This is a genomic window from Citrobacter sp. KTE151 (genome assembly GCF_000398845.1).
Taxonomy (GTDB): Bacteria; Pseudomonadota; Gammaproteobacteria; order Enterobacterales; family Enterobacteriaceae; genus Citrobacter; species Citrobacter braakii.
Map to the genome: position 1 here is coordinate 1 of NZ_KB976066.1, position 114108 is coordinate 114108.

The window sequence follows — 114108 nt, forward strand, 5'->3', positions numbered from 1 at the left end:
TTCTTTAAGGTAAGGAGGTGATCCAACCGCAGGTTCCCCTACGGTTACCTTGTTACGACTTCACCCCAGTCATGAATCACAAAGTGGTAAGCGCCCTCCCGAAGGTTAAGCTACCTACTTCTTTTGCAACCCACTCCCATGGTGTGACGGGCGGTGTGTACAAGGCCCGGGAACGTATTCACCGTGGCATTCTGATCCACGATTACTAGCGATTCCGACTTCATGGAGTCGAGTTGCAGACTCCAATCCGGACTACGACATACTTTATGAGGTCCGCTTGCTCTCGCGAGGTCGCTTCTCTTTGTATATGCCATTGTAGCACGTGTGTAGCCCTACTCGTAAGGGCCATGATGACTTGACGTCATCCCCACCTTCCTCCAGTTTATCACTGGCAGTCTCCTTTGAGTTCCCGACCGGACCGCTGGCAACAAAGGATAAGGGTTGCGCTCGTTGCGGGACTTAACCCAACATTTCACAACACGAGCTGACGACAGCCATGCAGCACCTGTCTCAGAGCTCCCGAAGGCACGTTCGCATCTCTGCAAACTTCTCTGGATGTCAAGAGTAGGTAAGGTTCTTCGCGTTGCATCGAATTAAACCACATGCTCCACCGCTTGTGCGGGCCCCCGTCAATTCATTTGAGTTTTAACCTTGCGGCCGTACTCCCCAGGCGGTCGACTTAACGCGTTAGCTCCGGAAGCCACGCCTCAAGGGCACAACCTCCAAGTCGACATCGTTTACGGCGTGGACTACCAGGGTATCTAATCCTGTTTGCTCCCCACGCTTTCGCACCTGAGCGTCAGTCTTTGTCCAGGGGGCCGCCTTCGCCACCGGTATTCCTCCAGATCTCTACGCATTTCACCGCTACACCTGGAATTCTACCCCCCTCTACAAGACTCTAGCCTGCCAGTTTCGGATGCAGTTCCCAGGTTGAGCCCGGGGATTTCACATCCGACTTGACAGACCGCCTGCGTGCGCTTTACGCCCAGTAATTCCGATTAACGCTTGCACCCTCCGTATTACCGCGGCTGCTGGCACGGAGTTAGCCGGTGCTTCTTCTGCGAGTAACGTCAATTGCTGCGGTTATTAACCACAACGCCTTCCTCCTCGCTGAAAGTACTTTACAACCCGAAGGCCTTCTTCATACACGCGGCATGGCTGCATCAGGCTTGCGCCCATTGTGCAATATTCCCCACTGCTGCCTCCCGTAGGAGTCTGGACCGTGTCTCAGTTCCAGTGTGGCTGGTCATCCTCTCAGACCAGCTAGGGATCGTCGCCTAGGTGAGCCGTTACCCCACCTACTAGCTAATCCCATCTGGGCACATCCGATGGCAAGAGGCCCGAAGGTCCCCCTCTTTGGTCTTGCGACGTTATGCGGTATTAGCTACCGTTTCCAGTAGTTATCCCCCTCCATCGGGCAGTTTCCCAGACATTACTCCCCCGTCCGCCACTCGTCACCCAAGGAGCAAGCTCCTCTGTGCTACCGTTCGACTTGCATGTGTTAGGCCTGCCGCCAGCGTTCAATCTGAGCCATGATCAAACTCTTCAATTTAAGTTTGATGCTCGTGAATTAAACTTCGTAATGAATTACGTGTTCACTCAGAGACTTGGTATTCATTTTTCGTCTTGCGACGTTAAGAATCCGTATCTTCGAGTGCCCACACAGATTGTCTGATAAATTGTTAAAGAGCAGTTGCGACGCGCTTTAGCGCTCTGTCGCGAGGTGGCGTATATTACGCTTTCCTCTTTCAGAGTCAACCCTCATTTTCAGGTTTTTCTCTTCAACCGAACCGGCTGTTTGCGTGAAGTGATTCACATCCGCCGTGTCGATGGAGGCGCATTATAGGGATCCCATTTTTTAGCACAAGTATTTTTTGGATCTTTTTTGCTGAGTGCTTGTTTTTCACCCCTTTCGCTATATTCCTGCGCAATTTGGCTGATTTTTGATAGCTAAATCACTTGCACAGTCTCAATAATCCAACCAAAGTCTTCATTACTGCTCTATTTTCATTGAGGTAAACATGTCTGATGTATTACGTCCTTATAAGGATCTTTTCCCACAGATCGGAAAACGCGTGATGATCGACACCAGTAGCGTCGTCATTGGTGATACTCGTTTGGCTGATGACGTCGGGATTTGGCCGTTGGTTGCGATTCGTGGCGACGTCAACTATGTACAAATCGGCGCCCGTACAAACATTCAGGACGGCAGCGTTCTCCATGTCACACATAAATCCACATCTAATCCGCAAGGTAATCCATTGATCGTGGGTGAGGATGTGACGGTCGGTCATAAAGTCATGCTACACGGCTGCATCGTTGGCAACCGCGTATTGGTCGGTATGGGATCAATTTTACTGGACGGCGTAGTGGTAGAAGACGACGTTATGATTGGGGCAGGAAGCCTGGTGCCGCAAAACAAACGCCTGGAGAGTGGATATCTGTACCTGGGTAGTCCGGTTAAACAGATCCGGCCATTAAGTGACGAAGAGAAAGCAGGCTTAAAATACTCTGCTAACAACTACGTTAAATGGAAAGATGAGTATTTAAATCAGAGTAACCAAACCCAACCCTGAGAGTCTTCCTGCTGGTCCTGGATCAATGCTTCGGCCTCTTCTTCCAGGTCCCAGCGATGCTGTTGAAAGGTTTCCAGGCATTGTTCAGGCGTGCAACCGCCAAAGCGGGACGCCAACGTTTCTCCTGATATAGCACATGTTAACTGCATACCATGGACCAACGCCGGGAAAACAACGGCGCTAATATCCGTCCGCCATTCTTCTCGATCGGGAAACTGGATCGCCTGATTCATGCCGACATTTCCTGTTGCATGCTTTTGATGACGGGCTCAATCTGTGGCAATACACCATGCCAGAGTAAAACGGCGTGCGCTGCTTGTCCCACCAGCATCCCCAGACCATCGGCATACTGTTTCGCCCCATGTTCAGCACACCAGGAAAGGAACGGTGTATTCCCTTGCTGATAAAACATGTCATAGCAATAGACAGATGAGTGAATAAGCGATGTCGGAATGGCTGGTACCTCACCGCTAATTCCGCTGGATGTCGCATTAATAATTAAATCAAAACTGTAATTATCAAGCTCGTCCATACCCACCGCCTGCACGCTGCCGGTATGGGAGAAGATTTGTGCCAGTTCTTCTGCGCGCGAAGCAGTACGGTTAACGATGGTTACCGCACAATCCAGAGAAAGAAGAGGTAATAAAACCCCACGGGATGCGCCACCGGCACCAATCAACAGAACTCGCGATCCGGGGCGAATGAAAGATAAACGTTCAAGATCGCTTAATAAGCCGATACCATCCGTGTTATCTCCCAGTAAACGCCCATCCTCAAGTCGTTTAAGAGTGTTGACCGCTCCAGCAAGCGATGCCCGCTCCGTTAATTCATCGGCACGCGCAAACGCCTCTTCCTTAAAAGGCACAGTGACATTTGCCCCCTTCCCGCCCTCAGCAAAAAAGGCATTCAGCGTATTCACAAAATCATTGATAGGTGCCAGTACACGTCCATAGGAATGATCAATTTTCAACTGCTCTGCAAATTGCTGATGAATAAAGGGCGATTTACTGTGCGCTATCGGATTACCAAAAACAGCATAGGCTTCTTTCATATTACCCCTGTCGAAACTGTTCACCGGTCAGAGCATCACGGATCTCCGAAGGATTCAAACGCCCTCCGGTCTCCCCTTCAACTACGGGAAAGTCTGTACCAAACTGCGCGCGGACTTCCTCTACCGTTCTGCAAGGCGGTAAGCCACTCAAATTAGCACTGGTGGAGACTAACGGTTTGCCATAAGCCTGGCACAATGCAACCACCAGCGGATGATCGGTGACTCGCACGGCCAGCGAGTCAAAACGACCGGTCAACCAACGAGGCGTAGTCGCAGGCGCAGGGAAAACGAAGGTGACAGGACCAGGCCAGCGAGCGAACACAGCCTCACGTTGAGCATCTGTAAGCGTGCTATCGTCAATATAGGGCTTGAGCTGGTCAAAATTTGCCGCAATCAAAATTAAGCCTTTATCGACTGGGCGTTGTTTTAGCGCCAACAGACGGGTAACAGCCGTTTCGCTGTCGGGATCGCAGCCGACACCAAATACAGCTTCTGTTGGATAGGCGATGACTTTTTCTTGTTTCAGAACCGCTATCGCAGCAGCGATAGGGCCTGTGGGCAGGTTATTATTCACTTTTTTATTCCGCCGAGAACGGCTTTCCACATTGTTTACTGGCACAGAAATGCTTCACACCCTGCGCGGTTTTCTTTTCGATGAGTAGCGGATAATGGCACTCAGGACACTCTCCGGCTAACGGTTTGAAGTTAATGACAAACTGGCACTCCGGATAGCGATCGCAGGAGTAAAACGTTTTGCCATAACGGGAACGCCGCTGGACCAAGTGGCCAGTCTGGCATTGAGGACAGACTATTGCTGTTTCATCTGGCTTGTCGATAAGTTCGGTGTGTTCACACGTTGGATAATCGCTGCATCCAATAAACATCCCGAATCTTCCCTGTCTCAGCACCAGCTCGGCGCCACATGCAGGACAAAGCTTACCCTCCAGAACTTTGACAATATGTCCGTCCGCGGAAGATTTCAACGGACGGATGTAATCGCATTCTGGATAGTGTGAACAACCGAGAAACGGACCGTGTTTCCCGGAACGAATAACCAGTTCAGCCCCGCATTGTGGGCAGGGCTCGTTTTTACGCACCGTAAACAGTGCTGATTTAGCCATAACAACTCATACTGAATGAAGATTGATTAATGCAGCATACCTTCATTCACTTCAAAGAGTAATTCTTCCATTTGCTGATAGGCATTTTCACAACCTGGAATATTGAAAAGCACCATCAGGATCACCCACTTCAGGTCTTCCAGATCGAACTCTGCCGTATCCAGCGCGAGTACGCGCTCAATGACCATTTCTCGTGTTTCGAGGTTTAGCACCTGAATCTGTTCCAGGAATAGCAGGAACCCTCTACAGCTTGCATCCAGTCGTTCGCACTCTTCTGCGGTATAAATACGTATAGAAAGAGGATCGGATGCCAGTTGCATAGGTTCGGCAAGACCATCCTGATAATCAGCAAGGTTTTCCAGCCAAAGTAACGCGTTGTAGATGTCTTCACGATCAAAACCAGCGTCGGTAAGATCCCGTTCCAGTTTGTCCTGATCCACACGCAGCTCAGCTTCGTTATGGATATATGTCTCAAACAAATACATTAGTACGTCGAACATGGCATGCCCTCCTCAATCGGACATAGCCGCCGGGTACAGCTGCGATCCATCCTGCTAACTCCAGTTCGAGCAGTTGAGCCACTACCTCTGGCACAGGTTGGCCGGCACGTTCAGCGACGACGTCAACAGGTGTTACCTCATCTCCTACGTTAGCCAGGAGCTCCGGAAATGGCAATGCCACCTCTTCGTGATCTGGCGAATAAATTGATTTTTCAGGTTCATCTGGCAACCATTGCAACCCATATTGCAAATTTTCCAGAATTTCTTCTGGGGCCGTCACAAGCGTGGCTCCCTGCTGAATAAGCCAATGTGGACCTTCACTTCCCGGACTCCCAATCGGTCCAGGCAACGCAAAAACCTCCCGCCCTTGTTCCAGTGCACAACGCGCAGTGGCCAGTGACCCGCTACGCTGAGCAGCTTCTACAACCAGGACTCCTTTACTTAGACCACTAATAATGCGATTTCGTCGGGGAAAATTGCGCGGCAAAGGAAGCGTATCTAATGGGAACTCAGACACCAGTGCGCCTCCAGCCTCAATCAGTCGTTTAGCCAGACTGAAATGCTGTCGTGGATGAATGGTCTCAAGCCCATTTCCCAGCACCGCAATACTCGTACCTTCTCGGTTTATCGCAGCATTGTGCGCCACACCATCAATCCCCCGGGCCAGGCCGCTGGTGATCGTCACGCCGCATGCTGCCAGCTTTTCACAAAACAGCCGCCCCCAGCGTTCACCATACCAGGAGTGCTGTCGGCTACCGACGACGGCAACCTGAAACGAGCTAAGGCATATGGGATTTCCTGCCACAAAAAGCACCCCAGGATAATCCTCAATTGCACGGAGCTGTGCCGGATAATGCTCGCTGTCGGCAACCACAAAATGATGGTTGGGCTGTTCAAGCCAGCGCAGCGTTTTTTCCAGCGTCTGATCTGGAAAGGTTAAAAAGCGCCGGGCCTGGCGGGGAGAGAGCCCAGCATGATGAAGTACCACGTTGTTAATACACGGCTGAGTATTGAGCCAGTGGGCAACGCGCACCATCTCATCACCATACAGTTCATTCACTTGTGCTAAACGTAGCCAAATTTCGATTTTGGTCATCCCTGTTCCCCTGCCACAAGCAGTCCTGGCAATCTTTGCGATTGGTCACTGATGCTGTCAATCAGAGGGGGTTTTGTCTAGAATAGAGGTAATAATCTTTTCAACTCCTGAACACAACTCTGGATAACTATGTCAGTTTTGCAAGTGTTACATATTCCGGACGAGCGCCTTCGCAAAGTCGCAAAACCGGTCGAAGAAGTGAATGCAGAAATTCAGCGTATCGTTGATGATATGTTCGAAACGATGTACGCCGAAGAAGGTATCGGTCTGGCAGCAACTCAGGTCGATATTCATCAGCGCATCATTGTTATTGATGTCTCTGAAAATCGCGACGAGCAGTTGGTACTCATTAACCCAGAGCTGCTGGAAAAAGACGGCGAAACAGGTATTGAAGAAGGCTGCCTGTCTATTCCCGAACAGCGTGCGTTAGTACCGCGCGCAGAGAAAGTAAAAATTCGTGCGCTCGATCGCAACGGCAAATCTTTTGAACTGGAAGCCGATGGCCTGCTGGCTATCTGCATTCAACATGAAATGGATCACCTGGTCGGTAAACTGTTTATCGATTATCTGTCTCCGTTGAAGCAACAACGCATTCGTCAGAAAGTTGAAAAACTCGACCGCCTGAACGCCCGAGCTTAAGGACAAGAATCAACGTGTCAGACTCACTACGTATTATTTTTGCGGGTACACCTGACTTTGCAGCGCGTCATCTCGACGCGCTGTTGTCTTCTGGACATAACGTCGTTGGCGTGTTTACCCAACCGGACCGCCCAGCGGGACGCGGTAAAAAGCTGATGCCCAGCCCGGTAAAAGTGCTGGCGGAAGAAAAAGGGATACCGGTTTTCCAACCAGTCTCTCTTCGTCCTCAGGAAAACCAGCAGCTGGTTGCTGATTTACGCGCAGACGTGATGGTGGTGGTAGCATATGGTCTGATTCTGCCAAAAGCCGTACTGGAAATGCCGCGTCTGGGTTGTATCAACGTTCACGGTTCCCTGCTTCCACGCTGGCGTGGCGCAGCCCCAATCCAGCGCTCACTGTGGGCAGGCGACGCCGAAACTGGTGTGACCATCATGCAGATGGATGTTGGCCTCGACACCGGTGATATGCTGCTTAAGCTGTCCTGCCCGATAACTGCAGAAGATACCAGCGGTTCGTTATACGATAAGCTGGCAGATTTAGGACCTCAGGGGCTGATTGAAACGCTAAAACAGCTGGCGACTGGCACCATAAAACCCGTTGTACAAGATGAATCACTGGTTACGCATGCAGAAAAACTCAGCAAAGAAGAGGCCCGTATCGACTGGTCGCTTTCAGCCGCTCAGTTGGAGCGCTGCATCCGCGCCTTTAACCCGTGGCCAATGAGTTGGCTTGAAATCGACGGCCAGCCAGTGAAAGTCTGGCAAGCTACGGTTATTACAGCGAACACACAGGCCGCACCAGGCACTATTCTTGAGGCGACAAAACAGGGTATCCAGGTCGCAACGGGCGACGGCATCCTGAATCTCGTCTCTTTGCAACCTGCCGGTAAAAAAGCCATGAGCGCGCAGGATCTGCTTAATTCGCGCCGGGAATGGTTTGTACCCGGTAACCGTCTGGTATGACGGTTCATCTCTTTAAGCCCGGTATCTCCGGGCATTTTTATTTTTGCGCTTATGAAAAAACATCTTAATTTACGCAGTATGGCGGCCCAGGCCGTCGAACAGGTTGTCGAAAAGGGACAATCATTAAGCAACGTGCTGCCCGCCATGCAGCAAAAAGTTGCCGATAAAGACAAAGCACTGTTGCAGGAGCTTTGCTTCGGCGTGTTGCGTACACTCTCCCAACTGGAGTGGATGATCCAGCAGTTGATGGAACGTCCAATGACGGGCAAACAGCGCACTGTTCACTATCTGATCATGGTGGGCTTCTACCAACTGCTGCATACTCGTATTCCACCGCATGCTGCTTTGGCAGAGACCGTAGAAGGCGCGGTCGTTATTAAGCGTCCGCAGCTTAAAGGGCTGATCAACGGCGTGCTGCGCCAGTTTCAGCGCCGTCAAGAAGAGCTACTGGCTGAATTCTCTCAAAGCGATTTACGTTTCTTACACCCCTCCTGGCTGGTGAAACGTATTAAGACCGCTTATCCGCAGCAGTGGGAAGCCATTCTTGAAGCCAATAACCAGCGACCGCCGATGTGGTTACGTGTCAATCGTAACCATCATACGCGCGATGCCTGGCTGGACCTGCTGACCGAAGCGGGATTAACCGGTTTCCCGCATCCAGATTACCCGGATGCAGTGCGTCTGGAAACGCCAGCTCCTGTGCACGCCCTCCCTGGTTTTGATGAAGGCTGGGTAACCGTCCAGGATGCTTCCGCTCAAGGATGCATAAATTATCTGTTGCCGGAGGACGGTGAACAGATCCTCGACCTATGCTGTGCGCCGGGGGGCAAAACCACTCACATTCTGGAAGTTGCTCCGCACGCTAACGTAATGGCTGTCGATGTTGATGAAAAACGCTTATCGCGCGTTTTCGACAATCTAAAACGTCTGGGTATGAAGGCAACCGTAAAACAGGGTGATGGCCGCTATCCACAGCAGTGGTGCGGTGAACAACAGTTTGACCGTATTTTGCTGGACGCTCCGTGTTCTGCCACCGGAGTGATCCGTCGCCATCCGGATATCAAATGGCTGCGTCGCGACCGGGATATTGCTGAACTTGCCCAGTTGCAGGCTGAAATCCTGAATGCAACCTGGCCACATCTTAAACCTGGCGGCACGCTGGTTTATGCAACCTGCTCTATCCTGCCAGAAGAAAACCAACAGCAAATTGCCGCCTTCCTTGCGCGCACGCCAGATGCGGTATTAAGCGTAACCGGTACGCCGGAAAAACCTGGACGTCAGAATTTACCGAGTGCGGAAGATGGTGATGGCTTCTTTTACGCTAAGCTAATCAAAAAGTGATGAGATAACGGGTCGCGACTGATGAAAATTATCATTCTGGGTGCAGGGCAAGTTGGCGGTACGCTGGCTGAAAACCTGGTCGGAGAGAACAACGATATCACGGTAGTCGATACCAATGGTGAGCGCCTGCGTAGCCTGCAGGACAAGTTTGATCTCCGTGTCGTGCAAGGGCATGGTTCGCATCCCCGCGTTCTACGTGAAGCCGGTGCTGACGATGCCGATATGCTGGTTGCCGTAACCAGCTCAGATGAAACAAATATGGTTGCCTGCCAGGTAGCTTATTCACTGTTTAACACGCCTAATCGTATCGCTCGTATTCGTTCACCGGATTACGTTCGTGATGCGGACAAGCTATTTCAATCTGATGCGGTGCCTATCGATCACCTGATTGCGCCTGAGCAACTGGTTATCGATAGCATTTATCGCCTGATTGAATATCCGGGCGCATTGCAGGTAGTGAATTTTGCCGAAGGAAAAGTCAGCCTGGCCGTGGTGAAAGCCTATTACGGTGGGCCGCTGATTGGTAATGCGCTGTCGACAATGCGTGAGCATATGCCGCACATCGATACCCGCGTTGCGGCGATTTTCCGTCATGACCGACCGATCCGTCCGCAAGGTTCTACCATTGTTGAAGCGGGTGATGAAGTTTTCTTCATCGCGGCCTCACAGCATATTCGCGCCGTAATGAGCGAATTACAGCGTCTGGAAAAGCCTTACAAACGCATTATGTTAGTGGGCGGTGGTAATATTGGCGCCGGGCTGGCACGGCGACTAGAAAAAGATTACAGCGTCAAACTGATTGAACGTAATCAACAGCGCGCATCCGAGCTTGCAGAGAAACTGCAAAATACGATCGTCTTTTTTGGTGATGCCTCGGATCAAGAGCTGCTGGCGGAAGAACATATCGATCAGGTTGATCTGTTCATTGCGGTAACCAACGATGATGAAGCGAATATCATGTCGGCGATGCTTGCCAAGCGGATGGGTGCCAAGAAAGTGATGGTGTTGATCCAACGCAGAGCATACGTCGATCTGGTGCAAGGCAGCGTGATCGATATTGCGATTTCACCGCAGCAGGCAACCATCTCTGCGCTGCTCAGTCATGTGCGTAAAGCGGATATTGTTGGTGTATCTTCACTGCGCCGTGGCGTCGCGGAAGCCATTGAAGCCGTTGCACACGGTGATGAAACGACGTCACGGGTTGTGGGTCGCTCAATTGATGAAATTAAACTTCCACCAGGAACCATTATTGGCGCCGTTGTGCGTGGTAACGATGTGATGATTGCCAATGATAACCTGCGTATTGAACAGGGCGATCACGTAATTATGTTCCTGACAGATAAAAAGTTTATTACCGACGTCGAGCGACTATTCCAGCCAAGTCCGTTCTTCCTGTAATAATTTGGGCGCTGAAACTGCGCCTAAATTATTTCCCTTTATTTTTCATGGTTTAATAAATTTCTATTTAGGCAATACATAAATGGAAATTGCCTAAACATTTGTTAAACTTATAAACGTCAGCTGCATAGGGAGAATAAGATGAGCATTATTAAAGAATTTCGTGAATTCGCGATGCGCGGGAATGTTGTCGATTTGGCAGTGGGTGTCATTATTGGTGCGGCATTTGGGAAGATTGTTTCATCACTGGTTGCCGATATCATCATGCCGCCGCTGGGGTTGTTAATTGGTGGAATTGATTTTAAACAGTTTGCTTTAACACTACGTGATGCACAGGGAGATATCCCTGCAGTCGTTATGCATTACGGTGTATTTATTCAGAATATCTTTGATTTCGTTATTGTTGCGTTTGCTATCTTTATGGCAATCAAGCTGATCAACAAACTGAACCGTAAAAAAGCGGAAGAGCCAGCAGCACCGCCGGCGCCATCGAAAGAAGAAGTATTGCTGAGTGAAATTCGTGACCTGCTGAAAGAACAGAATAACCGCTCTTAAGCACTCACTGCAACAAGAAGGCCAGTGGTAAAAAAGTGAATGACTTTCTTGCCACTGGCCTCCCAGTTACCCCGATTACCATGTTTACCTTTACGTAGATAACTTCCTTTCCCTTTCTTATTTTTCTCAACGCGCTGCCTGAACAGTGGGTCATGTAGAAGCGCCTCAATTGCGTTATCTTTTATCTGCCCTTTAGTGTGCTGATAACGACTCATAATACCTCCGGTTGTCGTAATTTACGCCGCGAGTGTAGACCTGACCGTTCAATAAATCAACAGCCTGATGGAGATCCACTGGCGCCTTGCTCAAGTGCTTCAAGGATAGAGCAGTACACGCTGCTGTGGGCCTTGCCACAACACGCGTCATTCAATCGCTGCAGCGACCGTTGCATCGCCTGAAGCTCAGCTATTCTCGCTTCCACTTCCTGCAATCTTTCCTGGACGATCCCTTTTGATTCCTGGCAGGTATGGTGTTCGGGATCGATGCGGATCGAAAGCAGTTCGCGGATCGATTCCAGAGTGAAACCAAGCTGACGGGCATAGCGAATAAACTTTAGACGCTGAAGATCGCTTTCCGTATAGAGACGAAACCCGCCTTCTGTACGTATTTCATGTTCCATCATCTGCTGCTTTTCATAGTAGCGGATAGTATCAGGCGTCACGTCAGCCAGTTTCGCTAATTCACCAATACGGTACATGCTATCTCCGCTATTCGTCGTTGATCTTCTGCAGTAACTTATCTGCGTATTCACCGTGTAAAAACTCGGTGCTGAGTCCAGCCTGCCGAAGTTTCAGTTCCAGTAGTGACAGTCTTCGACTCACTTCCTGATAATGGGGATCATCTTTGCGGATCCCTGCAAGTATTTCAAGCAGTTGTATTGCCTCTCTGCGCTGCTCAAGCTCAGGAGGAAGACATCCCGCATTTTTTAATAAACGGAATCCGGCTCGAAGTTCAGGCGGAATGTGGGAATCATCGTCAAGAACCAACGGTTCTCCTGTACCAGGCAAACCATCAAACTCACCTTTAGACTGTGCATCAATAATATGGCGCTCTGCCCACTGGTGCAGTAACCACATACAACACTCCAGTGATGAACAAAAAGAGTACAGATATTGTAGGTAAGTGGGGATATGACGGATATAAAAAAACCCGCCGAGGCGGGTTTTTTTACGTTACTACAGATTACTCTGCAGCAGCTTCTGTTTTCTCTGAACGATCAACCAGCTCGATGTATGCCATCGGCGCGTTGTCGCCTGCACGGAAGCCACACTTCAGAATGCGAGTGTAACCACCGGCGCGGCTCGCGAAACGCGGGCCCAGTTCGTTAAACAGTTTTGCCACGATCTCGTTATCACGAGTGCGGGCGAATGCCAGACGACGATTAGCTACGCTATCAGTCTTGGCAAGAGTAATCAGCGGCTCAACTACGCGACGCAGCTCTTTCGCTTTCGGCAGAGTCGTCTTGATGATTTCATGACGAACCAGTGAACCTGCCATATTGCGGAACATAGCCTGGCGATGGCTGCTGTTGCGGTTCAGTTGACGACCACTCTTACGATGGCGCATGACCTTATCCTTCTCAGTAAAACCTTAACCTGTGATCCGGTTACTCGTCAGCGATGCTTGCCGGTGGCCAGTTTTCCAGGCGCATGCCCAGAGACAGTCCACGGGAAGCCAGCACGTCTTTAATCTCAGTAAGAGATTTTTTACCAAGGTTAGGCGTCTTAAGAAGCTCAACCTCAGTACGCTGTACCAGATCACCGATATAGTGGATAGCTTCTGCTTTGAGGCAGTTAGCAGAGCGGACAGTCAATTCCAGATCGTCAACAGGGCGCAGCAGGATCGGATCGAATTCTGGTTTCTCTTCTTTAACTTCCGGCTGACGTACATCACGTAAGTCAACGAAAGCTTCAAGTTGTTCAGCCAGAATGGTTGCCGCACGACGAATCGCCTCTTCAGGATCGATTGTGCCGTTGGTTTCCATTTCGATGACCAGCTTGTCCAGGTCGGTACGCTGTTCTACACGCGCTGCTTCAACATTGTAGGCAATACGCTCTACAGGGCTGTAGCATGCGTCGACCAGCAGACGTCCGATTGGGCGCTCATCTTCTTCCGAATGAATTCGGGTAGAAGCCGGCACATAACCACGACCGCGCTGAACTTTGATACGCATGCTAATAGATGCATTTTCATCGGTCAGGTGGCAGATCACGTGCTGTGGCTTGACGATTTCGACATCACCATCATGGGTAATGTCGGCTGCAGTCACAGGGCCAATGCCAGATTTATTCAAGGTAAGAATAACGTCATCTTTACCCTGAACTCTCACCGCCAGCCCTTTCAGGTTGAGCAGGATTTCCAGGATATCTTCCTGAACGCCTTCTTTGGTGCTGTACTCATGTAGTACACCATCAATCTCAACCTCGGTCACCGCGCAACCCGGCATCGATGAGAGCAGAATACGGCGCAGTGCGTTACCCAAAGTATGGCCAAAGCCACGCTCTAAAGGCTCAAGGGTCACCTTGGCGTGCGTCGAACTCACTTGCTCGATATCTACCAGGCGCGGTTTTAGAAACTCTGTCACAGAACCCTGCATTGTGTCCTCTCTTTGGTACTAAGCTTTACTTGGAGTAAAGCTCGACGATCAGGTGTTCGTTAATGTCCGCAGACAGATCAGAACGCTCCGGCTTACGCTTGAACGTACCTTCCATCTTGCCAGCATCAACTTCCAGCCAGGTTGGCTTTTCACGCTGCTCAGCCAGCTCCAGAGCGGCTTTCACGCGAGACTGCTTCTTCGCTTTCTCACGAATGCTAACAACGTCATTCGGACTAACCTGATAAGAAGCGATGTTAACAACACGACCGTTTACCATAATTGCTTTATGGCTGACCAGCTGACGTGCTTCTGCACGAGTGGCACCGAAGCCCATACGGTATACAACGTTGTCCAGACGACCTTCCAGCAGACCCAACAGGTTTTCACCGGTGTTGCCTTTCAGACGTGCTGCTTCTTTGTAGTAGTTACGGAACTGACGCTCCAGCACACCGTAGATACGGCGAACTTTTTGCTTTTCACGCAACTGCACACCATAGTCAGACAGACGCGGTTTACGCGCACCGTGCTGGCCAGGAGCTTGTTCAATTTTACACTTGGTATCGATCGCGCGAACGCCAGACTTAAGGAATAAGTCAGTGCCCTCACGACGGCTCAGCTTGAGCTTAGGACCCAAATATCTTGCCATTTTCTTTCTCCAACAATCCTAGAAACGACAGCGTTATACGCGACGTTTTTTCGGCGGACGACAACCGTTATGAGGGATCGGAGTCACATCAGTAATATTAGTGATGCGGAAACCAGCGGCGTTCAGAGCACGAACAGTAGATTCGCGACCTGGACCCGGTCCTTTGACCATAACTTCCAGATTCTTGATACCGTATTCTTTTACGGCTTCAGCGCAACGCTCTGCTGCAACCTGAGCTGCAAACGGAGTGGATTTGCGAGAACCACGGAAACCGGAACCACCGGCTGTTGCCCAACCCAGTGCGTTACCCTGACGATCAGTAATGGTAACGATGGTGTTGTTAAAAGAAGCATGGATATGAGCCACGCCGTCAGAGACTTGTTTTCTTACACGTTTACGTGCACGAATTGGTGCCTTTGCCATTATTCAATCACCCCGATTATTTCTTGATCGGTTTGCGCGGACCCTTACGGGTACGTGCGTTGGTCTTGGTACGCTGACCGCGAACCGGGAGACCACGACGATGACGCAAACCGCGATAGCAACCAAGGTCCATAAGGCGCTTGATGCTCATGCTAACTTCACGGCGCAGATCACCTTCAACGACAAATTTGGCAACTTCGTCACGCAGCGTGTCGATTTGTTCTTCAGACAGCTCACTGATCTTAACATCTTCAGCGATACCCGCGGCAGCCAGAATGGCTTTAGAACGGGTCTTGCCGACGCCGTAGATCGAAGTTAATGCGATCACAGCATGTTTCTGATCAGGAATGTTAATGCCTGCTATACGGGCCACTATGCACTCCTACTATTTAATATGTACGCACCATGCTGAAAAGCCCGTTTTCAGGATACTCAAATGGAAACGCACAGACATACAAAAGATTGGCTGGCTAATCTAGCCAGCTCAACCCAACTTTGCAAGAAAAATATGCGAATAAATCAGCCTTGACGCTGTTTATGCTTCGGCTCGGCACTGCAAATCACACGGATGACACCATCACGCTTAACGATTTTGCAGTTACGGCATAATTTCTTGACGGAAGCACGAACTTTCATTTTTACTCTCCGTAACTTCTCGGGCGACTGTTAACGGCCGTAGCCTTTCAGATTCGCCTTCTTCAATGCAGACTCGTACTGACTTGACATCATCAGAGTTTGCACTTGAGCCATAAAGTCCATAATCACGACAACAACGATAAGCAGTGAGGTCCCACCGAAGTAGAACGGTACTTTCATTGCATCACGCATGAACTCCGGGATCAGGCAGATAAAGGTAATGTAGAGCGCACCAACCAGAGTCAGGCGGGTCATTACTTTATCGATATACTTCGCCGTTTGCTCTCCCGGACGAATTCCTGGTACAAATGCACCGGACTTCTTCAGGTTATCTGCTGTTTCACGCGGGTTGAAAACCAACGCCGTGTAGAAGAAACAGAAGAATATGATTGCAGACGCATAGAGTAACACATAAAGCGGTTGCCCAGGCTGCAAATACAGCGAAATTGTTGTCAGCCAGTTCCAACCAGTCCCGCCCCCGAACCATGACGCGATGGTCGCTGGGAACAGAATAATACTGGAAGCGAAGATTGCCGGGATTACCCCCGCCATATTCACTTTCAGCGGTAAATGTGTGCTCTGTGCAGCATAGACACGACGACCTTGCTGACGTTTCGCGTAGTTTACCACAATGCGGCGTTGACCACGCTCAACAAATACAACAAAGAACGTCACTGCAAATACTAATACTGCAACCAACAGCAACACGAGGAAGTGCAGGTCGCCTTGACGCGCTTGCTCGATAGTATGGGCAATGGCTGGCGGGAGTCCCGCGACAATACCGGCGAAGATAATGATTGAGATACCGTTGCCGATACCACGTTCAGTAATCTGTTCGCCCAACCACATCAGGAACATCGTCCCTGTAACCAGACTTACAACAGCGGTGAAATAGAATGCAAAGCCTGGATTCATTACCAGGCCCTGCATACCAGGCATATTCGGCAGACCGGTAGCAATACCGATCGACTGGAATATTGCCAGCACCAGAGTACCGTAGCGGGTGTACTGGCTGATCTTACGACGACCAGACTCCCCTTCTTTCTTAATTTCTGCCAGCGTTGGATGAACCACCGTCAGCAGCTGGATAATAATCGACGCCGAAATATACGGCATGATCCCCAGAGCAAAGATAGAAGCACGGCTGAGAGCACCACCAGAGAACATGTTAAACATTTCAATGATGGTGCCTCGCTGTTGCTCAAGCAGTTTGGCAAGTACAGCGGCATCAATACCAGGGATCGGAATGAAAGAGCCAATACGGAACACAATCAGCGCGCCGATTACAAACAGCAGTCTGCGTTTCAGCTCGCCTAAGCCACCTTTGGCACTTTGAAAATCTAATCCCGGTTGTTTAGCCATCTGCTACTTATTCCTCGATTTTACCGCCAGCAGCTTCGATAGCAGCACGAGCGCCTTTAGTAACACGCAGGCCACGAACAGTTACCGGAGTAGTGACTTCACCAGCCAGAATCACTTTCGCGAACTCGATCTGGATACCGATAATGTTAGCTGCTTTCAGCGTGTTCAGGTCTACAACACCGCCTTCAACTTTAGCCAGGTCAGACAGACGAACTTCGGCTGTAATCGCTGCTTTACGTGAAGTGAAGCCGAATTTCGGCAGACGACGGTACAGAGGCATCTGACCACCCTCGAAACCGCGACGTACGCCACCGCCAGAACGAGACTTCTGACCTTTGTGACCACGACCACCGGTTTTACCGAGGCCAGAACCGATACCACGACCCAGGCGGCGAGCCGCTTTTTTAGAGCCTTCGGCCGGAGACAGAGTATTTAAACGCATCTCTTACTCCTCAACTTTAACCATGAAGGAAACCGCGTTGACCATACCACGAACAGCAGGAGTATCCTCGCGCTCTACGGTGTGACCAATACGACGCAGACCCAGGCCAAGCAGCGTTGCCTTATGTTTCGGCAGACGACCGATTGCACTGCGGGTTTGAGTAATTTTAATAGTCTTTGCCATGGTTTATTTCCCCAGAATTTCTTCAACGGATTTACCACGCTTGGCAGCGACCATTTCCGGAGATTTCATATTTTCCAGGCCATCGATAGTTGCACGAACCACGTTAATCGGGTTAGTAGAACCATACGCTTTAGCCAGAACGTTACGAACTCCAGCGACTTCCAGAACGGCGCGCATTGCACCACCGGCGATGATACCGGTACCTTCGGAAGCCGGCTGCATGAATACACGAGAACCCGTGTGAGTACCCTTAACCGGGTGCTGCAGGGTGCCGTGGTTCAGCGCGACGTTAATCATATTGCGACGGGCTTTTTCCATCGCTTTCTGGATCGCTGCTGGAACTTCACGCGCTTTACCGTAACCAAAACCAACGCGACCGTTACCATCACCAACTACAGTCAGAGCTGTGAAGGAGAAAATACGACCACCTTTAACGGTTTTAGATACGCGGTTAACCGCGATCAGCTTTTCCTGCAGTTCGCCAGCTTGTTTTTCGATGTGAGCCATCTTACACCTCTACCTTAGAACTGAAGGCCAGCTTCACGGGCAGCATCTGCCAGTGCCTGGACACGACCATGATATTGGAACCCGGAACGGTCAAAAGAAACATCTTTGATGCCTTTTTCCAGAGCGCGTTCAGCAACAGCTTTACCTACAGCTGCAGCAGCGTCTTTGTTACCGGTGTACTTCAATTGTTCAGCGATAGCTTTTTCTACAGTAGAAGCAGCTACCAGAACTTCAGAACCGTTCGGTGCAATTACCTGTGCGTAAATATGACGCGGGGTACGATGTACCACCAGGCGAGTTGCGCCCAGCTCCTGGAGCTTGCGGCGTGCGCGGGTCGCACGACGGATACGAGCAGATTTCTTATCCATAGTGTTACCTTACTTCTTCTTAGCCTCTTTGGTACGCACGACTTCGTCGGCGTAACGAACACCCTTGCCTTTATAAGGCTCAGGACGACGGTAGGCGCGCAGATCTGCTGCAACCTGACCGATCAGCTGTTTATCAGCGCCTTTCAGCACGATTTCAGTCTGAGACGGACATTCTGCAGTAATACCCGCAGGCAGCTGATGGTCAACAGGGTGAGAGAAACCTAAAGCCAGGTTTACTACATTCCCTTTAACCGCTGCACGATAACCTACACCAACCAGCTGTAGCTTCTTAGTGAAGCCTTCGGTAACACCGACAACCATTGCATTCAGCAGGGCACGCGCGGTACCAGCCTGAGCCCATCCATCTGCGTAACCATCACGCGGACCGAAGGTCAGTGCATTATCTGCATGATTTACTGCAACAGCATCGTTGAGAGTACGAGTCAGCTCGCCGTTTTTACCTTTGATCGTAATAACCTGACCGTTGATTTTTACATCAACGCCGGCAGGAATAACGACCGGTGCTTTAGCAACACGAGACATTTTTTCCTCCGATTTAGGCTACGTAGCAGATAATTTCGCCACCAAGACCAGCCTGGCGCGCTGCACGATCAGTCATAACACCTTTAGAGGTAGAAACAACTGCGATACCCATGCCAGCCATAACTTTCGGCAGCTCGTCTTTACGCTTATAAATGCGCAGACCTGGGCGACTGACACGCTGAATGCTTTCTACAACAGCTTTACCCTGGAAATACTTAAGAGTAAGTTCCAGTTCCGGCTTGGTGTCGCCTTCAACTTTAAAATCTTCAATAAAACCTTCTTCCTTCAGCACGTTGGCAATTGCCACTTTCAGCTTGGAGGAAGGCATGGTGACCGCAGCTTTATTCGCGGCCTGACCGTTACGGATACGGGTCAGCATATCCGCGATCGGATCTTGCATGCTCATCTGTCTTTACTCCCGTGATTCAATTGGTAATTACCAGCTAGCCTTTTTCAAGCCTGGTACTTCACCGCGCATAGCGGCTTCACGCAGTTTGATACGGCTCAACCCGAACTTGCCCACATAGCCATGCGGACGACCTGTTTGACGGCAGCGGTTACGCTGACGGGACGGGCTGGAATCACGCGGCAGAGACTGCAGCTTGAGAACTGCGTTCCAACGATCTTCGTCGGTCGCGTTCACATCAGAGATAATAGCTTTCAGTTCAGCGCGTTTTGCGAAGTACTTATCAGCTAAAGCTACGCGCTTTACTTCGCGTGCTTTCATTGATTGCTTAGCCATTCAGTAACCCTACCTTACTTGCGGAACGGGAAGTCAAAGGCAGCCAGCAGAGCACGGCCTTCTTCATCAGATTTCGCAGTAGTGGTAATGGTAATATCCAAACCACGCACGCGGTCGACTTTATCGTAGTCGATTTCTGGGAAGATGATCTGCTCACGGACACCCATGCTGTAGTTACCACGACCGTCGAAAGACTTAGCGGACAAGCCACGGAAGTCACGGATACGTGGAACAGCAATAGTGATCAGGCGCTCAAAGAACTCCCACATGCGTTCGCCACGCAGAGTTACTTTACAGCCGATCGGATAGCCCTGACGGATTTTGAAGCCTGCAACTGATTTGCGTGCTTTGGTGATCAGCGGTTTTTGACCGGAGATTGCTGTCAGGTCAGCTGCTGCGTTATCCAGCAGTTTCTTGTCAGCGATCGCTTCACCAACACCCATGTTCAGGGTGATCTTCTCGACCCGAGGGACTTGCATGACAGAATTGTAGTTAAACTCAGTCATGAGTTTAGCGACTACTTCGTCTTTGTAGTAATCATGCAGTTTCGCCATCGTACTACTCCAAATTACTTGATAGTTTCGCTGTTAGATTTAAAGAAACGGACTTTTTTGCCGTCTTCGAATCTAAAGCCTACACGGTCAGCCTTGCCGGTTGCCGCGTTGAAGATAGCAAGGTTAGAGATCTGAATAGCTGCTTCTTTCTCTACAATGCCGCCTGGTTGGTTCAGGGCCGGAACCGGCTTCTGATGTTTCTTAACCAGGTTGATACCTTCAACAATGACCTTGCCGGAAGACAGGACATTCTTAACTTTACCGCGTTTACCTTTATCTTTACCGGTTAACACGATAACTTCGTCATCACGACGGATCTTCGCTGCCATGATTCGCTCCTTAGAGTACTTCTGGTGCCAGAGAGATAATTTTCATGAACTTCTCGTTACGAAGTTCACGAGTTACCGGCCCAAAAATACGCGTACCGATAGGTTGCTCGCTGTTATTGTTTAAAATAACGCATGCATTACCATCGAAGCGAATGACAGAACCGTCCGGGCGACGAACACCCTTCTTGGTGCGCACCACTACCGCCTTCAGCACATCACCTTTTTTGACCTTACCACGCGGAATTGCTTCCTTGATGGTGATCTTGATGATATCGCCGACGCCTGCGTAGCGACGGTGCGAGCCACCCAGAACCTTGATACACATTACGCGACGTGCACCGGAGTTGTCGGCGACGTTCAGCATAGTCTGTTCTTGGATCATTTTAGTGCTCCGCTAATGTCAACTACTACTGAGACCCGAAAATCAGGTCGTTAAAAAAGCCCCATATCGGGGGCGCGGCATTATAACACCGCTTCAACGATATGGGTAGAAAAAATAAACGGCTCATCGCTGAGCCGTTTATTCGTTGAGAATGCCTACTGTATTACAGAACGGCTTTCTCTACAACGCGAACCAGCGTCCAGGACTTAGTCTTGGACAGCGGACGGCATTCGCGGATTTCAACCACGTCACCAGTACCGCATTCGTTGTTCTCGTCATGTACGTGCAGTTTGGTCGTACGCTTAATGAATTTACCGTAGATCGGGTGTTTCACAAAACGTTCGATAGCAACAACGATGGATTTCTCCATTTTATCGCTAACAACGCGACCTTGCAGAGTACGGATTTTATCGGTCATTACGCACCCGCCTTCTCAGTCAGTAAAGTCTTAACGCGTGCGACATCACGACGCACTTGCTTCAACAGGTGAGACTGTTGCAGCTGGCCACTTGCAGCCTGCATACGCAGGTTGAACTGCTCACGCAGCAGATTCAGCAGCTCGGTGTTCAGCTCTTCAACACTCTTCTCACGCAGCTCTTTTGCTTTCATTACATCACCGTCTTAGTTACAAAGGTGGTTTTAATCGGCAGTTTCGCTGCTGCCAGCTTGAATGCTTCACGGGCCAGCTCTTCCGGTACGCCGTCCATTTCATACAGGACTTTACCCGGCTGAATCAAGGCAACCCAATACTCCACGTTACCTTTACCTTTACCCATACGCACTGCCAGCGGCTTTTCAGTGATCGGTTTGTCCGGGAATACACGGATCCAGATCTTACCTTGACGCTTAACTGCACGGGTCATAGCACGACGTGCTGCTTCGATCTGACGGGCAGTCAGACGACCACGGCCAACAGCTTTCAGACCGAAGCTGCCGAAGCTAACATCCGTACCCTGCGCCAGACCGCGGTTACGGCCTTTGTGCATTTTACGGAATTTTGTACGCTTTGGTTGTAACATCAGCGACGCTCCTTATTTACGGCCTTTACGCTGCTGCTTTTTAGGTTGCGCAGCCGGTTTTTCCGGTTGTTCAACAGCAGCCATACCACCCAGGATCTCGCCTTTGAAGATCCACACTTTAACGCCGATTACACCGTAAGTGGTGTGCGCTTCAGAGGTGTTGTAGTCGATGTCAGCACGCAGTGTGTGCAGAGGTACGCGACCTTCGCGGTACCATTCGGTACGTGCGATTTCCGCGCCGCCCAGACGGCCGCTAACTTCAACTTTAATACCTTTAGCGCCCAGACGCATTGCGTTCTGTACAGCACGCTTCATAGCACGACGGAACATAACACGACGTTCCAGCTGAGAAGTGATGCTGTCAGCAACCAATTTTGCATCCAGTTCAGGTTTACGCACTTCGGCGATATTGATCTGAGCAGGAACGCCAGCAATATCCGCTACGACTTTGCGCAGTTTTTCTACGTCTTCACCTTTCTTACCGATAACGATACCCGGGCGAGCGGTGTGAATGGTCACACGGATGCTCTTAGCCGGACGCTCGATAACGATACGAGATACAGACGCTTTAGCCAGTTCCTTAGTCAGGTACTGACGTACTTTAAAATCGCTGTCCAGGTTGTCAGCGAATTCTTTGGTGTTCGCAAACCAGGTTGAGTTCCATGGTTTTACAATACCCAGGCGAATACCATTAGGATGTACTTTCTGACCCATTGCTAGTCTCCAGAGTCTCAGCGATCGGACACAACCACAGTAATGTGGCTGGTGCGCTTCAGGATGCGATCTGCACGACCTTTTGCACGCGGCATAATGCGCTTCATGCTCGGGCCTTCGTCTACGAAAATTTTCGTAACTTTCAGATCGTCAATGTCAGCGCCATCGTTGTGTTCAGCGTTAGCAATGGCAGATTCCAGGACTTTCTTAACCAGTACAGCCGCTTTCTTATTGGTGTAGGTCAGAATATCCAGAGCCTGCGACACTTTCTTACCGCGAATCAGGTCTGCAACAAGGCGAACCTTCTGAGCAGAAGAACGAGCATGGCGATGTTGAGCTAAAGTTTCCATCTCTTCCTCCTACCTTATTTCTTCTTCGCTTTTTTATCAGCAGCATGGCCGCGATAAGTACGAGTCGGTGCGAATTCACCCAGTTTGTGACCGACCATTTCGTCGGAAACAAATACCGGAACGTGCTGACGACCATTATGGACAGCGATGGTCAAACCGATCATGTTAGGAAAGATCGTTGAACGACGGGACCAAGTGCGCAGGGGCTTCTTGTCTCCGCTTTCCACCGCTTTCTCTACCTTCTTCAGCAAGTGCAGGTCAATAAAAGGACCTTTCTTGAGAGAACGTGGCATGGCTTATCCTCTAAAATTATTTGCTACGGCGACGTACGATGAATTTATCAGTACGCTTGTTGCTGCGGGTCTTCTTACCTTTGGTCTGAACGCCCCACGGAGTTACCGGGTGCTTACCAAAGTTACGACCTTCACCACCACCATGTGGGTGGTCGACTGGGTTCATCGCAGTACCGCGAACGGTAGGACGAACACCACGCCAGCGTGCAGCACCTGCTTTACCCAGAACGCGCAGCATATGCTCAGCATTGCCAACTTCGCCCAGAGTTGCACGGCAGTCTGCTTCGACTTTACGCATTTCACCAGAACGCAGACGCAGGGTGACATAAGCACCATCGCGAGCAACGATCTGAACGTAAGTACCAGCGGAACGTGCCAGCTGACCGCCTTTACCTGGTTTCATTTCTACGTTATGAACGGTAGAACCAACCGGGATATTGCGCATCGGCAGGGTGTTACCTGCTTTGATTGCAGCATCAACGCCAGATTGAACCTGGTCGCCAGCTTTCAGGCCTTTAGGGGCCAGGATGTAACGGCGTTCACCGTCTTTGTACAGAACCAGCGCGATGTTCGCGGAGCGGTTCGGATCGTACTCAAGACGTTCAACAACTGCCGGGATACCGTCTTTGTTGCGTTTGAAGTCAACAATACGATAAGCCTGCTTGTGACCACCACCGATGTGACGAGTGGTGATGCGGCCATTGTTGTTACGACCACCGGATTTGCTGTTTTTTTCAACCAGCGGAGCAAAAGGTTTGCCCTTGTGCAGCTCTGGGTTGACCACTTTAACAACGTGGCGACGACCCGGAGATGTCGGTTTACATTTAACAACTGCCATTGTATTACTCCTCCGACTTACTCAGCGCCGCCGACGAAGTCCAGATTCTGGCCTTCCTTCAGGGTGACGTAAGCTTTTTTCCAGTCGCTACGACGACCGATACGCTGTCCGTGACGTTTAACTTTCCCTTTAACTACCAGGGTGTTAACGACTTCGACTTCGACTTCAAACAGTTTCTGCACAGCAGCTTTGATTTCTGCTTTGGTCGCGTCTTTAGCAACTTTGAGAACGATGGTGTTAGTTTTTTCCATCGCAGTAGACGCTTTTTCAGAAACGTGCGGTGCGCGCAGCACTTTCAGCAGACGTTCTTCACGAATCATGCCAGCATCTCCTCAACTTGCTTAACAGCATCAGCAGTCATTACGACTTTGTCGAAGGCGATCAGGCTAACCGGGTCGATACCAGTTGCATCGCGTACGTCAACCTTGTGCAGGTTGCGCGCAGCCAGGAACAGGTTTTCGTCCAGCTCACCGGTGATGATCAGCACATCTTCCAGAGCCATGTCTTTCAGTTTCTGTGCCAGCAGCTTAGTTTTAGGCGCTTCTACAGAGAATGATTCGACAACGATCAGACGATCCTGACGTACCAGTTCGGACAGAATGCTTTTCAGCGCGCCGCGGTACATCTTTTTGTTAACTTTTTGACTGTGGTCCTGTGGACGAGCAGCGAAGGTCACGCCACCTGAACGCCAGATCGGGCTCTTGATAGAACCTGAACGCGCACGGCCGGTACCTTTCTGGCGCCACGGCTTTTTGCCTGAACCAGTTACTTCAGCACGAGTCTTCTGAGCACGAGTACCCTGACGAGCACCAGCTGCATAAGCAACAACAACCTGGTGAACCAGCGCTTCGTTGAAATCACGACCGAAGGTAGTTTCGGAAACAGTCAGCGCGCTCTGCGCGTCTTTCAATACTAATTCCATTGCTATCCCCTTACGCCTTCACAGCTGGTTTAACGATCAGGTCGCAACCGGTCGCACCCGGAACACCACCTTTAACCAGCAGCAGGTTGCGCTCAGCGTCAACACGTACTACGTCCAGGCTCTGAACGGTTACACGTTCGTTGCCCAGCTGACCTGCCATTTTCTTGCCTTTAAACACTTTGCCCGGAGTCTGGTTCTGACCGATAGAACCCGGAACGCGGTGGGACAAGGAGTTACCGTGGGTAGCGTCCTGGGTACGGAAGTTCCAGCGCTTAACGGTACCAGCGAAACCTTTACCTTTAGAGGTACCGGTTACGTCAACTTTTTTAACGTCAGCAAACAGTTCAACGCTAATGTTCTGACCAACGGTGTATTCTTCACCATCTGCCAGGCGGAACTCCCACAGGCCGCGGCCAGCTTCTACGCCAGCTTTAGCAAAGTGGCCAGCTTCCGGCTTAGTTACGCGGTTAGCTTTTTTAGCACCGGTGGTAACCTGAACAGCGCGATAGCCATCGTTAGCCAGATCTTTAACCTGAGTAACGCGGTTTGCTTCAACTTCGATAACGGTTACTGGGATAGATACGCCATCTTCAGTGAAGATGCGGGTCATACCCACTTTTTTACCGACTAAACCAATCATTGTATCAACCTCTCAATCGCTCGATGACCTGATTAACCCAGGCTGATCTGCACGTCTACACCGGCAGCCAGGTCCAGACGCATCAGAGCATCAACGGTTTTTTCAGTTGGCTCAACGATGTCAACCAGACGCTTGTGAGTACGGATCTCGTACTGATCACGCGCGTCTTTGTTGACGTGCGGGGAGATCAGAACGGTGAAACGCTCTTTGCGGGTCGGCAGCGGGATCGGACCACGAACCTGCGCACCAGTGCGCTTGGCAGTCTCGACGATTTCCGCGGTTGATTGATCGATCAGACGATGATCAAACGCTTTCAAACGGATACGGATTCTTTGGTTCTGCATGAGACCAGAGCTCCAATTATTTTATAGACGAAATAGTTACTCCTCAAACCCATTACGATTGATGGGAGAGTGTAACCGTTCTTACGTAGCCCCCTGATTGGGAGCGTTGTTGACGGTAAACCGTCACAGTTCATATCGAACTACCCGTCAGATTTGACAGGCTGGCGTATTATACGTATAGCCGGTACGGATGCAAGTGATTATGGCTATTTGCCATCAATTTCTCTCAGCGCTTGTTGCACACGTGAGCGCAATACTTCGCCATCCGGCACTTCCTGCTCGGACGCTTCATCATAGGGTATCTCTTCCAGCATACTGTCACCCTCTTCGTTCTGGGTGGGTAAATCGATGCGTATCGGCAGAGGCTTCCGCTTAAAAATGTAATGCACATCTGAGAGCCGATACGCCTGAGAATCGGGCACTCCTTGCGTGGCGGTTGTCGGATGGCGCACCAACCAGACATAATGTCCGTAGTAGCCGCACATTAGCATCAGGCTGACCCACAACAGCCAGCAACAGGAACGCAGCGCCTGCCGCCAGCGGCAACTCGACACTGTTTTCGCGTCAATGGGTTGATAGATGTGCATCATCACACACGCTCCTTAGATGACACATGTGTTAGCACAGGTGCCGCCTCATTGATTAATACCGGCGCGTCTCCAAGACTCTGACGTAGCCTTATCAGCGTCTCTTTTCCCGGTTTACCATCCACAGGCAAATTCTCCCGCTGCTGGAATGCTTTGACCTTTTCGATTAACCATGGCGTCCATGAGCCTGATTTATCGCCGGGAACGCCCAGCGCGCGGCTCAGCATCGTATCAAACCAGATGATGGTTTCCGCCGGACTCTTTTCACCGATCTGCATTTTCCTGTCAGGCGTTAAATTGAGCATCAGGGTATAATTTCCCTGCCAGTGCTTCGCCAGCCACTCCTGACTGACGATCCAGGTTTTATTATCAATGATAAGATCCAGCTCATTTCCTGATACACGCATCACAACACCGTAGACCGGTTGTTTATCGATATTCAAATGCGCGATCCACGGCAACCCGCGCCTGATGAGGTTATCTAAACGTTCCTTGCCGCTTTCGCACACCAACTCAGCGCGATCGGCCTGGTCACACCATGCCTCGTCATGCGCTGTGTCGAATCCCCAGACGCTGAATAATTGCTGCATGGCGTCGCGTAATCCTCCCCGTGCGTCGCCAATATCCGGCAGGTTTTCCTTTTTTTGCGTCATCGCTACCGTTAACCCGTCGGGCACAGGAAGTTGAAGGGGAAAAACATCGACCGCCAGCCAGCCGAACGTCAAAGCCAGCGCAGCGTAAAGTCCAGGCAATATTCCCTTGCGCAATACGCAAGAGCGGAGAGTAAATGTTTCCAGCAACAATCTTTCCTGTTGAGCGGTTAACACATCCGCTTGCCTGTCCGTTGCCATTTTTCTCGCCGCCCGGGCGATGCGCCCCAGCAACGCCAGGTTTCCCTGCACTGCCCGAACCGCTTTGCGCACAAATTCATGACGCATCTGCACAGGCTCGCCATCAGCCTCACGCAGTTGCTGTTGATGCATAAAATCAAGATATTCATCGTCCGTCGGCGCAGCGATGATCGCCGACAGCGTAACACGCCGTTTAAGTCGTCGGTTCCGCCTGAGCGCTTCGCCCCCCACCAGTAGCAAGCTGGCGCCAGCGTCAAATGAAGCAGCCAGATGACGGAAATTATCGACAAATGCAGGGAGATATCTGGCGAGTGCGTCAGCATTATCAATGACAATTATTATTGGTTGCGCTGCCGGACTAAGAGCAGGCATCAGCGTTGACCAGAAACGGCTAATTCTCACATCTCGCCAGTCTGGCTGGAGTTTTCCGTGCGTACACGCCGTGTGTGTCAATTGACAGAAACCAGAGAAACCGGTAGCGGTAAACACCACCACCCTACCGGGAAAATCCTTACCTAACTGATAAATAAGCGTCGATTTACCACACCCCAGTTTGCCGCATAATACGCCTACATCGCCAGCGCCCAGCTCATGAATAAAGATATTCTTGATAAGGGTATGTTGCGAAAAAGAGTAAATTGCATACGGTAATTCGCGCTCAGTCATCGATAAGTTCCAGTAATTGATGCGGGCATTTAACTTATTATATGTCAGGTAAACATTATCAATTTCTATATTTTAATTAAACGATATGTTCCGACGATTAAATTGAAAATCTGAAAGTAAGTGTATATCATGCTTCTCCCGAAAAAAACAGGCGTGCTATTAACAATGGATGTTATCGCGAAGCAGTTTACCTTTATATTTAAGAGAAAGCGTAACGATGTGCTGTACTACGTTATGTTTTTTGTCGGTGCCATTGTTATTATTCATTCGTTCTATACCTATAGATTATTTATTGATTCAATCAATACAAAAAACAAAACCAGTCACTCAATAACGTCCGTTGCCCTCAAGCTGCCAATGAATTTACCGAAAAACAGTAGGGAAAATGCGACTGATAATAAAGAAGATGTTTCAATTAAAAATTCGATGCTCAATCTCCAGCTAAATGGCATTATTGCGAGCACACTAAAAACACGTTCACAGGCTATTATCACCATTAATGAGAAAGCAAAATTTTACAGTACCGGAGATAAGCTTGACGATCTCCCTGACGTAAAAATTATGGATATTGATAATAATAGCGTGACGATTGATAACAATGGCTCCCGGCAACGCATCGCTTTTATTGATGAGCCTGATATATCCCCCGAGGTGCCGGCACCATCGCTGCCACATAACAGCGCGCCGCATTCCCTCAACGACATTATTATTACTAACTTTATCTATCAGCAGGAAGCGCTACAGGGCGTCAGATTAAACGCCCGTGGTCCGGTTGAACGTTTTATAGCAACCGGACTCAGGCCAGGCGATATTGCGATCAAAATGAACAACCATCAGCTAACTCAGGAAGCGTCAGCAAAAGCGGCACTACAGGAATTTGTAACCTTAAACTCTGCCCAGTTCACCGTGATACGAAACGGTCAGGAAGCGCTGGTGAATGTATCCATTACTGATAATGATTAACCTTAAGGACGACAAAATTGCGCAATGGAATTAAAAAAACGGCTGCATGGATACTGGCGCTACAGTTTTGCGCCTTTCCATTTCAAACCATGTCAGCGCAATATTCGGCAAACTTCCAGGATGCGGACCTCCGGGAGTTTATTACCTCGGTCAGTAAGCAAATGAGCAAAACCATTCTGATCGATCCGTCCGTTCAGGGAAAAATCTCTGTTCGTAGCTTTGACAGTTTCAACGAGGGGGAATACTACCAGTTTTTTCTCAGCGTTCTCGATATCTACGGCTACTCGGTTATCACCCTGGATAACGGCCTGCTGAAGGTTGTTCGCTCCGCAACGCTTAAGACCGCGCCGGGAAAAGTATTGGCACAGTCGCAACCGGCGGTCGGCGATGAATTTATCACCCGCGTAGTGGCGCTGAAAAATGTCCCGGTACGCGATCTGGCGCCGCTATTACGCCAGATGATGGACGGCGGCGGCATCGGCAACGTCGTACACTATGATCCTTCTAATGCGCTGTTGATCACCGGCAAAGCCAATATAGTCAACCGTATCCTTGAGGTTGTGAAACGGGTCGATATTATCGGTACTCAGGAACGTGAGCTTATCAAACTGCGCTACGCCTCGGCAGTTGATTTATCTGACGTAATTAACAGCCTGATTCGCGAAGAGTCAAAGGAAAACCCAACGCAGATCCTGCTGCCTAAAATTGTTGCCGACAAGCGCACCAACGCCCTTCTTATCAGCGGGCCGGAGAATGTGCGCCAGCGGATGAAATCTTTAATCGCTAAACTGGATATCGAACAGACCACGCTGGGCAATACCCGCGTGTTCTATTTGAAATACGCCAAAGCCACTAAAATCGTTGAAGTGCTGACCGGCGTGTCAACCAAACTGACGGAAGACAAGCAGGCGTCTTCGCAGAGCGTGGCTACCCCTTCCAGGGATGTCGCGATTAACGCCGATGAACAAACCAACTCGGTGGTCATTACCGCCGACCAGAGCACCATGCAGGAGCTGGAAAAAGTCATCGCTCGTCTGGATATTCGCCGCGCACAGGTACTGGTTGAAGCCATCATTGTGGAAGTCCAGGATGGCAACGGCCTGAATCTTGGCGTGCAATGGGCCAACAGCAACGTCGGCGGTCAGCAGTTTACCAAAACGGGGCTGCCGATTTTCGACGCCTCAAGAGGCGCGCGCCAGTTTGATAAAAACGCTTTGATGACCAGCGACAACCCTATCGCCAGCGCGTTAAGCAGTTTTAACGGCCTGGCGACGGGCTTCTTTGAGGGGGACTGGAGCGTCTTGCTCACCGCGCTCTCCTCCGACAACAAAAACGATATCCTCGCCACCCCCAGCATTGTGACGCTGGATAACAAAGAAGCGTCGTTTAATGTCGGCCAGGATGTGCCGGTGCTTTCCGGCTCGCAAACGACCTCCGGCGACAACGTCTTTAATACGGTCGAACGTAAAACCATCGGCACTAAACTGAAGGTCACACCGCAAATCAACGAAGGTGATGCGGTGCTGATGGAGATCGAGCAGGAAGTGTCGAGCGTCGATACCGCTTCCGGTAACGCCAGCGATCTCGGCCCGACGTTCAACACCCGCACTATCCAGAATGCCGTGCTGGTCAAAAGCGGCGAAACCGTGGTGCTGGGTGGCCTGCTGGATGATTCAAGCAAAGAGCAGGTTTCCAAAGTACCGCTGCTGGGCGATATCCCTGTTCTCGGACAGCTATTTCGCTACACCTCAACGGAAAATGCGAAGCGCAATTTGATGGTCTTTATCAGGCCGACCATTATTCGCGACGACGAGGTTTATCGTTCGCTCTCAAAGGATAAGTACACCCGATTTCGTGAGTTACAGCAGCAGCGTATTGATAAGCAATCCAGTGGATTGGTCGGTGTGAAGGACGAAGAACGCCCGATGCTTAAAGAGCTGAATTTCGATGTGTCGTCCGACGTGCCCAACAGCCAGTCATCGCGCAACCCCTTCCGGGAATGATCCAACATGACTGACTTATGGACGCGCATTCCGCCCCCGCATACCCTGCCGCTTAATTACGCACAGGGGCAAAAATTTGGTACCGCGGTCGCGGTGGATGAATTGTTCTACCGCACCGACACGCCGCTGGAAAACGTGCTCGAGGCCAGCGTTGCCTGCCAGCGCTTCAGCCGCCTGACGCCAGCGCAATTTGACGACCACCTGGAGCAACTTTTCCAGCACGGCGCCGGAGAGTCCCGGCAGATTGCCCAGGATATCGATCAGGAGATCGACCTGACGGCGCTGAGCGAGGAGTTACCCGACAACGCCGATCTGCTCAGTGATGAAAACGACGCACCGGTTATACGCCTGATCAACGCGGTTCTTCATGAAGCCGTGAAGGAAGGCGCGTCGGATGTGCATATCGAAACCTTCGAAAAATCGCTGGTGGTGCGTTTTCGTATCGATGGAGTCCTCAAACCAGTCCTTCAGCCCGCTAAAAAACTGGCGCCGCTGCTGATTTCACGTATCAAAGTAATGGCGCGACTGGATATTGCCGAAAAACGACTGCCGCAGGATGGGCGTATTTCCCTGCGCCTCGGACGCAAAAATATTGATGTCCGCGTTTCGACGTTGCCCTCGCAGTACGGCGAAAGAGCTGTATTACGCCTGCTGGATAAAAACAGTCTGCGACTGACGCTGGAGAATATGGGGCTATCGGCGGTGGATAGCCTGCGGCTGAAGAGTTTAGTACAGCAGCCGCACGGCATCATTCTCGTCACCGGCCCGACAGGTTCGGGAAAAAGCACTACGCTGTATGCGATTCTCGCCGAGCTGAATTCCCCCCAGCGTAATATCCTGACCGTCGAGGATCCCATTGAGTACGAGCTGGAAGGCGTCGGACAGACCCAGGTTAACAGCCGGGTGGATATGTCTTTCGCCAGGGGACTGCGCGCCATCCTGCGCCAGGATCCGGACATCGTCATGGTCGGCGAAATTCGTGACGCCGAAACCGCGCAGATAGCGGTTCAGGCATCGCTCACCGGACACCTGGTGCTTTCCACCCTGCACACTAACAGTGCCTGCGGTGCGATTACCCGATTACGGGATATGGGTGTCGAACCGTTCCTGCTCTCGTCATCGCTAAGCGGCGTTATCGCCCAACGCCTGGTGCGTCGCCTCTGTCCGGCCTGCCGCGTGCATGCACCCATTCCTGACTCTCAGAAATCCCTCCTGCACGCGCTCGATCCCACCGCTCAGGCAATCTGGCAGGCTTGCGGATGCGGCGAATGTCGGGGAACTGGCTACCAGGGGCGACTGGCGATTCATGAAATTATGCTGGTGGATAAAACTATGCGCAGCATCATCCATCGCGACGCCGATGAACACGCCCTGGAACAGTGTCTACGCCAGCAAAGCCGGAGCCTGCGGGAGAACGGCCTGCTGCGCGTGCTGGCGGGCGAGACCACGCTAGAGGAAGTCATGCGCGTCACCTCTGCGCCAGAGGATACGCGATGAAATATCTATGGCAGGCAATGGATGACAGCGGCACGACTCACCGTGGAACGCTGGATGCCGCCAGCAGCAAAGAGGCGCGCGATGCGCTGCGCGCCCAAGGCCTGCACCCGCTGGTGTTAAATGAGAAAAAGGTCATTTCGCTGTTTCGGACGGTAAAAAAAACGCCTCGTTTACGACTTAGCGGCAGTGAACTGGCGTTGTTCACCCGCCAGCTCGCCACGCTGGCCAACGCTTCTCTACCGCTTGAAGAGGCGCTGTTCGTTATTGGTCGGCAGAACAAAAATAATAAACTGGGGCTGGTGCTACATGACCTGCGCGAACGGATCCTCGCCGGACATACGCTTTCCGAATCGCTGACCGCCTGGCCGCGGATCTTCGATACCGTTTACCGCACGCTGGTGAAAGCCGGTGAAAAAAGCGGACAGCTCGGCTGTGTGCTGGAAAAACTGGCTGACTACAATGAGTTACGCCAGGCAACACGCAGTAAACTCATCCAGTCACTGATTTATCCTTCCCTGCTGACCAGCGTGGCGATCGCTGTCGTCGCTATCCTGCTCACCACCGTAGTGCCCAAAATCGTGGAGCAGTTTCTGCATATGAAAGAAGCGCTGCCGATGTCCACGCGCGTGTTGCTGGCAATCAGTGGTGCCATGCGCCACTACGGATTGTGGGTAATCGCATTGCTGCTGATTGCCTTTTTCCTGTTTCGTCACTGGCTCACCCGACCCGGCAAACGGCATCTGCTTGACCGCTGGCTTCTTGATTTCAAACTCAGTCGCGCCCTGCTGCGCGCTATCCACTGCGCCCGTTATTTGCGCACCCTGAGTATTCTTAATATCAGCGGCGTTCCGCTGCTGGAAGGGATGACGCTGGCAACCGAAGGCATCGGTAACCGAGAAATCAGTCAACGGCTGGGTCAGGCCGCGGAGCGCGTGCGCCAGGGCTCAGGCTTTCATCTCGCCCTGGAAAAATGCGATCTCTTCCCGCCGATGATGCTCTACATGATTGCCTCCGGGGAAAAAAGCGGCCAGCTCAGCGAGCTAATGGCGCGCGCCGCCGACCAGCAGGAAACACTGCTACAAAACCGAATTGCGCTGACGCTGGCGCTGTTTGAACCCGCGCTAATTATTACGATGGCGATGATTGTGCTGTTCATCATCGTCTCGGTTCTGCAACCCATTTTGCAACTCAACTCATTGGTAAGTTAAGGATAAAACGTGAATAGTGATGCACATAAGCAGCGAGGATTTACGCTGCTGGAGATGATGGTGGTCCTGGTTATTTTGGGCATCCTAGCAAGCCTGGTCGTCCCCAGTTTAATGGGCAATAAAGACAAAGCCGATCACCAGAAAGCCGTCAGCGACATCGTGGCGCTGGAGAATGCGCTGGATATGTACAAACTGGATAACTATCGCTATCCGCTGACGGCGCAGGGGCTAAAGGCGCTGGTCGAAAAACCGACCGCCAGCCCAATCCCGGAAAATTATAACGCGAAGGGCTATATCAAGCGTCTGCCACAGGATCCCTGGGGTAATGAGTATCTGCTGGTAAGCCCTGGCGAACACGGCGATTACGATATTCTCTCCGCAGGTCAGGACGGTGAACCCGGCACCGCTGACGACATTACTAACTGGGAACTGGGTAAAGCGAAATAGTCGGAATGAGGCAGAAGGGATTCACGCTACTGGAGGTCATTCTGGTGCTAACGATTATCGCGCTTGGCGGCTCGCTGGTGATGATGACCTACGGGCGACAAAATGATACCGCGAAAGCTATTACCGCAGCCGAGCAGCTGGCGGCGCTGACTGAATATGCCGCTGACTGGTCAACCATGGAGGACCGCAGTACCGGTATTGAGCTCCGCGAACAAGGCTGGCGCATCGTCACACCGATTGGCAATCGCTGGCAGACGCCAACCCAGTTCTATCGCCTGGCGACCGAGGGCAAGTGGGAAAGCGACTGGCAGGTGGCTCTGTTCCCGGCGTCGCTCGCCAGGCAATCCGTCGGCATGCCGCAAATTCTGATTCACCCGGACGGTGAAATTACGCCGTTTACGCTACACATCCGCAGCCGTAAAAATAATACGCTGCTGTTCACGCTCGCCAGCACCGGCGGGCTGCCGCTGGTGCTCACCCGAGGCGAAAGCCGATGAGCCAAAGGCAATCAGGAATGACGCTTCTGGAAGTGCTGCTGGCGATATTCATTTTCGCCACCTGCTCTCTCGCGCTACTCAACAGCCTGCACGGTCAGGTTAGCGCCACCGCAAAAATGGAAGAACAGGTACTTGCCGGTTGGGTAGCGGATAATGTGCTCAAAACCTATCAACTGGCCGGGCAGAGCCCCGCTAAAACCGCCACGGGCAGCAGCATAATGGGTAAGCGCCGCTGGGCCTGGTCGTTGACAGTCTCACCCGCCGATGCTTCTGGCCTCAGCACCTGGACAGCAGACGTCGCTCTTGAGGACAAACAGCAGATCCGCCTGCAGCGCTTTATCCCCTCACCGCAAGGAGGACCGCAAAATGTCTCCCCGCCCTGAGAAACAGCGCGGCTTTACCCTGCTGGAAGTTTTACTGGCTATTGCCCTGTTCGCCATGCTCAGCTTGCTGACGGCGCAGATGCTGACGACGACAATTGACAGTAACGAGCAGACCAAAAAGCATCAGCAGCGTTTTTCCGCCATCGTGCGTACCGTCAATTTGCTGGATAAAGATATCCGACAGCGGGTGCCGGTAACCGAATTGCAGGGCGAAAAAGAGAAGCTGATGCTGACGACTGCCAGCAGTAACAGTTATCCTGGCGCCTGCTGCGCACCCGATATCCAGCGAGTTCAGTGGTATCTGCAGGATCATACTTTATACCGCACGCTCTGGCGCTACCCGGAAGATACAACCCCGGCCATCACTCAGCCGATGCTTAATGGTGTGAACGCCTTCACGTTGCGTTATTACAACGGTAAAGAGAAAGCATGGACGGACACGGCGAAAATTCCATCTCCTGGCGCGATGGAAGTCACTCTCAAACTTGCTGATTCCGGCACGATAACTCGTCTGACGCTGTTACCAGAGAACCGCCAGCCAGGAGAGCAGCAATGACCCGGCAAAAGGGCGTGGCGCTGCTGGTAGTGCTGATGATCCTGGCAATTATGGCGGCGCTGGCCAGCGAAATGACCGTGCGCTACCAGATCAACCTCAAACGTACCAGCCACACCCGGATGCGACTACAGCAAAACTGGCTGGCAGAGCTGGCTGAAAGCCAGGCCATGCGTATTCTTGAACAGGACCTACGGGATAATGAGAAATACCTCACTCACGAGCAGCTCTGGGCGCAGCCGCAGCGTATTCAGCTCGCCAGCGGCGACGCTGTTAGCTGGCAGCTATCTGACGAACAGGCCTGTTACAACATTAATGCGCTGATTAACGCCCCGATCGATCGAATGAAAGAGCCGCCCGCCAGCGTGAGCGTCTTTCTGGCACTGCTGGACAACGTTGGCGTCACCAATGCCCAGGCTGAGGCGCTGGTTGATGCTATCGCCGACTACATCGATAACGACGATATCCCACGCGCCTCCGGTGCCGAAAATGAGTATTACCAAACAAGTAACGACCCCCACACCATTGGCGGACGACGTATCTGGTCAATCAGTGAGCTCAAACAAATCAAAGGGATGACGCTTTCTCTTTATCAGCAAATCTCCCCGCTACTCTGCGCGCTGCCTGGTGATGAGCTAAAAATCAACATCAATACCCTGACGCGCCGGGATGCACCGTTGATTGCTGCGATGCTCAATAATGCTGTCCCGCCACGCGAGATTGAGCGCTTTTTTGATACCCCGCGCAAAGGACGCAAAATCAGCATTGAGACGCTGTTAAAGACATTCGATAAGGATAATCCAGCTCATAAGCTGTCGCAGTCCACATTCAACAGCATTGCGGTGGCGACCAGTCGTTACTTCCGCCTTGAAACGACTATCGAACAGGGCGATAGCGCCGGGAGCACCATCAGCCAGCTGGAATACGATACCAAAAGAAAGGCTCTGTTTATTACAGCCCGCAAAAGCGTGGCGCGCGACCATTAAAGGGAACTAAATGACGCCAGACACATTACTGCTACGTCCGCTGCCGGGAAAACTGGAATGGTGCGGCCCCAAAGAGGCGCAGCCTCCGGTTATTGTTGAACAGGCGGATTACCTCCAGCCGAACGCGCTGGCCGACCTGCCGGATGCCGGTAACGCCTGCCTTTTCCTGTCGCCTGATTATTTCTGTTTTCGCCGCGTCGAATTACCGACGGAAAACTACAAAATCAGTGAACAAACGCTGGGCTGGTTGGTGGAGGACGCCGTTGCCGGGGATACGGACAGCCTGCACTGGACGGTACTCGCCAGAGAGGAAAACACGCTCCATCTCGCCGGGATCGCCAGGACCACGCTGAACGATCTATTGACGACTTTCCGCACAGCTGGCGTGACGTTGACGCATATCGTTCCGGATGGTTTCTGGCTGCCGTATGTCACGGATAGCTGGAGTCTGCTAAAACAAGATGAGCGATGGTTAATCCGTTACGACGCGTGGAAAACAGGCGTGCTGAGTGAGGCACTGCTCACGCATTTAATCGCCAACCATACAGAGCAAAAAATCATCAGCTCCAGCCCACTTCCTGTGCCCCACGCTTATGTCGAATACCTGGACTGGCAGCCGCCGCTGGCGTGCGCCTGCAATGGCGATAATATTCAGGACATTAATGTATTACACGGCAGCTTCCGCCCTTTGCCCTCGACACAACCGACCCCGCGTCTGCTGAAATATGCCACCATAGCGACATTTTTCCTGGCGATAGCGCTCTTCTCAGGGCTGAAGGGGGTGATGCTCTGGCAGCTTCATCAACAGAAACAGACGCTCTCAGCGGAAGGTGCCACCCTGTGGAACCGCTATTTTCCGGGTGATAACCGCAACAGCAATTTTAAATATTTCTTCGAATCGTCCGCGAGGGATCGCTATCCGGATGTGCTGACGTTACTGACTCAGCTTCAGGCCCGATTAAGCACATTGCCGGGGCTTACCATCCGTGAGGTCAACTACCGGCTCGAACAACGCCTTTTTACCCTGACGCTCAATGTTCGCGATCCGGAACATCTTCGCCGCTTTATGGTGCAGACAAACGACGAATTTATCCTGACTCAACCGTCAGAAGGGACGACAGGTAGCGTCCAGCTGACCCTGAAGGAGCGCAAATGAATATGAATAGCTGGTGGAGCGAAAAAAACGGCAGAGAGCAACGCAGTCTGATATTCCTCGCCGTTTTCTGTCTGCTGGCGGGATTCTGGTACGGCGTGGTTCAGCCCCTGGATAACGCTATTGCACAGCAGAGGCAGGAAAATGATCGTCTCAGGAGCGAGATCCAGTGGGTAAATGAGGCGATTCAGCGTCGCGGATTAGTTGCCGGTAGACCGGGCACAAAGACCGATCCGGCACTGATACAACATAGCGCGCAGCAGGCAGGTCTGAATATCAGCGTTGTGACATCCACTCCCGATCATTTTGCGATCTCGCTTCCCGTTGTTAAAACCGAACCATTATTTGCGTGGCTTAATGCCCTACAAAATGAGGGAATACAGGTTTCGCAACTCACGTTTAGCGCCCGCCCGGTCGCCGGGGAGATTGCGGTGGAAGCCCTTGAACTCTATCCGGTGGGAAAATGACGGAACTCATTAACATTGCAGCAATGGCGCTTGTCGGGCTGATAGTCGGCAGCTTTATGAATGTAGTGGTTTATCGACTGCCGATCATGATTGAGCATCGGCACAGCGAAACATGGAATATCGCCTGGCCTCCGTCGCACTGTCCGCACTGCCAGCACAGGCTATCGGTGCGTAACACTATTCCACTATTCAGTTGGCTGTGGCAGCGGGGGCGTTGCCAGGACTGCGCGCAGCCCATTTCATGGCGTTACCCACTGACTGAACTGGCGTGTTCTTGTGTTTTTGCGCTTAGCGCCGCGTTTGTCTCTTCAATATCAGATGCGATTGCCATCATGACGCTGTTCTGGTTTATTTTCGCGCTGGCGCAAATTGATCTCCGGACGTACCTGCTGCCGGATGTGCTGACGCAGCCGCTGCTCTGGCTCGGTCTGCTATATCACAGCGTTTACGACAGAGAGATGTTACCCGACGCGCTGTACGGCGCTGTCGCTGGCTATCTGACGCTATGGCTGGTCTGGTGGGGATGCAAAATACTCGCGGGAAAAGAGGGCATCGGCCTGGGTGACGCTAAGCTACTGGCGGCGATGGGTGCCTGGTGTGGATGGCCAGCGCTACCGCCCATTTTACTCGCTGCATCATTGCTGGGCATTGTCTGGTGGCTGATCCTACGCCTTACCCGAAGGACGTCGATACCGCTTATTGCGTTCGGTCCGTGGCTTGGACTGGCAGGTTGGTTGATTTTCAGCGCGCAAAGTTCAGGTGTTATCGGGTACTGAAAGGAGCGGCAGGCCTGCCGCTCTGCAAAGTTTGCGTCTACGCTTCGCGAATCTGTGCCTGAAGATAGTTCTGGAGTCCCATCTTCTGGAGCAGATCCAGTTCCGTTTCCAGCCAGTCAATGTGACCTTCTTCATCAGCAAGGATTTCGATCATCATATCCCGGCTAACGTAGTCATGGACGCTGTCGGCATAGGCAATGGCTTCACGTAAATCTTTAGCCCCATCGAGTTCGAGTCGAAGATCGGATTGCAGCATCTCTTCAACATCTTCGCCTATACCCAACTTACCAAGATCCTGTAAGTTTGGGAGCCCTTCTAAGAATAAAATACGCTCGATATATTTATCAGCGTGTTTCATCTCATCGATAGATTCATGGTACTCAACATCATTGAGGCGAGTCAGTCCCCAGTTTTTGAACATACGAGCATGGAGAAAATACTGGTTGATTGCGACAAGCTCATTTCCCAATAGTTTATTGAGATAATTTATGATTTTAACATCACCTTTCATTTTATAGTCCCTCCGCTTCCACTCTTAGAGCGTAGATGGGGCTACAGGGATGTCAAAAAAAAGAGTGTGACTTAGGCGATCTCTTTAAATTCTGGCATTTGCGTTAATTCATCCTGCATGACTTCGCGGGCAGCACGAATGCACTTACCGCATTGATTTCCAACAGGAATAAATTTACGCAATTGCTGAAAGGACTGAGGATGAAACTGGCGAACAGCCTGACGTATTTTTTTATCACTTATCGCATTACACAAACAAACGTACATGATCGCTCCCGTTCAATTTCTGCGCAAAGTGTAAATGAGAATAGTTATGATTACAATAGCACAACGCTATTTACGCAGCGGGAGAATGAATGAAAAATGCGAATAAATATGACAACTGCTAAATAGCGGACAGCAAAAAGGGCGCCGAAGCGCCCTTTTTAAGCTCAAAGCTAATTAATCAATAATTAGCTCATTACTTTAGCAACAACGCCCGCACCAACAGTACGGCCGCCTTCACGGATTGCGAAACGCAGACCGTCGTCCATCGCGATTGGGTGGATCAGGGTAACAACCATTTTGATGTTGTCGCCCGGCATTACCATCTCAACGCCTTCCGGCAGTTCGATGGTACCAGTCACGTCAGTAGTACGGAAGTAGAACTGCGGACGGTAGCCTTTGAAGAACGGAGTATGACGGCCGCCTTCGTCTTTGGACAGAATGTACACTTCAGATTCGAACTTGGTGTGCGGCTTGATAGAGCCCGGCTTAGCCAGTACCTGACCACGTTCGATTTCTTCACGTTTGATACCACGCAGCAGAACACCAACGTTCTCACCAGCACGGCCTTCGTCCAGCAGTTTGCGGAACATTTCAACGCCAGTACAGGTAGACTTAGCAGTCTCTTTGATACCAACGATTTCAACTTCTTCACCAACTTTAATGATACCGCGCTCTACACGACCGGTAACAACGGTACCACGACCGGAGATGGAGAATACGTCTTCGATAGGCAGCAGGAACGGCTTGTCAATCGCACGCTCTGGTTCCGGGATGTAAGAATCCAGGAAGCCAGCCAGTTCGATGATTTTCGCTTCCCACTCTGCTTCGCCTTCCAGCGCTTTCAGAGCAGAACCACGAACGATCGGAGTGTCGTCGCCCGGGAAATCGTACTGAGACAGAAGTTCACGAACTTCCATTTCTACCAGTTCCAGCAGCTCTTCGTCATCAACCATGTCGCATTTGTTCAGGAACACGATGATGTACGGAACGCCTACCTGACGACCCAGCAGGATGTGCTCACGAGTCTGCGGCATCGGGCCGTCAGTCGCAGCAACAACCAGGATCGCGCCGTCCATCTGCGCAGCACCGGTGATCATGTTTTTAACATAGTCGGCGTGGCCCGGGCAGTCTACGTGTGCGTAGTGGCGAGTCGGGGTGTCATATTCAACGTGAGAAGTGTTGATGGTGATACCACGAGCTTTTTCTTCCGGCGCGTTATCGATCTGGTCGAATGCACGAGCAGCACCGCCGTAGGTTTTAGCCAGTACGGTGGTGATTGCAGCGGTCAGGGTAGTTTTACCGTGGTCAACGTGGCCGATGGTGCCGACGTTAACGTGCGGTTTTGTACGTTCAAATTTTTCTTTAGACACGGCTATATTCCTTACTATAGTGCTCTCCCCTGGGGAGAGAGCACGGGACTTAGGTTTTAATCCTGTGGTTTATTTACCACGGGCTTCAATAACGGCCTGAGCAACGTTGTTCGGCGCATCGTCGTACTTCAGGAACTCCATGGAGTAAGAAGCACGGCCTTTGGTCAGAGAACGCAGCTGGGTTGCATATCCGAACATTTCAGACAGCGGAACTTCAGCATGGATAACAACGCCAGTGACGTTGGATTCCTGACCACGAAGCATACCACGACGGCGGCTCAAGTCACCGATTACGTCACCGGTGTTCTCTTCCGGAGTCTCTACTTCAACCTTCATGATAGGCTCAAGCAGAACTGGTTTCGCTTTCTTAAAGCCATCTTTGAAGGCGATAGAAGCGGCCAGTTTAAACGCCAGCTCAGAGGAGTCAACGTCATGGTAAGAACCGAAGTGCAGACGCACGCCCAGATCAACAACCGGGTAACCAGCCAGCGGGCCAGATTTCAGCTGTTCCTGGATGCCTTTATCAACGGCCGGGATGTATTCGCCAGGAATTACACCACCTTTGATGTCGTTGATGAACTCGTAGCCTTTCGGGTTTGAACCCGGCTCCAGCGGGTACATGTCGATAACAACATGACCGTACTGACCGCGACCACCAGACTGCTTAGCGTGTTTACCTTCGATATCGGTAACTTTCGCGCGAATCGCTTCACGGTAAGCAACCTGAGGTTTACCGACGTTCGCTTCAACGTTGAATTCACGCTTCATACGGTCAACGATGATGTCGAGGTGCAGCTCACCCATACCGGCGATAATGGTCTGGTTAGATTCTTCGTCAGTCCAAACGCGGAATGACGGGTCTTCTTTAGCCAGACGGCCCAGAGCCAGACCCATTTTTTCCTGGTCAGCTTTGGTTTTCGGTTCTACCGCGATGGAGATTACCGGCTCAGGGAATTCCATACGCTCCAGAATGATCGGGTGATCCGGGTCACACAGAGTGTCACCAGTGGTCACATCTTTCAGACCGATAGCAGCAGCGATATCGCCCGCGCGAACTTCTTTGATCTCTTCACGTTTGTTAGCGTGCATCTGTACGATACGGCCAAAACGCTCGCGTGCAGTTTTCACTGAGTTCAGGATGGTGTCACCGGAGTTAACCACACCAGAGTACACGCGGAAGAAGGTCAGGTTACCCACGAACGGGTCGGTAGCGATTTTGAATGCCAGAGCAGCAAACGGCTCTTCATCGCTAGCATGACGCTCAGCCGGAGTATCTTTACCGTCGTCCAGAATACCGTTGATCGCAGGTACGTCGACTGGGGATGGCAGGTAATCAATTACCGCATCCAGCATCGCCTGAACACCTTTGTTCTTGAACGCAGAACCACAGGTTACCAGGATGATTTCGTTGTTCAGAACGCGCTGACGCAGAGCTTTTTTGATCTCTTCTTCAGTCAGTTCTTCACCACCCAGGTATTTCTCCATCAGCTCTTCTGAAGCTTCCGCAGCGGACTCGATCAGGTTCTGGTGCCATTCTTCAGCCAGTTCCTGCATGTCAGCCGGGATATCTTCATAAGTGAAGGTTACGCCTGCATCTTCTTCGTTCCAGTTGATGGCTTTCATTTTCACCAGGTCAACAACACCGGTGAACGCTTCTTCAGCGCCAATCGCCAACTGCAGCGGAACAGGGTTCGCGCCCAGACGGGTTTTGATCTGACCAACAACTTTCAGGAAGTTCGCACCCATACGGTCCATTTTGTTAACGAACGCAATGCGTGGAACTTTATATTTGTTTGCCTGACGCCATACGGTTTCAGACTGAGGCTGAACACCACCAACTGCGCAGTAAACCATTACTGCACCATCAAGCACACGCATGGAACGTTCTACTTCGATAGTGAAGTCAACGTGCCCCGGGGTGTCGATGATGTTTACGCGATGCGGTTCATACTGCTTAGCCATACCAGACCAGAATGCAGTAGTCGCTGCGGAGGTGATAGTAATACCACGCTCCTGCTCCTGTTCCATCCAGTCCATGGTGGCTGCGCCGTCATGAACTTCACCGATTTTATGGTTTACACCGGTGTAGAACAGAATACGTTCGGTAGTAGTGGTTTTACCGGCGTCGATGTGCGCACTGATACCGATGTTACGGTAGCGCGCGATGGGTGTTGTACGAGCCATTTGATTCCTCGTTTATCTTTTAGGCGTTCAATTTAAGTAGCCCAAAGCGGGCTGCTTACTAGAAGCGCCCGCCTGGTGACTAAAACTCCGAAGGGATTACCAACGGTAGTGTGCGAACGCCTTGTTGGCTTCTGCCATACGGTGAACGTCTTCACGTTTCTTAACTGCAGTACCTTTGTTTTCTGCAGCATCAGAAAGTTCGTTCGCCAGGCGCAGAGCCATGGATTTATCACCGCGTTTACGAGCAGCTTCAACGATCCAACGCATTGCCAGGGCATTACGGCGAACCGGACGGACTTCAACTGGAACCTGATAAGTAGAACCACCAACGCGGCGAGACTTAACTTCGACAGTCGGACGCACGTTTTCAAGGGCTACTTCAAAAGCTTCCAGGCCATCTTTACCAGAACGCTGAGCCAGGGTCTCCAGCGCGCTGTATACGATGGTTTCTGCAGTAGATTTTTTACCATCTACCATCAGGATATTTACAAATTTAGCCAGCAGCTCTGATCCGAACTTAGGATCCGGCAGAATTTTACGCTGACCAATGACGCGACGACGTGGCATGGGAATACTCCGTTGTTAATTCAGGATTGTCCAAAACTCTACGAGTTTAGTTTGACATTAATATAAAACGTTTGGCCTTACTTAACGGAGAACCATTAAGCCTTAGGACGTTTCACGCCATACTTGGAGCGTGATTGCTTACGGTCTTTAACGCCGGAGCAGTCAAGCGCACCGCGAACGGTGTGGTAACGAACACCCGGGAGGTCTTTTACACGACCGCCACGGATCAGGATCACGGAGTGCTCCTGCAGGTTGTGACCTTCACCACCGATGTAGGAAGTCACTTCAAAACCGTTAGTCAAACGCACACGGCATACTTTACGCAGTGCGGAGTTTGGTTTTTTAGGAGTGGTAGTATATACACGAGTACATACGCCACGTTTCTGCGGGCATGCTTCCAGTGCAGGCACGTTGCTCTTTGCAACTTTGCGTGCGCGTGGTTTGCGTACCAGCTGGTTAACTGTTGCCATTAAATAGCTCCTGGTTGTAGCTTTCGCTTCGTAAACACGTAATAAAACGACCTCATACAATATGAGGACGCAGAATTTTAGGTCGGTGTCGAAAAGGTGTCAAGAAATATACAACGATCCCACAATTACCAGGACATCTGGCTGGGATGCTTCACCGTAAGTCTGACGAAGTCAGTATAGCTAACCCTGACGACACTGTCTGAAATTTGACCACCTAAGCCGCGAGCTTTAATGTCTTCTTCCAGTACATAGACCTTAATGGAGGCATTTTGCAGACTTTCAAGGAAACGGCTTCCTTCTATTGCCGCGGTCACGCCATCCTGAAGCAATAAAAGTTCATCGTCTTTACCAATCAGGCGAAGAAGAGAGGAGAAATCGGTAAGCCACGCGGAACGATGTAATGTGTGCAGCATGAGTATCTCAAAACCTTAAAATGACGTCATAGTTGCCTAGCTCACGGCGTAAATCTTCCGGTTCCAACGCTGTCGCATCGACCACAAAATTATCCCCCTGTTGGAGGCCTCGCTCGCGTAATGAGGCGGCACAAAGCCAACATTGATCGATATCGTACAACCCTAACAGCTTGAAGGTTGCGATATAGTCGCGAGCCAGCACGACATCCGGTTGTTGTCCCTGGAGGATTTGAAAAACGCCATCGCCGATAAAGAATACGCCGAGGTCTTCCGTTAATGCCGATGTCGCCAGTAAGGCATCTAACCCTTCGCGGCCAGACGAACTGCCATGCGGCACGGTAGAAAAGACAAAAGCAACACGTTTCATTAAAACTGCACCACGCGATCGCAGGTCAGGGATGCCTCAGCCAGCGAACCCAGCCCGCTGAGGTTAAAACCTGATTGTAAATTAGCCCCTGCCAGTCCCAGTCGCTTCGCTTCTGTTTCATCAACGACGCCGCGACGCAACGCCGCAGCTACGCAGATATTCAGCGTCACGCCATGCTGCTGGTTCAGCTGTTGCCAGGCCCGCACCAGATCATATTCATCACTGGCGGGCGAAGTCAGGAAGTTGGCGTTATACACACCTTCACGATAGAAAAAGACGCTGCATAGCTCATGCCCTTCTTTGAGTAACGCATGAGCAAATTGCAACGCGCTGCTCGCCTGCTGCGTGCCATAAGCTGGCCCCGTCACCATAATGGCAAAACGCATTACTTGTCTTGCCCCTGGAAATCGCCGCTTTTGAACTGACGAATATAGAGGTAAACCGTGTGCTTGGAGATGTTCAGCCGATCGGCGACCTGGTTAATGGCATCTTTAATATCGAAGATACCTTTCTCATACAGATTCAGGACAATCTGGCGATTCTTGGCATTGTTGGAAACATTACGATCGGCATTCACTTCTTCAATCGTGAATTCCAACGTTTGGGTAACCAGGTCTTCCACCGAAGAAGCGAAGTTAACGGCAGAACCCACTTCCGGGGTTTCCGGTGGGATAAAGGTATTCATTATCTGCGAGAATGGAACATCAAGGTTCATGTTGATGCACAGCAGACCAATCACGCGATGCTCACGGTTGCGAATGGCAATCGTCACCGACTTCATCAAGACACCGCTTTTCGCACGTGTGAAGTAACACTTCGACACGCTGCTATCCGCACCCGTCATATCATGCAGCATACGCAACGCAAGGTCAGTAATCGGCGAGCCAATTTTGCGGCCCGTGTGTTCACCGTTAGCAATGCGGATGGCCGAGCATTTCAAATCCTGCAAAGAGTGCAATACGATTTCACAATGGGAACCAATGAGCATCGCCAACCCGTCCACAACCGCTTCGTAGGATTTGAGGATATCGAAATCGGTTTGATCGAAAGGACGTTGATCCAGTAAATCTAGCTCACTGGTTTCGTTGGTTAAAAGCGACCTGGACATGAAAAAAAGCACTCCTTTTCAGGAGCCTGTCGTTATGTTGTCAGGGCAGGCTCATCACTATTATAGGGGCATCTAAAGTAATACAGCGCACAAGGCGCTTTCCAGTATTAATTATATCCTGTCGATAATAAAAAACCGCCGCCCTGTGGGCGGCGGTATCTGGTTACTTACTTTTTGCTGCTGTCCGCAGCTTTAGCTGCCGGTGCAGCATCTGGCTGCGCATCGGCTTTCGGTGCCGGTTTGATGTCTAACAGTTCAACATCAAAGACCAGCGTAGAGTTAGCCGGAATGCCCGGTACGCCGGTTTTGCCGTATGCCAGATCCGGCGGGATAACCAGCTGGATTTTGCCGCCTTTCTTGATGTTTTTCAGGCCTTCGGTCCAGCCCGGGATAACACCGTCAAGACGGAAAGAGAGCGGCTCACCGCGGGTATAAGAGTTATCAAACTCTTTACCGTCAATCAGCGTACCTTTGTAGTTGACTACCACGGTATCGCTATCTTTCGGTGCAGCGCCGGTACCTTCTTTCTCTACTTTATAGACCAGGCCAGTAGAAGAGGTTTTAACGCCCTTCTCTTTAGCAAATTTCTCGCGGTAAACTTTACCTTTGGCTTCATTGTCAGCCGCGTCTTTTTCCATTTTCGCCTGAGCGGAGCTCTTCACGCGTGCTTCAAACGCCTGCAGAGTTTGTTCGATTTCCTGGTCAGACAGTTTGCTCTTGTCTGCAAACGCATCCTGAACGCCAGCGATCAGCTGATCTTTATCCAGTTTGATGCCCAGTTTTTCCTGCTCTTTCAGAGAGTTTTCCATATAACGACCCAGGGACGCGCCCAGCGCGTAAGCGGCTTTTTGGTCGTCATTCTTGAATGCTGCTTTGCTGTCAGCAGTAGCGGCTGGTTTCGCAGCGTCAGCAGCGAAGGTGATCGGGGCATGCAGAGCAACAGCCATTGTGGTCGCCAGCAGCGTTACTTTAAACAGTGATTTCATCCATATCTCCAGGGCCGGGGCATCTCACCCCAAGGTTAGCTAACATAAAAATGTACTATAAAGCGTTGCAGAACAAATCAACATACGGGCACGCCCTATTATCACCACTTTTCAGACTCTTTTTGTTTAAATTAGTTTCGTGACCGAAGATTGAGTGCTGTGCAAACAGGCAAAGTTAAGTAGAATTCGCCGCAGTCCGCGATCTGCCGGAGAAAAAAGAAAGAGGTGAATCATGCAGGATACAACAATGGAAACTCGCCTGGCTGAACTGGAAAGTCGCCTGGCATTTCAGGAGATAACCATTGAAGAGCTCAACGTGACGGTGACCGCGCATGAACTGGAAATGGCAAAACTCCGCGACCATCTGCGTTTATTGACGGAGAAGCTCAAGGCCACGCAGCCGTCCCACATCGCGTCGCAGTCTGAAGAGACCCCGCCGCCACATTATTGAGACATAAAAAAAGCGGGATATTCCCGCTTTTTTTTATGCCGTATAACGATTAGTGGCAACCGCAACCGCCGCCGTTACCTTTACCGCCACCGCCGCAGCAGCCTTCGCCACCGTGCTCGTGACCATGGTCGTGACCGTGACCACCGCAGCAACCGTCATGACCGTGGTCATGATCGTGGTCGTGACCGTGCGCACCGTGAACGTGGCCGTGAGCCAGCTCTTCTTCGGTCGCTTCGCGGATAGCGACAACTTCTACGTTGAATTTCAGGTTCTGGCCAGCCAGCATGTGGTTACCGTCAACCACAACGTGGTCGTCTTCCACTTCGGTAATTTCTACCGGTACTGGACCTTGGTCAGTTTCAGCCAGGAAACGCATGCCAACCTGCAGTTCGTCAACGCCCATGAAGACGTCTTTAGGAACGCGCTGCACCAGGTTTTCGTCGTACTGACCGTATGCGTCGTTTGCGCCAACAGCAACATCGAATTTGTCGCCAACTTCATGACCGTCCAGCGCTGTTTCCAGGCCAGAAATCAGGGAACCGTGACCATGCAGGTAGTCCAGCGGTGCACTCACCGGAGACTCATCAACCAACACACCGTCTTCTGTACGTACCTGATAGGCCAGGCTGACCACCAGGTCCTTTGCTACTTTCATGATATCTCCTGAGCATGGAAAGAATAGTGGCGCAGATTGTAGCGGAATTCTGCACCCGTGTACCCTCTAGCTTAAAAAAAGCTGCGCCATATCGCTAGTCCGGATGAAAAATCCCGATCACTTGCTCTTCTTTGCGAACGTGCTCGCGCGCCTCTTTATCCGCTTCCCGCATCTGATGACCGCACTTAACACACTCAACAATATCGATATTATTTTCGCGCCACATCGCCAGCGTATCCTGCGCCTGGCAGGACGGACATTTTGCGCCTGCGATAAAACGTTTACGAATTGCCATGGTTACCTCTACTCAAATTCATCCCAGCCATCCAGTTGACGTCGCTCTTGCTGCATCTCTCGTTGGAAAATCTCCTCAAGCTCGCGCCGGGCTTCCCTGGCTCGGGAGATTTGTACCGTATCCGTGTGCATGGGGATCAGTTCCCGCAACATGCGCATATCCAGCCGCCGAAAATGCAGCTGAGCGCGCTGAGCCTGGTGCGGATGCATCCCTAGCGTAACCAGCGTTTTTCGCCCTAACTCCAGCGCACTGGAAAACGTTTCGCGGGAAAACTGCGTCACACCAGCCTGTAATAACTCATGCGCCTCTACACGTCCGCGCGCACGCGCAAGAATATGCAAATGCGGAAAATACTGTTGGCACAGCTCCACCAGCTTCATAGTGTCTTCAGGTTCATTACAGGTAATAACAATAGACTGTGCGGCTTCTGCACCCGCGGAACGCAACAGATCCACCTGCGTGGCATCACCGTAATAGACCTTATAGCCATATTTGCGCATTAGATTCACTGCGCTGATATCTCTTTCCAGGACGGTAATACGCATTTTATTGGCCATCAACAGACGACCAATAACCTGACCAAAGCGCCCGAAACCCACCACAATTACCTGCGGTTTATCATCTTCCACCCAGGGTTTTTCATCTTCTTCATCCGTGCCATTAAACTGGCGGGAGAGCCATTTATCAATCAACTTCATCACCAGCGGCGTGGTCATCATCGACAGCGTGACGGTCACCAACAACAGCGCCATTTGGTCACCCTGGAACAGCCGTTGGGAAGAGGCCGTTGAAAACAGCACGAAAGCGAATTCACCGCCCTGACTTAAAACCCCGGCAAACTGCATCCGTTCTGAGCTTCTCATGCCGTTAAGACGCGCCAGTACATACAGCACCAGCATTTTTACGACCACCAGCACCATCACGCTCGCCGCCACCCATAAAATATGGGTATAGAGCACGCCAAGGTTAAGCGACATACCTACGGAGATAAAAAACAGGCCAAGCAACAGGCCTTTAAACGGATCGATTGCCGTTTCCAGCTCATGTCGGTATTCGCTTTCCGCCAGCAGAACGCCCGCTATAAAGGTCCCCAGCGCCATCGACAGACCCAGCGCATCCATAAATAAAGCAGAACCCAGCACTAACAGCAGCGTGGCGGCGGTGAACACTTCCCGCACGCCAGAATCCGCAATAAAGCGGAAAACCGGACGCAGCAAATAGCGCCCGCCAATCAGCATGCCGGCAAAGGCCAGCACCTTCATCCCCACTTTGATCCAGTCAAAATGTTCGTCAGCAGACCCCGCCAGCAGCGGAACCAGCGCCAACGCGGGGATCACCGCCAGATCCTGAAACAGCAGCACCGAAAAGCCCAGCTGTCCGGATTCACTGCGATTCATGCCTTTTTCGCGCATCAACTGTAGCGCCATAGCGGTGGATGACATCGCCAGACCAATGCCGCCAACCACTGCTGCCTGCCAGGAGAACGCTGTAAGCATCAGTAGCCCTGCCAGCACGACCGCGCTTAGCATCACCTGCGCGGCGCCGACGCCAAAAATTGAACGCCGCAATTGCCACAGTTTGGCTGGATTAAGTTCCAGCCCAATGATGAACATCAGAAAAACTACGCCCAGTTCGGAAAAGTGTAAGATTTCATCCACATCGCTGATGAACCCTAATCCCCATGGGCCAATAGCAATCCCCGCCAGCAAGTAACCCAGCACCGGACCGATACCCAGTTTTGAGGCCAGAGGAACGGCAGCCACCGCCGCGAAGAGGAACAACACGCCGGCAGTCAATAAATCAGAACCTTCCATCAGCGGCCTCCCACAGGGATCGGATTCGCCAGCCAGTCGCCATACGCTTTCGCATGGCTGTCCAGCTCCTGCTTCGTTTGCCGTCTGGCCCAGTAGACAATGATAGGGCTCATCCAGTGCATGCGGCACATACCGGCCGTTAGCTCAAAAGGGCGCAGTACATCGCTCATTGGATAACGGTTTAGCGCGTCATAGCGGTAGGCGCTTTCCGGCTCTCCGGTAGTGATAACGCTCCGCCAGTACTTTCCCGCCAGTTGATTCCCCCCGGGGCCGCTGGCAAATCCTCGACTCAGTACGCGGTCAAGCCACTCCTTTAACAACGCCGGGCAGCTATAGGTGTAGAGCGGATGCTGAAAAACAATCACATCATGCTCGCGCAGCAGCGCCTGCTCATGCGGAATGTCGATAAAAAAGTCAGGATAGTGCGCGTACAGGTCGCGCACGGTAACATTGCTGAGCTGCATGGCCGGTTTAAGCAGTACCCGGTTCGCGACCGAGTCCTGAGATTCCGGATGGGCATACAGCAGCAAGACTTTCGCTGGCTGGAACATCATCCCCCTCCCGGTTTTGTCTTTTGTCTATTTTCGACGTTTTGGGCTACCATTGCGCCTCGGTGCGGCAAATGGCCCACACATTACATTATCATAATGATAAATTAACATAGTCTGAACATACGGCGCCTTATGATTGTTTTCTCATCGTTACAAATTCGTCGCGGCGTGCGCGTCCTGCTGGAAAATGCCACGGCCACCATTAATCCAGGGCAGAAAGTTGGCCTGGTAGGTAAAAATGGCTGCGGTAAATCTACCCTGCTGGCATTGCTGAAAAATGAACTTAGCGCCGACGCCGGAGGATTTACCTATCCGGGAAACTGGCAGCTCGCGTGGGTTAATCAGGAAACGCCTGCGTTGCCACAGCCGGCGTTGGAGTATGTGATTGACGGCGACCGCGAGTATCGTCAACTGGAAGCACAGTTGAACGATGCCAACGAACGTAACGATGGACACGCCATTGCCACCGTCCATGGCAAGCTGGATGCCATCGACGCCTGGACTGTGCGCTCACGCGCCGCCAGCCTGCTGCATGGCCTCGGCTTCTCCAACGAACAGCTTGAACGTCCCGTCAGCGATTTCTCCGGTGGCTGGCGTATGCGTCTCAACCTGGCTCAGGCGCTGATTTGCCGTTCAGACCTGCTGCTGCTCGATGAACCGACCAACCACCTCGATCTCGACGCGGTGATCTGGCTGGAAAGATGGCTGAAAAGCTATCAGGGCACGCTGATTTTGATCTCCCACGACCGCGACTTCCTCGATCCGGTGGTGGATAAAATTATTCATATCGAACAGCAAACGATGTTCGAGTACACCGGTAACTACAGCGCGTTTGAAATCCAGCGTGCGACCCGCCTCGCACAGCAACAGGCAATGTACGAAAGCCAGCAGGAGCGCGTGGCGCATCTGCAAAGCTATATCGATCGTTTCCGCGCTAAAGCCACCAAAGCAAAGCAGGCGCAGAGCCGTATCAAAATGCTGGAACGTATGGAGCTGATTGCCCCTGCGCACGTGGACAACCCGTTCCACTTCAGCTTCCGCGAGCCGGAAAGCCTGCCGAACCCGCTGTTAAAGATGGAAAAGGTCAGCGCCGGCTACGGCGACCGCGTCATTCTCGATTCGATCAAACTGAATCTGGTGCCGGGGTCTCGCATCGGCCTGCTCGGACGCAACGGCGCGGGTAAATCTACGCTGATTAAGCTGCTGGCCGGCGAACTGGCCCCCATCAGCGGCGAGATTGGCCTGGCAAAAGGCATCAAGCTGGGTTACTTCGCACAGCACCAGCTGGAGTTTTTACGCGCCGATGAATCACCAATTCAGCACCTGGCGCGCATGGCGCCGCAGGAGCTGGAGCAGAAACTGCGAGACTACCTCGGCGGATTCGGCTTCCAGGGCGATAAAGTCAGCGAAGAGACTCGCCGCTTCTCCGGTGGTGAAAAAGCGCGTCTGGTGCTGGCATTGATCGTCTGGCAGCGCCCGAACCTGCTGCTGCTTGATGAACCGACCAACCACCTGGATTTGGATATGCGTCAGGCGCTGACCGAAGCGCTGATCGATTTCGAAGGCGCACTGGTTGTGGTCTCGCACGACCGTCACCTGATTCGCTCTACTACCGATGACCTCTATCTGGTGCACGACAAGAAAGTCGAGCCGTTTGATGGCGATCTTGAGGATTATCAGCAGTGGCTGAGCGATGTGCAAAAACAGGAAAACCAGAGCGACGAACCGGTAAAAGAGAGCGTTAACAGCGCCCAGGCACGTAAAGACCAGAAGCGTCGCGAAGCTGAACTACGCACCCTGACGCAACCGCTACGTAAAGAGATTACCCGTCTGGAAAAAGAGATGGAGAAACTGCACGCACAGCTGGCGCAGGCGGAAGAAAAACTCGGCGATAGCGAACTGTACGACCAAAGCCGCAAAGCCGAACTCACAGCATGCTTGCAGCAGCAGGCCAGTGCGAAATCCGGACTGGAAGAGTGCGAGATGGCCTGGCTGGAGGCTCAGGAACAGCTTGAGCAGATGCTGGCCGAGTAATCATGAGTGCCGGATAAGGCGAAGCCGCCATCCGGCACTATAGCCGATGATTGCCTGCTGACTGACTCGCGACAAAATCACATATTGGCTAACCCGCACGCGCTGTGCGCGGTATAGTTATTCTTTCCGATTATTAATTGCTCTGGTGTTATGGTTGAAATCACGTCCACAGAAATAACTCCACCTACCGACGATTCTCGAGAATTCCGTCCGATGCGCGGTATCAGTAACCGCCATCTGCAGACGATGCTGCCGCGTTTAATTCGCCGCAAGGTGAAGTTCGACGCCCACTGGCAGCGTCTGGAATTGCCCGACGGTGATTTTGTCGATCTGGCATGGAGTGAAGATCCGCAACAGGCGAAACATAAACCGCGCCTGGTGGTTTTTCACGGTCTGGAAGGCAGTCTGAACAGCCCGTACGCACATGGCTTGATTGAAGCAGCGCAAAAGCGCGGCTGGCTGGGCGTGGTGATGCATTTTCGCGGCTGCAGCGGCGAACCCAATCGTCTGAACCGTATTTATCACTCCGGTGAGACAGAAGATGGCACCTGGTTTTTACACTGGCTGGCACGTGAGTTCGGTCGCGTGCCGACCGCGGCGGTAGGCTATTCGCTCGGTGGAAACATGCTGGCCTGCCTGCTGGCAAAAGAAGGTACTGAGATTCCAATTGATGCCGCGGTTATCGTTTCCGCGCCTTTCGTGCTGGAAGCCTGTAGTTACCATATGGACAAGGGATTCTCCCGGGTCTATCAGCGCTACCTGCTAAACCTGTTGAAAGCCAATGCCTCGCGTAAGCTAGAGGCGTATCCAGGATCGCTGCCGGTGAGTCTGGGCCAGTTGAAATCTCTGCGTCGCATTCGCGATTTTGACGATCTGATCACCGCCAAAATCCACGGTTTCGCTGATGCTATAGACTATTACCGTCAGTGTAGCGCTATGCCGTTGCTCAACCAGATTGCCAAACCCACGCTGATTATCCATGCCAAAGACGATCCGTTTATGGATCATCACGTGATCCCTAAACCGGAAAATCTGCCCTCACAGGTAGAGTATCAACTGACGGAACACGGCGGCCACGTCGGATTCATTGGCGGCACGGTGCGCCGTCCTGAGATGTGGCTGGAATCCAGAATCCCGGACTGGCTGACAACGTATCTGGAGGCATCATCATGATCATCCCCTGGCAAGATATCTCCCCGGACGCGCTGGACAATCTGATTGAAAGCTTTGTCTTGCGCGAAGGCACCGATTATGGTGAACATGAACGCTCACTCGAACAAAAAGTCGCCGACGTCAAACGCCAACTACAATCTGGTGAAGCCGTGCTGGTATGGTCCGAACTGCATGAAACGGTCAACATTATGCCGAGGAAGCAGATTCACGAGTAATCCGTAGCCGACGGCCGACTATAATAAAAATTCAACCTATTCATGGAGTTGTTATGTCTGCCAAACATCCGGTGATTGCGGTAACAGGGTCCAGCGGCGCGGGGACCACCACCACCAGCCTCGCGTTTCGTAAAATTTTCGCGCAGTTAAATTTGCGCGCCGCCGAGGTGGAAGGTGACAGTTTTCATCGTTATACCCGTCCGGAAATGGACATGGCGATTCGCAAAGCGCGCGATGCCGGGCGGCATATCAGCTATTTCGGCCCCGAAGCTAATGACTTCGGTCTGCTGGAGCAAACCTTCATCGAATACGGCCAGACGGGCAAAGGTCAGTCGCGAAAATATCTGCACACCTACGATGAGGCCGTACCGTGGAATCAGGTTCCGGGTACATTTACGCCCTGGCAGCCGCTGCCTGAACCGACGGATGTCCTGTTCTATGAAGGACTGCACGGCGGCGTCGTAACCCCACAGCAAAACGTGGCCCGGCATGTCGATCTGCTGGTTGGCGTAGTGCCGATCGTGAACCTGGAATGGATTCAGAAGCTGACCCGCGATACCAGCGAGCGGGGACACTCGCGCGAAGCGGTGATGGACTCGGTGGTGCGCTCAATGGACGATTACATCAATTACATTACGCCGCAGTTTTCCCGTACGCATATTAACTTCCAGCGCGTACCGACCGTCGATACCTCCAACCCCTTTGCCGCCAAAAGTATTCCATCACTGGATGAAAGCTTTGTCGTGATTCATTTTCGGAACCTGGAAGGGATCGACTTCCCGTGGCTACTGGCCATGCTGCAGGGATCATTCATTTCCCATATCAATACGTTGGTTGTTCCGGGCGGGAAAATGGGTCTGGCGATGGAATTGATTATGCTGCCGCTGGTCCAGCGACTGATGGAAGGCAAAAAGATAGAGTAGGGTGTTATTTTGCCGGATGGCGGCTGATGCCTTATCCGGCCTACGCGTTTATATCCTGTAGGCCTGATAAGTGAAACGCCATCAGGCATGACATCACGAAGCAGCAACCACTTCATAGGAGTGGGTAATGTTCACCGCCTTTTCCAGCATCAGCGCCACAGAGCAATATTTTTCCGCAGAGAGATCGACTGCGCGCGAAACGGACGCATCTTTCAGATCGTTACCCGTTACGATGAAATGCAGGTTAATGTGGGTAAACAGGCGCGGCGCTTCATCACGACGCTCTGAGGTCAGTTTCACTTCGCAGTTGGTCACATCCTGACGACCTTTTTGCAGGATCGAAACCACATCAATTGCGCTGCAACCGCCCGCAGCCATTAATACCATTTCCATCGGGCTCGGCGCTTTATCACCGGAGTTACCGTCCATCAAAATTTGGTGACCAGAGGCGGACTCACCGAGGAAGGTTAACCCCTCAACCCACTTTACACGCGCTTGCATATTTCGTAACTCCAATGTTTCAATTTTCCTGACAGATTACGCGTACATAACAATTCTCGCAACGGAAGGCGACCTGCGTCATGCTGAAGCGAGACACCAGGAGACACACGGCGAAAGCTATGCTAAAACAGTCAGGATGCTACAGTAATACATTGACGTACTGCATGTATGCAGAGGACATCACATTACAGGCTGCAGTTAATTTTTGACAGCCCCTTTCCCAGGTAGCGGGAAGCATATTTTTGCAAACCCAGAGGCAGCGTCGTTTTCTGGCTCTGGAGACAGCTTATAACAGAGGATAACCGCGCATGGTGCTTGGCAAACCGCAAACAGACCCGACTCTCGAATGGTTCTTGTCTCATTGCCATATTCATAAGTACCCATCGAAGAGCACGCTGATTCACCAGGGTGAAAAAGCGGAAACGTTGTATTACATCGTTAAAGGCTCAGTGGCAGTGCTGATCAAAGATGAAGAAGGGAAAGAAATGATCCTTTCTTATCTGAATCAGGGCGATTTTATTGGTGAATTAGGCCTCTTCGAAGAAGGTCAGGAACGTAGCGCCTGGGTACGTGCCAAAACCGCATGTGAAGTCGCTGAAATTTCATACAAAAAATTTCGCCAATTAATCCAGGTCAACCCGGATATTCTGATGCGCCTGTCTTCACAGATGGCTCGTCGCCTGCAGGTCACGTCTGAAAAAGTCGGCAACCTTGCCTTCCTCGACGTAACGGGTCGTATCGCGCAGACTCTGCTGAATCTGGCGAAACAGCCTGATGCGATGACCCACCCGGACGGCATGCAGATTAAAATCACCCGTCAGGAAATCGGCCAGATCGTTGGCTGCTCCCGTGAGACCGTTGGTCGTATTCTGAAGATGCTGGAAGATCAAAACCTGATCTCCGCACACGGTAAGACCATCGTCGTCTACGGCACCCGTTAACCCCATCGAAGTGGCGCGTTACTCAGTGATGCGCCACTTTTGTTTACACCGATGTGGCGAAGACTGATATACCACCCAGAGATCAACTACGCACTACGGCAGACGCTGGTGCTATGTTTACCTGTGGCTGTTGGTCTGATCATCGGTCAGCTTCATCTGGGGCTCCTCTTCTCCCTGGTCCCTGCCTGTTGCAACATTGCCGGCCTTGATACCCCGCACAAGCGCTTTTTCAAACGTTTAGCTATTGGCGCGTCTTTGTTTGCCGGTTGCAGTCTGATCATGCAGTTGCTGCTGGCACAGGCCATACCGCTGCCGCTTATCCTCACCGGACTGACGCTGATTCTTGGCGTAACCGCCGAGCTCAGCCCTCTGCATGCCCGACTGTTACCGGCCTCACTTATCGCCGCGATTTTCACGCTAAGCCTGGTCGGGAACATGCCCGTCTGGGAACCGTTGCTGATCTATGCGCTGGGCACGTTATGGTACGGCCTGTTCAACTGGTTCTGGTTCTGGATGTGGCGCGAGCAGCCGCTCCGTGAATCGCTCAGCTTGTTGTACCGTGAATTAGCCGATTACTGTGAGGCCAAGTACAGCCTGCTGACCCAGCATGCCGATCCGGAAAAAGCGTTACCTCCCCTGCTGGTTCGCCAGCAGAAAGCGGTGGATCTGATTACCCAGTGCTACCAGCAAATGCATATGCTGTCGGCGCATCGCAACAACGATTACAAGCGCCTGCTGCGTGCCTTTCAGGAGGCACTGGACTTGCAGGAGCATATTTCCGTCAGCCTCCACCAGCCGGAAGAGGTGCAAAAGCTGGTCGAACGTAGCCACGCCGAACAGGTGATTCGCTGGAATGCGCGCACCGTCGCCGAACGCCTTCGGGTACTGGCTGATGATATTCTGTATCACCGCTTGCCGACCCGTTTCTCGATGGACAAGCAGATTGGCACGCTGGAGAAAATCGCCAACCAGCATCCGGACAATCCGGTGGGACAATTTTGCTACTGGCACTTCAGCCGTATTGCCCGCGTGCTACGCACCCAGCGACCGCTGTACGCCCGAGATTTAATGGCGGACAAGCAGCGTCGGTTGCCGCTGATCCCGGCCCTGAAAAACTATCTGTCGTTGAAATCGCCGGCGTTGCGTAATGCCGGACGCATCAGCGTCATGCTGAGTATCGCCAGCCTGATGGGCAGCGCTTTACACCTGCCAAAGCCTTACTGGATTTTGATGACGATCCTGTTCGTCACGCAAAATGGCTACGGAGCAACCCGGGTACGTATTTTACACCGTTCAGCAGGAACGCTCGTTGGACTGGTCATTGCCGGGGTCACCCTGCACTTTCATATTCAGGAAGGTTACACGCTGGCAGGCATGCTGCTGATTACCCTGGGTAGCTATCTGATCATGCGCAAAAACTACGGCTGGGCTACCGTCGGCTTTACGGTCACGGCGGTATACACCCTGCAACTGCTGACGCTGAACGGAGAACAGTTTATCGTGCCGCGGTTTGTCGATACGGTTATTGGCTGCTTAATCGCCTTTGGCGGTACACTCTGGCTGTGGCCGCAGTGGCAGAGCGGCCTGCTGCGTAAGAACGCCCATGATGCGTTAGAAGCCGATCAGGAGGCCATTCGACTGATCCTCAGCAACGATCCGCAGGCCACGCCGCTGGCGTATCAACGCATGCGGGTCAATCAGGCGCATAACACGTTGTTCAACTCACTGAACCAGGCGATGCAGGAGCCAGGATTCAACTCGCACTACCTGGCGGACATGAAACTGTGGGTCACGCACAGCCAGTTCATCGTCGAGCACATCAACGCGATGACCACACTGGCAAGGGAACACACAATGCTGACGCCGGATTTAGCGCAGCGGTATCTGGAATCCTGTGAAATTGCGCTCCAGCGCTGTCAGCAGCGGCTGGAATATGACGGACCGGGAAGCTCAGGCGATGTGAATATTCTCGAAGCGCCAGAGATGCTGTCCCACGGTCCGTTAAGCACCCTTGAGCAGCATCTGCAACGGATACTGGGGCATCTGAACACCATGCACACCATTTCGTCGGTAGCATGGCGTCAGCGACCGCACCACGGAATCTGGCTGAGCCGCCGTCTGCGGGACATGAAAGGTTAAGATCGACTGCCGGATGCGCTGTGCTTATCCGGCAACAGGTAATCAGGCAACGACTTTCGCTACCGCTTGTGCGAAACGCTGCATCCCTTCATCGATATCCACCTGCTCAACTACCAGCGACGGCGCGAAACGCATCACGTCCGGTCCGGCGTTGAGTACCATCACCCCTTCGTGCGCGGCGGCATACAGGAAATCGCGCGCCCGGCCTTTAAACTGCGGCTTCAGCTCGGCGCCAATCAGCAGCCCCATCCCGCGAATATCGCTGAAAATGTCGAACTGTTGATCAATTTTGTGCAAATGTTGGACAAACGCCTGACGTTTAGCCTGAATACCTTCCAACACTTCCGGCGTGTTGATGATATCAAACGCGGCCCCCGCAACTGCGCAGGCCAGCGGATTGCCACCATAAGTGGAACCGTGCGAACCCACGTGAAATGCGGAGGCAATCTCTTGGGTGGTCAGCACCGCGCTCACCGGGAAGCCGCCGCCGAGAGCCTTCGCGCTGGTGAGGATATCCGGCGTCACGCCGTAGTGCATATAGGCAAACAGATCGCCGGTACGGCCCATCCCGCTCTGCACTTCATCCAATACCAATAGCGCCTGGTGTTGGTCGCAAAGTTCACGCAAACCTTGCAGGAATTCCGGCGTTGCCGCAGTGACGCCACCTTCCCCCTGAATAGGCTCAACCACCACCGCACAGGTGTGATCGTCCATCACCGCTTTGACAGCATGCAGATCGTTAAACGGTACATGGATGATATCCGCTGGTTTTGGTCCAAAGCCGTCAGAGTATTTCGGCTGCCCGCCGACGGATACGGTAAACAGCGAACGACCGTGAAACGCATTATGGAAGGCAATGATTTTGGTTTTGAACGGGCTATGGCGCACGCAGGCATAGTGGCGCGCCAGCTTAAAGGCGGTTTCGTTAGCTTCGGTACCCGAGTTCATGAACAGCACGCGCTCGGCGAAGGTCGCATCAATGATTTTACGGCCCAGGCGCAACGCCGGTTCGTTGGTGAAAACGTTGCTGGTATGCCACAGGGTTTCACCCTGGGTTTTTAACGCCTCCACCAGGGCCGGATGGCAATGCCCTAGTGCAGTAACTGCAATGCCGCCCGCGAAATCAACATACTCTTTGCCCTGTTGATCCCAGACTCGACTCCCTTTTCCTTTTACCGGGATAAACTCAGCCGGTGCATAAATCGGCAGAATCACTTCATCGAATGTCGCGCGCGTAATTGCAGTTTGTTCAGTTGCCATGTCATTGCCACCCTGTTAAGCAGAAATGTTAGTGAAATTATAATCACAAAATATGAATAAAAAATCACTGAATAGCAACCACAAATCACCGGTTGAGGAAATTAGCCAGCAGTTGATGCCCCTGTTCGCTGAGAATACTCTCCGGGTGAAACTGCACCCCTTCCATATCCCACTCGCGGTGACGAATGCCCATAATCTCCTGCGTTTCACTCCAGGCCGTCACCTCAAAGCAGTCAGGAAGCGTCGCGGGGGCAACCACCAGAGAATGGTAGCGCGTCACCGTTAATGGGTTGGCGAGCCCCTGAAAAACACCCTGCCCGTTATGCGTAATTGGCGACGTTTTACCGTGCATCACTTTAGCTGCCCGAACCACTGTCGCGCCAAAGGCCTGCGCCATAGCCTGATGTCCCAGACAAACACCCAGCAGGGGCGTCTTGCCCGCGAAATGACGAATAACATCCAATGAGATACCAGCGTCATCCGGCGTGCAGGGGCCTGGGGATATTACGATTTTTTGCGGGCTTAGCGCGTCGATTTGCGCCAGCGTCAGTTCGTCGTTGCGCCTGACAAGGACATCAGCGCCCAGTTCGCAGAAGTATTGGTACAGGTTCCAGGTAAAAGAATCATAGTTATCGATAAGCAGGATCATGGCGGCTCCGGTACATAAGAACCGCGCTATTCTACTCAGTTTCCGGGGCTTCGCTTACCACTTTACGAAATATCGCCCTAAGCGCAGACAGGTCACCCATCGCCCCACTCTGATCAGCCAGGTTCCACTCCTCAACCGGAATGTCATCCCAGCTCAATATATACCCGGCATGAATCGCTAACTGTTCGAAAAAAATTCGCTGCGCCAGACCGCTGCCAATACGAAACGGATGCAGCATGTTGATTTCGCAATAATAGTGCGCAAGACGATCCACAAACTTATCTTCCGGTAACCCCACCAACCAGGACTCGTCTTCCAGGTCCTGCATCAGCGCATTGCCCTCTTTCTCGATATAAGCGAAATGGCAAAAGCGGGTCTCGCCCTGGTAAATATCCACTTCTCGCAGATGTCCCGCCCAGTCAAAAATATCCCGATACAGTTGGCGATGAATGGCGCACAGATGCGGCAAGCCCCGTTTAAGCGGGCCTAATTCGATAGTGGCCGCACGCAGCGCCGTCAGTTCATACGCCGCCTGCGCCAGGCGCTGCGCCTGATGAATCCCCAGACGGTTACGCATGACATTCAGGCCCGGATACAAATAGGGATCGCGTCCATCACCGAATTTATCGCTCATAGTGCCCCCTCAACTCTTCAAGACGCGCCAGGGCGTCTTCCGTGCTCAGAGTTACCCGTGGAATATCTACCCCTTCCAACCGCCGACTGGCCTGGAAATTGGCATTTCGCCGTTGTTCCCAGAGTCTGGACTTTTGTTTATCGGTGAGTTTTTTCACGTGACCTCCCTGAATGAGCCGACACTTGCCACAAGTATAAGCGGCAATTTCAGGTTACGCAGAGAAGGGAAAGAACGCGGACAGGAACTGCCCGCGCAAAATACGTTTACGGCAGGACTTTGGCAGACAGGATAACAATCGGTTTTGACGGGACATTCTGGTAAGGACCAACATCATGGGTCTGCACCTGAGAGATCTTATCCGCGACATCCATACCTTTCACAACTTTACCGAAGACCGCGTACCCAAAGTCGCGCTGGCCGTGATCGAGGAACGCATTGTCTGCAATGTTGATAAAGAACTGGCTGGTCGCGCTGTCTTTATCTGCTGTACGCGCCATGGCAATCGTGCCGCGGGTATTACGCAGTCCGTTATCGGCTTCATTCTTGATTGGCGGGTTAGGTTTCTTCTGCTGCATCTGCTCGGTAAAACCGCCGCCCTGAACCATGAAGCCAGGGATCACGCGGTGGAACGTGGTGTTGTTATAGAAACCGCTGTTGACATAATCGACAAAGTTTTGCACTGAAACCGGGGCTTTCTGACTGTTCAGCTCCAGCTCAATGTTACCGGCAGAGGTTGTCAGCAGGACATGCGGGTCACCTTTTGCTGCCAGTGCTGCGGGAGAGAGAGCAGAAAGAGCGAGAACAGCTGCAACAGCCGCCAGAGTCGATTTGAGCATGAGAATTCCTTAACAAGAGCAGAAATGAAGCAAGTGAATTGATTCTAAAGAGCCTTCAAGAACAAGGCCATCCCTTTACTTAATTTTACGTACTTGAAACAAATGTAACCTTATAGCCTCAAGATTCAATGCGATCTAGATCACATAAAAAAATGTAACGTAGCAAGTAATTACCAATAAACATTTAAATGCATCACTAAAGCGCCTAAAATCTGCCCGCTCACGGCGCAGTCAATGCGCCTAACACTTCTATACAGGCCAGTCATGACTAACAGCAATCGCATCAAGCTCACATGGATTAGCTTTCTCTCCTACGCCCTGACAGGCGCGTTGGTAATTGTCACCGGGATGGTGATGGGAAACATCGCAGATTACTTCCATTTGCCCGTTTCCAGTATGAGTAACACCTTCACCTTTCTGAATGCCGGCATTCTGATCTCTATTTTTCTGAATGCATGGCTGATGGAAATTGTGCCACTGAAAACCCAGTTGCGCTTTGGCTTTATCCTGATGGTTCTGGCGGTCGCCGGACTGATGCTCAGCCATAGCCTGGCCTTGTTCTCAGCCGCCATGTTTGTACTGGGTCTGGTGAGCGGTATCACCATGTCGATTGGTACGTTCCTGGTGACTCAGATGTACGAAGGTCGCCAGCGCGGTTCCCGCCTGCTGTTTACTGATTCCTTCTTCAGCATGGCCGGCATGATTTTCCCGATGGTGGCAGCATTCCTGTTAGCGCGCAGCATCGAATGGTATTGGGTTTATGCCTGCATCGGCCTGGTATACGTCGCCATTTTCCTGCTGACCTTCGGCTGCGAATTCCCGGCGCTGGGTAAACACGCGCAGCAACCGGACGCGCCAGTGGTAAAAGAAAAATGGGGCATTGGCGTGCTGTTCCTGGCGATCGCCGCGCTGTGCTACATCCTCGGTCAGTTGGGCTTTATCTCCTGGGTGCCGGAATACGCCAAAAGTCTGGGCATGAGCCTGAACGACGCAGGTAAACTGGTCAGCGACTTCTGGATGTCTTACATGGTTGGCATGTGGGCATTTAGCTTTATCCTGCGTTTCTTCGATTTGCAGCGCATCCTGACCGTACTGGCGGGTGTGGCTACCGTCCTGATGTATCTGTTTATCACCGGTACGCCGGAGCATATGCCGTGGTTCATTCTGACGTTGGGCTTCTTCTCCAGCGCGATTTATACCACCATCATTACCCTCGGCTCCCAGCAGACGAAGGTCGCATCACCTAAACTGGTTAACTTCGTTCTGACCTGTGGCACCATCGGTACTATGCTCACCTTCGTGGTCACTGGCCCTATCGTGGCGCACAGCGGTCCGCTGGCGGCATTGCAGACGGCTAACGGCTTGTATGCGGTCGTATTCGTGATGTGCTTTATTCTTGGGTTCGTCACGCGTCATCGCCAGCATAACGCACCCGCAACGCATTAATCTGAGTGCCGGATGGCGATGCTAACGCATCTTATCCGGCCTACAAGACAAGCTGTTCGTAGGCCGGATAAGGCGCAGACGCCCTCCGGCCTATTCCCGCGCCCTCTTCTTCCTCTGGTGCTGTAGGCCAATTCTTACAAAAACCCCTTAATTTGTACGCTATTTATACAAACACGAAAAGCCTGTTAATTCCGTAACTTATAAAAATGCAGTTAAATCAGCCATATACCTCTTAAGGAGTATATAAAGGCGAATTTGATTTGCATCAATAAGCGGGGTTGCTGAATCGTTAAGGTAGGCAGTAATAGAAAAGAAATCGAGGCAAAAATGAGCAAAGTCAGACTCGCTATTATCGGTAATGGTATGGTCGGCCATCGCTTTATTGAGGATCTTCTTGATAAATCCGACGCTGCCAATTTTGATATTACCGTCTTCTGTGAAGAACCCCGCAAAGCGTACGACCGTGTCCACCTGTCGTCCTACTTCTCCCACCACACCGCCGAAGAGCTTTCTCTGGTGCGTGAAGGATTCTACGAGAAGCATGGCGTTAAGGTGTTAGTGGGCGAGCGCGCAATCACCATCAACCGCCAGGAGAAGGTGATCCACTCCAGCGCGGGTCGTACGGTCTATTACGATAAGCTGATCATGGCGACAGGCTCTTATCCGTGGATCCCACCGATTAAAGGTTCTGAAACCCAAGACTGCTTCGTTTACCGCACCATCGAAGACCTCAACGCCATTGAGTCTTGCGCGCGCCGTAGCAAACGTGGTGCCGTCGTCGGCGGTGGCCTGCTGGGCCTGGAAGCCGCCGGTGCGCTGAAAAGCCTCGGCGTTGAAACCCACGTGATTGAATTTGCCCCGATGCTGATGGCCGAACAGCTGGATCACATGGGTGGCGAGCAGTTACGTCGCAAAATTGAAAGCATGGGCGTGCGTGTCCACACCAGCAAAAACACTAAAGAGATCGTCCAGGAAGGCACCGAAGCGCGCAAAACCATGCGTTTTGCCGACGGTAGCGAACTGGAAGTCGATTTCATCGTCTTTTCTACCGGTATTCGCCCACGCGACAAACTGGCCACCCAATGCGGCCTCGACGTTGCGCCGCGCGGTGGTATTGTGATTAACGATACCTGCCAGACTTCTGATCCGGACATCTATGCCATCGGCGAATGCGCCAGCTGGAACAACCGCGTGTATGGTCTGGTCGCTCCAGGCTACAAAATGGCGCAGGTTGCCGTTGACCATATTCTCGAAACCGAAAACGCCTTTGAAGGTGCGGATCTGAGCGCCAAGCTGAAGCTGCTCGGTGTTGACGTCGGCGGGATTGGCGACGCGCATGCGCGCACGCCGGGCGCCCGTAGCTACGTCTATCTCGACGAAAGCAAAGAAGTCTACAAACGCCTCATCGTTAGCGAAGATAACAAAACCCTGCTCGGGGCGGTTTTAGTCGGTGACACCAGCGATTACGGCAACCTGCTGCAGCTGGTACTGAACGCCATCGAACTGCCGGAAAACCCAGACTCACTGATTCTGCCAGCTCACGCGGGCAGCGGTAAGCCGTCTATCGGTGTCGATAAACTGCCGGACAGCGCGCAGATTTGCTCCTGCTTCGACGTCACCAAAGGCATGCTGATCGCCGCTATTAACAAAGGCTGCCACACCGTTGCGGCGCTGAAAGCTGAAACCAAAGCTGGTACCGGCTGCGGCGGGTGTATCCCGTTGGTAACGCAGGTCCTGAACGCTGAACTGGCGAAACAGGGGATCGAAGTTAACAACAACCTGTGTGAACACTTCCCGTACTCGCGTCAGGAACTGTTCCATCTGATCCGTGTAGAAGGAATTAAAACCTTCGAAGAGCTGCTGGCAAAACACGGGAAAGGCTACGGCTGTGAAGTGTGTAAACCAACCGTAGGTTCCCTGTTGGCCTCCTGCTGGAATGAGTACATCCTCAAACCACAGCACACGCCGCTGCAGGACACTAACGACAACTTCCTGGCGAACATCCAGAAAGACGGTACCTACTCCGTGATCCCGCGCTCCGCGGGCGGAGAAATTACTCCTGAAGGCCTGGTGGCCGTGGGCCGTATCGCGCGTGAATTTAACCTGTATACCAAAATCACAGGTTCTCAGCGTATCGGCCTGTTCGGCGCGCAAAAAGATGACCTGCCGGAAATCTGGCGTCAGCTGATTGAAGCGGGCTTTGAAACCGGTCACGCATACGCCAAAGCCCTGCGTATGGCGAAAACCTGCGTAGGCAGTACCTGGTGCCGTTATGGCGTCGGCGATAGCGTCGGATTCGGCGTGGAGCTGGAAAACCGCTACAAGGGCATTCGTACCCCGCACAAAATGAAATTCGGCGTCTCCGGCTGTACCCGTGAATGTGCGGAAGCTCAGGGCAAAGACGTGGGTATCATCGCCACTGAGAAAGGCTGGAACTTGTACGTTTGCGGTAACGGCGGGATGAAACCTCGTCATGCAGACCTGCTGGCAGCGGATATCGACCGCGAAACGCTGCTCAAATACCTTGATCGTTTCATGATGTTCTACATCCGTACCGCTGACAAACTGACCCGAACCGCACCATGGTTAGACAACCTGGAAGGCGGTATCGAATATCTGAAATCGGTCATCATCGACGACAAACTGGGGCTGAACCAGCACCTGGAAGAAGAGATGGCCCGTCTGCGTGAAGCGGTGGTCTGCGAGTGGACAGAGACGGTTAACACCCCATCCGCACAGGTTCGCTTCAAACACTTTATCAACAGCGATCAACGCGATCCGAATGTCCAGGTTGTGCCTGAACGTGAACAACATCGTCCGGCCACGCCCTATGAGCGTATCCCGGTGACTCTGGTGGAGGAAAACGCATGAGCCAGTGGAAAAACATCTGCAAAATCGATGACATTCTGCCTGCAACAGGCGTCTGCGCCCTGTTAGGTAGCGAGCAAGTTGCGATTTTCCGCCCGTATCACAGCGACCAGGTGTTTGCGATCAGCAACATCGACCCGTTCTTTGAGTCCAGCGTGCTTTCTCGTGGGCTGATTGCTGAACATCAGGGCGAATTGTGGGTCGCCAGCCCGCTGAAAAAACAGCGCTTTCGCTTAAGCGACGGTCTGTGCATGGAAGACGAACAGTTCTCCGTGAAACATTACGAAGCCCGAGTGAAAGACGGCACGGTGCAACTGCGCGGTTAATAACTTTTTGGGAGGCGCAACGCCTCCCCTTTTTTGACGTATTTGTAGGTCTTTTATTTGTAGACCTGATAAGCGTAGCGCCATCAGGCCTACGGTTACGATTTCTTTTTATTGTTTGTACTTCAAGGATAATCAACACATGTTCACAGACACTATTAATAAGTGTGCGGCTAACGCTGCGCGCATCGCACGCCTCTCGGCTAATAACCCGCTCGGATTCTGGGTCAGTTCGGCAATGGCAGGGGCCTACGTCGGTCTCGGCATCATTCTTATTTTCACCCTCGGTAATCTGCTCGACCCGTCCGTTCGTCCTCTGGTAATGGGTGCAACCTTTGGTATCGCTTTAACGCTGGTCATTATTGCCGGTTCGGAACTGTTTACCGGTCACACCATGTTCCTGACGCTCGGCGTCAAAGCGGGCACCATCAGTCACGGTCAGATGTGGGCTATTCTGCCGCAAACCTGGCTGGGTAATCTGGTCGGATCCGTGTTTGTCGCTCTGCTTTATAGTTGGGGCGGCGGTAGCCTGCTGCCGGTCGATACCAGCATCGTCCATTCGGTGGCGTTGGCGAAAACGACCGCGCCAGCAACGGTGCTGTTCTTTAAAGGCGCACTGTGTAACTGGTTGGTTTGTCTGGCAATCTGGATGGCAATTCGTACCGAGGGCGCAGCAAAATTCCTCGCTATCTGGTGGTGTCTGCTGGCGTTTATCGCTTCCGGTTACGAGCACTCGGTTGCCAACATGACGCTGTTTGCCCTCTCCTGGTTCGGTCACCACAGCGAAGCCTATACCCTGTCAGGAATTGGTCATAACCTGTTGTGGGTGACACTCGGTAATACTTTGTCCGGTGTCGTATTCATGGGATTGGGTTATTGGTATGCTACGCCAAAATCGGAGCGTCCTGTTCCGGCAAAAATCAACCAGCCAGAGGCTACTGCCAATAATTAAGGGGTAATGTCGTGGATCATTTGCCTATATTTTGTCAACTACGTGACCGCGACTGCTTGATCGTCGGCGGTGGTGATGTCGCAGAACGCAAAGCGCGGTTACTGCTGGAAGCGGGCGCCCGTATAACGGTTAATGCGTTGGCGTTTATTCCGCAGTTCACCGTATGGGCAGATGAAGGCATGCTGACGCTGGTTGAGGGACCGTTCGACGAGTCCCTGCTCGACACCTGCTGGCTGACTATTGCCGCCACCGATGACGATGCCGTCAACCAAAGTGTCAGCACCGCCGCAGAATCACGTCGTATTTTCTGCAACGTGGTCGATGCGCCAAAAGCAGCCAGTTTTATCATGCCCTCCATTATCGACCGCTCGCCGCTGATGGTGGCGGTCTCCTCCGGCGGTACATCGCCGGTGCTTGCCCGTCTGCTACGTGAAAGACTTGAATCTGTGCTGCCTCAGCATCTGGGCCAGGTCGCGCAATATGCAGGCAAGTTACGCGCCCGAGTGAAAGAACAGTTTGCCAGCATGGGTGAACGTCGCCGCTTCTGGGAAAAATTGTTCGTGAATGACCGCCTGGCGCAGTCGCTGGCGAACAGTGACCAGAAAGCCGTCGAGGAAACCACCGAGCAGTTGCTCAGCGAACCGTTGGACCATCGTGGAGAAGTGGTGTTAGTTGGCGCCGGTCCTGGCGATGCCGGGCTGCTGACGCTGAAAGGTCTACAGCAGATCCAGCAAGCGGATGTCGTGGTTTATGACCGTCTGGTATCCGACGACATCATGAACCTTGTACGCCGCGATGCCGACCGGGTGTTCGTCGGTAAACGCGCGGGCTACCACTGTGTACCGCAGGAAGAAATTAACCAGATCCTGCTGCGTGAAGCGCAACAGGGCAAACGCGTCGTGCGCCTGAAAGGTGGCGACCCGTTCATCTTTGGCCGTGGTGGCGAAGAGCTGGAAACCCTGTGCCATGCCGGTATTCCATTCTCCGTTGTACCGGGTATTACCGCAGCATCCGGTTGTTCCGCCTATTCCGGCATTCCACTGACCCATCGTGATTACGCCCAGAGTGTACGTCTGGTCACCGGGCACCTGAAAACCGGCGGCGAGCTGGACTGGGAAAACCTGGCGGCAGAGAAACAGACGCTGGTGTTCTACATGGGCCTCAATCAGGCGGCTACTATCCAGGAAAAACTGATCGAATTTGGCATGCAACCCGATATGTCTGTCGCGCTGGTAGAAAACGGTACCTCCGTGAAGCAACGCGTTGTTAACGGGGTGCTTTCGCAACTCGGCGAACTGGCGCAGCAGGTTGAAAGCCCGGCGCTGATTATCGTCGGCCGCGTGGTTGGACTACGCGATAAGCTGAACTGGTTCTCGAACCATTAATTTAACGCTGAAAAATGCCCTGATGTTGGACTGCCCCCATAAAGTTGGACAGTTCATATTCAGGGCATTTATTTATCTTCCGATAGAAATAAATCAAAACCGATACACGCTATATACTCACCTCAGTAGCCCAACCGTTAATCATTAATTAAATGTATTTTTAAAACATTTAAATTCATTGAAAGCATATTTTATATAAAACTTGCTATGTCCTAACTCGGACTACTTTAAGTTTATTTAAGTTGATATCTTAACCGTCGAGAAATGGATTTCATCCATTTAAAAATAGATATCTTACAAGGATTTTAACATGCTGAAATTTGCAAAAATCACTATCGTTGCTGGTGTTCTGGCTACGCTGACCGCGTGTACTGGTCATGTCGATAACAAAAAAGATAACTGCACCTACGATTACTTCCTGCATCCGGCAATTTCTATTTCTAAAATTATTGGTGGCTGTGGCCCGGCTGCAGATCTGTAACAGAAGCGATTGCGCAGATACAAAAAACCGGGAAATCCCCGGTTTTTATATTTATAGGTTAAATGCTCATTCACACGTTACCGCACTTCTCGCCGAGCAGGTAGCGGGCCAGGGTTGTCAGTCCCTCCTCTCTCTTGATAAATATCCGACGCATTTTATATTCTCAGTAAATTGAATATTTATATCTTCATTAAATTGATTGATATAAGGAAATATGCAAACGGCGAGGCGCTTCATATTTTTTGAGATTCACCAGCGAACAGGCGAAAAAAAACCGGGTAGAACCCGGTTTCTTCAGCAACGCAGAGCGCATTACGGCTTGGCGACAAAACCAATCGCTTCGTAAACCGCTTTCAGCGTAACAGACGCGCGTGCGCTGGCTTTTTCAGCGCCATCTTTCATCACCTGCTGCAGGAAAGCTTCATCGTTACGGAAACGGTGATAACGCTCCTGAAGCTCGGTCAGCATGCCGGAAACGGCCTCTGCGACTTCACCTTTCAGATGACCATACATCTTGCCTTCAAAGTGTTGTTCCAGCTCCGGAATGCTCTGGCCGGTAACGGCAGAGAGGATATCCAGCAGGTTGGAAACACCCGCTTTATTCTGCACGTCGTAGCGTACAACAGGCGGCTCTTCGGAGTCGGTCATCGCACGTTTGATTTTCTTAACCACGGATTTCGGATCTTCCAGCAGGCCGATCACATTGTTGCGGTTGTCATCCGACTTGGACATTTTCTTCGTCGGCTCCAGCAGCGACATCACGCGCGCACCGGATTTAGGAATGAACGGCTCAGGCACTTTGAATATGTCGCCATACAGGGCGTTGAAGCGCTGGGCGATATCGCGGCTTAGTTCCAGATGCTGTTTCTGATCTTCGCCAACCGGTACCTGGTTGGTCTGATACAGCAGGATGTCTGCCGCCATCAGCACCGGATAATCAAACAGACCGGCGTTGATGTTCTCCGCATAGCGTGCGGATTTATCTTTGAACTGGGTCATACGGCTCAGCTCGCCGAAATAGGTGTAGCAGTTCAGCGCCCAACCTAACTGTGCGTGTTCCGGTACATGAGACTGGACGAAAATGGTGCTTTTTTCAGGATCGATACCGCATGCCAGATACAGCGCCAGCGTATCGAGCGTTGCTTTACGCAGCTGCTGAGCATCCTGACGAACGGTGATGGCATGTTGGTCAACGATGCAGTAGATGCAATGGTAGTCATCCTGCATGCTCACCCACTGACGCAGCGCACCCATATAGTTGCCAATGGTCAATTCACCTGAGGGCTGTGCGCCACTAAAAACGATGGGCTTAGTCATTTTTTGATTCCTGATTTTCGCTATGCGGAAGCCCGAGAACGGGCAGTAGTTCATTAATACGGTCGTAAATAACGTCGGGTTGGCTCAGCGCGATCGACTCGCCGTAGTTGTAGCCATAAGTCAGGCCAACGGACGGACAGCCAGCAGCTTTTGCCGCCTGAATATCATTACGTGAATCCCCTACGAAGAGCAATTGCTCAGGCTTGATGCCAAGCTTGCTTGCTACCAGCAGTAGCGGATCCGGATGCGGTTTTTTATTCTGCACGTCGTCACCACCGATGACCACGCTAAAGTATTTGGCGATATCTAACGCCTCAAGCAATGGCGCGACAAACGGGGTCGGTTTGTTGGTCACCAGACCCAGCGGCAATCCTTTCGCATGCATCGCGCCCAGCGTGTCGGCAACATCAGGGAACAGGAATGTCCCCTCTTCTGCGACATCGCCGTAGTATCTGTCGAACAGCTTACGCAAAATACGCACCTGTTCTTCGGCGGGGATATCATCATCAACGGGCGGTTTACCCATTGTCTTACGTAGTGTGGCGCGCTCCTGACGCGACCACGCCAGCGCGCGCTCCATCAGTACATCTGCACCGTTGCCAATCCAGGTGATAACGCGTTCTTCACCGGCAATCGGCAGTTCCAGCGCATACAGCGCCATATCCACCGCTGCGGTTAATCCCGGCGCGCTGTCGACCAGCGTACCGTCGAGGTCAAATGCAACGCCCCGAATATCCTGAAACTTATCCATGACTTACCTTCGCCAGTTCATTGCGCATTTCATCAATGACTTTTTTGTAGTCTGGTTGGTCGAAAATAGCAGAGCCTGCGACAAACATATCTGCACCCGCCGCCGCGATTTCACCAATGTTGTTCACCTTGACGCCGCCGTCCACTTCAAGGCGAATATCGTAGCCAGATTCATCAATACGACGACGCACTTCGCGCAGCTTATCCAGCGTTTGTGGGATAAAGGACTGCCCGCCAAAGCCTGGGTTAACGGACATCAGCAGGATCACATCGAGCTTATCCATGACGTAGTCCAGATAGCTCAGCGGTGTTGCCGGGTTAAATACCAGGCCCGCTTTACAGCCATGCTCTTTGATCAGCTGTAAAGTACGATCGACATGCTCGGAGGCTTCCGGGTGAAAAGTAATGATGCTCGCGCCGGCGGCGGCGAAGTCCGGGACAATACGATCGACCGGTTTCACCATCAGATGAACGTCAATCGGGGCAGTAATGCCATATTTACGCAGCGATTTCAGGACCATCGGGCCGATGGTCAGGTTCGGTACGTAGTGATTGTCCATGACATCGAAGTGTACGACATCGGCACCGGCAGTCAGCGCTCTCGCGGTGTCCTCACCCAGGCGGGCAAAATCAGCCGACAGAATTGAGGGGGCGATCAAATACTGTTTCATCCGCTTCTCCTTAAGAATTATTTCTTCGCAGGCGTTACAACTCCTGGTTTATACAGTGCCAGCAGTTCGTTCACCTTTTTACGCGTGCCGCCATTGCTGCTAATGCTGCGCCGCACTTTGACCTGAAAATGTTTCGCCGATCGGTACCATTCGCGGGTATCGGGCGTGTCATGGTTCGAAATTAACACCGGGATCTGCTTACTGACCAGCTTTTCTGCCATCTCGGCCAGATGCGCCTGCTCTTTTGGGCTAAAGCTGTTGGTATGATACGCGGTGAAATTTGCCGTCGCCGAAAGCGGTGCATAAGGCGGGTCACAATAGACCACAGAGTTGCTATCCGCACGGTCCATGCACTCTTCATAGGAGAGACAATGGAACTCCGCATTCTGCGCTTTTTCAGCAAAATGGTACAACTCGGCTTCCGGGAAGTAAGGTTTTTTATAACGACCAAACGGTACATTAAACTCGCCGCGCAGGTTATAACGGCACAATCCGTTGTAACCAAAGCGGTTCAGATACAAGAACAGCACTGCACGGCGGAACGGATCCTGACTGGCATTAAATTCTTCTCTGAACCGATAGTACACCTCAGCCTGATTGGTTTCAGGCATAAACAGCTCACGCGAAGCCTGCACATACTCATCGGTACGTGTCTTCACGATGTTATAGAGACTGATGAGGTCACTGTTGATATCGGCAAGAATATAACGAGAAAAGTCGGTGTTGAGAAACACCGACCCGGCACCCACGAAAGGTTCAATCAGGCATTCACCCTGAGGTAAATGCCGTTTGATATCATCAAGCAGGGGGTATTTCCCCCCTGCCCATTTCAAAAAAGCGCGATTTTTTTTCATGCTGACTAACTAATTACACCTTCTCCGGCTGTGGAGAAAGCTCCGACAGCATCCTGCGCTTTAGTCTTTGTCCCGCAATTGGGCGAAACAGCAAACCATTGCAGAACATATCCTATCTTACTTCAAATCGGCCTGAACCTGGTGCAGCGGTTTTGCCCACGGATTTTTCGCCTGAATATCGGCGGGGAGCGTAGACACTGCACGTTTCGCATCTTCTTTAGACGCATACACGCCTGTTACCAGAACATACCACGGTTGACCGTTACGCGTCGTCTGATACACCACGTAGTTCTTCAGGTTTTCTTTCTTCGCCCAACCGTTAAGGTTGTCGTAGTTAGAAGAACTGCTGAGTTGCAGCGTGTAATGGCTGGACGGCGCAGATTTTAACGCTCCGACATTTCCTGCACTTTTCGCTCCACCAGCAACAGGTGTTGACGTTGTTGCCGTCGCAGTTGGCGCAGGCGTTGTAGTCGCGGTTGCTTTCGGCTCAACGGTCGCCTTCGGCGTAGCGGTAACCACAGGTGCCTTGGTTGTGGTCGTCGGCGCAGTTGCAGTTGGTTTTGCCTGAGCAACAGGTTTCGGCTCTGTCTGCGTCGCTTTCACCGTAGTTTGCGGTTTGCTCTTCGGCTCAATAACGGCCTGTTTACGTTCCTGGTGTGTCGCAGCAGGGCGTTCAGCCGTTTCCGTTTTCGCAGTCTGGCGCACAGCATTACTATTACGAACTGGCGCAACGGTCGCAGGTTCGGTCGGCAGCGTAGAGTTAACCACTACATTGTTAACCTGCTCCTGGCCTTGCGGTTGCGTCAGAGCGTTGTTCAGATCGCCCTGCACTTCAACACGCTGCTGGCCTTCAGTTGCCGCAGGTGTTTGACCTTGAGTTGGGGTAGAGGAAATCGGCGGTAGGGATACATCCTGCTGGGTATTGCCAGCGGTCTGCTCAGCGCCTGCTGCAGCCGTAGTCGTGCTCGCTTGATCCGTCGCGTTGTTGCCAGAAAGATCGATGCTCTTCTCGCCAGATCCAGCCTGCTCACTGGGAGATGATGAGGGGGCTTTCAGCGCAGAACCGATACCGATGATCAGCAGTAACAGCACCAGGACACCGACACCCATCATCATATACTGACGAGAGGCAGGCTTGCTGGCGGGTTTCTTACGCTTACGCGGACGACGTTCTACACGCTCTTCATCCACGTCATCGTCATCAGATTCATACTCTTCTTCAATGTCCCGTTCTTCTTCACGCTCTTTACGTGCGCGCGCAGGACGACGATCGTCAGCATCCAGATCAACATCATCAAAATTGATTTGCGGCTCATTATCGCGTTCAGACGATTGACGAGAACGACCAGTACGACGATCGCTGGGATCGGGTTTCAGCTCGTCTTCTGGTTTGAATTCATCCATTTAACACCCCACTCAAAGGTTAATGCTTACGACTTTGCACATAACCTGAAGCTAAAAGACCTACGTTTCGCAACGCAAGCCAGACCTTTCTTGTTGTTACGCCGGCTGGCAATCAGCAATAGCGTTAAGAACCACCTCGTGCGACACTCCGCCGCGCACTTCACTCTTCCCTAATGCCAGCGGAAGCACTAAACGAATCTCTCCCGCTAACACTTTTTTATCTCGCAGCATGTGCGGCAGATAAGCCTCGCTGGACATTTCACGCGGTCCATTGACCGGCAAGCCCGCTCGCTGCAGCAGCGTAATGATGCGCTGCGTATCAGCGGAGGTAAACTGTCCAAGACGTTCTGACGTACGAGCAGCCATTACCATACCTGCTGCAACGGCTTCACCATGTAACCAATTGCCATAACCCATTTCAGCTTCGATCGCATGGCCAAACGTGTGTCCCAGATTCAGTAAAGCACGTAAGCCCATTTCACGCTCGTCCGCTGCGACAACTTCTGCTTTCAGCTCACAACAACGACGAATACAGTACGCCATCGCCGGACCATCCAGACGCAATAACGCATCCAGATTTTCTTCCAGCCAACTGAAAAATTCACCGTCAAGGATGATGCCGTATTTGATCACTTCCGCCAGCCCCGATGCCAGCTCACGCGCAGGAAGCGTTTTCAGACAATCGAGATCCACCACCACGGACGCCGGTTGGTAAAACGCGCCAATCATGTTTTTACCGAGGGGATGGTTTACGGCGGTTTTGCCGCCAACGGAGGAGTCGACCTGCGACAACAGGGTTGTCGGGACTTGAATAAAACGAACACCACGCTGATAGCTGGCTGCCGCAAAACCGGTCAGATCGCCTATCACGCCGCCGCCAAGTGCGACTAACGTGGTATCACGACCGTGCGGTTTTTGCAGTAACGCAGTGAAAACCGTATCCAGAACCGTCAGGCTTTTATACTGCTCGCCATCGGGAAGGATAACGCTATCAACGTTAACACCCGCCTGTTCAAGTACGCCGCGAACCTTATCGAGATAAAGGGGAGCCAGGGTTTCGTTGGTCACCAACATAACCTGATCGCCCGATTTCAGCGGTAAGAATGAAGCTGGCTCATTAAACAAACCAGCCGCGATGGTGATAGGGTAACTACGTTCCCCGAGAGTGACTGTAATCCTCTCCATTACGCGACATCCACCTTAGTTACTTGTACCCGCAGACGAGTGTGTATTCAGCCAGAATTAGTTGCTTTCCAACATATGAATAATCTGGTTTGCTACGACTTTTGCGCTCTGATCGTCGGTGCGAATGGTCACGTCAGCAATCTCTTCGTACAGAGGATTGCGTTCGTCAGCCAACGCTTCCAGAACTTCACGAGGCGGCGATTCTACCTGCAGCAGCGGGCGTTTCTTGTCACGTTGAGTTCGCGCAAGTTGTTTTTCAATTGTCGTTTCAAGATAGACCACGACGCCACGCGCGGAAAGACGGTTACGTGTTTCACGTGATTTAACAGAGCCACCGCCAGTTGCCAGCACAATACCCTGTTTTTCCGTCAACTCGTTGATGACTTTTTCTTCGCGATCACGGAAGCCGTCTTCACCTTCTACATCGAAGACCCAGCCCACATCAGCTCCGGTTCGTTTCTCAATCTCTTGATCAGAATCGTAAAATTCCATATTGAGTTGTTGAGCTAACTGGCGCCCAATAGTGCTTTTTCCGGCACCCATAGGCCCAACCAGAAAGATATTGCGTTTCTCTGCCATTTTTTCGGTACTACTAAGACTATTCGTTAATGGTAAACCCGCTTCGCAGACACTCAGCGCAGCAGGACATGAACTGAAACCTCATAAGATATTGCGAGAGTCAGACTGAAAATTATCTCAATACTCAAGCGGGTTTGGCAACTGAATAAATCACCAAACCTTACGCATTTCTGGTCGTGGCAGGCATGCTACCCTGCAAACATCAGACCTGGCGACGTATCGCGCAGCCAAATGACACCAAATAAGCCTATGACACACCACCAGAAAGGCAAAGCGTATTTACTGCCGCATAAGTAAAGAAAAGTACCGACACTCAAATCGGTACTCCTTGTATGCTAAATACACCCGCACGTCAAATCTCTGAAACGTGTTCAGTGCAAAAACAACGGCTTTTCATGCATAAGTTATTGCGTTGAAACCAGTCTGGGCGTAATAAAAACCACTAATTCACGCCGTTCGTCTTCTTTACCATCATGACGAAAGAGAGAGCCAAGCCAGGGGATGTCGCCCAACAGCGGCACGCTGTCGGCTGCGGATTTATTCTTATGTGAAAAAATCCCGCCCAGCGCAATCGTCTCGCCGCTTTTTACCTCGACCTGAGTTTCAATCTCCTGCTTATCAATAGCCAGAACTTCGCCATCCGCCTGCTGTAGCACCTGCCCGGGAACATTCTGGCTGATATGCAGTTTCAGTCTGATTCGTCCTTTCTGCAATACGGTGGGCGTGACTTCCATCCCCAATACAGCTTCCTTAAACTCGACGGATGTCGCGCCGCTTTCACCGCTGGAGACCTGATAAGGGATCTCACTACCCTGCTTAATACTGGCAGGTTGCAGGTGAGAAGCCAGTAAGCGTGGACTGGCGATGATGTCCAACTGCTGTTTTTGCTCCAGCGCAGACAGCTCCAGCTCGAGTAAACGACCGTTAATACGGCCAATGTTAAATCCCACACGGGATGTGGCTGTGGATACAGAAAGATCGCTGGCAAGCGTTGTGACGTTCCCCACAGCTCCCGATTGCTGTGCGTCAGCCAGCGACCACTTTACCCCCAGCTCACGCAAGCTTTTTTCATTAATCGTCACGATATGCGCCGCCAGTTCGACTTGTGCAACCGGCAGATCCATTTGCGCCACCCACGTTTCCAGTGCGTTAAGCGCAACGCTATTATCACGCAGCAGTAAGCGGTTGGTGCGTTTATCCACCGTCATGCTTCCTTTGGCGCTGAGCAGCTTTTCTCCGGCTTTTGCCAGCTCGGAGGCATCAGCATATTGCAAAATGATACTGCGATGTTCCAACGGCAGGTTGGCCTGAAGCCGTGTCTGCTCATTGTCCTGACGAGCCGCATTTTCACTCTGCCATTGAACAGAATGCACATGCAGAATATTGCCTTCCTGGCGTAATACCAGCCCGGCGCTTTTCACCACCGTTTGCAATGCCTGCTTCCAGGGCACATCCGTCAAATGCAGTGACAGCACACCGCTGACATCCGGTGAAACTACCAGGTTTTTCTTTTCCTGTTCGGCCAGCGCCTGCAATACCTGCACAACCGGCACATCATCGACCACCAGCGTCACGTTTTGTGATTTCGCCGCCAGTACGCTCTGAATCCCGACCACCAGTACGAGTACTATCCATGCCATCCATCGCTTCATTTATCGCTCCTTGTCGTTGCCACTGCCACTGCGACGGCTCGCAGTTTTTCCCTGTGTCGAGGGTTACGCTCTGGGCCGTTATCTGCGTAACCGTCCAACCGTTTTTCAGGACATCATTTCGCTCAACCCGCTGCCATTTTTTCTGGCTATCCTGAACAATGCCAATGGGTCGCGCGCCCTGGCTCAATATTCCCTGATAGCGCCATGCCGACAGCTCAGCAATTTGGCAACGGTCCTCCGGCGGCAGGAAAGGATTACGCATACCGGTGAGTATCAGTACGCTTACGCACGCCAACAGCCAGCGTTCAACCATCATTCAGGCGCTCCAGTTGTAGTGTTAACAGCAGTTCCGCACCTTCTGCGTAAAGAGAAAACCGGCTGACGTTCATCCCTTGCTCCGCTAATTGGTCAAACATCGGCGGGATGACATCCCAGCCTGGCTTCAGCGTCATTTCTCCGCCCTGTGCGGAGGGTTGCCAGTGGATAAGATGTGCAAGAGGAGTCTGAAACAGCAGTGGGGAGAACGGAATCAGCGTCTCTTCATGCTCTTCTGGCGATGCCGCCAGCAGATATAAATTTCGCCATTGCGCCTGAATGGCCGCTCGTTGCTGATTTAGCGCCTCTTGTTGCATAACCCGTTTCTGCGCGGTGGAGCTGAGGCATAACATGACGACGATGAGCAGTCCCAGCATCCAGCCACAGCTGCAGATGAGCCGAAAGCGCGGCGACTGCGCTAACCAGCTATCACAAAGCGTTTTCATGCGCACCGCTCCGCATCAGTCGATAGTGGAATTGCCAGCGTCCCTGCGCATCCTGCTGCGTTTCGCCAGGGCTACCCAATTTAAACAGCGGCAGCTGGCGTAATTGCGCTTCCAGCGCCTTCAGCGCGGCAAAGCTCAGCGTGTTTCCCGTCAGTTCCAGTGTCTCCTGCTGCCAGGTTATTTTTGTTAACCACGCCTGCTCTGGCAGTAATTCCGCCAGCCCTTGCAAAACCCGCTGCCAGCTTCGGGTCTGCTCACGCTGTTTGTTCCGCGCTTGAACCTGTTGCCATCGTTGCTGGCGCTGCTGCACACGCGGCTTTAGCGCCATTAAAGCCTCGGCCCGCGTCTTTTCGGCATCCGCTAACAACAATTCGACCTGGTTTTCTACGCTCAAAACGCTGTAATAGCGCAACAACACGCCAATACTAAGCAGTAGCGAAGCGCCAAATAAAACACTCCAGAAGCGTAGGCAGGCGCGACGTCGCGTCTGGCGCCAGGGCAGAAGATTGATGGTCGCTATCATCAACATGTGCCTCCCATAGCGAGTCCCAGTGCAATGGTGAAGCGATGGCTTTGCGTTGGAATTGGCGGCTGGCGTACAGACACCACGCTTAAAGGATCGAAGCCGCTGGGATCACATAGCGCAATGGCTGTCGTGGAAAGCGATAATGTCGCGGCAAGCTCGTCGATACAGCCAATATCGCCCGTTGATTTACGCCCCCATGCCGAACGGGTCGCCCATAGCCACTGGGTGTCATCACGCCATACCAGACACTGATGATGTTCTGGCAGGTAAGGTATAAATCGCTGTAACGCGCTGGCATCCGGCGTAATCGCCGTAACCTGCACCTTCAACGTTTGGATAAGCGTCAGAAGCGCTGAAATCTCTTTGCTTTGCGCGGCAGTGACGTTAAACGCCGGGCTTAACGTGTCTTCGCTATAATCAAAATGCAGCGCATCCGGCACCATATCCAGCTCACGCGCCATCGAACCGGATAACCATGCGGCTTGCTCCGGCTCGCGCAGCATCATTTCCGGACGAGGGTACTTTTTTTGTAACGTCCTGTTGGCAGGAAAAGAGAGATGAATATGGTGTCGGCGAGGAAGCTCCCGGCTCCACGGCAGTAGCGCTGCGACAAGCTGTTCAGGCTCGCGAATATGGCCATCGACGATAACCTGAGGCGTCAGCGGTATACGCCACCAGCGCTGGAGAAACCAACCGGATGCGTCGTGAACTACGGCGACAGCCAGCGCTTCATGTTGCTGAATATGCAGACCAATTTTCCAGATATTGAAAGCCATTGCTGATGATCTCCTTATCACCCGTTGCTTTAACGGGTATATCAATGCGTCTGGCTTGCCTTTATACTACCGCGCGTTTGTTTATAAACTGCCCAAATGCCACTAAATGGGAAATCTCCAGTGAAGTTCGTAAAGTATTTATTAATCCTTGCAGTATGTTGCATCCTGCTGGGAGCAGGCTCGATTTATGGCCTCTATCGCTATATTGAGCCGCAATTACCTGACGTCGCGACGCTCAAAGATGTGCGTTTACAGATCCCGATGCAGGTTTACAGCGCTGATGGCGAGCTGATCGCGCAATATGGCGAGAAACGTCGAATCCCGGTCACCCTGGATCAGATGCCGCCAGTAATGGTTAAAGCCTTTATCGCTACCGAAGACAGTCGTTTTTATGAGCACCACGGGGTAGACCCGGTGGGGATATTCCGTGCTGCCAGCGTCGCGCTGTTCTCCGGCCATGCATCGCAAGGGGCCAGCACCATTACCCAACAGTTGGCGAGAAACTTCTTTCTGAGCCCGGAACGTACGCTGATGCGTAAGATCAAAGAAGTGTTCCTGGCGATCCGCATTGAACAACTGCTGAGTAAAGATGAGATCCTCGAACTGTATCTGAACAAGATTTACCTGGGGTATCGCGCTTATGGCGTAGGTGCCGCCGCGCAGGTCTATTTCGGTAAGACGGTTGATCAGCTCAGCTTAAGTGAAATTGCGGTGATTGCCGGCCTGCCAAAAGCGCCGTCAACCTTCAACCCCCTCTATTCGATGGAAAGGGCAACCGCGCGACGTAACGTCGTACTGTCGCGTATGTTGAGCGAAAACTACATCACGCAGGCCCAGTACGATCAGGCGCGCGGCGAAGCCATTGACGCCAACTACCACGCGCCGGAAATCGCCTTCTCCGCGCCGTATCTCTCTGAGATGGTGCGCCAGGAGATGTATAACCGTTATGGCGAGAAAGCCTATGAGGACGGGTATCGCATTACCACCACCATTACGCGCAAAGTACAGCAGGCTGCTCAGCAGGCAGTACGTAACAACGTGATGGATTACGACATGCGCCACGGTTACCGCGGCCCGTCGAACGTGCTGTGGAAAGTGGGCGAAAGCAGTTGGGACAGCAAGAAAATCACCGATACGCTGAAAGCGCTACCGACTTATGGTCCCCTGCTACCGGCGGTTGTTACCAGCGCCAATCCGCAGGAAGCCATTGCCGCGCTAGCGGATGGTACGTCAGTGTCATTACGGATGGATGGCATGCGCTGGGCGCGTCCTTACCGCTCGGATACCCAGCAAGGCCCGACGCCGCGCAAAGTGACTGATGTGGTGCAAACCGGGCAGCAAATCTGGGTACGCCAGGTTGGCGATTCCTGGTGGCTGGCGCAAGTACCGGACGTCAACTCCGCACTGGTCTCCATCAATCCGCAAAACGGCGCGGTGCTGGCGCTGGTCGGTGGTTTTGACTTCAACCAGAGCAAGTTTAACCGTGCAACCCAGGCGTTACGCCAGGTGGGTTCCAACATCAAACCATTCCTGTATACCGCCGCGATGGATAAAGGTCTGACGCTGGCGAGCATGCTTAACGACGTGCCGATCTCCCGCTGGGATGCCGGCGCGGGTTCCGACTGGCAGCCGAAGAACTCACCGCCGCAATACGCCGGTCCTATCCGCTTACGTCAGGGGCTGGGTCAGTCGAAAAACGTGGTGATGGTACGCGCCATGCGCGCGATGGGCGTGGATTACGCGGCAGAGTATCTGCAACGTTTCGGCTTCCCGGCACAGAACATTGTGCACACCGAGTCGCTGGCGCTGGGTTCTGCCTCATTCACGCCGTTGCAGGTGGCGCGCGGTTATGCAGTGATGTCGAACGGCGGCTTCCTGGTCGATCCGTATTTCATCAGTAAAATCGAAAGCGATATGGGCGGCGTTATCTTCGAGGCGAAGCCGAAAATTGCCTGTCCGGAATGCGATATTCCGGTGATTTATGGTGATACCCAGAAATCTAACGTGCTGGAAAACAGTAACGTCGAAGATGTCGCCATCTCGCAGGAACAGCAGAATGCCGCCGTGCCTATGCCTCAGCTTGAGCAGGCAAACCAGGCGCTGGTCGCGCAAAGCGGAACGCAGGAGTACGCTCCACACGTGATCAACACGCCGCTGGCCTTCCTGATTAAAAGCGCCCTGAACACCAATATCTTTGGTGAGCCGGGCTGGATGGGAACCGGTTGGCGTGCAGGTCGCGATTTACAGCGCCATGATATCGGCGGGAAAACCGGGACCACCAACAGCTCTAAAGATGCATGGTTCTCCGGCTACGGACCAGGCGTGGTGACGTCGGTATGGATCGGGTTTGATGACCATCGCCGCAATCTCGGACACACGACGGCTTCTGGGGCGATCAAAGACCAGATCTCCGGCTACGAAGGCGGCGCAAAGAGCGCACAGCCTGCATGGGATGCCTATATGAAGTCCGTGCTGGAAGGCGTGCCTGAGCAGCCGCTGACGCCGCCGCCGGGTATCGTGACGGTCAATATCGATCGCAGCACCGGTCAACTGGCAAGCGGTGGCAACAGCCGCGCAGAATACTTCATTGAAGGCACTCAGCCGACGCAACAGGCGGTGCATGAGGTGGGGACGACCATTATTGATAATGGTGAGACGCACGAACTGTTCTGAGCCCTGACCGATCAAAAAAAGGCGCTTCGGCGCCTTTTTTATTATTCGTGAAGAGAAATTAAAGCCGCCCTTGTCCTTTCAGCCATTCGCGCACGAGGAACAGCGCACTCACATTACGCGCTTCATGAAAATCAGGATCTTCCAGCAGATCCATCAAATGCGCCAGCGGCCAGCGCACCTGCGGTAATGGTTCAGGCTCATCACCTTCCAGCGATTCAGGATATAAGTCCTCCGCCACCACGATGTTCATTTTGCTGGAGAAATAGGAAGGCGCCATGCTGAGTTTCTTTAAAAACGTCAGATCTTTTGCGCCAAACCCCACCTCTTCTTTCAGCTCCCGATTCGCCGCTTCATACACGCTTTCGCCAGGATCGATTAACCCCTTGGAAAAACCCAGTTCGTAAGATTCGGTCCCGACCGCGTATTCGCGGATGAGGATCAGGTGGTCGTCCACAATCGGCACAATCATTACCGCTTCACGCGTGGACGGGCGCATACGTTCATAAACGCGGCGTACGCCATTGCTGAACTCAAGGTCCACGCTTTCGACTTTAAACAGCCGGGATTGGGCGACGGTTTCCACTTTCAAAATCGTGGGTTTCTGTAATGATTTGCTCATTGTGAGGATCTTTGCTGTGAAATCTGGGGTTATTGTGCGATATACCGCACGGTTTCGGCAATGTGAATTGCCGTTTATTTACATTTATGTAACGTACTAAAAGTTAATCCCTATTTCAAATTAAAAGTCAATAGGTTGAAATAACTCCAGGAATTTGCTGATATTCCATTTTTAGTGATTTTGCTATGATTCGCATTTACTGGGCTGTACTTAAAGATGCTCAAGTTCGACTCCACACTTGCCGATAGCCAACCACAGAATCACGAATATTGAACAGGGTGCGACTGACCACGCCTGACAGACTAAGTAAGATGGGGAAAGCATGAGCACCATTCTGATTTTTTTAGCTGCTTTGCTGGCCTGCTCATTGCTTGCAGGATGGCTACTCAGAACGAAATCCAGACGGAAAAATTTACCCTTGAGCAACGTCTTCTCAGACGCCTCGAAGCGTAAACTCACGCCTGAAGAGCGCAGTGCAGTCGAAAACTATCTCGAAAGCCTTAGTCAAATTCAGCAGGTACCTGGTCCAACGGGCGCCAGCTCCGCGCCGGTGTCATTAACGCTGAATGCCCAAAGTAATAGCGTCATCGTACTTACGCACGCGATTACACGTTACGGCATTACTACCGACGATCCTAACAAATGGCGTTACTATCTTGATTCCGTTGAGGTACATCTTCCCCCTTTCTGGGAACAATACATCAATGACGAAAACAGCGTTGAGCTAATCCACACCAATACGATACCGCTGGTTATCTCCCTGAACGGCCATACGCTGCAGGAATATATGCAGGAAGCGCGTGGCTATGCGTTACAGCACACCACTTCTACCCAGGCGTCCATTCGCGGTGAAGAAAGCGAGCAGATTGAACTGCTGAATATTCGTCAGGAAACCCATGAAGAATATGCGCTCAGCCGCCCATCGGGATTGCGCGAGGCGTTACTGATTGCTGCATCGTTCCTGCTGTTCTTTTTCTGTTTGATAATCCCGGATACGTTTGTTCCGTGGACAGTTGGTGGCGCGGTGCTGCTACTGGCTGCGGGTCTGTGGGGGCTGTTTGCCCCACCGTCTAAAACCGCCCTGCGGGAAATTCATTGTCTGCGCGGTACGCCGCGTCGCTGGGGGCTGTTTGGCGAAAACGACCAGGAGCAAATTAATAATATCTCGCTAGGTATTATTGATCTGATTTATCCACCGCACTGGCAGCCTTACATCGCACAAGATCTTGGCCAGCAAACGGATATTGATATTTATCTCGATCGCCACGTTGTTCGCCAGGGACGTTTTTTATCGCTGCATGACGAAGTCAAGAACTTCCCGTTACAGCACTGGCTGCGCAACGCCGTCATCGCGGGCGGCTCGTTGCTGGTGCTGCTGATGCTGCTGTTTTGGATCCCGCTGGATATGCCGATAAAGCTTACGCTTTCCTGGATGAAGGGCGCACAAACTATCGAAGCCACCAGCGTTAAACAGCTTGAAAACGCGGGCGTTCGCGTGGGTGACACGCTGCATCTGAGCGGTACGGGTATGTGTAACATTCATACCCAAGGGAGCTGGAATGCGCAGCCTTCCGCGCCGTTTATGCCTTTCGATTGCACGCAAATTATCTGGAATGACGCGCGCGCATTACCGCTGCCTGAGTCCGATCTGGTGAATAAAGCCACCGCGCTCACGCAGGCGGTGAACCGCCAACTGCACCCCAAAGCGGATGATGACTCTCGCGTCAGCGCATCGTTACGCTCGGCAATCCAAAAGTCCGGAATGGTGTTACTGGACGATTTTGGCGAGATTGTCCTGAAAACGGCCGATCTGTGCGCGGCCAAAGATGAATGTGTACGTTTAAAAAATGCACTGGTTAACCTTGGTAACAGTAAAGACTGGACGGCGCTGGTGAAACGGGCGAACGCAGGCAAACTGGATGGCGTGAACGTGCTGCTGCGTCCGGTAAGCGCGGAGTCGTTGGATAATCTGGTGAATACCTCTACGGCGCCGTTTATTTCACGCGAGACTGCGCGAGCGGCCCAGACGCTGAATAGCCCAGCCCCTGGCGGTTTCCTGATTATCAGCGACGAAGGCAGCGATCTGGTCGATCAGCCGTGGCCGACAACCTCGCTATATGACTATCCCCCACAGGAACAGTGGAACGCCTTCCAGCGTCTGGCGCAGATGCTGATGCAGACGCCGTTTCGCGCGGAGGGGATCGTCACCAATATTTCGACCGACGCCAATGGCACCCAGCACATTGGCCTGCACCGTATCCCGGATCGTTCAGGATTATGGCGTTACCTTGGCACGACGCTGCTGATGTTCTCCATGCTCGGATGCGCTGTCTACAACAGCATACAGGCCTTCAGACGCTACCAGCGTCACCGCTCCCGCATCACGGAAATTCAGAGCTACTACGAAAGTTGCCTGAATCCAACGCTGATTGACAACCCCGAAAGCCTGATTCGATAACACGCTCGCGCGACAGGATATGCTACCCTGTCGCGCATCATGTTTTCTTCTGGGGAGTTTCCATGCAGATCAATATTGCCTGGCACGATGTCGATACCGTGTTGTTAGATATGGACGGCACGCTGCTCGACCTGGCATTCGATAACTATTTCTGGCAAAAACTGGTGCCGGAAACCTATGGCGCGAAACAGGGTATCTCTCCCGAGGAAGCCCAGGACTATATTCGTCAGCAGTATCATGCCGTGCAGCATACGCTAAACTGGTACTGCCTGGATTACTGGAGCGAATGCCTGGATCTTGATATTTGCGCCATGACAACGGAACAGGGACCGCGCGCCGTTTTGCGTGAAGATACTGTACCGTTTCTTGATGCCTTAAAAGCCAGCGGCAAGCGCCGTATTTTGCTCACCAACGCGCATCCCCATAACCTGGCGGTGAAGCTGGAGCATACCGGTCTGGCCTCACACCTTGATTTATTACTTTCCACCCACACATTTGGTTATCCCAAAGAGGATCAGCGGTTATGGCACGCTGTGGCTGAAGAAACGGGAATGAGTGCAGAGAAGACGCTGTTTATTGACGACAGCGAACCCATTCTCGACGCCGCTGCTCTGTACGGTATTCGTTACTGCCTCGGCGTGACCAATCCCGACTCAGGCATCGCGGAAAAACAGTACGCACGCCATCCGTCACTGAATGACTACCGCCGACTGATCCCCTCACTGATGTGAAGGAGACGCCATGAAAGAAAAGCCCTCTGCTGATGTCAGGCTTGATAAATGGCTGTGGGCTGCACGCTTTTACAAAACGCGTGCGCTAGCCCGCGAAATGGTTGAAGGCGGTAAGGTGCATTACAACGGCCAGCGCAGCAAACCGAGCAAGATTGTCGAGCTGAACGCCACCCTCACCCTGCGCCAGGGAAATGACGAGCGAACGGTCATTATCAAGGCTATTACCGAGCAGCGTCGCCCGGCCACGGAAGCCGTTACGCTGTATGAAGAAACCGCGGAAAGCGTAGAAAAACGCGAAAAAGTGGCGCTGGCGCGTAAACTTAACGCGTTAACCATGCCGCACCCGGACAGGCGACCGGACAAGAAAGAGCGCCGCGACCTGTTACGATTTAAACATGGCGACAGCGAGTGACTGTCACCTGCAAGAGAGATGATTATGCCGCAACATGACCAATTACATCGTTATCTGTTTGAAAACTTTGCCGTGCGCGGCGAGCTGGTGACCGTTTCGGAAACCCTGCAACAGATCCTCGAAAATCATACTTACCCGCAGCCGGTCAAGAACGTGCTGGCTGAACTGCTGGTCGCCACCAGCCTGCTCACCGCCACGCTGAAGTTTGCCGGTGATATCACCGTACAGCTGCAGGGCGATGGTCCGCTGAGCCTGGCCGTCATTAACGGCAACAACAATCAGCAGATGCGCGGCGTGGCCCGTATGCAGGGCGATATCCCTGAAGGCGCTGATCTCAAAACGCTGGTAGGCAACGGCTACCTGGTGATCACCATTACCCCAGAAGAAGGCGAGCGCTATCAGGGCGTGGTTGGTCTGGAAGGCGACACGCTGGCCGCATGTCTGGAAGATTACTTCATGCGTTCTGAACAGCTGCCGACACGTCTGTTTATCCGTACTGGCGACGTCGATGGCAAACCCGCTGCTGGCGGGATGCTTCTGCAGGTAATGCCGGCGCAAAACGCGCAGGCAGATGATTTCGATCACCTGACAGCCCTGACCGAAACCATCAAAACTGAAGAGCTGTTAACGCTCCCGGCCAACGACGTGCTGTGGCGCTTGTACCACGAAGAAGAGGTTACTCTCTACGATCCGCAGGACGTTGAGTTCAAATGCACCTGTTCACGCGAACGCTGCGCTGGCGCACTGAAAACGCTGCCGGACGAAGAAGTGGACAGCATTCTGGCGGAAGAAGGCGAGATCGATATGCACTGCGATTACTGCGGGAGCCACTATCTGTTTAACGCCATGGACATTGCTGAGATCCGCAGCAACGCTTCCCCGGCGGACCCGCAGGTACATTAATCACCACTGCCTATCCGGCCCACTATCGTCGACCGGATAGGCGTTCGCACCGCCATCCATCAAAACGCTATCCGCAACACGCTCACTCGTTGTAATAATTCATCGGCAATCGAGTGCCATTAATAGTGATATCACGCCAAACTCTGGGGGCTGAATCCAGTTGATGATTCGCCACCGCCTGCAGCAGTTTATCCTTATTGAATCCTGCAGGTAGCTGACCTGATGCGATGAGTTCCCATTTATCCTCTTTCCTGGCAAAGACCAGACTCTCACCATCGCCAAAAGCATACAGCACCTGCTCAGGCTTACCATCAGCATTGAGGTCCTGATCGACCAGGACGCATGCATCCTGCTCAACGCAGGATGTAATGCGGTAGCTCTGCCCTTTGACAAACGCCCAGAAGTTCTCATCGGGTTGCCTGCTACCCGGAGCGATCATCACTTTCGGCGCTAGTTGAGTGGCAGTCAGGTTCTGCATGGGATCGCGACGTCCTTGCAGCAGTGAATTTAAGTCGCGCTGGCGCTTACTGTCTTGGTTAAACGCCGCATCTTTTTGTAATGCCTCCAACGCCGCACGTCCCGATTTTCCGCTATTACCCAACATATACAGGCTGACCTGATCCGGCTTAATTTTGCCGCTGTGATACAGCCCCATATGGCTGTTGACGCTGATGCGCCAGGCATCAATAACCGGCGACGACAGCAAAATCAACAGCCCCAACGCCAGCAACGACACGCAAAGAATCACCTTCCCCTGAAGCTCAAGCGGATTGCGCCCACGGCGTAAAATACTCGCCAGATAGCCAAACGACCAGAGCAGCAGCACGCAGACCACCAGCACGCCATATAAGCGCTCGGGCGTCCAACCGTACTGTTGAATTCGCACCCACAGTGACCAACCGGCAATCAGCATATAGATGGGCGCGACAACCAGGGCGCATTTGATCAGGTAGCGTAACGCGGCTGGATAGGGAAGCGCCTCTTTCTGCGGCTCGCGAACGATAGCCATCAACAGCAGCAGGAGCAGCGCCAGCGTTGACATCAACCCGGCCGCAGACACCCGCTGCGAGATAGCCTCCAGGCCGGTGAAGGGTAAGGTCAGTACAAACATCAGCGCCAGCAGCGCGACCAGGGGTAACAGACCGGTGGCGATCAAAGTCAGTAACTTTTGGACCGCCGCAACCAGACGCGACTGCGTGCGGGTCAGTACCACCGCCAGTGCGGTAACCAGGCCAAAGGCCACGTAGCCAAACCAGTCGGTATCAAAGAAAAGCGTGTCGAAGAAGGTAATACCAACGAGCTTAAACATCTCGCTCCATAGCAGGAGCACCATCCAGAACAGACCGTTGGCGACAAAGACAATCAGTAACGTCAGCGCATTAAGCCACAAACTCGTATAAAACTGCGCATAGCGCGCCTGCTGGCGGGATGCGTGGAGCGAGTACTGAATCCATGGCAATGCCAGCATCGCCATCAGCAGTAAGCGCCAGCCGTACAACATAAAAATATCATTTTGCCGCCACTTATCACTGCCCTCGACTTGCCACTTTAGCCAGACGCTCATCGCCAGCACGACAACAAAGATCAGCGCCATCAAGTACCACAGCGCACGTTGTTTAAAAGAGACAACGGTGAGCAAAAGCGCCGAGGAGAGAGCAATTGTCGCGGGCATGCCATAGAACAGCCAGCCGTCATTATGCGGCACCAGATATGTCATCAGCAGGTAGCACAATATCCCCTGTAACAGGCCGATAGATATCATGCCCCAGCGAGTAGTACGTGAAAGTTCAACACTATCCATGTCGTCACCCAGAATGAAGAGAAAAGGTAATTATTGCATCAACTTCACAATTTTGAGCATTGATAGGCCGATCCCGGACCACTGCGACGGGAAGTGAATCGATATTGTTTATGTATGAGTTACGTTATTTTCTTACGTGAATGCGATTACACTCACAAGTTTCCCGCCAAAAACACTCTCTATTAACGTTTTAAGAACATTTTCCACAACAAAAAAGGGTTTCCTGCCATAATATCCGCCTCTTTGTGACAGGAGTCGCAGCGCATTCGGTTATCCGTGATTTTCCCGGATGCGTAAATCTATGAGCCTTGTCGCGGTTAGCAATCCCTAAAAAACCTTACTATTCCAGGTAATACATATTGGCTAAGGAGCAGTGAAATGCGTGTGAACAACAGTTTAACCCCGCAAGATCTCAAGGCTTATGGTATCAATGACGTTCAGGATATCGTTTACAATCCAGACTACGACACGCTTTTCCAGGAGGAACTTGATCCAAACCTGGAAGGTTATGAGCGTGGCGTGTTAACAAACCTGGGCGCCGTTGCCGTTGATACCGGTATCTTTACCGGACGTTCGCCAAAGGATAAGTATATTGTCCGTGACGACACCACGCGCGACACGCTCTGGTGGTCCGACAAAGGTAAAGGTAAGAACGACAACAAACCGCTCTCCCCGGAAACCTGGCAGCATCTGAAAGGATTAGTCACCCAGCAGCTTTCCGGCAAGCGTCTGTTTATCATTGATGCATTCTGCGGCGCTAACGCCGATACCCGCCTTTCCGTACGCTTCATTACCGAAGTAGCCTGGCAGGCGCATTTTGTTAAAAACATGTTCATCCGCCCAAGCGACGAAGAGCTGGTTGATTTCAAACCTGATTTCATCGTGATGAATGGCGCTAAATGCACTAACCCGCAATGGAAAGAGCAGGGTCTGAACTCCGAAAACTTCGTGGCTTTCAACCTGACTGAGCGTATCCAGTTGATTGGTGGCACCTGGTACGGCGGCGAAATGAAGAAAGGTATGTTCTCCGTAATGAACTACCTGCTGCCGCTGAAAGGCATTGCCTCCATGCACTGCTCGGCAAACGTCGGGGAAAAAGGTGATGTGGCAGTCTTCTTTGGCCTGTCCGGTACGGGTAAAACAACGCTGTCCACCGATCCGAAACGCCGCCTGATTGGCGATGACGAACACGGCTGGGATGACGACGGCGTGTTTAACTTTGAAGGCGGTTGCTACGCGAAGACCATCAAACTGTCTAAAGATGCCGAGCCGGAAATCTACAACGCAATCCGTCGTGACGCGCTGCTGGAAAACGTCACCGTGCGCGCAGATGGTTCCATCGACTTCGACGACGGTTCCAAAACCGAAAACACCCGCGTGTCCTACCCGATTTATCACATCGATAACATCGTTAAGCCGGTGTCAAAAGCGGGTCACGCCACCAAAGTGATCTTCCTGACCGCCGATGCGTTTGGCGTGCTGCCGCCGGTCTCTCGCCTGACGGCAGACCAAACCCAGTACCACTTCCTGTCTGGCTTCACCGCCAAACTGGCCGGTACCGAACGTGGCGTCACCGAACCGACCCCAACCTTCTCAGCCTGCTTTGGCGCAGCATTCCTGTCACTGCACCCAACGCAGTACGCAGAAGTACTGGTGAAACGTATGCAGGCGGCAGGTGCGCAGGCATATCTGGTTAACACCGGCTGGAACGGTACCGGCAAGCGTATCTCTATCAAAGATACCCGCGCGATTATCGACGCTATCCTGAACGGTTCGCTGGATGACGCAGAAACGTTCCGTCTGCCGATGTTTGACCTGGCTATCCCAACCGAGCTGCCGGGCGTGGATACTCGCATTCTCGATCCGCGTAATACCTATGCTTCTCCGGAGCAGTGGCAGGAAAAAGCCAACGCGCTGGCAAAACTGTTTATCGAGAACTTCGAGAAATACACCGATACCCCTGCGGGTGAAGCGCTGGTTAGCGCCGGACCGAAGCTGTAACGAAGAGTGCCGGATGGCGGTTTCGCCTTATCCGGCCTACAGCAACAAAAAGGGAGGCATTTCGCCTCCCTTTCTTATGCGTCTTTCGTGGTGCCTTGCGCGCGAGTGAAGGGAACCGGAAGCCAGGCGCGGATCGACAACCCTCCTCGTTCACTGGTGCCAATTTCCAGCATACCGTTATGGTTATCGATAATACGCTGCACAATCGCCAGCCCCAGGCCCGTGCCGCTGGTACTACGTGCGCTGTCGCCGCGAACAAACGGCTGGAACAGGTGTTTACGCTGCTCAGGCTTGATGCCCGGACCATCATCTTCTACCTGGAACCAGGCGCGATGCGTCTCCGTACCGCTGCTGACCTTAATCCAGCCGTTGCCGTAACGGGCGGCGTTAACCACCATATTGGCAACCGCACGCTTGATTGACAGCGGGTGCATTTTCACCTGAATGCTACCCGGCAGCAGCGCAGTTTCGATTTCACGTTCATAGCCGCTTTCCGCTGCGACCACTTCGCCTAACACCGAGTTCAGATCCGCCATCTCCATCGGCATCTCCTGACCGGTACGCAGATAATCGATAAACTGCTCGATAATGGCATTACACTCTTCGATGTCCTTATTGATGGATTCCGCGAGATAACCATCCTCTTCGCCCATCATTTCGGTCGCCAGACGAATACGCGTCAGCGGAGTACGTAAATCGTGGCTCACGCCCGCCATTAACAGCGTACGGTCATCGGCCAGTTGCTTCACACCCGCAGCCATATGGTTAAAGGCTCGGGTAACGGAGCGCACCTCTGAAGCGCCATACTCACGCAGCGGCGGCGGAATGATACCTTTACCCACCTGCAGCGCCGCATGTTCAAGATCCACCAGCGGTCGGTTCTGGATACGGATAAACAGCCACGCGCCACCGATAGCCAACAGCATAATCGCCAGCGTGTAGCGGAACAGCGGTGAGAAATCGCCCTGATGGATCTCCGTCAGCGGCACGCGTACCCAGATATTGGGCGACAGCCAGGTTTTCAGCCATACGACCGGCGAGCTTTTGTTCACCTCAACGCGGACTTCCGTCGGACCGCCCAGCTGCTGCGCCATCTGATGGCTTAAGAATTCATAGTGTTGCGCCCAACGCAGTCCAGCTTCTTCAGCGGCCTCGTTGGAATAGAGGGAAATACCCAGCTCACGATAAATTTCCCGGCGGAATGCGGGCGGCACCACCAGTTGCGTACCGTCCTCCAGCTGCAGTTTATCGGTCATCAGCATACGAACTTCGTAGGCCAGGACCTTATTAAACTGCTGGAGGCTCGGCAGTATCGCGAAGTTCAGCACTACCAGGTAAGTCGTCACCAGGCTGGCAAACAGCAAGGTGACGATGAGCAATAACGTGCGGGCAAACGAACTTCGTGGCGAGAAGCGCATTCGCCTCATGCTTTAGAACCGTCCGGAACAAAGACGTAGCCGAGACCCCACACGGTCTGAATGTAGCGCGGATGCGCCGGGTCCTCTTCCACCATACGACGCAGGCGAGAAATCTGGACATCGATAGAACGCTCCATCGCCGAATATTCACGACCACGGGCCAGGTTCATCAGCTTGTCGCGGGACAGCGGCTCGCGCGGGTGGCTTACCAGCGCTTTCAGTACTGCAAATTCCCCGCTGGTGAGCGGCATTGGCTCATCTTCACGGAACATTTCACGCGTACCGAGGTTCAGTTTAAACTTACCAAAAGCAATGACCGCTTCTTCCTGAGAAGGCGCGCCCGGCAGTTCGTTCGCCTGACGACGCAGTACAGCGCGAATACGCGCCAGCAGTTCTCGCGGGTTAAACGGTTTCGGAATGTAATCGTCAGCGCCGATTTCCAGCCCAACGATACGATCGACTTCTTCACCCTTCGCCGTGACCATAATGATCGGCATCGGGTTGCTTTGACTGCGCAGGCGACGGCAAATAGACAGGCCATCTTCTCCCGGCAGCATTAAATCCAGCACCATCAGGTGAAAGGACTCACGGGTCAGCAGACGATCCATCTGCTCAGCGTTAGCGACGCTTCGAACCTGGAAGCCCTGCTCGGTCAGATAACGCTCCAGAAGCGCACGCAAGCGCATGTCGTCATCGACCACCAGAATCTTATAGTTCTCTTGCATTGTTATTACTCCCAAAGGTTCGCAACAATTAAGTGTATATTCTTAAGAAAGCTAACGTGAGTCACCAGCGAATTCTGGTATGAATTCCAGGCTAAATTGTTACAAAGCATATTAAACAGCAGCTTAAGTATACAATGTTTCTCGCAATACATTATTTATTCTGTTGATATGCTCGCGTAATACTAATTGTGCGCATCATCACAGAGTCGAAGGTAAAACAATAAGATGAAAACGCCCCTGATAACCCGCGAAGGGTATGAAAAACTCAAACAAGAGCTGAATTACCTCTGGCGTGAAGAGCGCCCGGAAGTCACCAAAAAGGTTACCTGGGCCGCAAGTCTGGGTGACCGCAGCGAAAATGCCGACTACCAGTATAATAAAAAGCGTCTGCGTGAGATCGACCGCCGTGTCCGTTATTTGACCAAGTGCATGGAGAATTTGAAAATCGTCGATTACTCCCCGCAGCAAGAGGGCAAAGTCTTCTTTGGCGCGTGGGTCGAGATAGAAAATGACGATGGCGACATCCGTAAATTCCGTATTGTCGGCTACGATGAGATCTTCGGTCGTAAAGATTACATTTCTATCGACTCACCGATGGCGCGGGCGCTGCTGAAAAAAGAGGTCGGCGATCTCGCGATAGTCAACACCCCTGGTGGTGAAGCCAGCTGGTACGTGAACGAAATTGAATACGTTAAGTGAGACCGGAACAATCCGAAGCCCCGGTAGATGACTGGCATTTTTGCCAGTCAATCCGTATAACTATCCCCTGATTTTTTATCCTATAGACGAAGCTATCCATGATGAATGATTCTTTCTGCCGCATTATCGCAGGTGAAATTCAGGCTCGTGCTGAACAGGTAGAAGCTGCCGTTCGCCTGCTTGACGAAGGGAACACCGTGCCGTTTATCGCACGTTATCGTAAGGAAATCACCGGCGGTCTGGACGATACGCAACTGCGTAATCTGGAGACCCGTCTGGGATATCTGCGTGAACTGGAAGACCGCCGTCAGGCAATCCTGAAATCTATCGGCGAGCAAGGCAAACTGACCGACGATCTGGCGAACGCGATCAACGGCACGTTAAGTAAGACCGAACTCGAAGATCTCTATCTGCCGTACAAACCTAAGCGCCGCACCCGTGGGCAGATAGCCATTGAGGCCGGACTGGAGCCGCTGGCAGATCTGCTGTGGAACGAACCGTCCCATGACCCGGAAACCGAAGCCGCAAAATATCTCAACGCTGAAAACGGCGTGGCCGATACCAAAGCCGCCCTCGATGGCGCACGCTACATTCTGATGGAGCGCTTCGCCGAAGACGCTGCGCTGCTGGCAAAAGTGCGTGATTATTTGTGGAAAAACGCCCATCTGGTTGCCGCCGTGGTTAGTGGTAAAGAAGAGGAAGGCGCTAAGTTCCGCGACTACTTCGATCACCACGAACCTATTTCTACCGTTCCATCCCACCGTGCGCTGGCCATGTTCCGTGGTCGTAACGAAGGCGTATTGCAGCTTTCACTAAATGCCGATCCGCAATTCGATGAGCCGCCAAAAGAGAGCCACGGCGAGCAGATTATCCAGGATCACCTGGGACTGCGCCTGAACAACGCCCCCGCTGACAGCTGGCGTAAAGGCGTTGTTAGCTGGACGTGGCGCATCAAAGTGCTGATGCACCTTGAAACTGAGCTGATGGGTACCGTGCGTGAACGTGCGGAAGATGAAGCGATCAACGTCTTTGCCCGTAACCTGCATGACCTGCTGATGGCCGCCCCGGCCGGGCTGCGCGCCACAATGGGTCTCGATCCGGGTCTGCGTACCGGTGTAAAAGTGGCAGTGGTTGATGGTACCGGCAAGCTGGTCGCGACCGACACTATTTATCCGCATACCGGCCAGGCAGCCAAAGCCGCCGTTGCCGTGGCGGCGTTGTGTGAAAAATACAACGTTGAGCTGGTCGCGATTGGTAACGGCACGGCGTCGCGCGAAACCGAGCGTTTCTTCCTCGACGTACAGAAACAATTCCCGAAAGTGACCGCGCAGAAGGTGATCGTCAGCGAAGCCGGGGCATCGGTTTACTCTGCTTCCGAGCTGGCGGCGCTGGAGTTCCCGGATCTCGATGTTTCGCTGCGTGGCGCGGTGTCTATCGCCCGTCGTTTGCAGGATCCGTTGGCGGAGCTGGTGAAAATCGATCCGAAATCTATCGGCGTGGGCCAGTATCAGCACGATGTAAGCCAGACGCAGCTGGCGCGCAAGCTGGATGCGGTGGTGGAAGACTGCGTGAACGCCGTCGGTGTCGATCTGAATACCGCTTCCGTGCCGCTGCTGACCCGCGTTGCTGGCCTGACGCGCATGATGGCGCAAAACATCGTCGCCTGGCGCGATGAGAACGGTCAGTTTCAGAACCGTCAGCAACTGCTAAAAGTTAGCCGCCTGGGGCCAAAAGCCTTTGAACAATGCGCGGGCTTCCTGCGTATCAACCATGGCGATAACCCACTGGATGCTTCTACCGTTCACCCGGAAGCTTATCCGATTGTGGAACGCATTCTGGCCGCAACCGAGCAATCGCTGCGTGACCTGATGGGCAACAGCAACGAACTACGCAATCTGAAAGCAGCCGATTTTACCGACGAACGCTTCGGGGTACCGACCGTCACCGACATCATCAAAGAGCTGGAAAAACCGGGCCGCGACCCGCGTCCTGAATTTAAAACCGCGCAGTTTGCTGATGGCGTAGAAACCATGAACGATCTGCTGCCGGGAATGATTCTGGAAGGTGCAGTCACTAACGTCACGAACTTCGGCGCGTTTGTTGATATTGGCGTTCATCAGGATGGTCTGGTGCATATCTCTTCATTGTCGAATAAGTTCGTCGAAGATCCACACACCGTGGTGAAAGCGGGCGACATTGTGAAAGTGAAAGTGCTGGAAGTTGACCTGCAACGTAAGCGTATCGCACTGACCATGCGTCTGGACGAGCAGCCGGGTGAAACCAATGCGCGTCGCGGCGGCGGGAATAACGATCGCACTCAAAGCAATCGCCCGGCGCCAAAAGCCGCGAAACCTCGTGGTCGTGACGCACAGCCTGCGGGTAACAGCGCCATGATGGATGCGCTGGCGGCGGCAATGGGTAAAAAACGCTAGTATGGCTTTTGTGCCGGATGGGGGTGTAACCTCCTTATCCGGCTAACTTGTTGCAATTAATTTGTAAGCCGGATAACACGCGTGAGCGTCGCCATCCGGCATATTTAGTCTATTTCCCGCTTTCTACCGCCATATATTTATCACTTCATTAACAGATGAAACCTTAATTAAACATTAAGATCCTCACTAATTATTTCCGTGAATCATTCGTTCTCAACCAGAATAAATATTGAGGAATATCAAAATTGGCGCAAATTATTATCCAATTGTACATTCCGTCACATTTATTCTATTGATGATAGAAACCATTCTCATTATCATTGATCTGTTGATTATTTACTCTTTCCTTACGTTGGCTAATCATCTGGCCTCATGCCGCCTTGCCGCCCCATGAGGTAATCATCCAGTTAGCGAGATATAAGTAGGTCCCTATGCAATTCACTCCTGACAGTGCGTGGAAAATTACCGGTTTTGCCCGTGAAATCAGCCCGGCTTATCGTCAGAAACTGTTGTCACTTGGCATGCTACCCGGCTCCTCTTTCAACGTGGTACGCGTCGCCCCACTCGGCGATCCTATCCATATCGAAACGCGTCGCGTAAGTCTGGTATTGCGTAAGAAAGATCTGGCGTTATTAGAAGTGGAAGCGGTTTCCTGTTAATACAGTGAGTCTATAAAAATGAAAAAACTAACCATTGGTTTAATTGGCAATCCTAATTCCGGCAAGACTACTTTATTCAACCAGCTTACCGGCGCACGCCAGCGTGTAGGCAACTGGGCTGGCGTTACCGTTGAGCGTAAAGAAGGTCATTTCGCAACGACGGACCACCAGGTCACGCTGGTTGATTTACCCGGCACCTATTCTCTGACGACAATCTCATCCCAGACCTCTCTCGATGAGCAGATCGCCTGTCACTATATTTTAAGCGGCGACGCGGATCTCTTGATCAACGTGGTCGATGCTTCAAACCTTGAACGCAACCTCTACCTGACGTTGCAACTGCTTGAGCTGGGCATCCCCTGCATCGTCGCGTTGAATATGCTGGATATTGCCGAGAAGCAGCAAATCCGTATTGATATCGATGCCCTCTCCGCTCGCCTTGGCTGCCCGGTGGTTCCGCTGGTATCCACCCGCGCCCGCGGCATTGAAGCGCTGAAACTGGCGATCGATCGCTACAAAGAAAACGACACCGTCGAGCTGGTTCATTATGCCCAACCGCTGCTGCAGGAAGCGGATTCCCTCGCCGATGCGATGGCCAAAGATATGCCGTTAAAACAGCGCCGCTGGCTGGGCCTGCAGATGCTGGAAGGCGATATCTACAGCCGGGCCTACGCGGGGGATGCCGCGCAAAACCTTGATGCCGCCATTGCACGTCTGAGCGAGACAATGGACGATCCGGCACTGCATATCGCCGATGCGCGCTATCAGTGCATTGCAGCTATCTGCGATACCGTCAGCAACACCCTGACGGCAGAGCCGAGCCGCTTCACCACCGCAGTAGATAAAATCGTCCTCAACCGCTTCCTCGGGCTGCCGATTTTCCTGTTCGTGATGTACCTGATGTTCCTGCTCGCCATCAACATTGGCGGCGCGCTGCAACCGTTGTTTGACGTCGGCTCCGTAGCGCTCTTTATCCATGGTATTCAGTGGATTGGCTACACGCTGCACTTCCCGGACTGGCTCACTATCTTTTTGGCGCAAGGTCTTGGCGGCGGGATTAACACCGTGCTGCCACTGGTACCGCAAATCGGCATGATGTACCTGTTCCTCTCCTTCCTTGAAGACTCCGGTTACATGGCGCGCGCCGCGTTTGTAATGGACCGTCTGATGCAGGCGCTGGGACTGCCGGGCAAATCGTTTGTCCCGCTGATCGTCGGCTTTGGCTGTAACGTACCGTCAGTGATGGGCGCACGTACGCTGGACGCCCCGCGTGAACGTCTGATGACTATCATGATGGCACCGTTTATGTCCTGTGGCGCTCGCCTGGCGATTTTCGCCGTCTTTGCCGCAGCGTTCTTTGGTCAGAACGGTGCGCTGGCGGTCTTCTCACTGTACGTACTGGGTATCGTTATGGCGGTATTGACCGGTCTGATGCTCAAACACACCATCATGCGTGGCGAAGCAACGCCGTTCGTGATGGAGCTGCCTGTGTACCACGTGCCGCACATTAAGAGTCTGATTATTCAGACCTGGCAACGCCTGAAAGGCTTCGTTCTGCGTGCGGGTAAAGTCATCATCATCGTCAGCATTTTCCTCAGCGCGTTTAACAGTTTCTCGCTGAGCGGAAAAATCGTCGACAACATCAACGACTCTGCTCTCGCCTCCGTCAGCCGCGTAATCACGCCGATCTTCAAGCCGATTGGCGTTCACGAAGATAACTGGCAGGCAACCGTAGGTCTGTTCACCGGCGCGATGGCGAAAGAAGTGGTTGTCGGTACGCTGAACACGCTCTATACCGCAGAAAACATTCAGGAAGAAGAGTTCAACCCGGCAGATTTCCACCTCGGTGACGAGCTGCTCGGCGCGGTAGATGAGACCTGGCAAAGCCTGAAAGACACCTTCAGCCTGAGCGTACTGGCTAACCCTATTGAAGCCAGCAAGGGCGACGGTGAAATGGCTACGGGTGCAATGGGCGTGATGGGCGAAAAATTTGGCAGTGCTGCCGCCGCTTACAGCTACCTGATTTTCGTGCTGCTGTATGTGCCGTGTATTTCGGTAATGGGCGCTATTGCACGTGAATCCAGCCGTGGCTGGATGAGCTTCTCGATTCTGTGGGGCCTGAACATCGCCTACTCTCTGTCGACGCTGTTTTATCAGGCGGTCAGCTACAAAGAGCACCCGACCCACAGCCTGGTGTGCATTTTAGCTGTCATCCTGTTTAACATTGTGTTGCTGGGCCTGCTGCGTCGAGCTCGCAGTCGCGTGGATCTCGCACTGCTGGCGACCAACAGGACGGCAAGCTCCTGCTGTTCCAGCACCACTGGCGACTGCCACTAAGGTTATCGACAATGGCATCGCTTATTCAGGTTCGTGATTTATTGGCTTTGCGGGGACGCATGGAGGCAACTCAAATTAGCCACACGCTGCACACCCCGCAGCCCATGATTGACGCCATGCTGAATCAGTTAGAAAAGATGGGCAAAGCGGTGCGGATTCAGGAAGATGCCGACGGGTGTCTTTCCGGAAGCTGCAAGAGTTGTCCGGAAGGTAAAGCCTGCCTGCGCGAGTGGTGGGCTTTGCGCTAGTTCGATGCCGGATGGCGCTACGCTTCCGGTCTAAAAATGACTGCAAACGTCCTGGCCGGATAAAGCGTTTATGCTGATATCCGGCTTTTTGCGTAATGGATTCCACAAAGATGTCTCTGTTTCAGCAAAGCTGATCTATCCTCCAGCCTGTCGCGCATCGTTATCAACTCGTGAATGATTACTGGCGACCAGGGAAGTAGAGTCTCGTCATCTTGTTTCTCAGGTGACGGATCGCCATGAATACTGACACGACTGCTACACCGCATGACGCGATTTTTAAAACGTTCTTAAACCACCCTGCTACCGCACGCGACTTTCTTCGACTCCATCTTCCAGCCTCTTTGCAAAAACTGTGCGATCTGAACACGCTACAACTGGAATCGGGCAGCTTCATAGAGGACGATTTGCGCGCGTACTATTCCGATGTGCTGTGGTCATTAAAAACCCGCGAAGGCGATGGCTATATTTACACCATCATTGAGCATCAGAGCACCGCCGATGCCCATATGGCATTTCGGCTGATGCGTTATGCCATTGCGGTCATGCATCGTCATTTGGCGGCAGGTCACAAAAAACTCCCGCTAGTGATACCCATGCTTTTTTATCATGGCGCGGCAAGTCCATACCCCTACTCACTCTGCTGGCTGGACGAATTTGACGACCCAAAGGCCGCCAGACAACTTTATACCGCAGCGTTTCCACTGATCGATATCACCGTGGTTCCCGATGACGAGATCATGCAGCATCGCCGGATGGCGCTGTTGGAACTCATCCAAAAACATATTCGTAAACGCGATTTGATGGGGCTGGTAGAAAAACTGGTCATCCTGCTTATTAAAGGACACGCTAATGACAGCCAGTTGAAAGCCTTGTTTAATTATCTAATGCAGGTCGGGGACACCGCACATTTTACCGCGTTTCTTCATGAGGTCGCCGAACGTTTACCCCAACATAAGGAAAAGTTGATGACTATCGCCGAAAGATTACGACAAGAAGGGCATCTTAATGGTCTTCAGGAAGGTCATATGAAAGGGTTACAAGAGGGATTACAAGAAGGGTTACAAACGGGCTTGCAACAAGGTAAACGAGAGGAAGCTTTACGTATTGCATCAACCCTGCAGGCTGATGGTATCGACCCGCTGACCATCTTCAGAATTACCGGCCTGACCGCTGAGGATCTGGCTACGCGCAGCCATTAATCTCAAGCCCGGTAAGCGTGGCTCTACCGGGCAACACAACAGATTTATAGGCGTTTTTTTAACGCCACCAGCGCTGCACAGAACTCTGCAGGATGCGAGATAAACGGTGCATGCGCCGCTTTAGCAAATATCAACGACTCGCTATGCGGCCACAGGGCATCGAGCATTGGGACCACTTTGCGCGGAACCAGTCCATCGAGATAGCCGTACAACCGCAGAAAAGGCATGTCCACAGCGCACAGAGGCTCACGCAGATCGACCGTTTTCAGGATCTCCAGTCCGCCATTGAGCACCTCGACATTCGGCATGGGTAACGCCAGAACTGTTTTCTTCAGTGCCCGCGCATCCTGACGCGCGGTGTCCGTGCCCATCGTCTGCAACGCCAGAAAACGTTCCACCGTACGCTGGAAATCTTCGCTCAACTGCTGCTGGAAACCTGCCAGCACTTCTGGCTTGATACCCGGCCACTCGTCGCGCGCGCTAAAGCAAGGGGAAGACGCCACGGTCACCAGCGCCTGAACACGTTCAGGATGGGTTAACGCCACCTGGCTTGCGACCAGCCCGCCCAGACTCCAGCCGAGCCAGATGGCTTTCTCCGGCGCCTGTTTTACTACCCGCTCAGCCATCTCTTCCAGCGACATTGCGCCGAACCCCTGGCTGCGACCAAATCCCGGTAAGTCGACAAGATGCAGCGTGAAATGCGAACTCAATTCCTCGCTTATGCAATGCCACACTTGCGCATTCAGTCCCCATCCGTGCAGCAGCACAAGATGGCAATTTCCCGAACCCTGGGTCTGCCACCAGATGTCATTCATCAGTTATTGTTCTCTTTTAGCCTGAAAGGATGCTTCTATGCTAACAGTACCGGGATTGTGCTGGCTATGCCGAATGCCCCTGACGTTAGGGCATTGGGGGATCTGTTCAGTCTGCACACGGGCAACGCATCAGCACGTCAGCCGGTGCCCTCAATGTGGACTCCCTGCCGCGCATACCGTCGTTCCCTGCGGGCGCTGTCTGCAAAAACCACCGCCGTGGCAGCGACTGGTTACCGTCAGCGACTATGCTCCGCCATTGAGCGGGCTTATCCATCAGCTCAAGTTTTCCCGACGTGGCGAAATGGCCCCCGCTCTTTCACGCTTGTTGTTGCTGGAGGTATTACAGGCCCGGCGCGTCAGCGGTCTTCCTCTGCCGGACAGGCTCGTCAGCGTCCCGCTCTGGCAACGCCGGCACTGGCGCAGAGGGTTTAATCAGAGCGACTTACTGTGTCGTCCCCTGGCACGCTGGCTAGGCTGCGACTGGGACAGCCGGGCCATCACGCGGGTTCGGGCAACCGCCACACAGCACCATCTCAGCGCCCGATTACGTAAACGTAACCTGAAAAACGCCTTTCGCCTTGAATTGCCAGTGCAGGGACTCCATATGGTCATTGTGGATGATGTCGTCACTACCGGAAGTACCGTCGCGGAAATCGCGCAGCTGCTTTTACGCAACGGCGCGGCGACTGTCCAGGTATGGTGCCTGTGTCGAACCTTGTAGAGCCTCGATGATGGGCGTATTATAACCAAGTAAAATAGTCAACTATTAGGCCATTACTATGATCCATATTTCCGATGCTGCACAAGCGCACTTTGCCAAACTGCTGGCAAATCAGGAAGAAGGGACACAAATCCGCGTATTTGTGATTAATCCCGGCACGCCTAACGCTGAATGCGGCGTTTCTTATTGTCCGCCGGACGCCGTGGAAGCAACCGACACCGCCATTAAATTTGACCTGCTGACCGCATATGTTGATGAACTGAGCGCACCGTATCTGGAAGATGCTGAAATCGATTTCGTTACCGACCAGTTAGGCTCCCAACTGACCCTGAAAGCACCAAACGCCAAAATGCGTAAAGTTGCCGATGATGCGCCGCTGATGGAACGCGTGGAGTACATGCTGCAATCACAGATCAACCCACAGCTGGCAGGTCACGGTGGTCGCGTCTCTCTGATGGAAATCACCGATGAAGGCTACGCTATTCTGCAGTTTGGCGGCGGATGTAACGGCTGTTCAATGGTAGATGTAACGCTGAAAGAAGGTATCGAGAAGCAGCTGCTGGCTGAATTCCCTGAACTGAAAGGCGTTCGCGATTTAACCGAACACCAGCGCGGCGAGCACTCTTACTACTAACGCCCCAACCTGTAGAATCTCCGTAGGCCCGTTAAGACGCATCCGCGCCGCCATCGGGCATTGATGCCGGATGGCAGCGTAATCGCTTTATCCGGCCTACAACCTTGCATTTCTCCGCATATTTCCTGCAACAATCCCCCTCATAATTTGACCAGCCTCTCATAATTTAAATTTTGCCTGCCCAGGTGATTTTCAAGCGCCGCATGTTACCCGTATCATTCGCATCAGCACCTAACACACACATAACAGCCAGCTAAACTGATTAGTTTTGAAGGCAACCAGCATTGGTGCTGAGAATGCTCTGTTCCCGGTCGGGACAATCGGAATTTGTCATCTAAACACTGACGTTACCCATAACAAAGTAAAGGCCAGGTAAATCATGCCATTAGTCATCGTTGCTATCGGTGTAATCTTGTTACTCCTCCTGATGATCCGTTTCAAAATGAACGGTTTCATCGCTCTCGTCCTGGTGGCGCTTGCTGTCGGATTGATGCAAGGGATGCCACTGGATAAAGTCATCGGTTCGATTAAAGCCGGTGTCGGCGGAACCCTTGGCAGCCTCGCCCTGATTATGGGTTTTGGCGCCATGCTGGGCAAAATGCTGGCGGACTGCGGCGGCGCACAGCGCATCGCAACCACCCTGATTGCTAAATTCGGCAAAAAACATATTCAGTGGGCGGTGGTATTAACCGGCTTCACCGTCGGTTTTGCCCTGTTCTACGAAGTCGGCTTCGTGCTGATGCTGCCGCTGGTGTTCACCATCGCCGCTGCTGCCAACATCCCGCTGCTGTATGTTGGCGTGCCGATGGCTGCTGCGCTGTCCGTAACTCACGGCTTCCTGCCGCCGCACCCAGGTCCGACCGCTATTGCCACCATTTTCCATGCAGATATGGGTAAAACCCTGCTGTTTGGTACGATTCTGGCAATCCCGACCGTTATTCTCGCCGGTCCGGTGTACGCTCGCTTCCTGAAAGGCATCGATAAGCCAATCCCGGAAGGTTTGTACAGCGCGAAAACGTTTACTGAAGAAGAGATGCCTGGCTTTGGCGTCAGCGTCTGGACCTCCCTGGTACCGGTTATCCTGATGGCGATGCGCGCCGTGGCGGAGATGATTCTGCCAAAAGGCCACGCTTTCCTGACGGTGGCAGAATTCCTGGGTGACCCGGTTATGGCAACGCTTATCGCGGTGCTGATTGCAATGTTCACTTTTGGTCTGAACCGTGGACGTTCGATGGATCAGATCAACGACACGCTGGTGTCCTCCATCAAAATCATCGCGATGATGCTGTTGATCATTGGTGGTGGCGGTGCCTTCAAACAGGTCCTGGTGGATAGCGGCGTGGACAAGTACATCGCGTCAATGATGCACGGTTCAAACGTTTCTCCGCTGCTGATGGCATGGTCTATCGCTGCGGTACTGCGTATCGCACTGGGCTCCGCAACCGTTGCAGCGATCACCGCTGGTGGGATTGTGGCACCGCTGATTGCAACGACCGGCGTAAGCCCTGAGCTAATGGTTATTGCGGTTGGTTCCGGTTCCGTCATTTTCTCCCACGTGAACGATCCGGGCTTCTGGCTGTTCAAGGAGTACTTCAACTTGACCATCGGTGAAACCATCAAGTCATGGTCAATGCTGGAAACCATTATCTCCGTCTGCGGTCTGGTAGGGTGTCTGCTGCTGGGTATGGTGGTCTGATAAAACTGTGCCGGGTGGCGCTTCGCTTACCCGGCCTACCTGCTATCACCCTAAAAAAGCCGGGGAAATCCCCGGCTTTTTTACTTCTCCTTCGCGGCCGCTTTTCGGCGCTTATCCAAATCCTTAATCAGCTTGTTCACACCGTCATCGGCAAACATCTGCTCCAGCGTGGCGGTGAGCTTACGCCGCCAGTTTTTGTACTGGTTGCTGGTCCCCGGAATATTGACAGGCTCAGCCATATCCAGCCAGTCTTCCGGTTGCAGGCCCAACAGCGCACTGTTGCTGTCAGCGATGTAGCGTTGCATGCCGCGATTAAGAATCGGCGTCATCGACATCAGTGACGCCTTGTGACCAGCACGTTTTGGCAGGCACCCGTATTTGTGCAGCGCGTCCAGCAGCCCCTGTTTCGCCAGTTCTCTGTCCTGATACAACCCACGCAGCACGACTTCATCCGGGTACAGACCCAGCGCCTTACCCAGCGTCAGATCGCCGCTATCCCAATAACCTTTAAGCGTAGGAAGGTCATGCGTCGCCGCGACTGCCATTGATTGTTCCGGGTACGCTTTCGGCGCGCGGAAATTTTTCTCATGGTCATTCTCAAAATAAAGCACTTTGTAGGAGTACACGCCGCTGTCACGCAGCTTGCTGACGATCTCTACCGGCACAGTCCCCAGATCTTCACCAATTACCATGCAGTGATGACGTTTACTTTCCAGCGCCAGAATTGAAAGCAGATCGTCGACCGGATAATGCACGTAGGCGCCGTGATCGGCAGTTTCACCGTAAGGGATCCACCACAGACGCAGCATCGACATAACATGGTCGATACGCAACGCACCGCAGTTCTGCATATTGGCACGCAGCAGTTCGATAAACGGTTCGTAAGCGCGTGCCGTGATGATATGCGGATCCATCGGCGGCAATCCCCAGTTTTGCCCGAGCGGACCGAGAATATCCGGCGGTGCGCCAACCGAGGCTTTCAGGCAATACAACTCGCGGTCGCACCAGGTTTCCGCCCCGCCTTCGGCCACGCCGACAGCCAGATCGCGATATAATCCAATCGGCATCGCAAAGCCCAGGCTGGTTTTCCAGCAATCAGCAAACTGGGTATACGCCAGCCACTGCAACCACAGGTAGAAATCCACTTCATCACGATGCTCTTCGCAAAAGCGTTTTACTTCTGGCGAATCCACCGACTGGAAAGCTTGCGGCCACACCGGCCAGCCCCAGCGCAGTGCGTCCTCTTTCACCTGATGTGCATGCAGCGCGTCAAAGGCCGCCTGCCAGTACAGGCTATCCCCTTCCTGAATCACAAACTGACGAAATGCCGCCATCTGCTCATCGTCACGTGCAGAGAAGCTTTTCCACGCCATACGCAGCGCTGTCATCTTCAATGCGGTAACGGCAGAATAATCAACCCACTCGGTATCACGCGCGCGTTGCAGAGCTTGCTGAGTCGCGGGTTTCTGCCACCAGGCCTGCGCCTCTTTACTCAGGCGGAAATCGTCTACTGCGTTCACATCTATATAAATAACGTTCAACCAGCGGCGTGACGACGGGCTGTACGGACTGGCACTCTCCGGGTTCGCCGGATACAGCGCGTGAATCGGATTCAGGCCGATAAACGCGCCGCCGCGTTGCGCCACCTCCACCAGCATGGCACGGAGATCGCCAAAGTCGCCAATCCCCCAGTTTTTTTCTGAACGCAGGGTATAGAGCTGAACGCATGCGCCCCACAGCTTCTGCCCGGCTAACAGAGCCTGCGGCTCATAGCAGCGTTTCGGCGCAACGATGATGCGGCAATGGGTACGCAACTCCCCCTGGGTGAGGGTAAGCGTGTGATACCCTTCCGGCAGCTTCGCCGGAAGGTTGAACGATTTACCGCCGACGGCATGCCCTTTGTGCTGCACGCCCTCTTCGGTGGTCAGCAGCCAGGTAAACTCTCCGCGTCCCTCAACTGCCAGCGGCATTTTCTTACCAGCGGTATAAACCATGACATTCGGCACCGGGGTCACCGCCACCTGAGCGGTGGCGGTGGAGCGATGCATAGCGTCAAGCAAACGCCGCTTGGTTTCGACGCCAATAGACTGCGGTTTACCGTGGGCATTAATGTAATTGGGGCTGATCCCCGCCGCCAACGCGGCATTATCCAGACGTTTGCTTTCCATCGCGATTCCTTAACGTTTCGCCTGCCAGATACGAGTCTGATAATCGCGGATGGAGCGATCCGAACTGAACATGCCGCAACGCGCGGTATTCAGAATCGCCGCCCGGGTCCAGGCTTCCTGGTCACGATACAACACGTCAACCTGCTTCTGGGCTTCAACGTAGGGCGCGAAGTCCGCCATTAACAGATACGGGTCACCGCCCTGCTTGCCGATACTGTGCAGCATCTGGTCGAAGGCATGTTTATCGCCGTCGCTGTACTTCCCGCTTTCCAGCTCTTTCAGAACAGCATCCAGCACTTTATCTTTCTTACGCCATTTCACCGGGTCGTAACCTTTGGCCTTGAGCGCCTTCACCTCTTCCACGGTATGACCAAAGATAAAGATATTCTCGTCACCTACCTTCTCGGCGATTTCGACGTTTGCGCCATCCAGCGTACCGACGGTTAACGCACCGTTCAGCGCCAGCTTCATGTTACCGGTGCCGGAAGCCTCTTTCCCTGCGGTGGAGATTTGCTCAGAGATATCTGCCGCCGGGATCAGCATTTCCGCCGCCGAGACACAATAATCCGGCAGGAATACGACCTTCAGCTTGTCGCCCACTTGCGGGTCGTTATTGATGGTTTCTGCAACCTTGTTAATGGCGAAGATGATATTTTTCGCCAGGTAGTAACCCGGAGCGGCTTTCGCGCCAAACAGGAATACACGCGGCACGCGATCGGCCTGCGGGTTCTCACGGATTTCTTTGTATAACGCCAGAATATGCAGCAAGTTGAGGTGCTGACGCTTGTACTCATGCAGGCGTTTAATCTGAATATCAAAGAGAGCGTTAGTCGTTATCTCAATACCGGTACGCGCTTTAATAAACTTCACCAGACGCACTTTGTTCGCCAGCTTGATGTCACGATACTGCTGACGAAACTTCGCGTCGTCGGCGTATTTTTCCAGGTTAATCAACTGATCGAGGTCGTTGGCCCACTCTTTTTTCAGCGATTTATCCAGCAGCGCGGCAAGTGCCGGGTTGCACTGCTTAATCCAGCGACGCGGAGTAATCCCGTTAGTGACGTTATGGAATTTGTTCGGCCAGAGCTGATGATATTCCGGGAACAGATCCTTCACCACCAAATCGGAGTGCAGCGCCGCCACGCCGTTAACCGCAAAGCCGCTGACCACACACATGTTGGCCATACGCACCTGTTTGTTGTGCACCACCGCCAGCTTCGCCCAAACTTCAGCGTCACCCGGCCAGGTTTTATCGACCAGCTTCTTAAAGCGGTCGTTAATCTCTTTGATGATTTGCATATGGCGCGGCAGTAGTGCTTTCACCAGCTTCTCGTCCCAGCACTCCAGCGCCTCTGGCATCAAAGTGTGGTTGGTATAAGCAAAGGTCTTACTGGTAATAGCCCACGCATCGTCCCAGCTCATCTGGTGCTCATCAATCAGCACACGCAGTAGCTCAGGGATGGCGATGGTCGGGTGAGTATCGTTGAGCTGAATCACCTCAAAATCAGCCAGCTCATGCAGTTTACGCCCTGCCAGATGATGACGGCGCAGAATGTCAGCTACGGAGCAAGCGCACTGGAAGTATTGCTGCATCAGGCGCAGCTTTTTACCCGCGGTGTGGTTGTCATTCGGGTACAGCACTTTGGTGAGTTTTTCAGCGTCGATGCCCTGCTGCTCTGCGCGCAGAAAATCGCCGTCATTAAATTTGGTCAGGTTAAACGGATGCGCGTGGCTGGCCTGCCACAGACGCAGCGGTTGCGCCACGCCGTTACGGTAGCCGAGAACCGGTAGATCCCAGGCCTGGCCGGTGATAATAAACCCCGGCTCCCAGTGCCCTTCTTTGGTGACCTTGCCGCCAATCCCTACTTGCACATCCAGTGCTTCGTTGTGACGGAACCACGGATAGCTGCCGCGATGCCAGTCATCCGGGGCTTCCATCTGCTGCCCATCGGCAAATGACTGACGGAACAGGCCGTACTGGTAGTTGAGACCATAGCCCGTCGCCGATTGACCGACTGTCGCCATCGAATCAAGGAAGCAGGCCGCCAGGCGCCCCAATCCACCGTTACCCAGCGCCGGGTCGATCTCTTCTTCCAGCAGGTCGGTCAGGTTGACGTCATGCGCTTTCAGCTCATCGCTCACCGCCTGATACCAGCCGAGATTGAGTAAGTTGTTGCCAGTCAGACGGCCAATCAAAAACTCCATCGAGATGTAGTTAACATGGCGCTGATTTTTTGCCGGTTTCGCCGCAGGCTGGGCGCTGAGTAACTCAGCCAACGCCCCACTCACTGCCTGCCACCACTGGCGCGACGTCATTTCTTGAGCCGACAGTAAACCGAAGCGCTGCCACTGACGCGTCAGGGCAGCCTGAAATTGATCTTTGTTGAAAGTAGGCTGTGACATAGGGGTTCCAGATCCTTAGGTAATAAAACAACGTTATCGCTAGTTTGCCAGGCTCGTTGTTGACCTTCCTCATCCTGGCACGGATTAGGCAGGGAGGAGGAGCGGGGATGAGCATAAAAGTGTGATCGCTGCCACTTAAAGGGGGTGTTATCGCCCGTAAATTCGCGTAAGTCCGGCATAACGCCCCTGTAATGCCCAACGGACGACGCATTAATAACAAGAGATAAATCGACAATATCAAATAGAGGGGTGACGATGGGAAACAATCTGTAAACAGAGAAATAGTTTCTAACCTGAAATATCCAAGGTGGATAAGATAATTCACATAAAACTTTTAAGTCGGCCACAAAATTCGGCTCTTTACATTAAGCAACTGAGTAACCTTATAAAAAGGGAGGTATTTTTCGGCTCAGCCAAAATACCGACGGATCCAGTCGCCACGCCTGTTGTGACTCTTTAAAGCAATTAATGTAATAGATGTATAGATTTGTGACATAGTGCAAAATCAGACACACAAAAAGTCCGCTTAGCTTGCATAAAACACTAATCTGGCCGACCTTATATCTATTAATTACGAAGCGCAAAAAAAATCATTTTTCCCCATTTTCACACAGTGAAGTGACTAACTTATGTTGATTCCGTCTAAATTAAGTCGTCCGGTTCGACTCGACCATACGGTGGTTCGTGAGCGCCTGTTGGCTAAACTTTCCGGCGCGAACAATTTCAGGCTTGCCCTGATAACAAGTCCTGCTGGTTATGGAAAAACGACGTTGGTTTCACAATGGGCAGCGGGGAAGAACGACTTAGGCTGGTACTCTCTGGATGAAGGCGATAATCAGCAAGAGCGCTTTGCCAGCTATCTGATCGCCGCTATCCAGCAGGCAACCGGTGGACACTGCACCACCAGCGAAGCGATGGTGCAAAAGCGCCAATACGCCAGCCTGACGTCACTGTTTGCGCAGCTATTTATTGAACTGGCCGAGTGGCATCGCCCGCTCTACCTGGTAGTGGATGATTATCATCTCATCTCCAATCCGGCAATTCACGAAGCGATGCGTTTCTTCCTGCGTCATCAGCCTGAGAACCTCACGCTGGTCGTGCTGTCGCGCAACCTGCCGCAGTTGGGTATTGCCAACCTGCGAGTACGCGATCAGTTGCTGGAGATAGGCAGCCAACAGCTGGCGTTTAACCACCAGGAAGCCAAACAATTTTTCGATCGACGTTTGTCCTCACCTATCGAAGCGGCAGAAAGCAGCCGGATGTGCGATGACGTTGCTGGCTGGGCCACGGCGTTACAGCTGATTGCCCTCTCCGCCCGCCAGAACAACCATTCTGCGCACCAGTCCGCACGCCGCCTCGCCGGGATCAACGCCAGCCATCTGTCCGATTATCTGGTTGATGAAGTGCTGGACAGCGTCGACCTCGGCACCCGTCACTTCCTGCTGAAAAGCGCCATTCTGCGCTCAATGAACGACGCACTGATCGTCCGGGTCACCGGGGAAGAAAACGGCCAGATGCGGCTGGAGGAGATTGAGCGCCAGGGATTATTCTTGCAGCGGATGGATGACGTCGGGGAGTGGTTCAGCTATCACCCGCTGTTTGGCAGCTTTTTACGCCAGCGCTGTCAGTGGGAGCTGGCAAGCGAACTGCCCGAAATACACCGCGCCGCCGCTGAAAGCTGGATGGCGCAAGGCTTCCCCAGCGAAGCTATCCACCACGCGCTGGCGGCCGGCGACGCCCATATGCTGCGCGATATCCTGCTTAACCATGCGTGGGGACTGTTTAACCACAGCGAACTGACATTACTGGAAGAGTCGCTGAAAGCCCTGCCGTGGGAAAGTCTGCTGGAAAATCCGCGTCTGGTTCTGCTGCAAGCCTGGCTGATGCAAAGCCAGCACCGCTACGGCGAGGTTAATACCCTGCTGGCGCGCGCTGAGCAGGAAATGAAAGGCGACATGGAACCGACGCTGCACGCCGAATTTAACGCCCTGCGTGCGCAGGTCGCGATTAACGACGGCAATCCTGACGAAGCCGAGCGCCTGGCAAAGCTGGCGCTGGATGAGTTACCCATCGCCTGGTTCTATAGCCGTATCGTCGCCACCTCGGTACATGGTGAAGTCCTGCACTGCAAGGGCGATCTCACGCGTTCTCTGGCGTTAATGCAGCAAACCGAGCAAATGGCGCGCCACCATGACGTCTGGCATTACGCGCTGTGGAGTTTAATCCAGCAAAGCGAAATTTTGTTTGCCCAGGGCTTTTTACAGGCCGCCTGGGAGACTCAGGAAAAAGCGTTTCAGTTGATCAAAGAGCAGCATCTGGAACAGTTGCCGATGCACGAGTTCCTGGTGCGTATTCGCGCGCAGCTGCTGTGGGCATGGGCGCGCCTGGACGAATCGGAAGCGTCTGCCCGCGCGGGTATTGAACTGCTTTCCACATTCCAGCCGCAGCAACAGCTACAGTGCCTGGCGCTGTTGATTCAATGTTCGCTGGCCCGGGGGGATCTGGACAATGCGCGTAGCCTGCTCAACCGCCTGGAAAACCTGCTGGGTAACGGTCACTATCACAGTGACTGGATCTCGAACGCCGATAAGGTACGGGTGATTTACTGGCAAATGGTGGGCGACAAAAATTCGGCCGCCAACTGGCTGCGCCACACGCCGAAACCGGAATTCGCCAATAACCACTTCCTGCAAAGCCAGTGGCGCAACATCGCCCGCGCGCAGATCCTGCTGGGCGAGTTTGAACCGGCTGAGATTGTGCTGGAAGAGTTGAATGAAAATGCGCGCAATCTGCGCCTGATGAGCGATCTGAACCGTAACCTGCTGCTGCTTAATCAGCTCTACTGGCAGGCAGGACGCAAAAATGACGCACAGCGCGTGTTACTCGACGCGCTGCAGCTGGCGAACCGCACCGGATTTATCAGTCACTTTGTCATTGAAGGTGAGGCCATGGCGCAGCAACTGCGTCAGCTGATTCAGCTCAATACCTTACCGGAACTCGATCAGCACCGCGCCCAGCGCATTTTGCGTGAGATTAACCAGCATCACCGCCATAAATTCGCCCACTTCGATGAAGGATTCGTTGAGCGTCTGCTTACTCACCCGGAAGTACCGGAGCTTATCCGCACCAGCCCGCTGACCCAGCGCGAATGGCAGGTTCTGGGACTGATTTATTCGGGCTACAGCAACGAGCAGATCGCCGGAGAATTGGCCGTCGCGGCAACGACCATCAAGACGCACATCCGCAATTTGTATCAAAAGCTCGGCGTCGCACACCGCCAGGATGCGGTGCAACATGCGCAGAAACTGCTGAAAATGATGGGGTATGGGGTTTAGTTAATGCCTGATACGCTACGCTTATCAGGCCTGGAATTAACTTAGCACAGCTCTAACTGAATATGATGGTCCGCAATAACCTGCATCACGCCAGCTGGCGGCAGCGTGTCGGTATACACCGCATCCACCATGCTGATACTGCCCATATTCACCATCGCGTTACGCCCAAACTTCGAGTGATCCACCACCAGCATCACATGCCGTGAATTCTCAATAATCGCGCGCTTGGTGCGAACTTCGTGATAATCAAACTCCAGCAGGGAGCCATCGCTATCGATACCGCTAATCCCTAAGATGCCGAAGTCCAGGCGGAACTGAGAAATAAAGTCGAGGGTCGCTTCGCCCATAATACCGCCGTCGCGGCTACGCAGTTCGCCACCGGCGAGTATGATGCGGAAATCCTCTTTCGCCATCAGCGTATTCGCCACATTGAGGTTGTTGGTCACAATGCGTAAATTGCTGTGATTGAGCAGCGCGTGAGCCACCGCTTCCGGCGTGGTGCCGATATCAATGAACAACGTAGAACCGTTCGGGATCTGCGTGGCAACTTTGCGGGCAATGCGCTCTTTTTCCGCCGTCTGCGTCGCTTTACGGTCATGCCACGGGGTGTTGACCGAGCTAGAGGGCAGCGCCGCGCCACCGTGATGGCGCAAAATCATGTTCTGATCG

126 protein-coding genes, 1 rRNA gene and 2 pseudogenes (1 of these 129 only partly in view) are annotated in these 114108 nt (G+C 52.6%); 47 read left to right on the forward strand and 82 right to left on the reverse strand.

Features of this window, described 5'->3' with window-relative positions; genetic code table 11:
- Positions 1-10: 10 nt before the first annotated feature.
- Positions 11-1552 (reverse strand): 16S ribosomal RNA (locus tag WC7_RS04380).
- Positions 1553-2021: 469 nt separating this feature from the next.
- Here WC7_RS04380 and WC7_RS04375 point away from each other — a divergent pair.
- Entirely contained in the window at positions 2022-2576 is a 555-nt protein-coding gene (locus WC7_RS04375; RefSeq protein ID WP_016154733.1) for a gamma carbonic anhydrase family protein, read from the forward strand.
- Here WC7_RS04375 and WC7_RS04370 read toward each other — a convergent pair.
- The 6 genes from WC7_RS04370 to dprA are packed head-to-tail and all read right to left on the reverse strand — an operon-like array spanning position 2552 to position 6344.
- The gene (locus WC7_RS04370; RefSeq protein WP_016154734.1) at positions 2552-2809 is read right to left on the reverse strand and encodes a DUF1488 family protein; all 258 of its coding nucleotides are present in this window, start codon (positions 2807-2809) and stop codon (positions 2552-2554) included. The two genes, WC7_RS04375 and WC7_RS04370, sit on opposite strands and share 25 nt — an antisense overlap.
- The gene (aroE, locus tag WC7_RS04365) at positions 2806-3627 is read right to left on the reverse strand and encodes a shikimate dehydrogenase (RefSeq protein WP_016154735.1); all 822 of its coding nucleotides are present in this window, start codon (positions 3625-3627) and stop codon (positions 2806-2808) included. Before aroE ends, WC7_RS04370 begins: the two co-directional genes overlap by 4 nt.
- A gap of 1 nt (position 3628) precedes the next feature.
- Positions 3629-4201: an L-threonylcarbamoyladenylate synthase type 1 TsaC gene (gene tsaC, locus WC7_RS04360; RefSeq protein ID WP_016154736.1), complete on the reverse strand. Its 573-nt coding sequence runs from the start codon at positions 4199-4201 to the stop codon at positions 3629-3631.
- Positions 4202-4205: 4 nt separating this feature from the next.
- Complete coding sequence (locus WC7_RS04355; RefSeq protein WP_016154737.1) at positions 4206-4748, reverse strand: DNA topoisomerase family protein; 543 nt, start codon at positions 4746-4748, stop codon at positions 4206-4208.
- A 26-nt stretch (positions 4749-4774) separates the two neighbouring features.
- Entirely contained in the window at positions 4775-5248 is a 474-nt protein-coding gene (smg, locus tag WC7_RS04350) for a DUF494 family protein Smg (protein WP_016154738.1), read from the reverse strand.
- Entirely contained in the window at positions 5220-6344 is a 1125-nt protein-coding gene (gene dprA / locus WC7_RS04345) for a DNA-protecting protein DprA (protein WP_016154739.1), read from the reverse strand. Before dprA ends, smg begins: the two co-directional genes overlap by 29 nt.
- Positions 6345-6473: 129 nt before the next feature.
- On the opposite strand from dprA, the gene def reads away from it, so the two are divergent.
- From def to mscL, 5 genes are all read left to right on the forward strand, one after another.
- Positions 6474-6983 carry a peptide deformylase gene (gene def / locus WC7_RS04340; protein WP_003031159.1) on the forward strand — a complete coding sequence of 170 codons (510 nt, stop codon included), beginning with the start codon at positions 6474-6476 and terminating at the stop codon, positions 6981-6983.
- Positions 6984-6997: 14 nt separating this feature from the next.
- Positions 6998-7945: a methionyl-tRNA formyltransferase gene (fmt, locus tag WC7_RS04335; protein ID WP_016154740.1), complete on the forward strand. Its 948-nt coding sequence runs from the start codon at positions 6998-7000 to the stop codon at positions 7943-7945.
- 51 nt (positions 7946-7996) lie between these two features.
- Positions 7997-9286, forward strand: a complete 1290-nt coding sequence (gene rsmB / locus WC7_RS04330; RefSeq protein WP_016154741.1) for a 16S rRNA (cytosine(967)-C(5))-methyltransferase RsmB — start codon at positions 7997-7999, stop codon at positions 9284-9286.
- A gap of 21 nt (positions 9287-9307) precedes the next feature.
- Positions 9308-10684, forward strand: a complete 1377-nt coding sequence (gene trkA, locus WC7_RS04325; protein WP_003031153.1) for a Trk system potassium transporter TrkA — start codon at positions 9308-9310, stop codon at positions 10682-10684.
- A 141-nt stretch (positions 10685-10825) separates the two neighbouring features.
- Complete coding sequence (mscL, locus tag WC7_RS04320) at positions 10826-11239, forward strand: large-conductance mechanosensitive channel protein MscL (protein ID WP_016154742.1); 414 nt, start codon at positions 10826-10828, stop codon at positions 11237-11239.
- Here the strand turns inward: mscL and arfA are convergent.
- From arfA to WC7_RS04155, 33 genes are all read right to left on the reverse strand, one after another.
- Complete coding sequence (arfA, locus tag WC7_RS04315) at positions 11236-11454, reverse strand: alternative ribosome-rescue factor ArfA (RefSeq protein ID WP_016154743.1); 219 nt, start codon at positions 11452-11454, stop codon at positions 11236-11238. The two genes, mscL and arfA, sit on opposite strands and share 4 nt — an antisense overlap.
- Before the next feature lie 56 nt (positions 11455-11510).
- Positions 11511-11936 (reverse strand): Zn(2+)-responsive transcriptional regulator, encoded by a 426-nt coding sequence (gene zntR, locus WC7_RS04310; protein ID WP_016154744.1) that lies wholly within the window; start codon positions 11934-11936, stop codon positions 11511-11513.
- A 10-nt stretch (positions 11937-11946) separates the two neighbouring features.
- Positions 11947-12315, reverse strand: coding sequence for a DnaJ family domain-containing protein (locus WC7_RS04305; RefSeq protein ID WP_016154745.1), 369 nt, complete (start codon positions 12313-12315; stop codon positions 11947-11949).
- A 106-nt stretch (positions 12316-12421) separates the two neighbouring features.
- Positions 12422-12805: a 50S ribosomal protein L17 gene (gene rplQ / locus WC7_RS04300; protein ID WP_001216370.1), complete on the reverse strand. Its 384-nt coding sequence runs from the start codon at positions 12803-12805 to the stop codon at positions 12422-12424.
- 40 nt (positions 12806-12845) lie between these two features.
- On the reverse strand, positions 12846-13835 hold the full coding sequence (rpoA, locus tag WC7_RS04295; protein WP_003031139.1) for a DNA-directed RNA polymerase subunit alpha: 990 nt from the start codon (positions 13833-13835) through the stop codon (positions 12846-12848).
- 25 nt (positions 13836-13860) lie between these two features.
- Positions 13861-14481, reverse strand: a complete 621-nt coding sequence (gene rpsD / locus WC7_RS04290; protein WP_003031138.1) for a 30S ribosomal protein S4 — start codon at positions 14479-14481, stop codon at positions 13861-13863.
- 33 nt (positions 14482-14514) lie between these two features.
- Entirely contained in the window at positions 14515-14904 is a 390-nt protein-coding gene (gene rpsK, locus WC7_RS04285) for a 30S ribosomal protein S11 (protein ID WP_003031137.1), read from the reverse strand.
- A gap of 16 nt (positions 14905-14920) precedes the next feature.
- A complete protein-coding gene (rpsM, locus tag WC7_RS04280) occupies positions 14921-15277 on the reverse strand; it encodes a 30S ribosomal protein S13 (protein ID WP_003031135.1) in 357 nt (118 codons plus the stop codon).
- Positions 15278-15423: 146 nt separating this feature from the next.
- Positions 15424-15540, reverse strand: a complete 117-nt coding sequence (gene rpmJ, locus WC7_RS04275; RefSeq protein ID WP_000868187.1) for a 50S ribosomal protein L36 — start codon at positions 15538-15540, stop codon at positions 15424-15426.
- Between the two features lie 30 nt (positions 15541-15570).
- A complete protein-coding gene (gene secY, locus WC7_RS04270) occupies positions 15571-16902 on the reverse strand; it encodes a preprotein translocase subunit SecY (protein ID WP_001118864.1) in 1332 nt (443 codons plus the stop codon).
- 7 nt (positions 16903-16909) lie between these two features.
- Positions 16910-17344, reverse strand: a complete 435-nt coding sequence (gene rplO / locus WC7_RS04265) for a 50S ribosomal protein L15 (RefSeq protein ID WP_003031132.1) — start codon at positions 17342-17344, stop codon at positions 16910-16912.
- 3 nt (positions 17345-17347) lie between these two features.
- On the reverse strand, positions 17348-17527 hold the full coding sequence (gene rpmD, locus WC7_RS04260) for a 50S ribosomal protein L30 (protein ID WP_001140434.1): 180 nt from the start codon (positions 17525-17527) through the stop codon (positions 17348-17350).
- Positions 17528-17530: 3 nt separating this feature from the next.
- On the reverse strand, positions 17531-18034 hold the full coding sequence (gene rpsE / locus WC7_RS04255; protein WP_003031131.1) for a 30S ribosomal protein S5: 504 nt from the start codon (positions 18032-18034) through the stop codon (positions 17531-17533).
- Positions 18035-18048: 14 nt separating this feature from the next.
- Positions 18049-18402, reverse strand: coding sequence for a 50S ribosomal protein L18 (gene rplR, locus WC7_RS04250; RefSeq protein WP_000358960.1), 354 nt, complete (start codon positions 18400-18402; stop codon positions 18049-18051).
- A 9-nt stretch (positions 18403-18411) separates the two neighbouring features.
- Positions 18412-18945, reverse strand: coding sequence for a 50S ribosomal protein L6 (gene rplF, locus WC7_RS04245; protein WP_003031129.1), 534 nt, complete (start codon positions 18943-18945; stop codon positions 18412-18414).
- Positions 18946-18958: 13 nt separating this feature from the next.
- Positions 18959-19351 (reverse strand): 30S ribosomal protein S8, encoded by a 393-nt coding sequence (gene rpsH, locus WC7_RS04240; protein ID WP_003031127.1) that lies wholly within the window; start codon positions 19349-19351, stop codon positions 18959-18961.
- 30 nt (positions 19352-19381) lie between these two features.
- On the reverse strand, positions 19382-19687 hold the full coding sequence (rpsN, locus tag WC7_RS04235; RefSeq protein WP_003031125.1) for a 30S ribosomal protein S14: 306 nt from the start codon (positions 19685-19687) through the stop codon (positions 19382-19384).
- Positions 19688-19701: 14 nt separating this feature from the next.
- Positions 19702-20241, reverse strand: coding sequence for a 50S ribosomal protein L5 (gene rplE / locus WC7_RS04230; protein WP_003031123.1), 540 nt, complete (start codon positions 20239-20241; stop codon positions 19702-19704).
- Between the two features lie 14 nt (positions 20242-20255).
- A complete protein-coding gene (gene rplX, locus WC7_RS04225) occupies positions 20256-20570 on the reverse strand; it encodes a 50S ribosomal protein L24 (protein WP_003031122.1) in 315 nt (104 codons plus the stop codon).
- A gap of 10 nt (positions 20571-20580) precedes the next feature.
- Positions 20581-20952 (reverse strand): 50S ribosomal protein L14, encoded by a 372-nt coding sequence (rplN, locus tag WC7_RS04220; protein ID WP_000613954.1) that lies wholly within the window; start codon positions 20950-20952, stop codon positions 20581-20583.
- A gap of 163 nt (positions 20953-21115) precedes the next feature.
- Positions 21116-21370 (reverse strand): 30S ribosomal protein S17, encoded by a 255-nt coding sequence (gene rpsQ / locus WC7_RS04215; protein ID WP_003031120.1) that lies wholly within the window; start codon positions 21368-21370, stop codon positions 21116-21118.
- Entirely contained in the window at positions 21370-21561 is a 192-nt protein-coding gene (gene rpmC / locus WC7_RS04210) for a 50S ribosomal protein L29 (protein WP_000644742.1), read from the reverse strand. The genes rpsQ and rpmC overlap by 1 nt, the downstream gene beginning before the upstream one ends.
- Positions 21561-21971 (reverse strand): 50S ribosomal protein L16, encoded by a 411-nt coding sequence (rplP, locus tag WC7_RS04205; protein WP_000941212.1) that lies wholly within the window; start codon positions 21969-21971, stop codon positions 21561-21563. Before rplP ends, rpmC begins: the two co-directional genes overlap by 1 nt.
- Positions 21972-21983: 12 nt before the next feature.
- Positions 21984-22685 carry a 30S ribosomal protein S3 gene (gene rpsC / locus WC7_RS04200; RefSeq protein ID WP_000529945.1) on the reverse strand — a complete coding sequence of 234 codons (702 nt, stop codon included), beginning with the start codon at positions 22683-22685 and terminating at the stop codon, positions 21984-21986.
- A gap of 17 nt (positions 22686-22702) precedes the next feature.
- On the reverse strand, positions 22703-23035 hold the full coding sequence (gene rplV, locus WC7_RS04195) for a 50S ribosomal protein L22 (RefSeq protein WP_000448832.1): 333 nt from the start codon (positions 23033-23035) through the stop codon (positions 22703-22705).
- A 14-nt stretch (positions 23036-23049) separates the two neighbouring features.
- The gene (rpsS, locus tag WC7_RS04190) at positions 23050-23328 is read right to left on the reverse strand and encodes a 30S ribosomal protein S19 (protein ID WP_001138115.1); all 279 of its coding nucleotides are present in this window, start codon (positions 23326-23328) and stop codon (positions 23050-23052) included.
- A gap of 16 nt (positions 23329-23344) precedes the next feature.
- Entirely contained in the window at positions 23345-24166 is an 822-nt protein-coding gene (rplB, locus tag WC7_RS04185; RefSeq protein ID WP_016154746.1) for a 50S ribosomal protein L2, read from the reverse strand.
- A 17-nt stretch (positions 24167-24183) separates the two neighbouring features.
- Positions 24184-24486: a 50S ribosomal protein L23 gene (gene rplW, locus WC7_RS04180; RefSeq protein WP_000617546.1), complete on the reverse strand. Its 303-nt coding sequence runs from the start codon at positions 24484-24486 to the stop codon at positions 24184-24186.
- The gene (gene rplD / locus WC7_RS04175) at positions 24483-25088 is read right to left on the reverse strand and encodes a 50S ribosomal protein L4 (protein WP_003031119.1); all 606 of its coding nucleotides are present in this window, start codon (positions 25086-25088) and stop codon (positions 24483-24485) included. The genes rplW and rplD overlap by 4 nt, the downstream gene beginning before the upstream one ends.
- Before the next feature lie 10 nt (positions 25089-25098).
- The gene (gene rplC / locus WC7_RS04170) at positions 25099-25728 is read right to left on the reverse strand and encodes a 50S ribosomal protein L3 (RefSeq protein WP_003031117.1); all 630 of its coding nucleotides are present in this window, start codon (positions 25726-25728) and stop codon (positions 25099-25101) included.
- A 32-nt stretch (positions 25729-25760) separates the two neighbouring features.
- Positions 25761-26072, reverse strand: coding sequence for a 30S ribosomal protein S10 (rpsJ, locus tag WC7_RS04165; protein WP_001181005.1), 312 nt, complete (start codon positions 26070-26072; stop codon positions 25761-25763).
- Between the two features lie 206 nt (positions 26073-26278).
- On the reverse strand, positions 26279-26662 hold the full coding sequence (locus tag WC7_RS04160) for a hypothetical protein (protein WP_016154747.1): 384 nt from the start codon (positions 26660-26662) through the stop codon (positions 26279-26281).
- A complete protein-coding gene (locus tag WC7_RS04155) occupies positions 26662-28176 on the reverse strand; it encodes a peptidoglycan-binding protein (protein WP_016154748.1) in 1515 nt (504 codons plus the stop codon). Before WC7_RS04155 ends, WC7_RS04160 begins: the two co-directional genes overlap by 1 nt.
- Before the next feature lie 165 nt (positions 28177-28341).
- Here WC7_RS04155 and gspC point away from each other — a divergent pair, with 165 nt between their 5' ends.
- From gspC to WC7_RS04095, 12 genes are read left to right on the forward strand one after another with little or no spacing between them, the layout of a single operon-like run.
- Entirely contained in the window at positions 28342-29139 is a 798-nt protein-coding gene (gspC, locus tag WC7_RS04150; RefSeq protein WP_032947224.1) for a type II secretion system protein GspC, read from the forward strand.
- Between the two features lie 17 nt (positions 29140-29156).
- Positions 29157-31142, forward strand: a complete 1986-nt coding sequence (gene gspD, locus WC7_RS04145; protein ID WP_016154750.1) for a type II secretion system secretin GspD — start codon at positions 29157-29159, stop codon at positions 31140-31142.
- Positions 31143-31148: 6 nt separating this feature from the next.
- On the forward strand, positions 31149-32639 hold the full coding sequence (gspE, locus tag WC7_RS04140; RefSeq protein ID WP_016154751.1) for a type II secretion system ATPase GspE: 1491 nt from the start codon (positions 31149-31151) through the stop codon (positions 32637-32639).
- Positions 32636-33847 (forward strand): type II secretion system inner membrane protein GspF, encoded by a 1212-nt coding sequence (gene gspF / locus WC7_RS04135; protein WP_016154752.1) that lies wholly within the window; start codon positions 32636-32638, stop codon positions 33845-33847. The genes gspE and gspF overlap by 4 nt, the downstream gene beginning before the upstream one ends.
- A 9-nt stretch (positions 33848-33856) precedes the next feature.
- On the forward strand, positions 33857-34294 hold the full coding sequence (gspG, locus tag WC7_RS04130) for a type II secretion system major pseudopilin GspG (protein WP_016154753.1): 438 nt from the start codon (positions 33857-33859) through the stop codon (positions 34292-34294).
- A 5-nt stretch (positions 34295-34299) separates the two neighbouring features.
- The gene (gene gspH / locus WC7_RS04125; RefSeq protein WP_016154754.1) at positions 34300-34791 is read left to right on the forward strand and encodes a type II secretion system minor pseudopilin GspH; all 492 of its coding nucleotides are present in this window, start codon (positions 34300-34302) and stop codon (positions 34789-34791) included.
- Entirely contained in the window at positions 34788-35174 is a 387-nt protein-coding gene (gspI, locus tag WC7_RS04120; protein ID WP_016154755.1) for a type II secretion system minor pseudopilin GspI, read from the forward strand. The genes gspH and gspI overlap by 4 nt, the downstream gene beginning before the upstream one ends.
- A complete protein-coding gene (locus tag WC7_RS04115; protein WP_016154756.1) occupies positions 35158-35730 on the forward strand; it encodes a type II secretion system protein GspJ in 573 nt (190 codons plus the stop codon). Before gspI ends, WC7_RS04115 begins: the two co-directional genes overlap by 17 nt.
- Positions 35727-36713, forward strand: a complete 987-nt coding sequence (gene gspK, locus WC7_RS04110) for a type II secretion system minor pseudopilin GspK (RefSeq protein WP_016154757.1) — start codon at positions 35727-35729, stop codon at positions 36711-36713. The genes WC7_RS04115 and gspK overlap by 4 nt, the downstream gene beginning before the upstream one ends.
- 10 nt (positions 36714-36723) lie before the next feature.
- Entirely contained in the window at positions 36724-37869 is a 1146-nt protein-coding gene (gene gspL, locus WC7_RS04105) for a type II secretion system protein GspL (protein WP_016154758.1), read from the forward strand.
- Positions 37866-38333: a type II secretion system protein GspM gene (gene gspM, locus WC7_RS04100; RefSeq protein WP_016154759.1), complete on the forward strand. Its 468-nt coding sequence runs from the start codon at positions 37866-37868 to the stop codon at positions 38331-38333. The genes gspL and gspM overlap by 4 nt, the downstream gene beginning before the upstream one ends.
- Positions 38330-39109, forward strand: a complete 780-nt coding sequence (locus WC7_RS04095; protein ID WP_016154760.1) for a prepilin peptidase — start codon at positions 38330-38332, stop codon at positions 39107-39109. Before gspM ends, WC7_RS04095 begins: the two co-directional genes overlap by 4 nt.
- A gap of 37 nt (positions 39110-39146) precedes the next feature.
- Here the strand turns inward: WC7_RS04095 and bfr are convergent, their stop codons facing one another.
- The 11 genes from bfr to fkpA form a co-directional block, all read right to left on the reverse strand.
- Positions 39147-39620: a bacterioferritin gene (gene bfr / locus WC7_RS04090; protein WP_016154761.1), complete on the reverse strand. Its 474-nt coding sequence runs from the start codon at positions 39618-39620 to the stop codon at positions 39147-39149.
- A gap of 71 nt (positions 39621-39691) precedes the next feature.
- On the reverse strand, positions 39692-39886 hold the full coding sequence (gene bfd, locus WC7_RS04085) for a bacterioferritin-associated ferredoxin (RefSeq protein ID WP_003031111.1): 195 nt from the start codon (positions 39884-39886) through the stop codon (positions 39692-39694).
- Positions 39887-40071: 185 nt separating this feature from the next.
- Positions 40072-41256, reverse strand: a complete 1185-nt coding sequence (gene tuf, locus WC7_RS04080) for an elongation factor Tu (protein WP_003031109.1) — start codon at positions 41254-41256, stop codon at positions 40072-40074.
- A gap of 69 nt (positions 41257-41325) precedes the next feature.
- Entirely contained in the window at positions 41326-43440 is a 2115-nt protein-coding gene (fusA, locus tag WC7_RS04075; RefSeq protein WP_016154762.1) for an elongation factor G, read from the reverse strand.
- 96 nt (positions 43441-43536) lie between these two features.
- A complete protein-coding gene (gene rpsG, locus WC7_RS04070; RefSeq protein WP_016154763.1) occupies positions 43537-44007 on the reverse strand; it encodes a 30S ribosomal protein S7 in 471 nt (156 codons plus the stop codon).
- 95 nt (positions 44008-44102) lie between these two features.
- A complete protein-coding gene (gene rpsL, locus WC7_RS04065) occupies positions 44103-44477 on the reverse strand; it encodes a 30S ribosomal protein S12 (protein ID WP_003023654.1) in 375 nt (124 codons plus the stop codon).
- 125 nt (positions 44478-44602) lie between these two features.
- Complete coding sequence (gene tusB, locus WC7_RS04060) at positions 44603-44890, reverse strand: sulfurtransferase complex subunit TusB (RefSeq protein WP_016154764.1); 288 nt, start codon at positions 44888-44890, stop codon at positions 44603-44605.
- Between the two features lie 7 nt (positions 44891-44897).
- Positions 44898-45257, reverse strand: coding sequence for a sulfurtransferase complex subunit TusC (gene tusC, locus WC7_RS04055; protein WP_016154765.1), 360 nt, complete (start codon positions 45255-45257; stop codon positions 44898-44900).
- Positions 45257-45643, reverse strand: coding sequence for a sulfurtransferase complex subunit TusD (gene tusD / locus WC7_RS04050; protein ID WP_016154766.1), 387 nt, complete (start codon positions 45641-45643; stop codon positions 45257-45259). The genes tusC and tusD overlap by 1 nt, the downstream gene beginning before the upstream one ends.
- Complete coding sequence (locus WC7_RS04045; RefSeq protein WP_003023643.1) at positions 45643-46365, reverse strand: helix-turn-helix transcriptional regulator; 723 nt, start codon at positions 46363-46365, stop codon at positions 45643-45645. The genes tusD and WC7_RS04045 overlap by 1 nt, the downstream gene beginning before the upstream one ends.
- Positions 46366-46532: 167 nt before the next feature.
- Positions 46533-47351, reverse strand: a complete 819-nt coding sequence (gene fkpA / locus WC7_RS04040) for an FKBP-type peptidyl-prolyl cis-trans isomerase (protein ID WP_016154767.1) — start codon at positions 47349-47351, stop codon at positions 46533-46535.
- Positions 47352-47583: 232 nt separating this feature from the next.
- Here fkpA and WC7_RS04035 point away from each other — a divergent pair, with 232 nt between their 5' ends.
- Positions 47584-47802 (forward strand): protein SlyX, encoded by a 219-nt coding sequence (locus tag WC7_RS04035; protein ID WP_003023639.1) that lies wholly within the window; start codon positions 47584-47586, stop codon positions 47800-47802.
- 49 nt (positions 47803-47851) lie between these two features.
- Here the strand turns inward: WC7_RS04035 and slyD are convergent, their stop codons facing one another.
- From slyD to kefG, 4 genes are all read right to left on the reverse strand, one after another.
- Positions 47852-48457, reverse strand: coding sequence for a peptidylprolyl isomerase (gene slyD / locus WC7_RS04030; RefSeq protein ID WP_003023634.1), 606 nt, complete (start codon positions 48455-48457; stop codon positions 47852-47854).
- Between the two features lie 94 nt (positions 48458-48551).
- Positions 48552-48752, reverse strand: a complete 201-nt coding sequence (locus tag WC7_RS04025; protein WP_016154768.1) for a YheV family putative zinc ribbon protein — start codon at positions 48750-48752, stop codon at positions 48552-48554.
- Between the two features lie 8 nt (positions 48753-48760).
- Positions 48761-50566 carry a glutathione-regulated potassium-efflux system protein KefB gene (gene kefB, locus WC7_RS04020; protein ID WP_016154769.1) on the reverse strand — a complete coding sequence of 602 codons (1806 nt, stop codon included), beginning with the start codon at positions 50564-50566 and terminating at the stop codon, positions 48761-48763.
- Positions 50566-51117 (reverse strand): glutathione-regulated potassium-efflux system ancillary protein KefG, encoded by a 552-nt coding sequence (kefG, locus tag WC7_RS04015; protein ID WP_016154770.1) that lies wholly within the window; start codon positions 51115-51117, stop codon positions 50566-50568. The genes kefB and kefG overlap by 1 nt, the downstream gene beginning before the upstream one ends.
- A 132-nt stretch (positions 51118-51249) precedes the next feature.
- Between kefG and WC7_RS04010 the strand changes: the two genes are divergently transcribed.
- The 4 genes and pseudogenes from WC7_RS04010 to WC7_RS03995 all read left to right on the forward strand — a co-directional run bounded on the left by WC7_RS04010 (position 51250) and on the right by WC7_RS03995 (position 55462).
- The gene (locus tag WC7_RS04010; RefSeq protein WP_016154771.1) at positions 51250-53151 is read left to right on the forward strand and encodes an ABC transporter ATP-binding protein; all 1902 of its coding nucleotides are present in this window, start codon (positions 51250-51252) and stop codon (positions 53149-53151) included.
- Positions 53152-53255: 104 nt separating this feature from the next.
- A pseudogene (locus WC7_RS04005) lies at positions 53256-54324 on the forward strand (hydrolase).
- Entirely contained in the window at positions 54321-54539 is a 219-nt protein-coding gene (locus tag WC7_RS04000) for a YheU family protein (RefSeq protein ID WP_003023615.1), read from the forward strand. Before WC7_RS04005 ends, WC7_RS04000 begins: the two are co-directional and overlap by 4 nt.
- Before the next feature lie 53 nt (positions 54540-54592).
- Complete coding sequence (locus WC7_RS03995) at positions 54593-55462, forward strand: phosphoribulokinase (protein WP_003827751.1); 870 nt, start codon at positions 54593-54595, stop codon at positions 55460-55462.
- Between the two features lie 93 nt (positions 55463-55555).
- On the opposite strand, the gene WC7_RS03990 is transcribed toward WC7_RS03995, so the two are convergent.
- Entirely contained in the window at positions 55556-55963 is a 408-nt protein-coding gene (locus WC7_RS03990; RefSeq protein ID WP_016154773.1) for an OsmC family protein, read from the reverse strand.
- 308 nt (positions 55964-56271) lie between these two features.
- On the opposite strand from WC7_RS03990, the gene crp reads away from it, so the two are divergent.
- Positions 56272-56904, forward strand: a complete 633-nt coding sequence (gene crp / locus WC7_RS03985; protein ID WP_000242758.1) for a cAMP-activated global transcriptional regulator CRP — start codon at positions 56272-56274, stop codon at positions 56902-56904.
- 51 nt (positions 56905-56955) lie between these two features.
- Positions 56956-59043: a YccS/YhfK family putative transporter gene (locus tag WC7_RS03980; RefSeq protein WP_016154774.1), complete on the forward strand. Its 2088-nt coding sequence runs from the start codon at positions 56956-56958 to the stop codon at positions 59041-59043.
- A 42-nt stretch (positions 59044-59085) separates the two neighbouring features.
- Here the strand turns inward: WC7_RS03980 and WC7_RS03975 are convergent, their stop codons facing one another.
- The 5 genes from WC7_RS03975 to ppiA form a co-directional block, all read right to left on the reverse strand.
- Entirely contained in the window at positions 59086-60303 is a 1218-nt protein-coding gene (locus WC7_RS03975) for a bifunctional acetylornithine/succinyldiaminopimelate transaminase (RefSeq protein ID WP_016154775.1), read from the reverse strand.
- 85 nt (positions 60304-60388) lie between these two features.
- Positions 60389-60952, reverse strand: coding sequence for an aminodeoxychorismate synthase component 2 (gene pabA, locus WC7_RS03970; RefSeq protein WP_016154776.1), 564 nt, complete (start codon positions 60950-60952; stop codon positions 60389-60391).
- Between the two features lie 31 nt (positions 60953-60983).
- Entirely contained in the window at positions 60984-61586 is a 603-nt protein-coding gene (locus WC7_RS03965) for a putative adenosine monophosphate-protein transferase Fic (RefSeq protein ID WP_016154777.1), read from the reverse strand.
- A complete protein-coding gene (locus WC7_RS26065) occupies positions 61576-61743 on the reverse strand; it encodes a YhfG family protein (RefSeq protein ID WP_016157626.1) in 168 nt (55 codons plus the stop codon). Before WC7_RS26065 ends, WC7_RS03965 begins: the two co-directional genes overlap by 11 nt.
- 106 nt (positions 61744-61849) lie before the next feature.
- A complete protein-coding gene (gene ppiA / locus WC7_RS03960) occupies positions 61850-62422 on the reverse strand; it encodes a peptidylprolyl isomerase A (protein ID WP_003023595.1) in 573 nt (190 codons plus the stop codon).
- Positions 62423-62686: 264 nt separating this feature from the next.
- Here ppiA and tsgA point away from each other — a divergent pair, with 264 nt between their 5' ends.
- The 6 genes from tsgA (at position 62687) to WC7_RS26070 (ending at position 69877) form a co-directional block, all read left to right on the forward strand.
- On the forward strand, positions 62687-63868 hold the full coding sequence (gene tsgA, locus WC7_RS03955; RefSeq protein ID WP_016154778.1) for an MFS transporter TsgA: 1182 nt from the start codon (positions 62687-62689) through the stop codon (positions 63866-63868).
- Positions 63869-64195: 327 nt separating this feature from the next.
- Positions 64196-66739, forward strand: coding sequence for an NADPH-nitrite reductase large subunit (nirB, locus tag WC7_RS03950; protein ID WP_016154779.1), 2544 nt, complete (start codon positions 64196-64198; stop codon positions 66737-66739).
- A complete protein-coding gene (gene nirD / locus WC7_RS03945; RefSeq protein ID WP_016154780.1) occupies positions 66736-67062 on the forward strand; it encodes a nitrite reductase small subunit NirD in 327 nt (108 codons plus the stop codon). The genes nirB and nirD overlap by 4 nt, the downstream gene beginning before the upstream one ends.
- Positions 67063-67201: 139 nt before the next feature.
- Positions 67202-68011: a nitrite transporter NirC gene (nirC, locus tag WC7_RS03940; protein ID WP_016154781.1), complete on the forward strand. Its 810-nt coding sequence runs from the start codon at positions 67202-67204 to the stop codon at positions 68009-68011.
- Between the two features lie 11 nt (positions 68012-68022).
- Positions 68023-69396 (forward strand): siroheme synthase CysG, encoded by a 1374-nt coding sequence (cysG, locus tag WC7_RS03935; protein ID WP_016154782.1) that lies wholly within the window; start codon positions 68023-68025, stop codon positions 69394-69396.
- 310 nt (positions 69397-69706) lie between these two features.
- The gene (locus WC7_RS26070) at positions 69707-69877 is read left to right on the forward strand and encodes a YhfL family protein (protein WP_016154783.1); all 171 of its coding nucleotides are present in this window, start codon (positions 69707-69709) and stop codon (positions 69875-69877) included.
- A 76-nt stretch (positions 69878-69953) separates the two neighbouring features.
- On the opposite strand, the pseudogene WC7_RS27205 reads toward WC7_RS26070, so the two are convergent.
- The 13 genes and pseudogenes from WC7_RS27205 to WC7_RS03870 all read right to left on the reverse strand — a co-directional run.
- Positions 69954-70031, reverse strand: a pseudogene (locus WC7_RS27205) (hypothetical protein); the annotation flags it as partial.
- A gap of 158 nt (positions 70032-70189) precedes the next feature.
- Entirely contained in the window at positions 70190-71194 is a 1005-nt protein-coding gene (trpS, locus tag WC7_RS03925) for a tryptophan--tRNA ligase (RefSeq protein WP_016154784.1), read from the reverse strand.
- Positions 71187-71945 carry a phosphoglycolate phosphatase gene (gene gph / locus WC7_RS03920; protein WP_016154785.1) on the reverse strand — a complete coding sequence of 253 codons (759 nt, stop codon included), beginning with the start codon at positions 71943-71945 and terminating at the stop codon, positions 71187-71189. Before gph ends, trpS begins: the two co-directional genes overlap by 8 nt.
- Complete coding sequence (gene rpe / locus WC7_RS03915) at positions 71938-72615, reverse strand: ribulose-phosphate 3-epimerase (RefSeq protein WP_003023561.1); 678 nt, start codon at positions 72613-72615, stop codon at positions 71938-71940. The genes gph and rpe overlap by 8 nt, the downstream gene beginning before the upstream one ends.
- 17 nt (positions 72616-72632) lie before the next feature.
- Positions 72633-73469, reverse strand: coding sequence for an adenine-specific DNA-methyltransferase (dam, locus tag WC7_RS03910; RefSeq protein WP_016154786.1), 837 nt, complete (start codon positions 73467-73469; stop codon positions 72633-72635).
- Between the two features lie 117 nt (positions 73470-73586).
- Entirely contained in the window at positions 73587-74873 is a 1287-nt protein-coding gene (gene damX, locus WC7_RS03905; RefSeq protein ID WP_016154787.1) for a cell division protein DamX, read from the reverse strand.
- Between the two features lie 96 nt (positions 74874-74969).
- Entirely contained in the window at positions 74970-76058 is a 1089-nt protein-coding gene (aroB, locus tag WC7_RS03900) for a 3-dehydroquinate synthase (protein WP_016154788.1), read from the reverse strand.
- A 57-nt stretch (positions 76059-76115) separates the two neighbouring features.
- A complete protein-coding gene (gene aroK / locus WC7_RS03895) occupies positions 76116-76637 on the reverse strand; it encodes a shikimate kinase AroK (RefSeq protein ID WP_003023552.1) in 522 nt (173 codons plus the stop codon).
- 404 nt (positions 76638-77041) lie between these two features.
- A complete protein-coding gene (gene hofQ / locus WC7_RS03890; RefSeq protein WP_071601788.1) occupies positions 77042-78289 on the reverse strand; it encodes a DNA uptake porin HofQ in 1248 nt (415 codons plus the stop codon).
- Positions 78192-78605 (reverse strand): HofP DNA utilization family protein, encoded by a 414-nt coding sequence (locus tag WC7_RS03885; RefSeq protein ID WP_016154790.1) that lies wholly within the window; start codon positions 78603-78605, stop codon positions 78192-78194. The genes hofQ and WC7_RS03885 overlap by 98 nt, the downstream gene beginning before the upstream one ends.
- Complete coding sequence (locus tag WC7_RS03880) at positions 78595-79050, reverse strand: HofO family protein (protein ID WP_016154791.1); 456 nt, start codon at positions 79048-79050, stop codon at positions 78595-78597. The genes WC7_RS03885 and WC7_RS03880 overlap by 11 nt, the downstream gene beginning before the upstream one ends.
- Positions 79034-79573: a PilN domain-containing protein gene (locus WC7_RS03875; RefSeq protein WP_016154792.1), complete on the reverse strand. Its 540-nt coding sequence runs from the start codon at positions 79571-79573 to the stop codon at positions 79034-79036. The genes WC7_RS03880 and WC7_RS03875 overlap by 17 nt, the downstream gene beginning before the upstream one ends.
- Entirely contained in the window at positions 79573-80352 is a 780-nt protein-coding gene (locus tag WC7_RS03870; RefSeq protein ID WP_016154793.1) for a type IV pilus biogenesis protein PilM, read from the reverse strand. The genes WC7_RS03875 and WC7_RS03870 overlap by 1 nt, the downstream gene beginning before the upstream one ends.
- Positions 80353-80472: 120 nt before the next feature.
- Here WC7_RS03870 and mrcA point away from each other — a divergent pair, with 120 nt between their 5' ends.
- Complete coding sequence (gene mrcA / locus WC7_RS03865) at positions 80473-83025, forward strand: peptidoglycan glycosyltransferase/peptidoglycan DD-transpeptidase MrcA (RefSeq protein ID WP_016154794.1); 2553 nt, start codon at positions 80473-80475, stop codon at positions 83023-83025.
- 58 nt (positions 83026-83083) lie between these two features.
- Here the strand turns inward: mrcA and nudE are convergent, their stop codons facing one another.
- Positions 83084-83644: an ADP compounds hydrolase NudE gene (nudE, locus tag WC7_RS03860; protein WP_016154795.1), complete on the reverse strand. Its 561-nt coding sequence runs from the start codon at positions 83642-83644 to the stop codon at positions 83084-83086.
- Positions 83645-83966: 322 nt separating this feature from the next.
- Here nudE and igaA point away from each other — a divergent pair, with 322 nt between their 5' ends.
- The 4 genes from igaA (at position 83967) to hslO (ending at position 88148) form a co-directional block, all read left to right on the forward strand.
- The gene (igaA, locus tag WC7_RS03855; RefSeq protein WP_032947230.1) at positions 83967-86102 is read left to right on the forward strand and encodes an intracellular growth attenuator protein IgaA; all 2136 of its coding nucleotides are present in this window, start codon (positions 83967-83969) and stop codon (positions 86100-86102) included.
- Positions 86103-86164: 62 nt separating this feature from the next.
- Positions 86165-86833, forward strand: coding sequence for a GMP/IMP nucleotidase (yrfG, locus tag WC7_RS03850; RefSeq protein ID WP_016154797.1), 669 nt, complete (start codon positions 86165-86167; stop codon positions 86831-86833).
- Between the two features lie 10 nt (positions 86834-86843).
- Positions 86844-87245: a ribosome-associated heat shock protein Hsp15 gene (hslR, locus tag WC7_RS03845; protein WP_016154798.1), complete on the forward strand. Its 402-nt coding sequence runs from the start codon at positions 86844-86846 to the stop codon at positions 87243-87245.
- 24 nt (positions 87246-87269) lie between these two features.
- Positions 87270-88148: an Hsp33 family molecular chaperone HslO gene (hslO, locus tag WC7_RS03840; protein ID WP_016154799.1), complete on the forward strand. Its 879-nt coding sequence runs from the start codon at positions 87270-87272 to the stop codon at positions 88146-88148.
- An 82-nt stretch (positions 88149-88230) separates the two neighbouring features.
- Here hslO and WC7_RS03835 read toward each other — a convergent pair whose 3' ends face one another.
- Positions 88231-89949 carry a DUF4153 domain-containing protein gene (locus tag WC7_RS03835; protein WP_016154800.1) on the reverse strand — a complete coding sequence of 573 codons (1719 nt, stop codon included), beginning with the start codon at positions 89947-89949 and terminating at the stop codon, positions 88231-88233.
- 378 nt (positions 89950-90327) lie between these two features.
- On the opposite strand from WC7_RS03835, the gene pckA reads away from it, so the two are divergent.
- On the forward strand, positions 90328-91950 hold the full coding sequence (gene pckA, locus WC7_RS03830; RefSeq protein WP_016154801.1) for a phosphoenolpyruvate carboxykinase (ATP): 1623 nt from the start codon (positions 90328-90330) through the stop codon (positions 91948-91950).
- A 74-nt stretch (positions 91951-92024) separates the two neighbouring features.
- Here pckA and envZ read toward each other — a convergent pair whose 3' ends face one another.
- Both envZ and ompR read right to left on the reverse strand, forming a co-directional pair.
- Positions 92025-93377, reverse strand: coding sequence for a two-component system sensor histidine kinase EnvZ (gene envZ / locus WC7_RS03825; protein WP_006687412.1), 1353 nt, complete (start codon positions 93375-93377; stop codon positions 92025-92027).
- Positions 93374-94093: an osmolarity response regulator transcription factor OmpR gene (gene ompR / locus WC7_RS03820; protein WP_001157751.1), complete on the reverse strand. Its 720-nt coding sequence runs from the start codon at positions 94091-94093 to the stop codon at positions 93374-93376. Before ompR ends, envZ begins: the two co-directional genes overlap by 4 nt.
- Positions 94094-94318: 225 nt before the next feature.
- Between ompR and greB the strand changes: the two genes are divergently transcribed.
- The 6 genes from greB to WC7_RS03790 all read left to right on the forward strand — a co-directional run bounded on the left by greB (position 94319) and on the right by WC7_RS03790 (position 101667).
- The gene (gene greB, locus WC7_RS03815; RefSeq protein ID WP_016154802.1) at positions 94319-94792 is read left to right on the forward strand and encodes a transcription elongation factor GreB; all 474 of its coding nucleotides are present in this window, start codon (positions 94319-94321) and stop codon (positions 94790-94792) included.
- Between the two features lie 98 nt (positions 94793-94890).
- The gene (locus WC7_RS03810) at positions 94891-97224 is read left to right on the forward strand and encodes a Tex family protein (protein WP_016154803.1); all 2334 of its coding nucleotides are present in this window, start codon (positions 94891-94893) and stop codon (positions 97222-97224) included.
- Positions 97225-97655: 431 nt separating this feature from the next.
- Entirely contained in the window at positions 97656-97883 is a 228-nt protein-coding gene (gene feoA / locus WC7_RS03805; protein WP_003023519.1) for a ferrous iron transporter A, read from the forward strand.
- Positions 97884-97901: 18 nt separating this feature from the next.
- Entirely contained in the window at positions 97902-100220 is a 2319-nt protein-coding gene (feoB, locus tag WC7_RS03800; RefSeq protein ID WP_016154804.1) for a Fe(2+) transporter permease subunit FeoB, read from the forward strand.
- An 11-nt stretch (positions 100221-100231) separates the two neighbouring features.
- Entirely contained in the window at positions 100232-100468 is a 237-nt protein-coding gene (gene feoC / locus WC7_RS03795) for a [Fe-S]-dependent transcriptional repressor FeoC (protein ID WP_003023516.1), read from the forward strand.
- Positions 100469-100704: 236 nt separating this feature from the next.
- Positions 100705-101667: an Rpn family recombination-promoting nuclease/putative transposase gene (locus WC7_RS03790; protein WP_016154805.1), complete on the forward strand. Its 963-nt coding sequence runs from the start codon at positions 100705-100707 to the stop codon at positions 101665-101667.
- A 44-nt stretch (positions 101668-101711) separates the two neighbouring features.
- Here WC7_RS03790 and bioH read toward each other — a convergent pair whose 3' ends face one another.
- A complete protein-coding gene (gene bioH, locus WC7_RS03785) occupies positions 101712-102482 on the reverse strand; it encodes a pimeloyl-ACP methyl ester esterase BioH (protein WP_016154806.1) in 771 nt (256 codons plus the stop codon).
- 37 nt (positions 102483-102519) lie between these two features.
- Here bioH and gntX point away from each other — a divergent pair, with 37 nt between their 5' ends.
- From gntX to gntT, 3 genes are all read left to right on the forward strand, one after another.
- A complete protein-coding gene (gene gntX / locus WC7_RS03780) occupies positions 102520-103203 on the forward strand; it encodes a DNA utilization protein GntX (RefSeq protein WP_016154807.1) in 684 nt (227 codons plus the stop codon).
- Positions 103204-103261: 58 nt separating this feature from the next.
- Positions 103262-103837 (forward strand): Fe-S biogenesis protein NfuA, encoded by a 576-nt coding sequence (gene nfuA / locus WC7_RS03775; RefSeq protein ID WP_003023509.1) that lies wholly within the window; start codon positions 103262-103264, stop codon positions 103835-103837.
- A 379-nt stretch (positions 103838-104216) separates the two neighbouring features.
- The gene (gntT, locus tag WC7_RS03770; RefSeq protein WP_003023507.1) at positions 104217-105533 is read left to right on the forward strand and encodes a gluconate transporter; all 1317 of its coding nucleotides are present in this window, start codon (positions 104217-104219) and stop codon (positions 105531-105533) included.
- A gap of 80 nt (positions 105534-105613) precedes the next feature.
- Here gntT and malQ read toward each other — a convergent pair whose 3' ends face one another.
- Complete coding sequence (gene malQ, locus WC7_RS03765; RefSeq protein ID WP_016154808.1) at positions 105614-107701, reverse strand: 4-alpha-glucanotransferase; 2088 nt, start codon at positions 107699-107701, stop codon at positions 105614-105616.
- Between the two features lie 9 nt (positions 107702-107710).
- A complete protein-coding gene (gene malP / locus WC7_RS03760) occupies positions 107711-110104 on the reverse strand; it encodes a maltodextrin phosphorylase (protein ID WP_016154809.1) in 2394 nt (797 codons plus the stop codon).
- A 629-nt stretch (positions 110105-110733) separates the two neighbouring features.
- Here malP and malT point away from each other — a divergent pair.
- Complete coding sequence (gene malT / locus WC7_RS03755; RefSeq protein WP_016154810.1) at positions 110734-113439, forward strand: HTH-type transcriptional regulator MalT; 2706 nt, start codon at positions 110734-110736, stop codon at positions 113437-113439.
- A gap of 41 nt (positions 113440-113480) precedes the next feature.
- Here malT and WC7_RS03750 read toward each other — a convergent pair whose 3' ends face one another.
- Positions 113481-114108, reverse strand: partial view of a DeoR/GlpR family transcriptional regulator gene (locus WC7_RS03750; protein ID WP_003023499.1) — the 3' portion only. It continues 131 nt past the right edge of the window; 628 of the gene's 759 nt are visible here — the last part of the coding sequence; its start codon lies off the right edge, out of view; the stop codon is at positions 113481-113483.

Bases quoted from the DNA above. Each gene is read 5' to 3' on its own strand.
- rplF (WP_003031129.1), bottom strand. From the start codon at position 18,945: ATGTCTCGTGTTGCTAAAGCACCGGTCGTTATTCCTGCCGGCGTTGAT.
- rpmC (WP_000644742.1), bottom strand. From the start codon at position 21,561: ATGAAAGCAAAAGAGCTGCGTGAGAAGAGTGTTGAAGAGCTGAACACC.
- WC7_RS04045 (WP_003023643.1), bottom strand. From the start codon at position 46,365: ATGTCCAGGTCGCTTTTAACCAACGAAACCAGTGAGCTAGATTTACTG.
- WC7_RS03995 (WP_003827751.1), top strand. From the start codon at position 54,593: ATGTCTGCCAAACATCCGGTGATTGCGGTAACAGGGTCCAGCGGCGCG.
- gspC (WP_032947224.1), top strand. From the start codon at position 28,342: ATGGATGTTATCGCGAAGCAGTTTACCTTTATATTTAAGAGAAAGCGT.
- WC7_RS04010 (WP_016154771.1), top strand. From the start codon at position 51,250: ATGATTGTTTTCTCATCGTTACAAATTCGTCGCGGCGTGCGCGTCCTG.
- gph (WP_016154785.1), bottom strand. From the start codon at position 71,945: ATGGATAAGTTTCAGGATATTCGGGGCGTTGCATTTGACCTCGACGGT.
- nirD (WP_016154780.1), top strand. From the start codon at position 66,736: ATGAGCCAGTGGAAAAACATCTGCAAAATCGATGACATTCTGCCTGCA.
- rpmJ (WP_000868187.1), bottom strand. From the start codon at position 15,540: ATGAAAGTTCGTGCTTCCGTCAAGAAATTATGCCGTAACTGCAAAATC.
- rplP (WP_000941212.1), bottom strand. From the start codon at position 21,971: ATGTTACAACCAAAGCGTACAAAATTCCGTAAAATGCACAAAGGCCGT.
- rpsK (WP_003031137.1), bottom strand. From the start codon at position 14,904: ATGGCAAAGGCACCAATTCGTGCACGTAAACGTGTAAGAAAACAAGTC.
- rsmB (WP_016154741.1), top strand. From the start codon at position 7,997: ATGAAAAAACATCTTAATTTACGCAGTATGGCGGCCCAGGCCGTCGAA.
- WC7_RS04155 (WP_016154748.1), bottom strand. From the start codon at position 28,176: ATGACTGAGCGCGAATTACCGTATGCAATTTACTCTTTTTCGCAACAT.
- rplQ (WP_001216370.1), bottom strand. From the start codon at position 12,805: ATGCGCCATCGTAAGAGTGGTCGTCAACTGAACCGCAACAGCAGCCAT.
- tusB (WP_016154764.1), bottom strand. From the start codon at position 44,890: ATGCTGCACACATTACATCGTTCCGCGTGGCTTACCGATTTCTCCTCT.
- malQ (WP_016154808.1), bottom strand. From the start codon at position 107,701: ATGGAAAGCAAACGTCTGGATAATGCCGCGTTGGCGGCGGGGATCAGC.
- WC7_RS03835 (WP_016154800.1), bottom strand. From the start codon at position 89,949: ATGGATAGTGTTGAACTTTCACGTACTACTCGCTGGGGCATGATATCT.
- nirC (WP_016154781.1), top strand. From the start codon at position 67,202: ATGTTCACAGACACTATTAATAAGTGTGCGGCTAACGCTGCGCGCATC.
- WC7_RS04355 (WP_016154737.1), bottom strand. From the start codon at position 4,748: ATGGCTAAATCAGCACTGTTTACGGTGCGTAAAAACGAGCCCTGCCCA.
- feoB (WP_016154804.1), top strand. From the start codon at position 97,902: ATGAAAAAACTAACCATTGGTTTAATTGGCAATCCTAATTCCGGCAAG.
- trpS (WP_016154784.1), bottom strand. From the start codon at position 71,194: ATGACTAAGCCCATCGTTTTTAGTGGCGCACAGCCCTCAGGTGAATTG.
- mscL (WP_016154742.1), top strand. From the start codon at position 10,826: ATGAGCATTATTAAAGAATTTCGTGAATTCGCGATGCGCGGGAATGTT.
- rplC (WP_003031117.1), bottom strand. From the start codon at position 25,728: ATGATTGGTTTAGTCGGTAAAAAAGTGGGTATGACCCGCATCTTCACT.
- rpmD (WP_001140434.1), bottom strand. From the start codon at position 17,527: ATGGCAAAGACTATTAAAATTACTCAAACCCGCAGTGCAATCGGTCGT.
- envZ (WP_006687412.1), bottom strand. From the start codon at position 93,377: ATGAGGCGAATGCGCTTCTCGCCACGAAGTTCGTTTGCCCGCACGTTA.
- slyD (WP_003023634.1), bottom strand. From the start codon at position 48,457: ATGAAAGTAGCAAAGGACCTGGTGGTCAGCCTGGCCTATCAGGTACGT.
- rplW (WP_000617546.1), bottom strand. From the start codon at position 24,486: ATGATTCGTGAAGAACGTCTGCTGAAAGTGCTGCGCGCACCGCACGTT.
- rplO (WP_003031132.1), bottom strand. From the start codon at position 17,344: ATGCGTTTAAATACTCTGTCTCCGGCCGAAGGCTCTAAAAAAGCGGCT.
- WC7_RS04375 (WP_016154733.1), top strand. From the start codon at position 2,022: ATGTCTGATGTATTACGTCCTTATAAGGATCTTTTCCCACAGATCGGA.
- WC7_RS04095 (WP_016154760.1), top strand. From the start codon at position 38,330: ATGACGGAACTCATTAACATTGCAGCAATGGCGCTTGTCGGGCTGATA.
- kefB (WP_016154769.1), bottom strand. From the start codon at position 50,566: ATGGAAGGTTCTGATTTATTGACTGCCGGCGTGTTGTTCCTCTTCGCG.
- rpsD (WP_003031138.1), bottom strand. From the start codon at position 14,481: ATGGCAAGATATTTGGGTCCTAAGCTCAAGCTGAGCCGTCGTGAGGGC.
- gspF (WP_016154752.1), top strand. From the start codon at position 32,636: ATGAAATATCTATGGCAGGCAATGGATGACAGCGGCACGACTCACCGT.
- tsgA (WP_016154778.1), top strand. From the start codon at position 62,687: ATGACTAACAGCAATCGCATCAAGCTCACATGGATTAGCTTTCTCTCC.
- igaA (WP_032947230.1), top strand. From the start codon at position 83,967: ATGAGCACCATTCTGATTTTTTTAGCTGCTTTGCTGGCCTGCTCATTG.
- rpsC (WP_000529945.1), bottom strand. From the start codon at position 22,685: ATGGGTCAGAAAGTACATCCTAATGGTATTCGCCTGGGTATTGTAAAA.
- bfr (WP_016154761.1), bottom strand. From the start codon at position 39,620: ATGAAAGGTGATGTTAAAATCATAAATTATCTCAATAAACTATTGGGA.
- arfA (WP_016154743.1), bottom strand. From the start codon at position 11,454: ATGAGTCGTTATCAGCACACTAAAGGGCAGATAAAAGATAACGCAATT.
- damX (WP_016154787.1), bottom strand. From the start codon at position 74,873: ATGGATGAATTCAAACCAGAAGACGAGCTGAAACCCGATCCCAGCGAT.
- WC7_RS03870 (WP_016154793.1), bottom strand. From the start codon at position 80,352: ATGGCTTTCAATATCTGGAAAATTGGTCTGCATATTCAGCAACATGAA.
- dam (WP_016154786.1), bottom strand. From the start codon at position 73,469: ATGAAAAAAAATCGCGCTTTTTTGAAATGGGCAGGGGGGAAATACCCC.
- tusD (WP_016154766.1), bottom strand. From the start codon at position 45,643: ATGCGTTTTGCCATTATGGTGACGGGGCCAGCTTATGGCACGCAGCAG.
- kefG (WP_016154770.1), bottom strand. From the start codon at position 51,117: ATGTTCCAGCCAGCGAAAGTCTTGCTGCTGTATGCCCATCCGGAATCT.
- WC7_RS04000 (WP_003023615.1), top strand. From the start codon at position 54,321: ATGATCATCCCCTGGCAAGATATCTCCCCGGACGCGCTGGACAATCTG.
- feoA (WP_003023519.1), top strand. From the start codon at position 97,656: ATGCAATTCACTCCTGACAGTGCGTGGAAAATTACCGGTTTTGCCCGT.
- rpsL (WP_003023654.1), bottom strand. From the start codon at position 44,477: ATGGCAACAGTTAACCAGCTGGTACGCAAACCACGCGCACGCAAAGTT.
- rpoA (WP_003031139.1), bottom strand. From the start codon at position 13,835: ATGCAGGGTTCTGTGACAGAGTTTCTAAAACCGCGCCTGGTAGATATC.
- zntR (WP_016154744.1), bottom strand. From the start codon at position 11,936: ATGTACCGTATTGGTGAATTAGCGAAACTGGCTGACGTGACGCCTGAT.
- rpsJ (WP_001181005.1), bottom strand. From the start codon at position 26,072: ATGCAGAACCAAAGAATCCGTATCCGTTTGAAAGCGTTTGATCATCGT.
- hslR (WP_016154798.1), top strand. From the start codon at position 86,844: ATGAAAGAAAAGCCCTCTGCTGATGTCAGGCTTGATAAATGGCTGTGG.
- nudE (WP_016154795.1), bottom strand. From the start codon at position 83,644: ATGAGCAAATCATTACAGAAACCCACGATTTTGAAAGTGGAAACCGTC.
- rplB (WP_016154746.1), bottom strand. From the start codon at position 24,166: ATGGCAGTTGTTAAATGTAAACCGACATCTCCGGGTCGTCGCCACGTT.
- trkA (WP_003031153.1), top strand. From the start codon at position 9,308: ATGAAAATTATCATTCTGGGTGCAGGGCAAGTTGGCGGTACGCTGGCT.
- gspM (WP_016154759.1), top strand. From the start codon at position 37,866: ATGAATATGAATAGCTGGTGGAGCGAAAAAAACGGCAGAGAGCAACGC.
- nfuA (WP_003023509.1), top strand. From the start codon at position 103,262: ATGATCCATATTTCCGATGCTGCACAAGCGCACTTTGCCAAACTGCTG.
- dprA (WP_016154739.1), bottom strand. From the start codon at position 6,344: ATGACCAAAATCGAAATTTGGCTACGTTTAGCACAAGTGAATGAACTG.
- hslO (WP_016154799.1), top strand. From the start codon at position 87,270: ATGCCGCAACATGACCAATTACATCGTTATCTGTTTGAAAACTTTGCC.
- WC7_RS03990 (WP_016154773.1), bottom strand. From the start codon at position 55,963: ATGCAAGCGCGTGTAAAGTGGGTTGAGGGGTTAACCTTCCTCGGTGAG.
- rpsE (WP_003031131.1), bottom strand. From the start codon at position 18,034: ATGGCTCACATCGAAAAACAAGCTGGCGAACTGCAGGAAAAGCTGATC.
- secY (WP_001118864.1), bottom strand. From the start codon at position 16,902: ATGGCTAAACAACCGGGATTAGATTTTCAAAGTGCCAAAGGTGGCTTA.
- gspI (WP_016154755.1), top strand. From the start codon at position 34,788: ATGAGCCAAAGGCAATCAGGAATGACGCTTCTGGAAGTGCTGCTGGCG.
- gspH (WP_016154754.1), top strand. From the start codon at position 34,300: ATGAGGCAGAAGGGATTCACGCTACTGGAGGTCATTCTGGTGCTAACG.
- pckA (WP_016154801.1), top strand. From the start codon at position 90,328: ATGCGTGTGAACAACAGTTTAACCCCGCAAGATCTCAAGGCTTATGGT.
- smg (WP_016154738.1), bottom strand. From the start codon at position 5,248: ATGTTCGACGTACTAATGTATTTGTTTGAGACATATATCCATAACGAA.
- def (WP_003031159.1), top strand. From the start codon at position 6,474: ATGTCAGTTTTGCAAGTGTTACATATTCCGGACGAGCGCCTTCGCAAA.
- yrfG (WP_016154797.1), top strand. From the start codon at position 86,165: ATGCAGATCAATATTGCCTGGCACGATGTCGATACCGTGTTGTTAGAT.
- rpe (WP_003023561.1), bottom strand. From the start codon at position 72,615: ATGAAACAGTATTTGATCGCCCCCTCAATTCTGTCGGCTGATTTTGCC.
- rplX (WP_003031122.1), bottom strand. From the start codon at position 20,570: ATGGCAGCGAAGATCCGTCGTGATGACGAAGTTATCGTGTTAACCGGT.
- bioH (WP_016154806.1), bottom strand. From the start codon at position 102,482: ATGAATGACATCTGGTGGCAGACCCAGGGTTCGGGAAATTGCCATCTT.
- WC7_RS04025 (WP_016154768.1), bottom strand. From the start codon at position 48,752: ATGGCAATTCGTAAACGTTTTATCGCAGGCGCAAAATGTCCGTCCTGC.
- feoC (WP_003023516.1), top strand. From the start codon at position 100,232: ATGGCATCGCTTATTCAGGTTCGTGATTTATTGGCTTTGCGGGGACGC.
- gntX (WP_016154807.1), top strand. From the start codon at position 102,520: ATGCTAACAGTACCGGGATTGTGCTGGCTATGCCGAATGCCCCTGACG.
- tusC (WP_016154765.1), bottom strand. From the start codon at position 45,257: ATGAAACGTGTTGCTTTTGTCTTTTCTACCGTGCCGCATGGCAGTTCG.
- WC7_RS26070 (WP_016154783.1), top strand. From the start codon at position 69,707: ATGCTGAAATTTGCAAAAATCACTATCGTTGCTGGTGTTCTGGCTACG.
- ppiA (WP_003023595.1), bottom strand. From the start codon at position 62,422: ATGCTCAAATCGACTCTGGCGGCTGTTGCAGCTGTTCTCGCTCTTTCT.
- rpsG (WP_016154763.1), bottom strand. From the start codon at position 44,007: ATGCCACGTCGTCGCGTCATTGGTCAGCGTAAAATTCTGCCGGATCCT.
- aroB (WP_016154788.1), bottom strand. From the start codon at position 76,058: ATGGAGAGGATTACAGTCACTCTCGGGGAACGTAGTTACCCTATCACC.
- gspK (WP_016154757.1), top strand. From the start codon at position 35,727: ATGACCCGGCAAAAGGGCGTGGCGCTGCTGGTAGTGCTGATGATCCTG.
- crp (WP_000242758.1), top strand. From the start codon at position 56,272: ATGGTGCTTGGCAAACCGCAAACAGACCCGACTCTCGAATGGTTCTTG.
- aroK (WP_003023552.1), bottom strand. From the start codon at position 76,637: ATGGCAGAGAAACGCAATATCTTTCTGGTTGGGCCTATGGGTGCCGGA.
- gspE (WP_016154751.1), top strand. From the start codon at position 31,149: ATGACTGACTTATGGACGCGCATTCCGCCCCCGCATACCCTGCCGCTT.
- rplR (WP_000358960.1), bottom strand. From the start codon at position 18,402: ATGGATAAGAAATCTGCTCGTATCCGTCGTGCGACCCGCGCACGCCGC.
- hofQ (WP_071601788.1), bottom strand. From the start codon at position 78,289: ATGAAGCGATGGATGGCATGGATAGTACTCGTACTGGTGGTCGGGATT.
- rplN (WP_000613954.1), bottom strand. From the start codon at position 20,952: ATGATCCAAGAACAGACTATGCTGAACGTCGCCGACAACTCCGGTGCA.
- WC7_RS04370 (WP_016154734.1), bottom strand. From the start codon at position 2,809: ATGAATCAGGCGATCCAGTTTCCCGATCGAGAAGAATGGCGGACGGAT.
- gntT (WP_003023507.1), top strand. From the start codon at position 104,217: ATGCCATTAGTCATCGTTGCTATCGGTGTAATCTTGTTACTCCTCCTG.
- rpsH (WP_003031127.1), bottom strand. From the start codon at position 19,351: ATGAGCATGCAAGATCCGATCGCGGATATGCTGACCCGTATCCGTAAC.
- rpsS (WP_001138115.1), bottom strand. From the start codon at position 23,328: ATGCCACGTTCTCTCAAGAAAGGTCCTTTTATTGACCTGCACTTGCTG.
- malT (WP_016154810.1), top strand. From the start codon at position 110,734: ATGTTGATTCCGTCTAAATTAAGTCGTCCGGTTCGACTCGACCATACG.
- WC7_RS04115 (WP_016154756.1), top strand. From the start codon at position 35,158: ATGTCTCCCCGCCCTGAGAAACAGCGCGGCTTTACCCTGCTGGAAGTT.
- nirB (WP_016154779.1), top strand. From the start codon at position 64,196: ATGAGCAAAGTCAGACTCGCTATTATCGGTAATGGTATGGTCGGCCAT.
- WC7_RS03975 (WP_016154775.1), bottom strand. From the start codon at position 60,303: ATGGCAACTGAACAAACTGCAATTACGCGCGCGACATTCGATGAAGTG.
- greB (WP_016154802.1), top strand. From the start codon at position 94,319: ATGAAAACGCCCCTGATAACCCGCGAAGGGTATGAAAAACTCAAACAA.
- rplE (WP_003031123.1), bottom strand. From the start codon at position 20,241: ATGGCGAAACTGCATGATTACTACAAAGACGAAGTAGTCGCTAAACTC.
- WC7_RS04035 (WP_003023639.1), top strand. From the start codon at position 47,584: ATGCAGGATACAACAATGGAAACTCGCCTGGCTGAACTGGAAAGTCGC.
- malP (WP_016154809.1), bottom strand. From the start codon at position 110,104: ATGTCACAGCCTACTTTCAACAAAGATCAATTTCAGGCTGCCCTGACG.
- fkpA (WP_016154767.1), bottom strand. From the start codon at position 47,351: ATGAAATCACTGTTTAAAGTAACGCTGCTGGCGACCACAATGGCTGTT.
- rpsQ (WP_003031120.1), bottom strand. From the start codon at position 21,370: ATGACCGATAAAATCCGTACTCTGCAAGGTCGCGTTGTTAGCGATAAA.
- rplV (WP_000448832.1), bottom strand. From the start codon at position 23,035: ATGGAAACTTTAGCTCAACATCGCCATGCTCGTTCTTCTGCTCAGAAG.
- rpsN (WP_003031125.1), bottom strand. From the start codon at position 19,687: ATGGCTAAGCAATCAATGAAAGCACGCGAAGTAAAGCGCGTAGCTTTA.
- ompR (WP_001157751.1), bottom strand. From the start codon at position 94,093: ATGCAAGAGAACTATAAGATTCTGGTGGTCGATGACGACATGCGCTTG.
- WC7_RS03875 (WP_016154792.1), bottom strand. From the start codon at position 79,573: ATGATAGCGACCATCAATCTTCTGCCCTGGCGCCAGACGCGACGTCGC.
- WC7_RS04305 (WP_016154745.1), bottom strand. From the start codon at position 12,315: ATGTGGTTACTGCACCAGTGGGCAGAGCGCCATATTATTGATGCACAG.
- fusA (WP_016154762.1), bottom strand. From the start codon at position 43,440: ATGGCTCGTACAACACCCATCGCGCGCTACCGTAACATCGGTATCAGT.
- WC7_RS03880 (WP_016154791.1), bottom strand. From the start codon at position 79,050: ATGAAAACGCTTTGTGATAGCTGGTTAGCGCAGTCGCCGCGCTTTCGG.
- rplD (WP_003031119.1), bottom strand. From the start codon at position 25,088: ATGGAATTAGTATTGAAAGACGCGCAGAGCGCGCTGACTGTTTCCGAA.
- WC7_RS03965 (WP_016154777.1), bottom strand. From the start codon at position 61,586: ATGAGCGATAAATTCGGTGATGGACGCGATCCCTATTTGTATCCGGGC.
- gspL (WP_016154758.1), top strand. From the start codon at position 36,724: ATGACGCCAGACACATTACTGCTACGTCCGCTGCCGGGAAAACTGGAA.
- WC7_RS03810 (WP_016154803.1), top strand. From the start codon at position 94,891: ATGATGAATGATTCTTTCTGCCGCATTATCGCAGGTGAAATTCAGGCT.
- bfd (WP_003031111.1), bottom strand. From the start codon at position 39,886: ATGTACGTTTGTTTGTGTAATGCGATAAGTGATAAAAAAATACGTCAG.
- WC7_RS03885 (WP_016154790.1), bottom strand. From the start codon at position 78,605: ATGATGGTTGAACGCTGGCTGTTGGCGTGCGTAAGCGTACTGATACTC.
- WC7_RS03790 (WP_016154805.1), top strand. From the start codon at position 100,705: ATGAATACTGACACGACTGCTACACCGCATGACGCGATTTTTAAAACG.
- WC7_RS04160 (WP_016154747.1), bottom strand. From the start codon at position 26,662: ATGATGCACATCTATCAACCCATTGACGCGAAAACAGTGTCGAGTTGC.
- aroE (WP_016154735.1), bottom strand. From the start codon at position 3,627: ATGAAAGAAGCCTATGCTGTTTTTGGTAATCCGATAGCGCACAGTAAA.
- pabA (WP_016154776.1), bottom strand. From the start codon at position 60,952: ATGATCCTGCTTATCGATAACTATGATTCTTTTACCTGGAACCTGTAC.
- WC7_RS03980 (WP_016154774.1), top strand. From the start codon at position 56,956: ATGTGGCGAAGACTGATATACCACCCAGAGATCAACTACGCACTACGG.